Raw genomic sequence first — 113,662 nt, 5'->3', positions numbered from 1 at the left:
GCAGGAAGAGGTAGAGCGGTCGCTGCTGCTCTGCCAATTTGCGCGGCATTTCGGGGTTCACGATGTAGAACCAGAAGGCCACCGCGAAACCGACCAGCATGGCGATGAAGGGGCTGACCTTCACCCAGACCGGCGCGTGATGCGCATCGTCCATGACATGGTTGTCCGGACCGGTAAAAATTGCGCCCTGCGGTGCCATCCCGACTGCGACCGGGGCGTGCCCGGCATCTGCTGCCGCATGATCGGTATCGGCTGCGGCATGTTCTGTCGCCGCCTCACCGTGACCGGCATCGTCAGCGGCGTGTTCGCCGGCGGCATGGTCTTCGGTCGCAGCGGAGCCTGCGTGATCATCTTCGCCGTGGCCCTCTGCAGCTTCGGCATGAGCCGGCACACCGAAGAAACGGTTTACCGAGTTATGGTCCCCGAAGAAGCTGTTATACCAGATCATCCCGGCCAGAACCGAACCAACCGCCAGCACACCAAGCGGGATCAGCATGACCTTGGGCGATTCATGCGCATGTTCATGCGTGTGACGGTCGCCGCGCGCCTTGCCGTAGAATGTCAGGAACATCAGGCGCCAGCTGTAGAAGCTGGTGAACAGCGCCGCGACAACCAGCATCCAGAAGCCATATCCGCCTTGCGTACCGGCCCAGGCGCTCTCGATCACCGCATCCTTGGACAGGAAACCGGCGAAACCGATATGGGTCAGCGGAATGCCGACGCCGGTGATTGCCAGCGTACCGATCATCATCGCCCAGAACGTATAGGGGATCTTCTTGCGAAGATTGCCGTAGTTCCGCATGTCCTGTTCGTGATGCATTGCATGGATGACAGAACCGGCACCAAGAAAGAGCATCGCCTTGAAGAAGGCATGTGTCAGCAGGTGGAACATCGCCACCGAATAGACGCCCACACCTGCCGCCACGAACATGTAGCCAAGCTGGGACATGGTCGAATAGGCGATCACGCGCTTGATGTCATTCTGCACCAGACCGATCGTTGCTGCGACAAAGGCCGTTGATGCGCCCATGAAGGTGACAAAGGTCATCGCCTCGGGCGCGTATTCCATCAGCGGCGACATGCGGCAGACAAGGAAGACGCCAGCGGTAACCATGGTGGCCGCGTGGATCAGCGCCGAAACCGGTGTCGGGCCCTCCATCGCGTCCGGAAGCCAGGTGTGCAGGAACAGTTGCGCCGATTTACCCATCGCACCGATGAACAGCAGGAATGCAATCAGGTTGGCCGCGTTCCATTCGGTCCACAGAAAGCTGATCTGAATATCGGCCAGCCCGGCAGAGGCGGCGAACACGTCGTCAAACTTGATCGAGTCCGTCAGGTAAAACAGCCCGAAAATCCCCAGCGCGAAACCGAAGTCCCCCACCCGGTTAACGACGAAGGCCTTGATCGCGGCGGCATTCGCGCTTGGCTTGCGATAGTAGAAACCGATCAACAGGTAGGAGGCAACGCCCACACCTTCCCAACCAAAGAACATCTGGACGAGGTTGTCGGACGTGACAAGCGCCAGCATCGCGAAGGTAAAGAAGGACAGGTAAGCAAAGAAGCGCGGCTTGTAGACCTCGCCCTCTTTCCACTGCGGGTCGTGATCCATGTAGCCAAAGCTGTAAAGATGGACCAGCGAGGACACGGTCGTTACAACGATCAGCATGATCGATGTCAGGCGGTCCAGCCGGATCGACCAGTCTGTCGACAGCGAGCCGGACTCGATCCAGCGCAGGATCTGGATGTGCTGTGTCTCAGGACCGTGGTTCAGGAAGACGATCCACGAGAAGAAACAGGCGACGAAAAGCAGACCGGTGGTGACCCACATGGCACCGCGCTCGCCGATCAGACGCCAGCCGAAACCCGCGATGATGGCACCGACAAGGGGCGCGAAGAGGATGATCGTTTCCATGTCGGTCAGCCTTTCATGACGTTGACGTCTTCCACGGCGATGGTGCCGCGGTTCCGGAAAAAGCAGACGAGGATGGCAAGGCCGATGGCCGCCTCGGCCGCAGCGACGGTCAGGACGAAGAGCGTGAAGACCTGCCCGACCAGATCACCCAAAAAGGACGAAAAGGCGACAAGGTTGATGTTCACTGACAAGAGCATCAATTCGATGCTCATCAGCAGGATAATCACGTTCTTCCGGTTCAGGAAAAGCCCGAAGATGCCGATGACGAACAGCGTCGCTGCGACCGTCAGGTAATGTTCAAGTCCGATCATGTCGTCCCTCCGGGTCTCGCCCGATGTTCTGGTCGTTTCGCGCCCCGGACTTGATCCGGGGCCTTTTTTCTTTGCCGCCCTGTGGCGGAGGTCCCGGAACAGGGCCGGGACGGCAGGATCAAAGCCCCTGCCCCGGTTTTACGTCCCGCAGTTCCATGGCCTTCGCCGGGTCGCGCAGAATTTGCGCCACGATGTCCTGCCGCTTGACGTCCTTGCGATGGCGCAGGGTCAACACGATGGCCCCGATCATGGCAACCAGCAGGATCAGTCCGGCCAGCTGGAACAGCAGGAAGTAGCGGTCATAAAGCAGCAGCCCCAATGCCTCGGTGTTGTGATGTCCTTCCGGAATAACCGCGGCACGAAGACCTTCCGCCGCCTCGGACGCTTCCCAGGCACCAAGCGCCATGGCAAGCTGCATCAGGATGATCACGCCGATCAGCAAGGCCAGCGGCATATATCGTGCCATCTCTGCCTTCAGCTCGGCGAAATCCACATCCAGCATCATCACCACGAAGAGGAACAGCACCGCCACCGCGCCGACATAGACAATCACCAGAAGCATCGCCACGAACTCTGCCCCGAGCAGAACAAACAGCCCGGCGGAGCTGAGGAAAGCCAAAATCAACCACAGGACCGAATGCACCGGGTTGCGGCTGATGACAGTGAAAAGTCCGCCCGCGATCGTGCACAGCGCAAACAGGTAGAAAGCGAAAACCATCATGTTTCGTCACCCTCGTTGTCTTCCATCACCTCGCGCGCAAGATCCATTGCGCGGGTCATGGCAGGTATGCCGGCGAACATCGACATCTGGGCGATGGTCTCGGCGATCTCATCCTTGGTCGCCCCTGCCGCCATGGCGTGGCGTACGGTCATGCGGACCGGCGTTTCGGCCTGCGCACCCTGCATGGTCAGCCCCGCCAATGTCAGCAAAAGGCGGGTCTTGGCGTCCAGGCCTTCCTTGCTGACACCGCGCCCGAACCACATTTCCATGCTGTCCTTGGGCATGGTCGGCCAGAGCTTCTCAAATCCCTTCGGGTTGAACGTCTCCATCGCCGGATTGAAGGCTTTCGCCATCTCCTGCGCCTGGGCCATCATCAGCTCAAAGGGGGTCTTGGCATCAGTCATGTGTCACCCTCTTCAGCTTGAAATACTTCCAGCGCCCCGTTGAGCGCGTTGAACATCGCGGGCATCCCACCATAGAGCGACATCTGATAGATGATCTCGCAAATCTCTTCACGGGACAGACCCAGCTTGCGGGCGGCCGCCACATGAATTTTCAATTGCGGGCGCGTTTGACCGCCCTGCGCCGTCAACGCCGCGATCGTGGCAAGCTCTCTTGTCTTCGCGTCCACAACACCGCGCGTATATGTCCGGCCATTCAACTCGACAAGATCGCGGGCCAAACCGGGCAGCACATGCTCATAACGCGCGCGCAGAGCGTCCTCCATGCCGGGGTTGGTTTCCCCGACATAGGCTGCGCCTTTCGCATAGGCATCGTTGTTCGGCGACTCGAGGCTCATCGGTAAGGCGCATCCAGTTCGAGGTTGCGGGCAATCTCTGCTTCCCACCGGTCGCCATTCGCAAGCAGTTTGTCCTTGTCATAGAACAGCTCTTCACGGGTTTCGGTGGAGAATTCGAAATTCGGGCCCTCGACGATCGCATCCACCGGGCACGCCTCCTGGCAGAAACCACAATAGATGCATTTCGTCATGTCGATGTCATACCGCGTCGTGCGGCGGCTGCCATCATCGCGCGGTTCCGCGTCAATGGTGATCGCCTGCGCGGGACAGACCGCTTCGCACAGCTTGCACGCGATGCAGCGCTCTTCGCCGTTGGGATAGCGGCGCAACGCATGCTCGCCACGGAACCGGGGCGACAAAGGCCCCTTCTCATGCGGGTAGTTGAGCGTCGCCTTGGGGCCGAAGAAGTATTTGAAGCCCAGCTGAAAGCCCTTGAGAAAGTCAAACAGCAGGAAGTATTTCGCGGCCCGTCCATAATCGATCTGGGTCATTGCACCACCTCCGGGTCAGCGTTGTATCGGTTTGCCAGCGCGTTCATCTCAAGCCCCCGTCGTCCAGCGGGCGAACACGCCCCAGAACCAACCGAATTTCGCAGCAAAGGAGACGAAGACCACCCAGAACAGGCTGAACGGCAGGAAGACCTTCCAGCCAAGGCGCATCAGCTGGTCGTAGCGATAGCGCGGCGTGATCGCCTTCACCATGGCGAAAAGGAAGAAGAAGAAGGCCATCTTCCCGACCATCCACAGCGCGCCGTCGGGCAGGCCCGGGATCGGCGACAGCCAGCCGCCGAAGAACAGCAGCGAGGTCAGCGCGCACATCAGGAAGATGGCGATATATTCACCCGCCATGAACAGCAGGAACGGCGTCGCGGAATATTCCACCTGATAGCCCGCAACCAGTTCCGACTCTGCCTCTGGCAGGTCGAATGGCGGGCGGTTGGTTTCAGCCAGCGCCGAGATGAAGAACAGGAACACCATCGGGAAATGGGGGATCCAGTACCAGTTGAACAGGCCAAAGTCCCCGTCCTGCGCCCGAACGATGTCACCAAAGTTCAGAGAGCCGGTGGAAATGACGATGCCGATGATGATCAGGCCCAGCGAAACTTCGTAGGAAATCATCTGCGCCGCAGAACGCAGCGACCCAAGGAACGGGTATTTGGAGTTCGAAGCCCAGCCGCCCATGATCACGCCGTATACTTCAAGCGAAGAAACCGCGAAGACATACAGAATGGCGACATTGATGTCCGACAGCACCCAGCTATCGTTGAACGGAATGACCGCCCAGGCGATGATCGCCAGAACAAAGCTGGTCATCGGGGCGAGGATGAACACCGTCTTGTCGGCGCCAGCGGGGACGACAACCTCTTTGACCACGTATTTCAATGCGTCGGCCACGGATTGCAGAATACCGAATGTGCCCACCACGTTCGGGCCGCGGCGCATCTGCACGGCCGCCCAGATTTTCCGGTCGCCATAGACGAGGAACAGCAGCGAAATCATCACGAAACCGGTCATCGCCAGGCATTGCGCGGCGACGATCAGCAGGATCCCCAGCGGGGTGGAAAAGAATTCAGCCATCAGGTCCTCACACCATCGGTATTCCGTTCTGAGCACAGGCTTCGGCGACGACTTCGGCGTCGATCGTCATGAGCCCGCGCGGCAGCGTTGGCGAGATGGTGTAAACCGCATCTCCTCGCCAGAGGCCACCCTCTTCTGTCACATTCGTGCGCAAATGACGCGCAAATCCGTAGTCCTTGTCCAACACGTAACGCGACACGGCACATTCGGCATAGACTTCGACGTCCTGTGGCCCGCGACCGCCCTCGATTTCGACAAAAACATTCACCAGATCATCGTCGAGCGCCTCGGTCTTGATTCCCTTGTAGACGGCCGGGGGGGCGTCCACATCACCGCGAGCGGTATGCGCAGCCCCGCAGGCCGAGACGGTCCCGGCCAGCGCCAGAACGCCAGAGGATATCAAGTACCGAGGGTTCATTCGGCCGCCATAGGCTTCTTTGCCCGCTCCGCCGCGTTGGCGGAAAGCTCTGCCATCAGCTGGCTGGACCGCGCAATCGGGTTGGTCAGGTAGAAATCGCCCACAGCGTGGCGGAACGTGGCCTTGCCCAGATCCGCCAGTTCCAAAGGCGCCCAGTCGTTTTCCAGAACCGAATCGATCTCTGCCAGATGCGGCACGGCCTCAATCAGGGCGCGGCGCAGCTGTGCCATGCTGTCGAAAGGCAATGTTGCACCCAGTTCGGCAGACAGCGCCCGCAGGATCGCCCAGTTCTCCTTGGCCTCGCCCGGCGCAAAACCCGCGCGAAGTGCCAGTTGCGGGCGACCTTCGGTGTTCACAAACAGGCCGCTTTCCTCGGTATAGGCTGCACCGGGAAGGATGATATCGGCGCGGTGTGCACCGCGGTCGCCATGGCTGCCCTGATAGATCACGAAAGCACCCGGCGCGATATCAACCTCGTCAGCACCGAGATTGTAGACAACCTCGGCATCCTTCAGCGCGTCCATGCCACCTTCGGTGACCGCACCGACATCCAGCGCACCGACGCGGCTGGCAGCGGTATGCAGCACGAGGAAGCCAGATTCGGTGACTTCGGCGAATTTCATCGCGTGGGCCAGAACGGCCGTGCCGTCAGCCTCTTGCAAGGCGCCCTGCCCGACGATCACAAGGGTGTTCTTGCCCTTCGCATCGCCGTCATGGTCTTTCGTCATCTTCTCAAGGGCAGCGCGGTCCTCGCCCATGTGGAAATACTCATAGGTCAGATCCACTTTCGGACCGACCACGCCCACCTTTGCGCCGCGGAGCCAGGCCTTGCGGATGCGCGCGTTCAGAACGGGCGCCTCGACGGCAGGGTTGGTGCCGATCAGCATGATCGCATCCGCATTGTCGATATCCTCGATCGCGGCGGTGCCAACATAGGCAGAGCGGTTGCCTGCGGGCAGTTTCGCGCCATCGGTCCGGCATTCAACGCTGCCGCCCAGCCCTTCGACCAGTTGCTTGAGCGCGAATGTCGCCTCTACCGGGGCCAGATCGCCGATCAGGCCGGCAACCTTCTTGCCCTTCATCGCCGCAGATGCAGCCGAAAGCGCCTCGGGCCATGTGACAGGCTTCAGCTTGCCATCCACACGCATGTAGGGCTTGTCCAGACGCTGGCGGCGCAACCCGTCCCACACAAAGCGCGTCTTGTCGGAAATCCATTCCTCGTTCACGCCGTCATGGTTGCGCGGAAGGATGCGCATCACTTCGCGCCCCTTGGTGTCCACTCGGATGTTCGACCCAAGCGCATCCATCACGTCGATGGTTTCGGTCTTGGTCAGTTCCCACGGGCGGGCGGTGAACGCGTAAGGCTTGGACACCAGCGCACCAACCGGGCAGAGGTCGATGATATTGCCCTGCAGGTTGGTATCCAGCGTCTCGCCCAGATAGGAGGTAATCTCGCTATCCTCGCCCCGGCCGGTCTGGCCCATCTGGGTGATCCCCGCGACCTCGGTCGTGAAGCGCACGCAGCGGGTGCAAGAGATGCAGCGCGTCATATGCGTTTCAACCAGCGGGCCGAGGTTCAGGTCGTCCACCGCGCGCTTGGGTTCGCGGAAACGGCTGAAATCAACGCCGTAGGCCATCGCCTGGTCCTGAAGATCACACTCGCCGCCCTGATCGCAGATCGGGCAATCCAGCGGGTGGTTGATCAGCAGGAATTCCATCACCCCTTCGCGGGCCTTCTTGACCATCGGAGAGTTGGTCTTGATGACGGGCGGCGCCCCTTCCGGACCGGGGCGCAGATCGCGCACCTGCATCGCGCAGGACGCGGCAGGTTTGGGCGGACCGCCGACAACCTCGACAAGGCACATCCGGCAGTTACCCGCGATCGACAGCCGCTCATGATAGCAGAAGCGCGGGATTTCGACGCCCGCCTGCTCACATGCCTGGATCAGGGTCATCGCCCCGTCCACTTCGACTTCCTGCTCGTCAATGATGATCTTGCGTAGGTCCGACATCACTCTCACTTTGCTCTGAGCAAGGCGCCAACCTGGCTGTTCCTTGCGATTTCCTTGCGCCCCAGCGCACAATATCCGGTCTCGTTCGTGGCCCCGTTGGCCACAAGATAGGCTCTCGCTTCGCCCTCAAGGCGTTTGCGATCCGTCTTGCTGGAAACGAAATCCTCGATCTCGTCCTCGCTGTAGCCCTGCGCCTTGGCATAGCTTTCCAACGCGCTGATGAACCGCAGCGCCGCGATCATCCGTGCGCTGATGTCACCGCAGTTGCGGCGGATCTCATCCGCGATGGCGACGTTGCGCAGCCCGTCATTGACATAGCTGACAGAGCTTAGCGGCGGCCGAGCCTCTGCAGCACTTGCAAGCGTCGCGGCGAATATCAGGGGAAGTGTCATACGCATATCAGTGTTCTCTCCATGTCGCGGCGGGTCCTGCAAAAGCGCAGACTCCGCCAGTTCGGGACATGGGAAACAGGGGGGCTGTTATGCAATAACAAGCCCTGTAATCCGTTGATATATGACGCACTTTCCTCATTCAACGCAGCGCCCTGCAAATGTCAGCGTGTCGTCGGAAATGGACAGGCTTTCATCGGCCGTATCAGGCCCAACCGTCCAGGCGATATCGGAGGTGCCATAAAGGCGGATGCAATATTTGACAGCTTCGTGAAGCCCCGCTTGACGCGCCCCGTTCAGCCCCTTGGACACGGGTCGGACGGTAACGGTGAAGTCGTGCTTGTCTTCCCCGGCCGTGCGGGACCGCGTGTTGTAGAACTGGCCGTCATACAGCGTTGTGTTGCGACCAAAGCGCGAGCAGGCCGTGACCGAAAGCGCGATACAAGTCAGCATGAGGATCGTTCGCATAGCCCTACTCCGCCGCCACACATTGTTTCTGCCGCCACTGGGTCGCCTCTTTAAGGTACGCCCAGCCGAACGCATGGTCGCTGTCACCATTGGCGCGCAAATGCTCAAGCCGTTCGAGCGCTTCGTCCAGTGTCGGCCGATGCCCGGCAGGCACCCACCACATGACGAAGTGCATTTCACCCAGTACCTCGAACCATTCCGCGCGCCGTTCATAAAACTGCTTATGCACGGTGTTCCAGACGAAATTCTCCAGCGTCTCGACGCTTTCCCACACGGTCAGGTTGGTCACGTGTTGCGGATCACCGCCAATGGCGTTTTCCGTGTTCCCAGTCCCCGGCTCGCCGGAACCTTCCATCATCCAGACGAAGCCCGGCATCCGTTTGCCCAACCCGTTGATCCGATCAAGGTTGCCCATAAACTCCGCCACACGCGGATCATCTGTCGGCGCCAGAAGGCGACCAACATTGAGTTCCGCGAGATGCATCTGAGTACTCATCAAGTATCACCGCCCAACAACCGCGGGCTGTAGGACCACAGCAGAGTTGCGACAATTGCTATCAAAAAGAGCCACGGACCAAAAACTGCAGTTGGTGCCTCAAAAACAAAGACCAACGCAGCATTGGCGAGCGCCCAAACCCAAAGCGCCGCGATTAGTGTCCACCCAAGGACGCCTATCATCTCCATTTTAATTTTTGATTTCATGGCGATTAACATCACTATTCGGCTGCCACCGCGCTGACGCGGCCAGTGCGTTTTGCCTTGATCCGGTCTTCGATCTCGTCGCGGAAGTTGCGGATCAGGCCCTGGATCGGCCAGGCCGCCGCGTCGCCAAGGGCGCAGATGGTGTGGCCTTCGACCTGCTTGGTGACGTCAAGCAGCATGTCGATTTCCTCGACCTCTGCCTCGCCCTTCACCAGACGCTCCATGACGCGCATCATCCAGCCGGTGCCTTCGCGGCAGGGCGTGCATTGGCCGCAGCTCTCGTGTTTGTAGAATTTCGCCAGACGCCAGATCGCCTTGATGATGTCCGTGTCCTTGTCCATCACGATCACCGCGGCAGTGCCCAGACCCGACCGCTGCTCGCGCAGGTAGTCGAAATCCATGATCGCCTCTTTCATGTGCTCGCCGCGGATGCAGGGCACCGAAGAGCCACCAGGGATCACGGCCTTGAGATTGTCCCAGCCACCACGAATGCCGCCGCAATGCGTCTCGATCAGTTCTTCAAAGGTGATCGACATCGCCTCTTCAACGACGCAGGGGTTGTTCACATGGCCAGAGATCGCAAACAGCTTGGTGCCCGCATTGTTCGGACGACCAAAGCCCGCGAACCATTCCGCCCCGCGCCGCAGGATCGTGGGCACGACGGCAATCGACTCGACGTTGTTCACCGTGGTCGGACAGCCGTAAAGACCCGCGCCCGCCGGGAAAGGCGGCTTCATGCGCGGCATGCCCTTCTTGCCTTCGAGGCTTTCCAGAAGCGCTGTTTCTTCGCCGCAGATATAGGCACCCGCACCGTGATGCAGGTAAATGTCGAAATCCCAGCCCGATCCGGCGGCGTTCTTGCCCACGAGACCGGCGTCATATGCCTCATCAATCGCCGCCTGCAGCGCCTCTTTCTCGCGGATATATTCGCCGCGAATGTAGATATAGCACGCATGCGCCTGCATCGCGAAAGACGCGATCAGGCAGCCTTCGATCAGCGTATGCGGATCGTGGCGCATGATTTCACGGTCCTTGCAGGTGCCGGGCTCGGATTCGTCCGCGTTCACCACCAGATATGAAGGACGACCGTCGCTTTCCTTGGGCATGAAGGACCACTTGAGCCCCGTGGGGAAGCCCGCGCCACCACGACCACGCAGGCCGGACGCCTTCATCGTGTCCACGATCCAGGGCGCGCCCTTCTTGATGATGTCAGCGGTACCATCCCAATGGCCCCGCGCCTGCGCGCCTTTCAGCGTGCGGTCATGCATCCCGTAGAGGTTGGTAAAGATCCGGTCCTGATCCTGCAGCATCGCGTGCTTATCCTTGATTGTCCCGGCGTTTCCGCCAGATCTGGTATGTCACGACCATCGCCCAGAAGAGCGCGGCCAATACGGCAAGATCGATCAAAAGGGCATACCGTCCCGGCAATCCCAACATCGGCCCCACCCATTGGGCCGCAATCCAGAACAGCATTGACCCGGCAATGACAAGGGCAGCAAGCCGCCCCTGTCGCGCAGTCTGTTGTTCTGTCTCGCGTCCCATCGTGTCTTGCATCCGTTAATACACGCCGCCCTTGTCGACGCGTTTGGAAAATTCAGTCTCGCCGCCCTCGGCAAGGATCTTGGCCTGTTCGACCCAGTTGTCGCGGGAAACCCGCCCCTTGAAGCCGGACAGGTTCGCGTTGACCCAGGCAACCTCGTCAGCGCTCCAGCCTGCGATCTGGTCGAAGTGGTAAAAGCCCATTTCGTTCAGCATCTTTTCAAGCTTCGGCCCGACGCCCTTGATTTCCTTGAGGTTGTCGGCCCCACCGGGGCGCGCAGCCTCCAGCGTTGCGGGTTTTGTTCCCTCATCAGCGCCTTCAAAGACGCCATCGCCATCGTAATCCTCGCCCAGATCGGCAGATTTCGACGCAGCGGTATTCCCGGCATCGGCCCTCGAAGCCGCGCCTTGAGCAGTAGCACCGGACGTTGCTGCTGACGTACCGCCCTCATATTTCCAACTGCCCTTGCGGCTGGCCAGTTCGGCCTCTCCGGCAAGCGCCGCCGAGGGTTTGACTGCAGCTGCGGCACCCTGCGTGCCCGTATCAGCACCGGCCTTCGTGGCGGTAGCAGCCTGTCCGGCACCGGGAGCAGCCTTGTCCTCGCTGGTCGCAGCAGCAGGTGATGGCGCGCTGGCTGCAGCCTTTGATTCCGCGCCCGCGTCTTGCTTCGATGCGCCCGATGCTGCGGCTTCGGCGCTCTTGGCGGCTTCGGCAGATGCACCAGCCGAACTGGTCGCGGGGGGCGCGGCCTTGGCTTCGGCGGGTTTCACGGCAGCAGCGGCGGCTGCGCTAGACGCTGCGGCGGGGGCCACGGCAGCGCTTCCACCACCGACAGCACCGGCACCGGCGCCGGCCTTGGCGCGGTCACTTTGGCCCAGTTTGGGAGTTTCCGAACACATCAGCCATGTCAGCAGAAGGCCAAGCAATACTGCCACCAGAAGACCCAGGAAGATGGATGTCCCCCACCCGTAATCCCTGACCGTGAGGGCCAGGATCATGCTCAAAAGACCGATTGCAGCCGCAAGCCCCCAGCATTTCGTCTGGCAGCCCTGAGCGTTTCCGGATTGGGTCATCGTTACTCTCCCTGTATAATCATACGCTGTGGTTACGTTTCGCCGTCCCCACCTTTCTTAACACGGGAAGAGAATTCCGTCTCTCCTCCGTCTGCAAGGATCCGCGCCTGGGACACCCATTCGTCCCGCGTCACACGGCCCTTGAAGCCTTCGAGGTTCTCGTCAACCCATGCCACCTCGGCATCGGACCAGCCCGCAATCTGATCGAAATGATAAAAGCCCAGCGTGTTGCAGAGCTTTTCAAGCTTCGGACCAACACCTTTGATCTGCTTGAGATCGTCGGCCTGCCCGTTGCGCGGACCGTCCAGCGCCTGCGGGCGAACCCCTTCCACCGTGCCAGCGGTCGGCGCGTCTTGCGACGGCGCAGGCGCCTCGGTCGTGGCCGCGTCGCCGGTCTTGGCGGAGGCTTCAGGCTTTGCCTTGGCCTGTGCCTCGGCTTCGCGCTTGTCGATGCCTGTTTCGTCCACGGCCTTGTTCGCTGCGGGCTGTGGCTCTTTCAAAGAGGTGGAAGCCGCTGGTGCCGTCTTGTCCTCAGCGTTCTGCCAAGGCGCCAGAAGCGGCACTTCGGTGCCGTCAATGCGCTTGACCGTATCGCCGATATCGGTGGCCAGTTGCGCGCTGGCATTATACTTCGTGTGGCCGCTCTCGTATTCTTTAAGGCTGGTCAGCCCGGATTTCGGCTCGGACGCGAACCGCCCGTTCTGCGGACCGGGCACGGGAACCTTCCCGGCGGCAAGTTCGTCAATGATCTCGGACAGGCGCTCTGCCGTCAGATCCTCGTAATAGTCCTTGCCGATCTGCGCCATGGGTGCGTTCGCACAAGCGCCGAGGCATTCGACCTCTTCCCAGCTGAACTTGCCATCTGCAGAAAGTTCATGCGCCTTGCCGGCGATCTTGTCGCGGCACACACCGATCAGATCCTCGGCCCCGCAGATCATGCAGGACGTTGTCCCACAAACCTGAATATGTGCGACGGTCCCAACGGGTTGCAGCTGAAACATGAAGTAGAAAGAGGCCACTTCCACGACCCGCATATAGGCCATGCCCAGCATGTCGGCCACCGCCTCGATCGCGGGCCGGGTCAGCCAACCCTCCTGTTCCTGCGCCCGCCACAGAAGCGGGATCACCGCACTGGCCTGACGGCCTTCGGGGTATTTGGTGATCTGCGCTTCCGCCCAGGCCAGGTTGGCTGGCGTAAAGGCGAAGCTTTCAGGTTGTTCGTGATGCAGGCGTCTCAGCATGGTCGTTCCTATTGCGTCTATACGCAGGCGACGGGACTGTTTGGCACAGCCCGGTCGGGGTTATCTTCGTTCAACTCGGCGATACGCTCAGGCGCTACGCCGCGGGCCGTTATGCAGCCCGTAACGGTCATACGGCGCAAACACCAGTCGTCAGACGGACACCGCCTTCGGGGAGTGTCACCGCTTCTTCGCGCGCAAGCTTGTACTCGGTGACCTGAATCACCTGCTCCCGCGTCAGCCCGGTCTGAAGTTCAACCGGCAGGTAGTCGCTTTCGCCGATCATATCGCACCCGATCGAGGCGACGGCCTCGTCATAGGCGGCGATCTGTTCGGCGGACACACCCTTGGGTGGCAGGGCAAGCAGACAGCCGGACAGCGCAAATGCTGCCGAAGTCATCAGGATAGTCAGTCGCGTCATCGTCACTCCTTCACCGATCAATCTCGCCGAAGACCACGTCCATCGTCCCGATGATCGCAGCCACGTCGGCAAGCTGGTGGCCACCTGCCACATAGTCCATTGCCTGCAAATGCAGGAACCCCGGTGCGCGAATCTTGGCGCGGTAGGGTTTGTTGCTGCCATCTGACACAAGGTAGACGCCGAATTCACCCTTGGGCGCCTCGACCGCGGCATAGACCTCGCCTGCGGGAACGTGGAACCCTTCGGTATATAGCTTGAAATGATGGATCAGCGCTTCCATCGAGGTCTTCATCTCGCCCCGCTTGGGCGGTGTGATCTTGCCCCGGGCCAGAATGTCGCCCTGCCCTTCCGGCGCACGCAGCTTCACCAGAGCCTGCTTGATGATGCTCAGCGACTGACGCATCTCTTCCATGCGCACCAGGTAGCGGTCATAGCAGTCGCCATTCTTGCCAACCGGGATCTGGAAGTCGAACTCGTCATAGCATTCATAGGGCTGCGCGCGGCGCAAATCCCATGCCAGACCCGACCCGCGCACCATCACACCCGAGAAACCCCAGTCGAGAATGTCTTCTTCGGAAATGATGCCGATATCGGCGTTGCGCTGTTTGAAAACCCGGTTCTCGGTCAGCAGACCGTCGATATCCGCGAGCACGCTGGGAAATTCGTCAGCCCATTGGTCGATATCGTCCAGAAGATCCGGCGGAAGATCCTGATGCACCCCACCCGGACGGAAATAGGCCGCGTGCAGGCGCGCGCCGCAAGCACGCTCATAGAACACCATGAGCTTTTCACGCTCTTCAAAGCCCCAGAGCGGCGGCGTCAGCGCGCCCACATCCATCGCCTGCGTCGTCACGTTCAGCAGATGGTTCAGGATGCGGCCGATTTCCGAGTACAAGACCCGGATCAACGAGGCACGGCGGGGCACTTCCACGCCGGTCAGCTTTTCGATCGCGAGGCACCAGGCATGTTCCTGATTCATCGGCGCCACATAGTCCAGCCGGTCGAAATAGGGCAGGTTCTGCAGGTAGGTCCGGCTCTCCATGAGCTTTTCCGTTCCGCGATGCAGCAGGCCGATATGAGGATCGCAGCGTTCCACGATCTCGCCGTCAAGCTCCAGCACAAGCCGCAGCACGCCGTGCGCCGCCGGGTGCTGGGGCCCGAAGTTGATATTGAAGTTGCGGATTTTCTGTTCGCCGCTCAGCGCATCAGTGCTGCCGTCATCGAATTTGGAGCCGTCCATCAAACTGTCCTCCGTCCAGTCTCACGCGCACCGGCCCTTGCCTGACACACGTCATTTTCATTGCTCGCGGCGCCGACAGCCAGAACGAAGGCGGCGGCGGTCAAACTCATCATCTCGATCAGAACCAGAGCCATCTCAGCGCTTCTCCAACTCTTGCAGCTTCATCCCCATCCACCAAAGCAGCGCAATCGTGCCGAAAGGGATCAGGCAGGCCGCGGCCCAGTATTTGTTGATGCCGAAAAACGGTAGCAGCTTGATCATCGGGATGATCGTCAGCGCCGACAGGACAAGCCACCAGAAACCGCCCATTACTTGGCCTCTTCCTGCTTCTCGTCGCCCGGCAGCACGTATTGCGCGCCCTCCCAGGGGGACATGAAGTCAAATTGGCGGTATTCCTGCACCAGCGAAACCGGCTCGTAAACGACGCGCTTCTTCTCTTCGTCGTAGCGCACCTCGGTGTAACCGGTCGTCGGGAAATCCTTGCGCAGCGGATAGCCGCGGAATCCGTAATCCGTCAGGATGCGCCGAAGGTCGGGATGGCCCGAGAAAATGATGCCGAACATGTCGAACACTTCGCGCTCGAACCAGTTGGCCGAGGGGTGAACGCCGGTGATCGAAGGCACCATTTCGTCTTCGCGCACAGCCGTACGCAGGCGGACGCGGTGGTTTTGGTACATCGACAGGAAGTGGTACACGACGTCGAAACGGCGCGCGCGTTCAGGATAGTCAACGCCGGTGATGTCGACCAGCGACGAGAACTGGCAGGCGCGGTCGGTTTTCAAAAACTCCACCAGCCCGACAATATTCGACAGCGCCACATCGACGGTCAACTCGCCGTGGACGACTTCCCAGGACAGAACACAATCCGGGCGCTTGGATTCGATATGCGTACCAAGCTCTTGCAGGGCGGTCGTCATCTGTGCGCCTCCGATACATCAAGGTCATTGCCGCCACGCAGTTGCGCGAACGGGGCACGACGAAGCATCTGTGTTGAACACCCGGCCATCATCGTACAATCGTCCCCGTGCGGCGGATCTTTTTCTGAAGCGTCATGATGCCGTAAAGCAGCGCTTCGGCGGTCGGAGGACAGCCGGGCACATAGACGTCCACAGGGACCACCCGGTCGCAGCCGCGCACCACGGAATAGCTGTAGTGGTAATAGCCGCCGCCATTGGCGCAAGACCCCATGGAGATCACGTAGCGCGGCTCGGGCATCTGGTCATAGACCTTGCGCAGCGCGGGCGCCATCTTGTTGGTCAGCGTGCCCGCAACGATCATCAGGTCGGATTGGCGCGGCGAGGCGCGCGGCGCGGTGCCAAACCTTTCAAGGTCATAGCGGGGCATCGAGGTATGCATCATCTCGACCGCGCAGCAGGCAAGCCCGAAGGTCATCCAGTGCAGCGATCCGGTCCGCGCCCAGTTTATGATGTCCTCGGTCGACGTCAGCAGGAAGCCCTTGTCCTGAAGTTCCGCATTCAGCGCCTGAGTGGCGACTTCCTTGTCGCCTCCAGCAGCATTGGTGCCGTAAGGGGCCAGCGCAGAGGGGCCGGACTTCACCCGGTCAGCCTGCTTGCCATCGCCCAGAACCTCGGTAACACGTGGTGTCTCGTCGGTCACTCCCATTCCAGCGCTCCCTTTTTCCATTCATAGGCAAAGCCGATTGTCAGAACGCCAAGGAAAACCATCATCGACCAGAAGCCCAGCATGCTGATTTCCTTGAAGGCCACGGCCCAAGGGAACAGGAAGGCGATTTCGAGGTCGAAGATGATGAACAGGATCGCCACGAGGTAGAAGCGGACGTCGAATTTCATCCGGGCATCGTCGAACGCGTTGAACCCGCATTCATAGGCCGACACCTTTTCGGGATCCGGGTTGCGCACGGCCAGAACCACCGCAGCCAGGATAAGCACCAGGCCAAGTCCGATCGCTATGGCCATAAAAACGAGAATGGGGAGATACTCCCTCAACATCTCTTCCACGGGGCAGGCTCCTTTCAGGACGCGCAGCTGCGCGCCGTCCAAAGACGGAATAGACTAATGGAGGGTTTAGCCTTGGCACTTAACAGGGTCAACCAAAGCCAGAAACATTCTCATAAATGAATTTGAGTTATTTTCCATCGGTTTACGCAAGATTTCCGGGACACACATTCAAAGGATGCGGCAAAACGCCAACCTGTTGAGGGAATCCTTCGGCACATTGCGGGGTCACGGGTGTGGCTTTGCCGGAACGCGGTGCCCATTTTCGCGCAAGCCCCGGTAATTCCGAGTTTTTCAGTCGGCTTTTGCGTTGCGACTGGTTGGCCGCGCAGGCGATCTGACCGCAAGGGTACGATCGAAGGGGAAAATTCTGAACAATTCCCCCTCAGTGCCGATTTCCGGGATGCCAGCACGTGGCAAGTGCCCGCTCCCCACGCCGCCAAACCGGCGCCAGCCGACGCCCTCTGCCGGGCAGGACGCAGCCGTCCGGTCCCCCCGGCCTTGACGGACCGCTCAGGCGTCGCCGCCTTCCTCCAGACGGATGAGCGCGGCACCCGCTTCGACCTGATCGCCTTCGCTGACAAGCACCTCGGCAACGATCCCGTCGCGCGGAGCTTGCAGCGAATGCTCCATCTTCATCGCCTCCAGGATGGCGAGTCGGTCGCCCTGCGACACGGCGTCCCCCACACGGGCGGCTACCATCCGCACCAGCCCGGGCATCGGCGCCTCGATAAGATCGCTGCTGCCGACGGCCCCTTGGGCCCTGTCGAGCGGATCGACATGGGTGAAGCGCTGGCCGTAATCCGCAAAGACGGTGATATCGCGCCCCGATACAGCCGCGCCATGGATCGGCTGCCCCTCTATCCGCCACCGGCCGCCCACATGCTCTGCCGTCACCGCGTCATCGCCAAGGATGACACGGCGCAGCCCTTGCGATAGAACCTCGACTTCGGCGGCAATCTCCGTATCCCCATGCACCAACCGCACGTGTTGGCGCAGCGGCGTCCAAAGATGCGCCCCTTGAAGCGCATCGGCCTGCCGCAGCAGCCCCAGCGCGGCCAAAGCGGCCTCTGCGATCACGGCAGTCTCAAGGGTGGGAATGGCGGTAAGGGCGTCGATGTCGCGCGCGATCAGACCGGTATCCACCTGCCCCGCCGCGAACCCTTCATGGCGCGCCAGCCGACCGAGGAAAGCAAGGTTGGTGACAGTGCCCGCCACTTCGCAGCGCTCCAACGCCCGCGCCAATCGCTTGAGCGCCACATCCCGCGTTGGGCCATGCACGATCAGCTTGGCAATCATCGGATCATACCAGGGGCTGATTTCGTCACCCGCGCGCACGCCACTGTCCGCACGCGCGCCGTCAGGGAAGACCAGATGGGACAACCGGCCAGTCGCCGGCAGGAACCCTTTGGGCACATCCTCGGCATAGAGCCGCGCCTCGAACGCGTGGCCGTTGATCTGCAGGTCGTCTTGCGCGGCAGGCAAGGGCTCGCCCGCGGCAACACGGATCTGCCATTCGACAAGATCGACGCTGGTAATGGCCTCGGTCACCGGGTGTTCGACCTGAAGGCGGGTGTTCATCTCCATGAACCAGAACCCGTCTGGCCGCAGCCCGTTGGACCCGTCGACGATGAATTCCACCGTCCCTGCCCCGGTATAGCCGATCGCCTCGGCGGCGCGCACGGCGGCCTCGCCCATGGCGGCGCGCATCTCGGGCGTCATGCCGGGGGCGGGCGCTTCCTCGATGACCTTCTGATGGCGGCGTTGCAGCGAACAGTCGCGTTCGAACAGATGCACCGCGCGGGTGCCGTCACCAAACACCTGCACTTCTATATGCCGGGGCTGCTGTACGAATTTTTCCACCAGCACGGCGTCATTGCCAAAGGCACCACGCGCCTCGGCCCGCGCACTGGCCAGCGCATCGGTGAAATCCTCTGGCCGTTCGACCAGCCGCATTCCCTTGCCGCCGCCGCCCGCGACAGCCTTGATCAGAACGGGATATCCGATCTGCTCGGCCTCCACCTCCAGATGCCCCGGCTCCTGATCCGACCCGTGATACCCCGGCACGACCGGCACGCCCGCCTTTTCCATCAGCGCCTTGGCCGCGTCCTTCAGCCCCATCGCCCGGATCGCACTGGCAGACGGGCCGATGAAGACCAGCCCCGCCGCCTCTACCGCGTCGACGAAATCGGGGTTCTCGGACAAAAAGCCATAGCCGGGATGGATCGCCTGCGCGCCCGTGGCCTGTGCCGCAGCGATGATGGCATCGCCGCGCAGATAGCTGTCCGCCGGGGCCGCGCCACCCAGACTGACGGCTGTATCGGCCATCTCGACATGCGCTGCACCCGCATCCACATCGGAATGCACGGCCACGCAGCGAATGCCCATCGCCTGTGCCGTGCGGATCACCCGGCAGGCAATCTCGCCCCGGTTGGCGATCAGGATCGTGTCAAACATCCGTTTCTCCCTTCCTGCAGCCTGACCCGCGCGGTCATGTGCTGAGCCTTTCACACCAGTTCACCCGTTTGCCGCCGTCATATGGCACGGCCAGACCTTCGCGGATCAGCACCTTGCTGACATCCACCCCATCCATGCGCAGACGCATCAGCGGGCGGCGATATTTGTCGATGCCCTGGCGGTTAAGCGTGACCGTACCTGCGGAGACAAGCTCTCGCAGACGCTGCGTTGCCTGCGCGGCAAGATCGGCCTCGGCAGCGCAGCCCGGTGACTTCGCCTCTGGCGTGTCAAAACCGACAAGACGTGCCGTGACCTCGTTCCCGTCGCCACAATCCAGCGCCACGGTGTCCCCGTCAAAGACATAGGCAATCCGGCAAGCCTCGCCCGTCGGCACCCGCCCAAAGAGCTGCCCACCCTGCGCCGCCACAAGCCAGAGCCAACCGCCAATCGTCAGCCCCGTCACGACCAGGGCGCGCAGGACCGGCGTCACCACAACTGAGTCCCCAACGGCGTACGCGCCCAAGCGCTGTCGCGCAAAACCTGCATGAGAGCGACTGAATTTGACACCTTCGGCCTCACATCCGGAACACGCCAAAGCGTGTCTCCTCGATCGGCGCATTCAAGGCGGCAGAAAGCGACATCGCCAGAACCTGCCGGGTCTTGCGTGGATCGATACAACCGTCATCCCAGAGCCTTGCCGAGGCATAAAGAGGATGCGACTGGCGCTCAAACATCTCGACCGTCGGGCGCTTGAACTCGGCCTCTTCCTCAGCGGACCATGTGCCGCCCTTGCGCTCGATCCCGTCGCGCCTGACCGTGGCCAATACGCCCGCCGCCTGTTCGCCCCCCATGACGGAGATACGGCTGTTGGGCCAGCTCCACAGGAAGCGCGGCTGATAGGCCCGGCCCGCCATGCCGTAATTGCCCGCACCGAAAGAGCCGCCCACCAGCATCGTGATCTTGGGCACGCTCGTGGACGCAACAGCCGTCACCATCTTGGCGCCGTGCCGTGCGATGCCCTCATTCTCGTACTTCCGCCCGACCATGAAGCCGGTGATATTCTGCAGGAACACCAGCGGGATGCGGCGCTGAGAGCACAATTCGATGAAATGCGCGCCCTTCTGCGCAGCCTCGGAAAACAGCACGCCGTTATTGGCGATGATGCCCACCTGAACGCCCATCACCTCGGCAAAGCCGCATACCAGCGTTTCGCCAAAGCGGGGTTTGAACTCGTCAAACCATGACCCGTCCACAACCCGCGCGATCACCTCGCGGATATCGTAGGGCGTGCGTAGATCCGTGGGCACGACGCCCAGTATCTCTGCGGGGTCATAGGCCGGATCGGCGCCACCCGGCAGCGCGAAACGCGGCCCGTCCTGCGGGGCATCAAGGCTGCCGACCGCCCGGCGCGCAAGGGCCAGAGCGTGGGCGTCATCCTCTGCCAGATAGTCCGCGACGCCAGACAGGCGTGTATGCACATCGCCACCACCCAGATCCTCGGATGTCACGACCTCACCGGTCGCGGCCTTGACCAAAGGCGGCCCGGCCAGAAAGATTGTGCCCTGATCGCGCACAATAATGGTGACGTCGGACATGGCCGGCACATAGGCCCCACCCGCTGTGCAAGACCCCATGACCACGGCGATCTGGGCAATCCCCCTGGCGCTCATCCGCGCCTGATTATAGAAGATGCGGCCGAAATGGTCGCGATCCGGGAAAACCTCATCCTGATTGGGCAGGTTCGCGCCGCCACTATCGACCAGGTAGATGCAGGGCAGCCGGTTTTCCTCGGCAATTTCCTGCGCGCGGAGGTGTTTCTTGACGGTCATCGGGTAATAGGTGCCGCCCTTCACGGTGGCATCATTGCACACCACCATGACCTCGCGTCCCTCGACCCGGCCGATCCCCGCGATCACGCCCGCACAGGGCGCCGCACCATCGTACAGCCCATGTGCGGCCGTCGCCCCCACTTCCAGAAAGGGCGAGCCGGGATCAAGCAGGTTCGCCACCCGGTCGCGCGGCAGCATCTTGCCCCGCGACAGATGCCGTTCCCGCGCCTTTTCGCCCCCGCCAGCCGCGGCCAATTCGGCCGCCTCGCGGACAACCTCCAGCGCGTCCAGGTGGCCCTTGGTGTTAGCCTTGAACGCCTCCGAAGACGGGATCGCCTGTGATTGAAGCTTCATGCTGCACTCTCCCTCAGGCGACACAGCACCAGCGCCCATGCACCGCACCCCCCATTCGGCACCCAGGTCACCGCATTGCTCCCATCATCTCGCGGCCGACCAGCATGCGGCGGATTTCCGATGTGCCGGCGCCGATCTCCATCAGCTTGGCGTCGCGGAAAAGGCGTGCGACGGGGGCGTCGCTCAAAAAGCCTGCGCCGCCCATGGCCTGCACCGCCTGATGCGACTGGACCATCGCCTGTTCGGACGCATAGAGGCAGCAGGCCGCCGCATCCTGACGGGTGACGTCCCCGCGATCACAGGCCTTGGCGACCTCGTAGACATAGGCTCGGGCAGAGTTCATGGCGGTATACATGTCCGCCATCTTGCCCTGCATCAGTTGGAAATTTCCGATGGGTTGGCCGAATTGCTTGCGCTCTGCCATGTAGGGCATGACCTCATCCAGACAGGCGGCCATGATGCCGGTGCCGATGCCAGCCAGTACAACGCGTTCGTAATCCAGGCCGGACATCAGAACGCGCACGCCACGCCCCTCCTCGCCCAGAATGTTGTCGAACGGCACCTCGACATCCTCAAAGATCAGCTCTGCCGTGTTCGACCCGCGCATCCCCAGCTTGTCGAAATGCGGGCTGGTCGAGAAGCCAGCCATGGATTTTTCGATCAGGAAGGCAGTGATGCCCTTGCTGCCCGCATCAGGATCAGTCTTGGCATAGACGACCAGAGTGTCCGCGTCCGGCCCATTGGTGATCCAGTACTTGGTTCCGTTCAGGACAAACCGGTCATTCTTCTTCTCGGCCCGCAGCTTCATGCTGACAACGTCAGACCCGGCGCCAGCCTCGGACATGGCCAACGCACCGACATGCTCGCCGGAGATCAGACCCGGCAGGTATTTTTGGCGCTGCTCATCGGTGCCGTTCAGCTTGATCTGGTTGACGCAAAGGTTGGAATGCGCGCCGTAAGACAGGCTGACGCTGGCGCTGGCCCGCGCGATCTCCTCAACCGCGATGACATGGGCAAGATAGCTCATCCCCGCCCCGCCATATTCTTCCGGCACGGTGATGCCCAGAAGACCCAGATCGCCCATCTCGCGCCACAGCTCTGCCGGAAAACTGTTGGAGCTGTCGATTTCCGCCGCCATCGGCTTCACGCGCTCCTGCGCCCAGCGATGCACCATCTCGCGCAGCGCGTTCACGTCTTCGCCCAGATCGAATTGCATGACAGCGTTGAACATCGACGCCTCCCCATCGCGTTATTGAACACTTGTTCAAATACTACGCGTAAGGCAGTCTTCGGTCAAGCGGAAGGAACCGGCGGACGCCACGGCGCGTTGGCTTGTCAAACAGACCTACAGAAAGGACCTGTCTCCATGACAAAAGATCTGAAAGCCGATTTCTGGAAACGCATTGACGACGTGCAGGCCGGAATGCTCAGCGTCGAGGGCGGTCGCGCCGTCCCGATGTCACCGATGGCAGAGCGGGACGAGAACGCGATCTGGTTCATCACGGCACGCGGCACGGATGCGGCGACAGCTGCGGAAACCGGCAGCAAAGTTTCGCTGCAGGTGGCTGACCCCAAGGCCAACCTTTACGCAAATGTGCAGGGCCAGTTGCAAGCGGTGAACGATCCGGCAAAGCTGGACGAGCTGTGGAATGCTGTCGTTGCGGCCTGGTTCGAAGACGGGCGCGATGACGACAAGATCCGCCTGGTGCGGATGACCCCCGCCACGGCAGAGGTCTGGGCGACGGATGGCGGCGCCGGTTTTCTTTACGAGATCGCCAAAGCGCATATGACCGATGAAAAGCCCGACATGGGCGATCACGGCACGGTGTCCTTCTAATGAAGGCTCTGCGCATCACCGCCCTGCTCGCTTGTCTGCCATTTGTAGCGCAGGCCGAGCAGGTCGGCGAGGTAGGCGTCGACTGGGTCGGCAATGACATCATCATCGAGGCTATTGCCGACCCGGACGTCGAGGGCGTCACCTGTCACATCGCGTATTTCGACCGCGGCATTATTGACCGGCTCTCCAAGGGCAACTGGTTCGAGGACCCCTCCAACGCCTCTATCGCGTGTCGCCAGACGGGACCAATCACGCTTGGCGACATTGATATGGACGAGGATGGCGAGGACGTCTTTCGCACATCCCGTTCGATCATTCTCAAGAGCTTGCGGGTGAAGCGCATTTACGACGAGGCGAACCGGACGTTGATCTATGTGGCCCATGCGGCAGAACTCAGCGACGGGTCGGCCAAGGTTTCCATTTCGACCGTGCCGCTCTACCAGCCCGGCCAGACTGACTAGGCCAATTTTCCGGGCAGGACCGTAAACCCCAGCCGCTTGCCGCTGGGGCCTTTGTCGATTCTGAAGTGAGGGCGGGGTGGCGTGCAGGCTTCGCCGCCCTTACCGCTCACCGGCACCTTGCGTGGGGGGGGGAGATGCCACCTGATGGGCTCAGGACTTGGCGAGTTCCGAGGCGAGCCTTGCCACGGTCGCATCCAGATCCTTGCTGGACGATTCGCGGCAATCGGCAAGGTTCAGGATCATCAGCCAGTCCTTCAAGCCGCCATGCACCTCTCGCCAGTACACCGGCCAAAGAAGCTCGAACCCGGCGCGTTTGTTACGCAAGCGGGCGACCATCAGCTCCTCCTGACATTCCGGCGACTTGATGTATTCCGGGCTGAGAAGACATAGCACCTTGTCACTGGCCGCAAGTGCGTCGTCGATGCGGCTTTGATACGAGACACCGATCGGAATGTCGCGTCGGAACTCGAACACCCTGACTTGCGGCGCAATCTTTCGAAACCCATCCAGAATGCGCAAGGCGGCGGTACGGTCTGTCGACGAATAGCTGAGAAATACCGACGATTTCGGGTCTGGCGGCAAGGGGGGTGGCGATGCCGGTGGCGGTGACGGGCGTGGGCCTTTGCCGAAAGCAAAGAGCTTTCTGACGTGGTCCCGCAATCTGGAATTTCGCTTGGCAAGATTCCTGCGTGGCGCGGATTGGGTCGGCATGGGCGCCGGACTGGTGACCGGGCCCCCGCCCGCCGGTGAGATTTCCTGCGCGACACCATCTTGCGGAGATGCCGGTTCTGCTTCCTGCTTGAAGGCCGAAAACGCCGCCTGCATCGACGCGGCCTTCGGCGCGTTATGCGCAACGATATAAAGCGTCGAGATCGGCAGGCCGAGCTTCATCCACCGCGTCGCGGCCTCCAGCAGGGGCGCCATCATCTGGGCGTCGCTCCAGCCCGCGTCGCCGGTGGCAATCAGCGGCATGGCGACGGACAGGTCGCGCTCTCCCTGCCCGGCCACGGTTTCGAGGAACGGAAACAGCGCCCGAAACAGCTCTCCGACGACAGCGGGCGGTGCGCCCAGCACTTCGGGTTCGAAACAGACCAGTCGTTCGAACCCCGGCGCATCGACCGGTGGCGAGAGCCAAGCGCCGCTTTCCGCGCGCAGATCCATCGCCTTCATCTTGGCAAGCATGCCGACGGAAACACCGTTTCGGGCGAGCTGCCCCACCATCGAGGTGGGGGTTGGCGTGTAATCGCCCGGAAAGGCCGAAATCACCAGCAGATCAACCCGGTGCGCGGCATCGATCCGCGCGAGATTGCCCTGCGCCAGAACGATGCGATGCGTCCTGCCATCCGAGGTCACCTCGATCTGGTCGATTTCCTTCAACATGACGCCACTAAAACAGCGAAGGGCACGCCGGACAAGGTTTAGCCGGATCGCCCACAGGCAGTTTCACGGCCGCTCAGGCCTCAATGCTACACGTGGGATGCCACACGCATTCGGATCACGCAGACTTGCTGCCTTCTGGTGCCTCAGGCTGCGATGACTGGCAGCAGGCGTTCCACCAGGGCTGGCAGATCATCGTAATGGGCCAGCAGTTCCTCGGGTTCCAGATCGGCCACGGCATGGCCATCCGGCCCGAAAGTCACAAGGACACACGGCACGCCCGCCGCGCGAGCAGTTTCGCGGTCGGTCGACGTGTCCCCGATCAGGCAGCTTTGCGCCACGGACCCGCCTGCCTGCTCGACCGCGGCGATATAGGGGGCAGGATCGGGTTTGCGCACCGGCAGCGTGTCGGCGCCGATCATGGAGGCGAAAGCCCCCCGCACCCCCAGCCTCGTCAGCAGCGTTTCGGCAAGGCCTTCGGGCTTGTTGGTGCAGACCCCGACCCTGACGCCCGCATCGCGGAGCGCGGCCACGGCCTCCATCGCGCCGGGATAAAGCCGGGTATGCACGTCAATGGCGTCGCCGTAGGCACCAAGCAGATGCGGGTACCAGCGGTTGACCTCTGCATCCGACAGCGCCTCAAGCCGGGTAAGTCCAAGGGTCAGCATGGCGCGTCCGCCGTGAAAGGCGGTCGCAGCATCGGCCACCGGGTCCAGCACATCGCCAGCCCCCATCGCCCGAAAGCAATGGTTCGCCGCTGCGATCAGATCTGCGCTGGTATCCGCCAACGTTCCGTCAAGATCGAAAATCACTGTCCGCATTGCCTGCCCTTACCTGCAAAAACCTGTCACAACCCGCAATCAGACGTGATACCACACCGCTTGCAGTCCATCACCAGACCGATAAAACGGGCGCAACAAAATAACAAAGAGAAACCGCATGAGCATCGCACTTGTCATCCTTGCCGCAGGCAAAGGCACCCGCATGCAATCCGACCTGCCCAAGGTGTTGCACAAGCTGGCAGGCGCGCCGCTTCTGGCCCATGCCATGCAGTCGGGCGCCGCGCTGGACCCGCAGCACCGGGTGATTGTCGCCGGGCACGGCGCCGAGCAGGTGACTGCCGCAGCCAAAGACCATGACCCCGAAGTCGAGGTCGTTCTTCAGACCGAGCAACTGGGCACGGCCCATGCCGTGGCACAGGCCCGCCCGGCTCTTGACGGATTTGCCGGTGACGTGATCGTGCTTTACGGCGACACGCCCTTCATTTCGGAAGAGACCCTGCAACGGATGTGCGGCGCCCGCGCGCGCGCCGATGTGGTGGTGCTGGGCTTCGAAGCTGCCGATCCCGGTCGCTACGGCCGCCTTGTGACTGACGGTGATACGCTGGCCCGTATCGTCGAATACAAGGATGCAAGCGAGGCGGAACGCGCCATCTCCCTGTGCAATTCCGGCGTGGTCTGCGCCAATGCCGAAACGCTGTTCCAATTGATCGACGCGGTCGGCAATGACAATGCCAGCGGTGAATACTACCTGACAGATATCGTGGCCATCGCTCGCGAACGCGGGCTGAACGCAACGGCCGTCACCTGCGACGAGGCCGAAACGCTGGGGATCAACTCCCGCCCCGAACTTGCCGCGGCAGAGGTCGCCTTTCAGGCGCGCCGCCGTGCAGAGCTGCTGGAGGATGGCGTTGTCATGCAGGCGCCCGACACGGTGATCTTTGCCTATGACACGGTCATCGGAAATGGTGCCGAGGTAGAGCCCTATGTCGTCTTTGCCCCCGGCGTGACGGTGGAATCCGGCGCCCGCATCCGCGCGTTTTCGCATCTTGAGGGCGCCCATGTCAGCCAGGGCGCCATTGTCGGCCCCTATGCGCGGCTGCGTCCGGGCGCCGAACTCGACAATGATGTCCGCGTGGGCAATTTCGTCGAGGTCAAGAACGCCCATCTGCACGAAGGCGCCAAGGCCAACCACCTCAGCTATATCGGCGATGCCGATGTTGGCGCAGGGGCCAATCTTGGCGCAGGCACGATCACCTGCAACTATGACGGCGTGATGAAGCACCGGACTGACATCGGCGCCAAGGCCTTTATCGGGTCAAACACCATGCTGGTCGCCCCTGTCCGTGTCGGCAACGAGGCGATGACAGGCAGCGGATCCGTCATCACGCAGGATGTGCCCGACGGCGCGCTTGCGATCGCCCGCGCCGACCAGCAGACCAAACCGGGACTGGCGCGCAAGCTGGTGGAAATCCTGAAGGCGAAGAAGGCCAAACAGAAAAAAGAGGCGTGAGTTCATGTGTGGTATTGTTGGGGTTCTGGGCGACCATGAGGCCGCCCCGCTGCTTGTCGAGGCGCTGAAACGGCTGGAATACCGGGGCTATGACAGCGCCGGCATCGCCACCGTCAACGAAGGCGCGCTGGACCGGCGCCGCGCGGTCGGAAAGCTGGTCAACCTGTCGGATCTTCTTGTGCATGAACCGCTGGTCGGCAAGGCCGGGATCGGGCACACCCGCTGGGCCACGCATGGCGCACCGACTGAGATCAACGCCCACCCCCACCGCGCCGGCCCCGTTGCGGTCGTCCATAACGGGATCATTGAAAACTACCGCGAGCTGCGCGCCGAACTGGCCGAAAAAGGCATCAAATTCGCGACCGAGACCGACACCGAAACCGTCGCATTGATGACGCAGCACCATATGGCGCAGGGCAAATCCCCGGCAGAGGCTGCGACGGCCACGCTGAACCAGCTGCACGGCGCCTTCGCGCTGGTCTTCCTGTTCGAGGGCGAGGATGATCTGCTGATCGCGGCGCGAAAGGGGTCGCCGCTGGCAATCGGGCATGGCGACGGCGAAGTATTTGTCGGCTCAGACGCAATCGCCCTTGGGCCGCTGACCGACCGCATCACCTATCTTGATGAAGGCGACCGCGCGGTTCTGACACGCTCCAGCATCGAAATCCGGGACGAGGCAGGCAATCTGGTCAATCGCCCGGTCCGGAAAATCCATCAGGATGCCGCCCGCGTGGACAAGGGCGGCCACAAACACTTCATGGCCAAGGAAATCGCAGAGCAGCCCACCGTGCTGGCCGAGGCGATCCGGTCCTACCTGACGCCCGACGGCAAAGGCATCGCCCTGCCCGGTGACGGGATCGATTTCACAACTGTCGACCGCCTGACGATGGTGGCCTGCGGCACCGCATCCTATGCGTGCCTGACCGCGAAATACTGGTTCGAACAGTTTGCGCGTATCCCCGTGGATGTCGATATCGCGTCGGAATTCCGGTATCGCGAGCCGCCCATTCCGGCCCGCACCACGGCGCTTTTCGTCAGCCAGTCGGGCGAGACGGCCGACACGCTCGCCGCGTTGCGCTACTGTCACGAAAAGGCAGAGCGGATCGTCTCGGTCGTCAATGTCCCCGAAAGCTCCATCGCGCGGGAAAGCGATCTGGCGCTGCCGATCCATGCCGGTGTCGAGGTCGGCGTCGCCTCCACCAAGGCCTTTACCTGCCAATTGGTCGTTCTGCTGCTTCTGGCCCTGAAGGCGGCCACGGACCGGGGCGAGATGAGCGCTGACGAGCTTGCCGCACATCTGGCAGAGCTGCGCAGCCTGCCCGGCGTCCTGAATGCGGCCTTGGAGCGGGGCAAGGATGTCCGCAAGGTCGCCCGCAAACTGGCCGAGGCGCGTGACGTGCTGTTCCTGGGCCGGGGCCTGATGTTCCCGCTTGCCCTGGAAGGCGCCCTGAAGCTTAAGGAAATCAGCTATATACATGCCGAAGCTTATGCATCGGGTGAGCTGAAACACGGCCCCATTGCGCTGATCGACAAGACCGTGCCAGTGGTGGTCATGGCCCCGCGGGATGCGCTTTTCGACAAAACCGTGTCCAACATGCAAGAGGTCATGGCCCGCGGTGGCAAAGTGCTTTTGATCACGGATTCCGAGGGCGCGCAGGATGCGGGCGAAGGTGTGTGGCAGCAGATCATCCTGCCCAGCGTCGCGCCGATCCTGACCCCGATCCTTTACGCCCTGCCAGCGCAGCAGCTGGCCTATCATACCGCGATCGCGAAGGGCACCGATGTTGACCAGCCGCGCAATCTTGCGAAATCCGTGACGGTGGAATGACGCTGGACGACGCGCTCGACGCGCTGGAGGCGCAGGCCGATCCGGCCCGTGCCGAACAGATGGCTGCGTATCACAAGGCCCCCCGGCGCTATCTCGGGCTGCCCAACCCTGTGGTCAATGATCTGACGAAGGCGTGGCGGCAGGATCTGAGCGTAGAAGACCGCGTCGCCCTTGCCCACGCGCTGTGGCAGACCGACATCTTCGAGGCGCGGCTGGCTGCGGCCAAGCTGCTGACACAGGCCCGGATGCGCCCGGACGAGGCCGTGTGGGATCTTGTTTGCAGCTGGGTGCCGGATTTTGACAGCTGGGCCCTGGCGGATCACGTCTGTTCGGCTGGCGGGCGGCGTCTTCTGGCGGATCGTGCGCGGCTAGATACGGTCGAGACATGGACGCGAAGCGAGCACATGTGGACCCGCCGCGCGGCACTGGTGATCACCCTGCCCTGGACAAAGCAGAACCATCCTTCGCCTGATGATCTGGCGATCCGGGAGCGCGTGCTTGGCTGGGCGGCGGGCTATGTATCCGATCCGGACTGGTTCATCCAGAAGGCGGTCGCATGGTGGCTGCGTGACCTGTCGCGCCACGCGCCGGACCAGACCCGCGCTTTCCTTGCAGAGCATGGCAGCGGCATGAAGGCGTTTGCGCGGAAAGAAGCCGAAAGGCACCTGTCGCCCTGACAAAAGCCGCCTCGGAACCTGTCTGCTGGTTCGCGCACTGCACACGGTGCCAATCAGCATACCGATGGCTGGAACCAACACCTTGGCGGCATACGGCCCGACACCATTTCGCTGCGCTGCGTGGCGGCACCTTGCAGTCTGCCACCACGTAAAACGCACGAACTGGGGCCACAGCCGCTTGAATCAGGAACCGAAGACTTCGATTTCCGGCAGGTCGGTCAAGGGCGCCTCGATCAGCCGCATGGCGGATAGAGATATCTGGCTTCCGGCCCCTGCATCGGCGTCGAGCGGGATCAGATCCACCTGCGCCGATTTGCCGGAGCCGGGATAGACAACCCGCCCCTTGCGCGGCGCATTCACCAGTGGCGTTTTCAGCCAGAGACCGGGCTGCGTCGGATCACCAAGCGAGGCAACCGTCATTCCAATTTTCTGTTCGGTCCTGGCCGCAGGCACGGCGACGGCGGCGGCCTTTTCCTCGGCGCTCACCGTATCGAAAGCCTCGGCGGTGCGCGCATTCGCGGGCGGGCTGATCGCAGGGCGCGCTTGCGGCCTTGTCTGATCAGGCTTTGCCAGTACGACAGTCTCGGCAGTGGGTTGGGCTTCGCCAAACGGCGTTTCGCTACAGCCTGCAAGGGCCGCGACTGCAACGATCAGTAAAGGGGGCGCAATTCGTTTCATGACCGGAACGATAGGACCAACGTCGTGCAAGGTCCAGAGCGCGCAACCCTTGCAGGCGGGCCTCCGCAGAGTTACCTTCATTCTATGAAAACGCCCCTCATCGACCCGTTTCTGCGCCCCATCACCTACCTTCGGGTATCGGTCACCGACCGTTGTGATTTCCGTTGTGTCTACTGCATGTCGGAAAACATGACGTTCCTGCCGAAAAAAGAGCTTCTGACCTTGGAAGAGCTGGATCGGATGTGTTCGACCTTCATCGAGATGGGCGTTGAAAAGCTGCGCATCACCGGGGGCGAGCCTCTGGTGCGCAAGGGCATCATGACGTTCTTCAACGGCATGTCGCGGCATCTGGAAAGCGGTGCACTGCGCGAATTGACCCTGACAACCAACGGGTCACAGCTCGAACGCTTCGCGCAGCCGCTTTGGGATGCAGGCGTGCGGCGGGTGAACATCTCGCTCGATACGCTGGACGAGGGCAAGTTTGCCGAGATCACCCGCTGGGGCCGCCTGCCACAGGTGCTGCGCGGCATCGACGCGGCCCAAAAAGCAGGCATGCGCGTAAAAATAAACACAGTCGCCCTGAAAGGCTTCAACGAAGACGAATTGCTGACCCTCACCGAATGGTGCGCAGAACGCGATATGGACCTGACCTGGATCGAGGTCATGCCGATGGGGGATATCGGGAACGAAAACCGCCTTGGCCAGTATTGGGCCCTGTCGGACCTGCGCGAGACCCTGGGCAGCCATTACAGTCTGACCGATCTGGCAGAACGTTCCGGTGGGCCTGCGCGCTATGTGCAGCTGGAAGAATCCGGCCAAAAGGTCGGATTTATCACCCCGCTCAGCCACAATTTCTGCGAAAGCTGCAACCGGGTGCGTCTGACCTGCACTGGCGAATTGTTCATGTGCCTGGGTCAGGAAGACAATGCCGACCTGCGCGCGCCGTTGCGCAACCATCCGCATAGCGAAGACGCGCTGCGGGACGCGATCCGCGAGGCGATCTCGCACAAGCCCAAGGGCCATGATTTTGACTATTCCCGGCAGGCACTGGACGGCCAGATGTCACGCCACATGAGCCATACCGGCGGGTAATCCTGCCGGTGAACGCTGAGGGCTCCGCTGCCCGCAGACACGTTCCGGAAATCAAGGATGCCAGAATGTCAGGCCCATTCAGGGCCAAGGTCAGCGCGGGCGCGGTCGATCCAGTGGTCTTTCAGCCAGGCGCAAGGGCGCGAGTGCCGGATCCACGACCCTTTATAGCCGGTGACAGCCTCTGACATTTTTGGCCGTCCGTGGAAGCACACGACGCGGGCTTCGGGCGGCAGGACGGGGTCGCGCAGGTAATTGACTGGCGGAAGTCCAAGGCAGTCATACTTGAAACTGACGACCCATTCGCCCGGGATGTATTCAAAATCGCCGTTGTCCATCGCCTTGTGCGAGGTATAGCGCTGCTCTGAGCCGCGCGCCTTTTCGACCTCTGCATAGGGGTTGGCGGCAAGGTCATTGTAAAGATAGCCGTGCCGCGCCGGGTTGAAGCGGAAGACGGAACCATGCCCGGTGGGGCGCCCCTTGCGCTTTTCCGTCCAATCATGGCGCATCGAGATCTTGTCGGCGGGCATCTCCCAGATCGGGGTCAGGTCGCCGGTGATGACCACGTCCAGATCGAAGCCCAGAAACGGACCGTCAAGATCAGGCACAAGATCGGGGCGGAACAGCGAAACCTTGCGCATCGCACCTTGCCGGTTGGCGACGGCCAGTGCCGCGGCCATCGGCTCGGCATAGGGTTCGACAGGCAATGGCAGCACTTCGACATCCGGGTGCAGACCGTTGGTTTCTTCCGTCATGCAAAAGAAGCGCACTGGCTGAGACAGGTTACGACGCACGCCGGAATACAGCCGATTGACGTATTCCGGACCGAACAGCGTGCCCCATTTGATACAGATGATATTGGCGACCACGCGCGGGCCCTCCTGCGGCTTTGGGCGGGTGTTACCGTGGAATGACGGGCGGCGCCAGACCTGCGACAATGCTGCACCTGCGAAATAAATTGCGCAAACGCGGCATTTCCCGTATGACGTTAGCGCTAACTTATCAACTTTACTTGTCGAGGACCCATCGAATGACCAACACAATCACCGATGACGCCCAGATTGCAGAAGCCGCCTTCTACATCTGGCTTGAAGAGGGCCAGCCCGAAGGCCGCGCCCAAGAGCATTGGCATCAGGCCGTGGCCGCACTGACCGCGACCGCCAAACCGGCCAAGCGCAAGACCACCCGGACGAAAGTTGCCGCGAAACCTGCTGCGAAACCAGCGACCCGCGCGAAGGCAAAGCCGAAAGCTGCGGCCGCGGCAAAGGCCCCGGCCAAAGCGAAAACGGCTGCAAAGCCGCGCAAGACCAAAGCCAGCACCGGGGCGTGATTGCCTTGCCTGTTGCGGGGAACAAATGCCTTCCCCGCCCGGTCGACCCCAACGTGACGTAATGCCCGCGCCTATCAGGCTGCGGGCATTCGCTGTTCCACGATCTCTGCCCACCAGCTGCAACCGGCGGGGATAGCCTCGTCGTTGAAATTGTATTCGGGGTGGTGAACAGGTGCGGTGTCGCCATTGCCCACCAGAATATAGGCTCCGGGGCGTTCCTCCAGCATGAAGGCGAAATCCTCGCCCCCCATGACCAGCGGCGCCTCGTCACACTCACCCGCAACCGACCGCGCGACTTCGACGGCAAATTCGGTCTGCTCTTCGCTGTTTACCATGACCGGGTAGTTGCGGACGTAGTTGACGCGCGCGGTGGCCCCGAATGCCTCGGCCACGCTGGTGCATATGTTAGAGAGCCGCGCCTCGGCCAGGTCGCGCATCCGCGGGGACAGTGTCCTGACCGTCCCCTTCATGGCAACGCGCTGCGGAATGACGTTGAACGCCTTGGAGGAGCTTTCGATACTCGTGACAGAGACCACGATCTGATCAACCGGATCAGCGCTGCGACTGGCGATTGTCTGGATCGTGCTGATGATCTGTGCGGCACAGACCGTGCTGTCCACAGTTTCATGCGGCTTTGCAGCGTGACCGCCTTTGCCCTCGACCTCGATCTCGAAAACATCCGTGGCTGCGAAAAAGGGGCCGGGACGAATGGCAAATTTGCCAAGCGGCTGGCCGGGCCAGTTATGCATGCCGTAGACTTCCTGGATACCCCAACGCTCCATCAGACCGTCTTCACACATGGCGCGCCCCCCGGCACCGCCCTCTTCGGCGGGCTGAAAAATTATCACGACCTTACCGTCGAAATTGCGCGTCTCTGCCAGATATTTAGCGGCCCCCAGCAGCATCGCGGTGTGGCCGTCATGGCCGCAGGCATGCATCGCATCCGGCGTCTTTGAGGCATAGTCCACGCCCGTCTGTTCCTGTATCGGCAGCGCGTCCATATCCGCGCGCAAGCCAATCACCTTGCCGGACCCGTTCGCCTTGCCGTTGATCACAGCGACAACACCGGTGCGGCCGATGCCTTCGACAACCTCGTCACAGCCGAACGCCCGCAGCTTGCCCGCAACGATGCCCGCCGTCCGCTGGACGTCATACATGAGTTCGGGATGTTCATGGAAATCCCGGCGCCATTCGGTGATTTCGGCCGCCATTTCGGCAAAGCGGTTCTTGATCGGCATTTCAGCCCTCCTTCAAACGGGTCAACAGGCGGCGCATGAAATCATGGCCCGCCTCGAACTGGTCAACGGTGATGTATTCGTCAGGCTGATGCGCCTGTGCGATGTTGCCGGGGCCGCAGATCACGGCGGAATATCCGGCATTCTGGAAATGCCCGGCCTCGGTGCCATAGCTGACGACATGGGTGCCATTGTCGCCGGTAAGCATGCGGACCAGTGCTTCGGCCTCGCCATTCTCTTCGGGTTGCAGGCCCGGCACTTCAAACCGTTCTTCAACCTCGATTCGGGTGTCGGGATGGACGGCCTGCATCTCCGCTTCGACTTCGGCCACGCGGCCAAGGTAAGCAGCCTTCCAGTCAGACAGGGTTTCGCCCGGTACGACCCGGAAATCCATGCCCAGCCAACAATCCTTTGCGGTGATGTTATGCGCCGTCCCGCCGGTGATCTGACCCACGTGGCAGGTGGTCCAGGGCGGATCGAACAGCCCCCCGATGGTCGAGGGCGTGCGGGCGCGGTTCTCGGCATTGCGGTCATTGGCCCACGTGATCAGCTTGGCCGCTTCCATGTTCGCATTGACGCCCGTATGCATCAGCGAGCTGTGCACCTCGAAGCCAATGACATGGGTGTGAAACCCCTGCCCGCCCTTGTGCCCGGTCACGACCTGCATGGTGGAAGGCTCTCCGATGATGGCGGCACTGGCCTTTGGCAGCTTGGCAGCCATCGCCTCGATCAGCGGGGGCGCACCGGCGCAGCCGATTTCCTCGTCATAGCTGAGTGCGATCTGCAGGGGCCGCGCGATGCCCGCATGATGTGCTTCGACCAGCGCCCAGATGGCGAGCGCGTCGAACCCTTTCATATCGGTGCAACCGCGCCCGTAGAGACGCCCGTCGCGTTCGGTCACGACCCAGGGATCAGAGGTCCACGGCTGACCATCGACTGGCACCACATCCGTGTGGCCCGACAGGACCACGCCACCTTCGACCTCGGGGCCGACATGGGCGAAGAGCGCGGCCTTCGTGCCATCCTCGTTCACGTGACGGAAACAGGTTATGCCCTGCCCGGTCAGGTAGTCATCGACCCAGTCGACAAGGTCGAGGTTGCTGTCCCGGCTGACTGTGGGAAAGCCAACCAACCGGTCCATGATCGCCCGCGGCGACAGTCTTTCGGGCATGTATCCTCTCAGTACCCGCTATCCGATGTCAGCACCAGGTGACCCCCACCAAGATCGGCATAAACCGAGGGGCCGGGTTCGTGGCCGACAGGGTGGATCGGAGACGGGATGGGTTTGAAATTCAGTTCATGTTCAGACTTGCGGCGGTGCGGGTCGGCGACGGGCACCGCTTTCATCAGCGCTTTCGTATAGGGGTGCTGCGGATTTTCAAACACCGCAGCGCGAGGGCCGATTTCGACGATACGGCCAAGATACATCACGCCCACATTATGGCTGACGCGTTCGACCACCGCCATATCATGACTGATAAAAAGGTATGAAAGTCCAAGATCCGCCTGAAGCTCCATCATCAGGTTCAGAACCTGCGCCTGAACCGACACATCCAGCGCCGAGACAGCCTCGTCCGCGACGATAAGCTTGGGGTTGAGCGCAAGGGCGCGTGCGATGGCGACGCGCTGACGCTGCCCACCGGACAGCTCGTGCGGATAGCGCCGCAGGAAACTGCGCGGCAGTTCGACACGGTCAAACAGCATCTCGACCCGCGCCCGCATCTCTGCGCCCGTATGCGTGCCGAAGTTGCGCATCGGCTCGGCAACCTGATCTGCCAGCGACATCTGGGGATTGAGGCTGGCGAACGGGTCCTGAAAGATCATCTGCATGTCCAGCCGCGCCCTGCGCAGCTGCGGCGGGCTCAGCGCGACAATGTCCTTGCCGCCCAGCTCGATCCGGCCCGACAGCGGCTCGACCAGCCGCAAGATCGAACGCCCCGCCGAGGATTTGCCGCAGCCGCTTTCCCCCACAAGGCTAAGCGTCTGACCGCGTTTGAGATCGAATGATACGTCCTCGACTGCGTGGACATTGGCGATGTGACGGCGAAAGAAGCCCCCCTTGACGGGAAAGCGCGTGGTCAGCCCTTTGACGTGCAACAGCACGTCGTCACCCCCCTTGATCGGCTCCACACCGTCGCGGGCGACGCCCAGCAGGCGCATCGGCTCTGGATATTGCGTGCCGCGCATCTCGCCCAGTTTCGGGACAGCCGCCAGCAGCGCCTTGGTATAGTCGTGCTGCGGGTTCTCGAAAATCTCCTCGACCGTGCCTTCCTCGACCTTGTTGCCGCGGAACATGACAACGACCCGGTCGGCCATCTGTGCCACCACGGCCATGTCATGGGTGATGAACATCACCGCCGTGCCGGTTTCGCGTTTCAGCCGGTCCATCAAAGCAAGAATTTCGGCCTGAATGGTCACGTCGAGCGCGGTTGTCGGCTCGTCCGCGATCAGCAGTCGCGGCCTGCATGCCAGCGCCATTGCGATGACGACACGCTGGCGCATACCGCCGGACAGCTCATGCGGATACTGCTTCAGCCGCCGCTCTGGTTCGGGAATGCGCACCTGCTGCATCAGCTCCAGCGCCGCGGCCTCTGCCTCTGCCTTGGTCATCTCCTTGTGCAGACGCAACCCTTCGGTCAGCTGCCTGCCGACGGTGAAGACGGGGTTAAGCGCAGTCATCGGCTCCTGGAAGATCATCCCGATCTCGTTGCCGCGTATCTTGCGCATATGCTTCTGATCGGTCTGCGCCAGGTCAATCTCCTGACCGTCGCGGCGGTCAAAAAGAAGGCGCCCCCCCGCAATTGTGCCGCCGCCATATTCCACCAGCCGCATCAGCGACAGCGAGGACACGGATTTCCCCGAACCCGATTCCCCGACGACACAGACAGTCTCTCCGGGCGCTATGTCAAAAGACACATCTTTCACCCCGACAACGGGGCCATCCTTGGTCTCGAAAGTGACCCTCAGATTTTCGATCCGGGCGATCGGATGATCAAGCATGCGCGCGTGTCTCCGGCTTGTGCAGTGTCGGACGCTAACGACATGCAAGCGGTCGTGTCAAATCCCCACAGGCTTTTGCCGTATCGAAGCCTTGCAATTTCGTGAAAGTCTGCTTCGATAGGGCTCATGAGGGGTCCAAACCGGTTTCAGAGTCCAGATTGTCGGGGTCGGTGCCCTGTTTTCCCGTAACCGGGTCAAAGGCGGCCTCCAATAAAAAGTCCAACTCGGAGTTAAGAAATGACACTTAAATCTCTCCTGCTCGGTGCAGCGGCATCAACCGTTCTGTCACCGATGGCCATGGCCGAGCGTGGCTCGGATGGCCATGTGGGCATCATCTACTGGCAAGCCCCGTCTTCGCTTAATCCCTACCTCTCTGGCGGCACCAAGGAAATCGAAGCTGCCTCGCTGATGCTGGAGCCGCTGATCCGCTTCGATCCGACCGGCAAGCTGGTGCCTTTCCTGGCCGAAGAGGTGCCAACGGTGGAAAATGGCGGCGTCAGCGCCGACCTGACCTCGCTGACCTACACGCTGAAAGAGGGGCTGCTGTGGTCTGACGGGACGCCGCTGACCACTGCCGACGTGGCCTTTACCGCTGAATATTGCATGCATCCCGAAGGCGGCTGCGCGCAGTCGCACAAATATGACAGCGTCAAGGAAATCGAAGTCGTCGATGACCGCACCGTCGTGGTGCATTTCAAGGAACCGCAGCCCTATCCCTATTCGACCTTCGTGGGCAACCAGGCGCCCATCATCCAGAAAGCCCAGTTCGCAGAATGCCTTGGCGCGCGCGCACCGGAATGCACCGATGCGAATTTCGGCCCGATCGGCACAGGTCCGTTCGTGGTGACGGATTTCCGGCCCAATGATGTCATCCAGCTGGAAGCGAACCCGAATTACCGCGATCCGGACAAGCCTGCTTTCGCGACGATGACTTTCAAAGGGGGCGGCGACGCGACGGCTGCGGGCCGCGCAGTGCTGGAAACCGGCGAATTCGACTATGCCTGGAACCTGCAGCTGGCACCTGACGTGCTGGCCAACATGGAAGCTGGCGGCAAGGGCAAACTGGTCTCCGCCTTCGGCACGCTTGTCGAACGCATCGAAATGAACATGACCGACCCCTCGCCCGACCTGTCGCGCGAGATCCGCGCCACCCGGGAGGCCCCGCACCCGATCCTGACCGACCTGGCCGTCCGCAAAGCACTCTCCATGGCCATCGACCGCGATCTGCTGGTTGAAATCGGCTACGGGCAGGCGGGACGTCCGACTTGCAACCTGGTGCCCGGCCCCGAAGTTTACGCCTCTGACAACACTGACTGCCTGACGCAGGACGTCGAGGGTGCCAAAGCCCTGCTGGAAGAGGCAGGCTGGGTTGATTCCGACGGCGACGGCGTGCGCGATAAGGATGGCAAGAAGCTGTCGCTTCTGTTCCAGACGTCGACCAATGCTGTGCGGCAGGACTTTCAGGCGCTGATCAAGCAGTGGTGGTCCGACATCGGGGTCGAGACCGAGCTGCGCAATATCGACGCGTCGATCTTCTTTGGTGGCGACGCGGGCAGCGACGACACGTTCCAGAAGTTCTATGCCGATGTCGAGATGTACGCCAACAACTTCGACGGCACCGACCCACAGGCTTACCTCGCACGGTATCGCTGCGGCACAGAGCCCAGCCCCTCCAGCCAGTGGCAGGGCACGAATATCAACCGCTTCTGCGATCCCGAATATGACGCGATGATCGACGAGCTTGCAAAGACCGCCGACCTCGATAAGCGGTCCGAGCTGGCCAAGAAGATGAATGATGTCCTGACCAAGGACACCTACACCGTCGTTCCACTGGTCGACCGTGGCCGTGTCTCGGCGCATTCTCTCAGCCTTGGCGGCGTCGCACTGAACACTTGGGATTCCGAGATCTGGAATGCTGCGGACTGGTTCCGCATCAAGTGATCCGTCGTTCGGGGCGGGCCTTCGGGCCCGTTCCGGCGCGGAAAAGCCGCAGTGTCCTGGCACCCCAGGGCCTGCGGCCGATCTTCCTCAACCGCCTCCCCTTTAAGACTGACCTGCAAAGGCGCCGTGCATGCTGACCTTCACGATCCGACGATTGGTCCTCTCCATCCCGACGCTTTTGTTCATCAGCCTCGTCATTTTCCTTTTGCTCAACCTCGCGCCCGGTGATCCGATGGCGAACGTCCCGATCACCGTTCCGGACGAGGTCAAGCAGCGCATGCGCGAAGCCTTGGGGCTGGGCGAAAGCGTATATGTCCGCTTCTACAAATGGATGGTGCAGTTTTTCTGGATCGAACCGCAGGTGCTGATAGACCACTATTTCGGCACGACGTTTTCAGAAGGCAAGCTGCGCGTCATCAGCTGGCAGACCCGCTCGCCTGTGATGGATATCGTCGTGCAGCGCCTGCCGCAGACGCTCTGGGTGGTGGGGATGAGCTATGTGGTGGGCGTGTTGATCGCCCTTCCCATCGGGATCATCTCTGCCTACCGGCAATATTCCGTGTTTGATCAGGTAGGCACATTCATCTCCATGCTGGGATTTTCAGTGCCAACCTTCTTCACCGGCGTTCTGCTGATCGTGATCTTTTCGGTTAAACTCGGCTGGTTTCCATCGATCTATGACACCACCCTTGTCGTGAACTCGTGGGAGACGTTTCTGGCTCAGCTGCGCCAGATGGTGATGCCCGTCTTCGTCTTGGCGCTGTATAACGCGTCGCAAATCAGCCGCTTCATGCGCGCGTCCATGCTGGACAATCTCAATCAGGACTATGTTCGCACCGCACGCGCCAAGGGGCTGTCGGAAAAGGTCGTGGTGCTGGTGCATGTCCTGCGCAACTCGATGATCCCGGTGGTCACGGTGATTGCGCTGGGGGTGCCGCAGGTGTTTGGCGGCGCCATCATTACAGAACAGGTGTTCAAGGTGAACGGAATTGGCCAGTTGCTGATCACCTCGCTTCAGGCCAATGATCTGCCCATGGTGCAGACACTGACCTTCATCTTCGCCTTGCTCATCGTGCTCTTCAACCTGATCGCCGATGTCCTCTACGGTGTTCTTGACCCGAGGATTCGCTATGACTGAACCGACAGAAAAGGTCATTCCCGGCTCTGGCGGCGCGACGCCCGCAGGTGCCCTGACAGAGCCGGTGCCGGTTGCACCGGTCCGCAGCAAATGGCGCGACGTCTGGGACCAGTTCAAAATTCACAAGGGCGCGGTGCTGGGCGGGATCGTGTTCCTGCTGATCGTGCTTTCGGTATTTCTTGGCCCGCTTCTGTGGTCCATCGACCCAAGCTATATCGACATCCGGGCGCGCAATCAGGGACCATCGCTGGCACATCCCTTTGGCACTGACCAGCTTGGCCGGGACACGCTGGCGCGGATGATGGCGGGCGGTCAGACATCGGTCTTCGTGGGCATCACCGCAATGGCGCTGTCCTTGCTGCTGGGCACGCTTATCGGCGTATTGGCGGGTTTCTTCCGAAAGCTAGACGGCATCCTGATGCGGCTCACAGATCTGTTTCTGGCCCTGCCCCTGCTGCCTTTGCTGCTGGTCATGGTCATGCTGTTCCGCGCGCCGCTAAGCGCGGCGTTCGGCCCCGAGACAGGCATTTTCATCCTTATCGTCACGGCAATCGGCCTGACAAGCTGGATGCCCACGGCGCGTATCGTTCGTGGCGACGTGCTGACATTGAAAGAGCGTGAATTCGTACTGGCCGCGCGGTCCATCGGGACGAACAATACCAAGATGATCACGCGGCATATCCTGCCCAACGTGATCTCGCCGATCATGGTCTCGGCGACCCTCGGGATTGCCAACGCGATCATTACCGAAAGCGCCCTGTCCTTCCTTGGGCTCGGATTTCCTCCGGACTTTCCGACCTGGGGGCGGTTGCTCTTTGACTCCGTCGATTACCTTCAGCAATATCCCGAACGCGTGATGTGGCCCGGAGTGGCGATTTCCCTTACCGTTCTCAGCGTGAACTATCTGGGCGACGGGTTGCGGGATGCGCTGGATCCCCGCATCAGGGGGCGCTGAAGCAAGCCTGCCTGAAAAAGGTCTCACTTCCCGGCTGACCCCGCCAAATCGGGTATCGGGTCTGGCATCTTGGCAGGCGCATGGGACATTCGCCCGCAGCTGACTGCTTTCTGGAACAACATTCCGAAATACGCACATGTCTGGCACAAAAATGTCTTGATTCTGGCTTGGAACTGGCGCAAAGGCGAACAGTTTTCCAATTGGAGGCCGCGCCATGTTCGAAACTTTCGGCTTTGAAGAAACCACCGCCAAACAGGCCAGTGTTGTTCTGGCTCTGGCCCTCGGGCTGCTTTTCGGCGTGCTCGCAGAGCGCACGAAATTCTGTTTCCGCCGGAGCCTTGTCGGTGAAGACCGGCGCGAGGCATTGGGCGTCTGGCTGACGGCACTCGGCGTCGCCGTGATGGGTACGCAGGCCGCCGTGGCCTTCGGCTTGATCAGTTTCGAAGGTCACCGTTTCATGGCAGCCGACCTGCCATGGCTCGCGATCATCGCGGGCGGCGCGATGTTCGGCGCGGGCATGGTGCTGACGCGCGGCTGCGTGTCGCGGCTGACCGTTCTGACAGGGTCAGGCAACCTGCGTGCCTTGCTTGTGCTCGTCGTCTTTGCCGTGGTTGCCCATGCAACCTTGAAAGGTGTGCTGGCCCCTGTTCGCACGACGCTTGGCGCGGTCACCCTGCCCTTGGGCGACACGGTCAGCCTGTCGGGTCTGCCCGGCGGGGCCTTGCTGTGGTCTGCGATCATCGGATTGGGCGCGCTGGCCTACGGGTTGCGATCGGGCAACCGCCCGGTGACATTGGTGCTGGCTGTCCTGATCGGGCTGCTCGTCCCGGCCGCATGGGTCGGTACCGGATTTGTCCTGCTGGACGAGTTCGACCCGATTGCGATGGAAAGCCTCTCCTTCACCTCCCCCTCTGCCGACAGCCTGTTCTGGCTGGTGGCCTCCACCTCCATCCCTGCAGGGTTTGGTGTGGGGCTTCTGGGGGGTGTCCTTGCAGGGGCGCTGCTGTCCTCGCTGACCTTCCGCAGCTTTCGCTGGCAAAGCTTTGCGACCCCCGCCGAGACCGGGCGCTACCTTGCAGGGGCCGCGCTGATGGGCGTGGGCGGCGTGTTGGCTGGCGGCTGTACCGTGGGTGCGGGCATGTCTGGCGTGCCGACGCTGTCCATCGCCGCACTGCTGGCCATCGCGGCGATTGCAGCGGGCGCGCTGGCAACCAACGCGGCCCTGCGCAGCGTCACTCCATCCGGGCGCGGATCCGCCGTATCGCCAGCCACACCATCACGACAACCGGCAGAGTGACAATTGCCAGCAACATCCCCTTGCTCAGGCCGATGACCTCGGCAAGGGGGTAAAGCAGGTAGCCCGCAAGCGACACGGCGTAATAGCTGATCGCCACGACGGACAGGCCTTCGACCGTTTCCTGCAGGCGCAGCTGCATGTCGGCACGCTTGTCCATGCTTTCCAGAAGCTTCTGGTTCTGCGCCGAGCGTTCCACCTCCACCCGCGTGCGCAGCAGGTCTCCGGCACGGATCGCCCGGTCGGCCATCGCCTCCAGCCGTCTTTCGCTGGCCTTGACCGTGCGCATCGCAGGATCGTAGCGGCGCATCATGAACTCGGCAAAGGTCTGACGGCCACGAAAGCGTTTCTCGCGCAGAACCTCGATCCGTTGACCGACAATCGCCTCGTAAGCGCCGGTTGCCCCGAAGCGAAACGAGGACTGCGCGGACAGCGCCTCCAGCTCGGCAGAGACGCGGAGCAGCCCGCCAAGCGTCATTTCGGACGGATCATCGCCAGAGGTCATCTGCACCATCAATTCCGAAAGCTCGGCGTCGATCCCGCTCATCCTCGGCCCCAGGTCGCGGACGCGTGCAAAACCCAGCATCGACATGGTCTTGTATGTCTCGATCTCGCAGAGCCGCTGGACAACCCGCCCGATGCGACGCTCGCCTGTATCGTTGCGAACAAAGGCGGAAAACCGGGAATGGCCCGCCGTATCGATGCGGAAATCCCCGGCAATCACCACTTCGCCATCCAGAACTTCGCTGACCGCCAGGCTTTCGGGGACGAACCAGTCATCGACCTTTGCCGCAATCTGGTCATCCTCCGGGCGCGGCTCTACGTGGATCATCGCGGATGTCATGCGAACACCCGGCGCCTTGTCCAGCCAGTCTTTTGGGAAAACGTCGAAATCCGCGGGGTCAAAGGGGCGCTGCGCGTAGCCGCTCAGAAACACCGTGTAGGTCACGAATTCCGTATGGCTTTCCCATTTTATCGCATGCTTTCCGATCTCGCCCGAATAATGCGTGGCGCCGGGTTGGGGATGGGCCGCGCCATAGCGATCCAGAAGGTTGGTCAGATGCGCCAGGTCCGCATCCCGGTCGCGCGAGGCAGCATCGCTGGGCTGCTTGACGGCAAGGAACACGGCACGGCACGGCGCCGACAAGATGGGAAAGGGCCTTGCGTGCAGTTCATTGGCCAGACGATAGCGCAAGTCATGGTCGGCGATAGGCATTGGCAAGGCGTGTCCCATTCACAAAGTCCATTTCCGCATAGGCGGGGCGAAGCCAAGTGTAAACAAAAATATTCAATTAATTCCGTATGTTACAGGAATACCAAGGTATACAAACCGCCCGGGTCGCAAATGGAGACGCTTTCATGCGCATTTCCAATGGCATAGCGTCACACCGCCCGGGCAAGCGGTTTGCTGCGTTTTCAGGCAGGTTGCCACAGCTCTACCGGATTGCCTTCGGGGTCATGTATCCGGGCAAAACGCCCCACCTCGGGGCTGTCCCATTCGGGACGGGTTTCAACCGTGATCCCGGCACGTTTCAGCTGCTGGATCATGCCTTCCAGATCGTCGACACGGAAATTCAGCATCCATTGCTGGCCAGAACGGCTGAAATAGTCTGTATCCGCGGGAAATGGAGCAAAGACGGTGTAGCCTTCGCTTTGCTGCCATGGCTTGTCGGTCACCGGGTCCACGCCCAGATGCTGGCTGTACCATTGCGAAAGTTTCGCGGGGTCGTCCGCGCGGAAGAACACCCCGCCAATGCCATTGACCTTGTGCATGTTCGCCTCCCTGCTGTGACCCCAGTCTACACCAGAATTGCCGCGCCCCAAAGGGCAAGCCCATGCGCCAGAAACGAAAAGCCCCGCCGTTTGGGGCGGGGCTTCGCGATTGCTTTGTTCAGGCCGGAGGCTTAGCTGATCTTGCCCAGCAGCGCGTTGATGCTGTCCTTGGCATCGCCATAGAACATGCGCGTGTTCTCTTTGAAGAACAGCGGGTTCTCGATACCGGAATAGCCGGTGCCCTGCCCGCGCTTGGACACAAAGACCTGCTTGGCCTTCCAGCATTCCAGCACCGGCATACCGGCGATGGGGCTGTTGGGATCGTCCTGCGCGGCCGGGTTCACGATGTCGTTCGACCCGATCACGATGGCGACGTCCGTATCGGGGAAGTCGTCATTGATCTCGTCCATCTCCAGCACGATGTCATAAGGCACCTTCGCTTCGGCCAGCAGAACGTTCATGTGCCCCGGCAGACGGCCCGCCACGGGGTGAATGGCGAAACGGACGTTCTTGCCCTTGTCGCGCAGACGCTTTGTCAGCTCTGACACGGCTTGCTGGGCCTGCGCCACCGCCATCCCGTAGCCGGGGATGATGATGATGTTGTCGGCCTCGTCCAGCGCTGCGGCAACGCCATCGGCGTCAATCGCAACCTGTTCGCCTTCAACCGCCATTTGCTCGCCCGCAGGGCCGCCAAAGCCGCCCAGAATGACCGAGATGAAGGACCGGTTCATCGCTTTGCACATGATGTAAGACAGGATCGCACCGGAGGAGCCGACCAGCGCGCCAACCACGATCAGCAGATCGTTGCCAAGGCTGAAACCAATCGCCGCCGCCGCCCAGCCGGAATAGCTGTTCAGCATCGACACAACCACCGGCATGTCGGCGCCGCCAATGCCCATGATCAGGTGATACCCGATGAAAAGCGCGCAAAGCGTCATCAGGAAGAGCGGGAAGAACCCGCCCGTGCCCATATACCAGAAAAGGCACAGGACAGAGACGACCGCCGCCGCGATGTTCAGCATGTGACCACCGGGCAGTTTCTTCGCCACGCTGGTGACCTTGCCCGCCAGCTTGCCAAACGCCACGACCGAGCCGGTGAAGGTGATCGCACCGATCAGGATGCCAAGGAACAGTTCAACCCGCAGGATGCCCTGCTCGACGCCGTCCTTCTTGGCGATCAGCGCCGCGAAACCTTCGAGGCCCTTGCGCGCGGTTTCGTCCATCGCCAGCACGCGGCCCAGTTCGAAATGTGCGTTGAAGCCGACAAAGACCGCTGCCAGCCCGACAAGGCTGTGCATGGCCGCGACAAGCTGCGGCATCTCTGTCATCTCGACCCGTTTGGCCACGATCCAGCCGATGGTGCCGCCCGCCGCGATCAGGATCAGCGACAAGAGCCACAGGCCCGAGCCCGGTCCGATCAGCGTGGCAAAGACCGCAAGGCCCATGCCGACGATGCCGTACCAAACCGCGCGTTTCGCGCTTTCCTGTCCCGAAAGCCCCCCGAGAGAGAGGATGAAAAGGACAGCCGCGACCACGTAAGCCGCTGTAGTAAATCCGAATTCCATTACACTGCCCCCTTACGACTTCTGGAACATGGCGAGCATGCGCCGTGTCACCATGAAACCGCCGAATATGTTGATACCGGCCATGAAGACCGACAACGCGGCCAGCAGGATCACGAGGAAGGACCCCGATCCGATCTGCATCAGCGCGCCAAGAATGATGATCGACGAGATCGCGTTCGTCACCGCCATCAGCGGTGTGTGCAGCGAATGCGCCACGCCCCAGATCACCTGGAAGCCGACGAAAACGGCCAGTACGAAAACAATGAAGTGCTGCATGAAGCTTGCAGGCGCCACCAGCCCGACTGCCAGAAGCAGACCGCCACCCACGGCAAGCAGGGTCACCTGTTGCTTAGTCTGAGCCTTGAAGGCGGCAACTTCGTTCGCGCGCTTTTCTTCCGCGGTCAGCTCTTTTGGCTTTTCTTTCTTCTGCGCGGCGATCGCCTTCACTTTCGGCGGCGGCGGCGGGAAGGTCACCTCGGAGGCGTGGGCGATGGTTGCCCCGCGGATCACGTCATCCTCCATGTTATGTACCGGCTTGCCGTCCTTTTCAGGCGTCAGGTCGGTCATCATGTGACGGATGTTGGTGGCGTAAAGCGTCGAGGATTGCGTCGCCATCCGGCTGGGGAAGTCGGTGTAGCCGATGATGGTTACGCCGTTATCGGTGACGATTTTCTCGTCCGGAACGGTCAGCTTGCAGTTGCCGCCACGCTCTGCCGCAAGGTCAACGATGACCGACCCGGGCTTCATCGCCTTGACCATATCTTCGGTCCACAGCTCTGGCGCTTCGCGGTTGGGGATCAGCGCCGTGGTGATGACGATATCCATGTCGGGCGCCAGTTCGCGGAACTTGGCAAGCTGGGCTGCGGCGAATTCAGGCGAGGATACGGCGGCGTAGCCACCGGTCGCGGCACCGTCCTGCTGTTCTTCCTCGAAGTCGAGGTAGACGAACTCGGCGCCCATCGATTCGACCTGCTCTGCCACTTCGGGCCGCACGTCAAAGGCGTAGGTGATCGCACCCAGCGAGGTGGACGTGCCGATGGCTGCAAGACCCGCAACGCCTGCGCCGACAACCAGAACCTTGGCCGGGGGCACCTTGCCCGCCGCCGTGATCTGGCCCGTGAAGAAGCGGCCAAAATTGTTGCCTGCTTCGATCACCGCGCGATAACCCGCGATATTGGCCATCGAGGACAGCGCGTCCATCTTCTGCGCCCGGCTGATCCGCGGCACCATATCCATTGCGATGACGCTGGCACCCTTGGAGGCACACAGATCCATCAGCTCTTTGTTGGAGGCCGGATAGAAGAAGGAAATCAGTGTCTTGTCAGCCGTCAGCCGATTGGCTTCGGCATCGCTTGGCGGGCGCACCTTGGCGATGATGTCGGCCTCGGCCCACAGCGCATCGGCGGTATCGACCACCGTCACCCCGGCAGCTTCATATGTCGCGTCCGAAAATCCGGCAGCAGCGCCGGCCCCGGATTCCACCAGGCATTCATACCCCAGCTTTTGCAGCTGGAGCGCCGAGTCCGGGGTCATCGCGACCCTGTTCTCGCCGTCGAACACTTCCTTTGGCGTTCCTATCTTCAAGTTCCTGTCCCCCTTGCGTCAGAACGGGCAATTTCCCTAGCGGCAATGCCACCTCTTGGTTGGTCTATAGTGCTGACCTACCCACGACAAGCGCAGCGCCTGCCGATCCATGCTGCTACACAGCATAAAAAAGTTGGAAGTTACACCCACCTTCTGACTTGTTGCGCATATCGTGCGAATTGCGCAACGAACTTTCGTCGCAAACGCGCTTCTTCAGGCAGAATGAAGCGGTTTTCGATCACCCAGACGAAGGTCGGAACCAGCGCAAGCGCCGGTACAGCGTCCCAATAAAGGATCATCCCGGCAAGGATCATCGAATCGCCAAGGTAGATCGGATTGCGGGTTCTGCTGAAAATGCCGGTGGTCACCAACGCGTCCGGAATGCGATGCGGCACCACGGTTGTGCGCTTTGATCGCATCTCGTGGATGGCCAGCGCCATCAGGAGCAGCCCGCCCCCGACCAGAAGCCCGCCCAGCAGATCGGCCCAGACCGGCCCAAAGCTCAGCCCCATCGGCAGATACGTGCGTTGCACCCAGGCCAACACCAGCGCGCCCGCCAGCCAGACCGGCGGCATATCAAGCCATTTCATCATCTTCTCTCCGACGCAGATGGCGGTTGCCCGTGGGCTGCGCGCCTATTCCCATTCCATTTCTTCAAAGACACGGCCCGCGTTCTTCGTCGCCAGTTCCTCGAACGTATCAAGATGCGCCCAGTTGGATTGATCCACGTAATAGGCGCCTGCCAGATCCCCGCCATCCTCGATATGTGCGCCCACTTTTGCGCGCAGATCGACAAGGTAATCATGGGTGTAGCGCGTGACCTGTGCAAGGTTCGTCGGGTGGCCATGGCCGGGGATCAGATAGGTCGGGTTCATGGGGGCAAGCGCGGTCTCCCATGTCTCTATCCAGCATGAAGTGCAGGTGTCGGCAAAAATCGGCGGCATACGTTCGTGAAACGCGATGTCCCCGGCAATCATGATCTCCCATTGCGGGATCCACACCTGTGTATCGCCGGGCCCGTGCGCCGGGCCAAGATGCAGCACCTCCAGCACCACTTCGCCCATTTCGATCACTTCGCGATCTTCGAAGCTGCGGTTTGGCACAGCGACACGCGTGCCTTCGGCCTTGTCACGGTTATAGCGTTGCATACCTTGCAGGATGAAGTCGCCGTTTTCCTCGATCTCGTGGATGGCATCGGCATGGGCCAGGATATCGACGCCCTGATCGGCCCAGTAAGAGTTGCCCAGCATGGCGTGACCCTGCCCGTTTTCGTTGATGACGAGACGCACAGGCTGATCCGTCACGGCGCGGATTTCGTCATGCAGGGCGGCAGCCAGCCGCGAGCTTGCCCCGCCATTGACCACAACAACGCCGTCACCCGTAATGATAAAGCTGAGGTTGTTGTTGTGGCCCGCGTTTTCATAGGTCGGCGGCGCCGTCGCCCCGATGGCAGAGAAGACATGCGGGATGACCTCGACCGGTTTCGAATAAAGCTCTGACTGCGGGTACTGGTCGGTAATATCCTCGCTCGCCAATGCGGCCTGTGCCAGCACTGCAACCAGCGCGCTTGTAAGAATGGATTTCATGCGACTCCTCCTCCGGCTTCCATAGTCAAATTCACAGATGTGAATGCGTAAGTAAAGCGGTCCCTTGTCACTGCCCTCTGCTGGGATAGTCTGCGCGTGAATTGGGAGGACGCGCATGACACTTGCAGGCAAACACGCACTCGTCACCGGAGGCGGCACCGGCATCGGGCTGGCCATTGCCCGTGCATTGGCCGATCAGGGCGCCACGGTCACCATCACCGGCCGCCGCCGCGAAGTTCTGCAAGAGGTGGCAAACGGCATCCTGCATCCGCTGGAGATGGATGTGCGGGATGAAGCTTCGGTTGTGGATGGGATCGCGAGCGCTGTTGCTGCGCGCGGCCCCGTTCAGATCTGTGTGCCCAATGCCGGGATCGCCGAGGGGCGCGCCCTGCACAAGACCGATCTGGCCTTCTGGCGTGACATGATGGTCACCAATCTTGACGGGGCGTTCCTGACCATTCGGGAATGCCTGACATCGATGCACCAGACCGATTGGGGGCGTGTGATCGCAATCTCTTCCATCGCGGGGGTGCGCGGCCTGAAAGGCGCCCCAACCTATACCGCGTCAAAACATGGCTTGATCGGGCTGATCCGTGGCCTCGCCGCCGATTACCTAGGCAAGCCCTACACGTTCAACGCACTTTGCCCCGCTTACGTCGACACAGATATCGTCCCGCAGAATATTGGCCGCATCATGGCTCGCACCGGCATGTCGAAAGAGGACGCCGTAAAAATCGTGGTCGGGGCCAATCCGCATGGCCGCCTGATCGCCCCTCAGGAGGTGGCCGAGGCAGCGCTTTGGCTTTGCGGTGCAAATTCCGGCAGCATCAACGGCCAGGCCATCCAGATTGCCGGAGGTGAGATGTGACTGATTTCGCCGCAACCCGCGCGCAGTTCGTTCTGCCAGAGGGCGTAATCTATCTTGACGGCAACTCGCTGGGCCCGTTGCCAAAGGCTGCGGCGGACAGGGTGGCGCGGACGGTCAGGGACGAATGGGGCGAGATGCTCATCACCGGTTGGAACCGCGCGGGCTGGATGGCGCAGCCCTCGGTTCTGGGTGACCGTATCGGGGCGATGCTTGGCGCGCCCGCGGGCAGCGTGGTGCTGGGCGATACGCTCTCCGTGAAGGTCTATCAGGCGCTTGCCGCCGCGTTGCAGATGCGCCCTGACCGCAAGGTGATCCTGTCGGACAGTGGCAATTTCCCATCGGATCTTTACATGGCGCAGGGTCTTGTCGCCGGTTTGGGCAAGGGTCACGAATTGCGCGTCGTCGCGCCGGAAGAAGTGGCAGACGCCATCGACGAAGATGTCGCCGCGCTGATGATCACCGAGGTCGATTACCGCACCGGGCGACGCCACGACATGCCCGCGCTCACCGCCAAGGCACATGCGATGGGCGCGCTGGCGATCTGGGATCTGGCGCATTCCGCAGGCGCCGTGCCGGTCGATCTGACAGAGGGCAAGGCCGATTTTGCCTGTGGCTGTACCTACAAGTTTCTGAACGGTGGCCCCGGCGCCCCGGCCTTCATCTATGTCGCCCCCGAACATCTGGACAGAGCGCAACCTGCCCTGTCAGGCTGGCTGGGGCACGAGGCGCCCTTTGCCTTTGATCCTGATTACCGTCCCGGCCGGGGGATCGAACGGATGCGCGTCGGCACGCCTTCGGTGTTGCAGATGGCCGCGCTGGAGGCCGCGCTTGATATCTGGGACGGGGTGGAAATGGCCTCCCTGCGAAAGGCGGCACTGGCGCTGGGGGATCTGTTCATCGCAGAGATGCGCGCCCGTCGCCCGGAGCTGAGGCTCGCCACGCCCGAGGCCCACGCGATGCGCGGCTCGCAGATCAGCTTTCATCACCCGCAGGGCTATGCGGTGATGCAGGCGCTGATCGCACGCGGCGTGATCGGAGACTTTCGCGCGCCCGATATCCTGCGCTTCGGCATCACGCCGCTCTACACGACAGAGGATGACATCCGCACCGCGGCAAGGACCCTGTCGGAGATCCTTGACCAGACGCTGTGGGACCGGCCCGAATATCACAAGCGCGCGGCGGTGACCTGAGCGCTCGACGTTCAGGACCGTCCGCTTCGCCAAGGCGAGGGGCAGATCAGGCGGATTTCAGCGCCGCACGCTCGCCCTTGGCCCAAGCACGCACGGCATCGCCAAAGGCGGTGAACAACGGCCGCGACACCGGATCATTCGCCGCGTCCCATTCGGGATGCCACTGCACAGACAGGGTAAATCCGGGCGCGCCCTTTATATAGGCGGCCTCCGGTGTGCCATCTGGCGCGACACCATCAATGGCAAAGCGCGCACCGGGTGTCTTGACTCCCTGCCCGTGCAGCGTGTTGGTCATTACCTCGGTCGCCCCCATCAGACGATGAAATGCCCCGCCTTCTGTGAACGTAACCTTGTGGCGCAGCGCGAATTTCTCTTCGATCGTTCCGTCGGGCGGCATGCGGTGGTTCATCCGGCCTGGCAGGTCCCGGATTTCGGGGTAAAGCGTTCCGCCCATCGCCACGTTCACCTCCTGGAACCCGCGACAGATGCCAAGAAACGGCTGCCCCGCCTCGACACAGGCGCGCACAAGCGGCAACGTAATGGCGTCGCGCGCCCGGTCAAACGCGCCATGTGCCTCGGTCGGCGCCTCGCCATATTCCTCGGGGTGGACGTTGGGACGCCCGCCAGTCAGCAAAAAGCCGTCGCAGGTCTGCATCAACTCGGCCACCGACACAAAGCGCGGATCGGCGGGGATCAAAAGAGGCATGCAGCGGGAAACCGAGGCCACCGCCTCGGAATTCATCGCACCGCCCGCATGGGCGGGATATTCGTCATTGATCAGGTGTTGGTTGCCGATGATGCCGACAATGGGTCGTGTCATGACGATGGCTATTCTCCGAATTCTTCACCCCCGCAATCTAGTCACCGTTCGGCCAAGAGAAAAGCCCGCATCCGGGTCTTTGCTGCAATCATGCACAGGATGGCGCCATAATGGCCCGCAAATTAGGCATCCCCCGCAGCTCAGGTGCCGCCCTAGCCAGATGGCGGGATAGCGCGCTCCGTACGCGCGGGGACGGTGGCCGTGATGGTTTTTTGACCATTCGCCAATCGGTGTCTAAGGTCTGCCAAATGCCAATACGGACATGCCCATGCTCACCAATTCCGATCTCGTCGAACTTACCGAATTCCGCCGCGCCCTGCACCAAAAGCCGGAGGTGTCAGGCGAAGAGGTCGAGACGGCGGGCACCGTCGTTTCGGCACTGCGCCAGCTGTCGCCCTCCCGTATCCTGACGGGCCTGGGCGGTCATGGCGTGGCCGCCCTGTTTGACAGTGGCAAGCCCGGTCCCACGGTCCTGTTTCGTGCTGAACTGGACGGGCTGCCCATCGAGGAGCTGTCGGATGCGCCCTGGCGGTCGCAAATCCCGGGAAAGGGTCATTTATGTGGGCATGATGGCCACATGACGATGCTGCTTGCCTTGGGCAGACTGCTTTCGCGCAAGCCCATTGCATCGGGCCGAGTTGTGCTGATGTTCCAGCCCGCCGAGGAAGATGGCAGCGGCGCACGTGCCGTCGTCGCCGACCCTGCTTTCGCGGAGATTGCCCCGGACTGGGCCTTTGCCATTCACAACGAACCGGGCCGGGCTTTCGGATATGTCTCCACCCGCGCCGGGCTGATCAATTGCGCCTCTCGCGGGCTTGCAATCAAGCTGTCGGGCAAGACCGCCCATGCCGCCAACCCCGAAGACGGCCTGTCGCCCGCCCGGACAGTATCCGACCTGATCCCGGCGCTGAGTGCGTTGGGCACGGGCGGCGCACTGGATGACACGTTCAGGCTGGCCACGGTGACCCATGCGCGCATCGGAGAGGCCACATTCGGCATCGCCCCGGGGGATGCGATTGTGCATGTGACGCTGCGCACGGCCCGGGACGAAGCGATGGAGGACATGGCGACAGAGGCGCGCTCCCTTGCCGAAGGGCTGGCGCAGCGCGACGGGCTGGCCGTGTCCTTCGAGGTCAGGGACGACTTCGCCGCATCGATCAATGACGCAGAGGCGACAGTGGTGGCCGTTGCGGCCATGAATGCCGTCGGTGTCGCGAACGGAGACGACGGCCTGCCCATGCGGGCCTCTGAAGATTTCGGCGTGTTTGGCTGGGGGGCGAAGGCCGCAATGCTCTGCCTCGGGCCCGGCGAGGATCACGCAGCCCTGCACAACCCCGATTACGACTTTCCCGACGACCTGATCCCGATTGGCGCCGCGATTTTCGACCGCATCGCCCGGGACCTGTTGGGATAGGGCTGAACGGAGCCACTACGCGCTGGTGCCCAAAAGGACCAAGCCCAAGGCACGACAATCGAGCAGCTTGACCTGCGATCGGCTCGCTTCACAGGCGAACCGCATGCAAGGAGGCGCCACATACCGGGCGCCTCCAATAAAGTCAGCGAGCGGCCTTCACCTCAAGCCTGCGCGCATGCAGGACCGGCTCTGTATAGCCCGACGGCTGCACGCGTCCCTTGAACACCAGATCACAGGCGGCCTGAAACGCGATACCGTCAAAGCCCGGCGCCATCGGACGGTAAGCGGGGTCGCCTTCATTCTGGCGGTCCACAACAGCGGCCATCTTTTCCATCGCGGCCTGCACCTGCTCTGCGCTGACAACGTCGTGATGCAGCCAGTTGGCGATGTGCTGGGCAGAGATACGACAGGTCGCGCGATCCTCCATCAGCGCCACATCGTGGATGTCAGGCACTTTTGAACAGCCCACCCCCTGATCGATCCAGCGCACCACATAGCCGAGGATACCTTGGGCGTTGTTTTCAACCTCTTGCAGGATCTGATCTTCGGACCACATGCGGTAGCTCGCCAGCGGAATGTCCAGGATCGTCTCCACATGGGCGCGCCGCCCGCCCGCCTTCAGCTTGTCCTGCACGGCAAAGACATCGACCTTGTGGTAGTGCAAGGCATGCAACGTGGCGGCGGTGGGTGATGGCACCCATGCGCAGTTTGCACCTGCTTTCGGATGTTCGATCTTCGTCTCAAGCATCGCGGCCATCGCGTCGGGCATGGCCCACATGCCCTTGCCGATCTGCGCCTTGCCCTGCAGCCCGCATTCCAGCCCGATATCGACATTCTGGTTTTCGTACCCGCCGATCCATGCCTTGCGCTTGATGAAATCCTTGCGGCTGAACGGCCCGGCCTCCATCGAGGTGTGGATCTCGTCCCCGGTGCGGTCAAGAAAGCCGGTATTGATGAAGGCCACGCGTTGGCGCGCGGCGCGGATGCATTCCTTGAGATTGACCGTGGTGCGGCGCTCTTCGTCCATGATGCCGATCTTGACGGTGTGTTGCGGCAGGCCGAGCACCTTTTCGACATGGCCGAAAATCTCGTTGGTAAAGGCCACTTCCTCGGGCCCGTGCATCTTGGGCTTGACGATGTAGACAGACCCTTGCTGCGAATTTCCACCCTCGCGTTTCAGATCATGCATCGCGATCAGCACGGTGATCATCGCATCCATCAGGCCTTCGAACACTTCGTTGCCATCGCGGTCAAGGATTGCCGGATTGGTCATCAGGTGGCCGACATTGCGCACCCAAAGAAGCGCGCGCCCCTTCACCGACAGCTCACTGCTATCCGGGGCGATGTAGCTGCGGTCGACATTCAGCGCGCGGGTCTGTTTCTTGCCGCCCTTGGAGAATGTCGCCTCCAGATCGCCCTTCATCAGCCCCAGCCAGTTGCCATAGGCCTGCGCCTTATCCTCTGCATCGACGCAGGCAACGGAATCCTCGCAATCCATGATCGCGGTTACGGCGGATTCCATCACCACATCGGCCAGCCCGGCCTGATCATGCGCACCGATGAAATGCGTACGGTCAAAGATCAGTTCGACATGCAGGCCGTTATTGCGCAAAAGCACGGCCTCGGGCGCTTTGGGATGGCCCCGATACCCGGCGAATTTCTCTGGCTGCGCCAGCGGCATTTCGTCGACGAGCAGCGCGCCGTCGCGCACGTGGTAGCGCCGCGCATCCGCATGAGAGCCGCCGTCGATGGGGAAAGCCTCATCAAGAAAGACGCGCGCCCGCGCAATCACGCGCGCGCCGCGGCCGCGCTCATATGGTCCTTTCGGGGCAGGGCTACCCATCGCATCCGTGCCGTAGAACGCATCATACAACGATCCCCAACGCGCATTCGCGGCGTTCAGGGCAAAGCGCGCATTGGTGATTGGCACCACCAGTTGCGGGCCGGGGACATGAGCGATTTCCGGGTCGACATTGGCGGTGTCGATCTCGAAATCCTCCCCCTCGGGCAGAAGATAGCCAATTTCCTCCAGAAACGCCTTGTAGGCGCGATGGCCATGTGGTGCGCCGCGCTTTTGAATATGCCAGTCGTCAATCCTGGCCTGCAGCGCTTCTCGCTTTTCCAGCAGGGCGCGGTTGCGCGGCCCCATCGTGTGGACAAGGTCGGAAAACCCCTTCCAGAAATTCTCTGGCAGCACATCGGTGCCCGGCAGTGCCTGCTCTTCAATAAAACGGTGCAGTACCTCGTCAACTTGCAGGTCATTGCGGCTGATGCGTTGCGTCATGAGAATCCCCTTTGTGGCATTGCGGGGCGCTCACACCACCGCGGCAATGCAGAACGACTAGGCCAAAAGTTTCCTATAGGCAACAAGCGCAACGCCTGTGCGCTTCACCGCGCTTGCACACGGGCAAATGCAGTTGAGGGGATGACCATTCTCGTGCGCGGCCGCTTATGCGGGACGTCCGGTCATTCAGACTGGACTTGCGTACCTGTGCGGCCATCAATCTGCGTCTCGGCGCCTTCGGGACCTTCGGCAGCGGCAAAAATCCAAGCCAGCCACCCCAATAGCAAAAGGGCCGCGACGCCCACTGCGATCGACATGCCACCAAGGGATGGGCGGTGGCGTTTTTCCTGGGTCTCGACATTCGTATTTGGGGCTGACATCGTGGTCTCCTGTTTTTGCGTCTCGAACACGTGGCCTGTGGGCCGCATTGGCGGGACAACACGAGCAGAGGCGCAAAGGTTCGCCGGAAAATCCAGAACTCACGGAGATGTGTGCATGAAAGACTCCTCCCCTCAGACAATCTATCTGAAGGATTACACCCCGCCCGCCTGGCTGGTAGAGGATGTGCATCTGACCTTCCGGCTTGCGCCAAGGGCCACTCGGGTAACCAGCCGCGTGCGGTTCGTGCCCAACCCGGAGGCGACGGCGCGCGAATTCTTCCTGCACGGTGAAGAGCTCAAACTGATCTCCTGCCATATCGACGGACGGTCCGTGACGCCCGAAGTAACCCCGGAGGGTCTGACCTGCGACGTCCCCGACGGCCCCTTCACATGGGAGGCCGAGGTCGAGATTTCGCCGGAAACCAACACCGCCCTTGAAGGGCTGTATATGTCGAGCGGCATGTATTGCACCCAATGCGAGGCCGAAAGTTTTCGCAAGATCACCTACTACCCCGACCGGCCCGACGTCATGGCGCCCTTCACCGTGCGTATCGAAAGCGACCTGCCGGTGATGCTGTCCAACGGCAACCCGGTGGCGCAGGGCCAGGGCTGGGCCGAATGGCACGATCCGTGGAAGAAGCCCAGTTACCTCTTCGCGCTGGTCGCGGGCAACCTGGTGAATCACCCCGACAGCTTCACCACCATGTCGGGCCGCGAGGTAGAGCTGAACATCTGGGTGCGTCCCGGTGATCTGCACAAATGCGCCTTCGGGATGGAGGCGCTGAAGAAGTCAATGAAATGGGACGAGGAAGTCTACGGTCGCGAATACGACCTCGACATCTTCAACATTGTTGCGGTCGATGATTTCAACATGGGAGCGATGGAGAACAAGGGGCTGAACATCTTCAATTCCTCTGCGGTTCTGGCCTCGCCCGAAACCTCGACGGATGCAAATTTCGAACGGATCGAGGCGATCATCGCGCATGAGTATTTTCACAACTGGACCGGCAACCGGATCACCTGCCGCGACTGGTTCCAACTGTGCCTGAAAGAGGGGCTGACGGTCTATCGCGACAGCCAGTTCACCTCAGACATGCGCTCTGCCCCGGTCAAGCGGATCTCGGATGTGATCGACCTGCGCGCGCGCCAATTTCCCGAGGATCAGGGGCCATTGTCCCACCCGGTGCGGCCCGAAAGCTTTCAGGAAATCAACAATTTCTACACTGCCACCGTCTATGAAAAAGGCGCCGAAGTCATCGGCATGCTGAAACGTCTGGTCGGGGATGAGGCCTATGCCCGCGCGCTCGACCTTTATTTTGAGCGCCACGATGGGGATGCGGCAACAATCGAGGACTGGCTGAAGGTCTTCGAAGATGTAACCGACAGGGACCTTACGCAGTTCAAACGCTGGTATTCGCAATCCGGCACGCCGCGGCTGAAGGTCACCGAGGAATGGACCCCCGCCGACGCGTCCCGGCCCCCGAGCCGGGACCTTGCAGCCAACCCGGAGGCCCCGGATCAAGTCCGGGGCGGGACCGGCACCTACACCCTGACTTTCGAACAGCACACACCGCCAACCCCGGGCCAGCGCGACAAGGCCCCACAGGTCCTGCCCATTGCGGTTGGGCTGCTTACCCCCAATGGCGATGAGGTCGTGCCGACCACCCTGCTGGAGATGACAGAAGCAAAGCAGAGCTTTTCCTTTGACGGCCTGACACGCAAACCCGTTCCCTCGCTTCTGCGCGGGTTTTCCGCCCCCGTGGTGCTGGAGCGCGAAGCCAGCCGCGAAGAGCGGCTGTTCCTGCTGGCACATGACACTGACAGTTTCACCCGTTGGGAAGCCTCGCGCGATCTTGCCCGCGCGTCGATGCTGGGTGCTTTGACCGACCCCAGCAAAGGACCTGACCGGACATGGCTCGAAGCGCTGCGCGGCGTTGTCCGCGACACCGAACTGGACCCGGCTTATCGCGCTTTGTTGCTGGCCCTTCCCGGCGAGAACGAGATGGCCCAGACCCTTCATGAACGCGGGATCACGCCCGACCCCGAGGCGATCCACAGCACCCGCCAAGCCCATCTTCAGGCGCGGGCAGAGCTTTGGCAGGCCAACCTGCCCATCCTGGCAGAGGAGGTGGCCGTCACCGCCCCATACCGCCCTGACGCGGAACAATCAGGCAAACGCGCCCTGGGCGCCGCCGTGCTGGACATGCAAAGCCGGATCGATTGGGGCAAGACCGCCGCCAGGCAATTTGAAACAGCGGACAACATGACCCAGCAATTATCCGCGCTGGCCTGTCTGATCCGTTATGACGCCAAGAACAGCGCGCGCTACATCCGGGATTTCTACGACCAATGGAAAGACGACCGGCTGGTCATCGACAAGTGGTTCATGCTGCAAGTCTCGGAGGCGACACCAGACCGGGCCGCTGAAGCCGCCGAAGGCCTGACGCAGCACCCGGATTTCGACCTCAAGAACCCCAACCGGTTCCGCGCCACGCTAGGTGCTCTGGCGATGAACCATGCCGGCTTTCACCGTGCCGACGGTGCGGGCTACGCGCTTCTGGCCGATTGGCTGATCCGCCTCGACACGCTCAACCCGCAGACCACGGCGCGGATGTGTTCCGTGTTCCAGGCATGGCGGCGGTATGACGCGGACCGGCAGGCGCTGATCCGCAGCAATCTGGAACGCATCGCCGCCAAGCCGGATCTGAGCCGCGATGTGGCCGAAATGGTGGGTCGCATCCTTGCCTGACAAAGCCTGTTGCGGGCGGGCCGGGGCCGCTTTGGCGCCTTGGCCCGCCTGAACAGTTGTCCCCCGTGATCCTTCAGGGCGTGACAGTTCGCGACCTTGACCTGCGCCCGCGGCGAGCCATATTTTTCCCGTGACGGGCGAGTGCTGCCCGCCAGTTACCCGCAACAGGCCGGTTCCCGCCCATTTGTGGCCGCTTCCCCGGCATGATCTTGAAAAAGTTACAAACGACCGCATTTTTGTCACCTTGATGTTGCACAACCGTGAGCAATTCAGGCCATGCAGGACCGGATAGACCCCCTGATCGAAGAACGCGCCCCGTGGCTTTTCAGCGGGCGGACATCGGCGCGTCCTGCGCGGGCGACCTTGAACTGGCTTCTCGATTACCATCGCACGCTTTCGCTGGCCGCAACCTTCCGCGATGCGACCAGTGCCGAGATCATGGCCGAAATGGGGCGCCTTCTGGCGCGCGATGTCAGTGTCAGCGGGCTTGAAAACATCCCGCGCAACGGGCCCGCCATGGTGGTGGCCAATCACCCGACCGGCATTGCCGACGGTATCATCCTGCACAGCGCGCTGTCGCAGATCCGGCCGGATGCTTACTACTTCGCCAACCACGACATTCTGCGGGTGCTCCCCCAGATGGCGGACATGATCGCCCCGGTGGAGTGGCGCCCGGAAAAGCGCAGCCACGGCAAGACGCGCGAGACCATGGCCTATACTCGCCGCGCCGTATCTGACGGCCGACTGGGCGTGATCTTTCCCTCCGGGCGGCTGGCAAAACGCACCGGTCTGCGACTGCACGAACGCCCGTGGATGCCATCGGCCGCAATGATCGCGCGCAAGTTCGACATTCCGGTCATCCCGGTGAACATCCGGGCCAGAAATTCTGCCATGTTCTACCTGTTCGACCTGATTCACCCGACATTGCGCGACATCACCCTGTTCCACGAAACGCTGAACAAGCATCGCCAGCCATTCCGCATCACCGTGGGCGAGAGCATCTCTGCCGCGGCCCTGCCCGCCCGGTCGGAGGAAGGCATCGCGCTGCTGCGCCGCGCCACGCTGGCACTTGGCGGCGCCCACGCACCGGATGTTTCCTTGGTTGACAGCACGCGCCGCCCCTCTTGGCTGCGATCATCCCGGATGACGACCGGCTGACGCCTCTGGCCTAGTGCGAAGCGAGATTCAAGGGGCGCAGAACCGGTCGCACTGGCGGGACGGATCTCTGGCAGTAGCTTTGCTTGCGCAGCCAAGACACCATGTCGTTGCGCTTTCTGGAACTGTGCAAAGGACCCCAGTCGGCGGCGACACCCCGCATCCCGCGTGAAATCACGCCGTCACGCCGCACCGTCCGTGTCATGATCCGAAGCCCGCAGGACAGGTTCATGGGGCCACTTTTCAGCGCGGCGCCAGTCTGCGCCTTACACCCATAGCCACGCGCAGTCGCAGGCAGGATCTGAAGCAGGCCATACCACCTGCCGCCACCACCAACCGCGTCGGGGCGATAGGTGCTTTCATGCTTGGCCAGAGCAGACAGGAACCCGACCCAAAAGGCCCGCCGATCCTGCAGGCTGGCGCGCGGATAGCCGGGACACCAATCCCCGACATCGGCGGGCACGGTTTCGGCCAACGGTTCGGCGTGGGAAGACAGCGCCGCCAGCGCGGCCCGTGACCACGTATCGCCCTTGCCCACATGGCCCCAGCGCGCATCGGGCAGGCGATCCAACCGGGGCTGCGGACGAAGAGAGCGCTGCGGCGCAAATACCGAGACCTCGGGGATCTTTGCCTCGCTCCTTGCGATCGGACGCGGCTGCGCCTTCCCCGGCAAGGGGGCGACGCTTTGGGCAAAGGCGCAAAGCGGCATCACAAGCAACAGGATGGTACAAAGACACCTGAACATCGGCGCAGAATGCCCAATGCCCGCCCCTCGCGCAAGCATTCTGAAACGGTGCGGAGAAGCCCCAAGGCCGCCCTCAGACCCGATGCGCAAGATGACGCCGACTGCGCACAGCACGACCGTCTTTGCCCGGTGACGCGCCGTGAATGCGTAGAGCCGGGGCAATTGCGGCCAGATGGCCCGCAATTTGCACGCCGGATGGCGGCACAATCGGGCACAGGCTCTTGCCCCTGTCGGGCCGCTGTCCTAGAACCCGCAGCGACCCTTCTGGAAGGATAAGATGATGCTGGACCTGAGCTATGAGACGCCCAAGCCCAAGGTGATTGCCGGGGCGAAACACGATTGGGAACTGGTGATCGGCCTTGAGGTCCACGCCCAGGTTGCCAGCAAGGCAAAGCTCTTTTCCGGCGCTTCGACGAAATTCGGCGCAGAGCCCAATTCCAACGTGGCCTTCGTGGATGCCGCCATGCCCGGCATGCTGCCCGTCATCAACGAGTTTTGCGTGGAGCAGGCCGTGCGCACGGGGCTTGGGCTCAAGGCGCAGATCAATCTGAAATCGGCGTTTGACCGCAAGAATTACTTCTACCCGGACCTGCCGCAAGGCTACCAGATCAGCCAGCTTTACCACCCCATCGTCGGCGAGGGCGAAGTGCTGGTGGATATGGAGCCCGGCATCGCGCGGCTCGTGCGGATTGAACGCATCCACATCGAACAGGACGCTGGCAAATCGATCCACGACATGGATCCGAACATGTCCTTCGTGGACCTCAACCGCACCGGCGTGGCCCTGATGGAAATTGTCAGCCGCCCCGACATTCGCGGCCCCGAAGAGGCCGCCGCCTATGTCACCAAGCTGCGCCAGATCCTGCGCTACCTTGGCACCTGTGACGGCAACATGCAGAACGGCAACCTGCGCGCGGATGTGAACGTCTCCATCTGCCTGCCTGGCCAGTACGAGAAGTACCAGGAGACCGGCGATTTCAGCCATCTCGGGACGCGGTGCGAGATCAAGAACATGAACTCCATGCGCTTCATTCAGGCGGCCATTGACTATGAGGCGCGTCGCCAGATCGCCATCGTCGAGGCCGGTGGGACGGTCGATCAGGAAACACGTCTGTACGATCCCGACAAGGGCGAAACCCGGTCGATGCGGTCCAAGGAAGAGGCGCATGATTATCGCTACTTCCCCGATCCCGACCTGCTGCCGTTGGAAATTGAACAGGCTTGGGTTGACGAGATCGCGGCCTCCTTGCCAGAGCTTCCCGACGCCAAGAAGGCCCGGTTCGTCACCGAATTCGGCCTGTCCGAATATGACGCCTCTGTGCTGACTGCCGATACGGCGAATGCCAGCTATTTCGAGGAAGTGGCCAACGGAACCGACGGCAAGCTGGCCGCCAACTGGGTCATCAACGAGCTCTTCGGGCGCCTCAAGAAGGAAGACCATTCCATCGAGGACAGCCCGGTCTCGCCCGCTCAGCTGGCAGGCATCATCAAGCTGATCCAGAAGGGCGACATTTCCGGCAAGATCGCCAAGGACCTGTTCGAAATCGTCTATACCGAAGGCGGCGACCCGGCCCGGATCGTCGAGGATCGCGGCATGAAGCAGGTCACCGACACCGGGGCCATCGAGGCGGCCGTGGACGAGATCATCGCCGCCAACCCTGCGCAGGTCGAAAAGGCCAAGGCGAACCCGAAGCTTGCCGGATGGTTTGTCGGTCAGGTGATGAAGGCCACGGGTGGCAAGGCGAACCCGAAAGCCGTGAACGAAATCGTGGCGGCAAAGCTCGGCCAATAGGCCTGGCAAAGCCCGCCTGCGCGCGTCACGAACCGTCGTTCGCACTGACAAAGGCGCAAGTAATCTGCATGCTCGACCCTGCCTTGGACGGTCAGGAAGGGCCAAATCCGTCGATTTTGTGCGTCTGCGGCCACAGATCGCGCCGGTCCTGCGCTGCACCGCTTGGGTCACTTGGCGGAAAGGTCCGTTATTGCTAGACTTTTGGCAACGCCAATGCGGAGCCAGCATGTCCAGGTTCGAATACAAGGTTGTCCCTGCCCCCTCTGACGTCACGGATCCACTGGATGGACGTGCCGATGAAGAGCGGCTTGCCTGCGCTTTGGAAAGCCTGATGAACCAACTGGGCGCGGATGGATGGCACTATCAGCGGATGGACGCCCTGCCCCTGAACCGCCATGCGGCCGCCAGCCGGTTTTGCGGTCTGATGGTTTTTCGCAGGCCCATGCGGGCCGAACGGGTCGCAAGAGCGCGTTCAGTGACGCCCTTCCTGCTGGAACAGAAGATGTTGGCAGTGGCAGGGACGCGCCACCCGGCTCCCCACCCTATGCCCGGAGCACAAGGCGATGAAATCCCCGTGGAAAAGGCGCGCGGCACGGCGCATGATGCGGCGCTTTCGGCGCGGCCTGAGACGCACATACCGGCGCGAGATCATGCGGCAGCGTCGCATCAAACGCCAGCGACGGCGCGCACGGTAGCGACAACGCCCCGGCGCGACCGGCCTGAAACAACGGGCGCAGTGCTATACCTGTCCAGCTACTCCAAGGCCCTGCCCCCGCTTGATCTGTCGCCGTGGAAGCACAAAGTGCCCGCCAAGCCGAAGGCCCGCCCTGCTGCGCCGCCCGGCCCTGTGGAGCCGTCACCTTCAAACCCGCTCTTTGGCAGCGGGAATTCGTGCACAAACAATGTCGGGACGCCCGGCGCGGCGCTTCGTATGCGGGCCGCGCAGATCCGCGCCCGCGAGGGCGACCTCGCCGCGGAATAGCTGATCAGCGTTTTCTAGCGTGAGCGCACGGGACGCCTCCCGCCGGTGCTGCGCGCCGCCGGATAAGTGTTGCACGATGCGGTGCATGTCGCCCGAAAGCATGAGCCTTCGCTTCACGGCACCCGGACTGTCATGGACCGCAATAAATTCCCGTACGGGTTGAAATGCTCGAAGACGCGCTTAGCTTTGCAAGTCCAGTGACAGCGCGTGAATCTTGGAGATCAAATCTTTGCCCAAGGCGTCATGCACCGCGCGGTGTCGGGCGATGCGGGACATCCCATCAAAGGTTTCCGTGCGCAACTTTACAGAGAAGTGACTTTCGCCCCCTTCTTGGTATCCCGCGTGCCCGCGATGCTTTTCACTGTCATCGATGACTTCAAGCTCTCGCGGTGAAAAAGCCTCTTCCAGCCTTTGGCGGATTTCTTCCGTTCTCGTCATTTTTTCAGGCCCTGCCCCCTACACACTGTCGCGGGATAGTCTAAACTTCACCGTCCGAGTCGAAAAGGTGTTCCTATGAGCAAACCAGATCCCTTCGGGTTTGATATGTCTGTATCATCCGCGAAGAAGAAAAACCCACGCGGACGGCGCGGCATGTCCGGCGCATCCGAAACCTCCACGCGACTGTGTGAGCATGAAGGGTGCGAGTTGCCGGGCAAGTTCCGTGCTCCGAAGGCGCCGGACGTGTTGGACGAGTACAAATGGTTCTGCAAGGACCATGTGCGCGAGTACAACCTCAAGTGGAACTTCTTCCAGGGCCAGACAGAGGCCGAGCTGAATGCCCAGATGTCCAAGGACAAGGTCTGGGAGCGTGAAACCAAGAGCTTTCAAGATCCCGAAGCGCGCGCATGGGCGCGGCTGGGTATCGAGGATCCGCATCAGGTTCTGGGCGACAACGCAACGCGCAACCCCGGCAAAGGGGTGACCGGCACGCGGAAGCTGCCCCCGACGGAACGTCGCGCCATCGAGATTCTGGAGGCACGCGACAGCTGGACAAAGGCCGAGGTGCGCAAGTCCTACAAGGCTTTGATCAAGGTGCTGCACCCGGACATGAATGGCGGCGACCGCAGCCAGGAAGAGCAGCTTCAGGAAGTGGTCTGGGCCTGGGACCAGATCAAGGAAAGCCGCAACTTCAAATAGCCGGAAACCCGTATGCTGCGCACGCAAAGTTAACGTTGCGTTAACCATCGCGTGCGTAGCGTAACACCTGGTATTGAACGCAGGTGTTGTCATGAAGATCCTGATTGTCGAAGACGATCTCGTTCTTTGCGATGTTTTTTCAACTTTCCTGCGGGATGCGGGCCATGACGTGCTTGAGGCCCATGACATCAACAGCGCGATTGACCGGCTGCGCGGCCGCGGGTTTGACCTCGTCATCCTTGACTACTACCTGCCCGACGGCGTTTCCCTGCCGGTGGCAGAATATTCCTGTGTCGTCTGCCCGGACGCGCGCATCATCCTTCTGACAGGTTCGGGTGTGTTCCCAAATGGCGAGGCCGCCATTCTCGCCCCCTGCATCGACTGGACGCTGCGCAAGCCGGTGCCGCTGGAAGACCTGCGCGCCCTTGTGGAATATGCCGCCCTCAACCAGCATAGAGCAGCGAAATGACCCGCAACCGCTGGAGCGATATGCTGGGGGCCATAACCCTTTGCGCCATCGTCGCCGGGGCGACCTGGTTCATGCTGGACAAGGAACGCGCCAACCGCCTTGCGGAGAAGGCGCAGATAGAGACGGATTTCCAGCTGCGCGTCTTGCACCGGGACATACTGTTAAGGGTAAACTCCTTGCGCCACATCGCCTCACTATGGCGTATCGGCGATTTTGACGCCGACCTCTTCGTAAGTGAGGCGCAGGACTACATGGCGCAGTTCCCCGGGGTGCACGCGGTGCGCTTTGCAGATGCCGACCTGCGGCTGCGCTTCGCGGCCCATCGCGGCGAGGACGCCATTATTCCCTTCGGCACGCGGATTGAAGAGCTGGGAGACCGTCGGCGCACCGCCTCGCGGGATGCCATGCGGACGGGCAAGGTTACGATCACCGGCGCCGTCGACCTGCGGGATGGGTCAGGCAGGGGATTCATCGCCTTCATCCCCGTCTTTCGGAACGAGGAATTCCTTGGCCTTGTGACACTGGCCTTCAATGCGGATGCATGGAAGCAGGACCTCCTGCTGATCAACGACCACCATGATTACGACAGGAACTTTGCCAGCCGGATCGAAATCTCGGGTGCCACCTTGCAACAGGACCCGGAATTCAACGCCACCACGACCCCGACGATCAACACCGAACCCATCGACCTTTTCGGCCATGACTTGCGGGTGCAAAGCCGTCCGACACCTAATTTCACACTCGCCAATCGCGATATCTCGCCCGAAGTGTCGGCGCTTCTTTTGGGTGGGTTGCTGTTCGTCGGATACATGCAACTGATGCTCCTGCTCCGCAGCAGCCGCGCCGAGGCACGTGCGGAGGAAAGCAACGCAAAGCTGCGCGAGGCCAACACGGCGCTTGCCCTAGAGGTGGACGACCGTCGCCGGGCCGAGGCGGCTGCGCGCAAATCCCAAAATGCGACCTCCCGCTTTCTGACCACCATGAGCCACGAGATCCGCACGCCGCTGAATGCGATCATGGGGATGTTCCAGCTGATCGAAGCGGCAGATATTCCCGAACGTCACCGCAAACAGGCCGCCGCGGGCTATGCGTCTTCGCAACGGCTGTTTCGCGGGCTGACCAATGTGCTGGAAGTGTCACGGCTTGATGCGGGTGCCCTGACCATCGTGGAGGACACCGCCCTATCGGCGCCTTTGATCAATGGATGGCAGGCGACGCTGGAAGGCATGGTGATCCGCTCCGGCAAACCGCTCCAGATGCAGCTGGATTTGGGGGATGACTTGCCGGAGACGATCCGGGTCGATGCCGGGCGGGTCACGCAGATCGTCACCAACCTGCTGGACAACGCCGTCAGGTTCACCGCCGAAGGTGGCATCACCCTCTCGGTCAGGCGCGCAGGCAGGGGGCGAGACGATCTGAAAATCCAGGTCATCGACACGGGAAAAGGCATTCCCGAAGACCGTAAGCACACGATATTCAAGCGCTTCTATCAACTTGACAACGGTCTGGCCCGGCAGCATCAAGGGTCCGGCTTGGGACTGTCTATCTGCCGCGAGATTGCGCGGTTGATGGGCGCGACTCTGACACATGCGAACCGGGTGCCGCTTGACGTCGGGTCCGGATCGACTTTCACGTTAAGGTTGCATAACGTCGCCAAGGATCGCCACACGTCGACACAGAGCGAACTGGCCCTCGGAGAGGTAATGTGAAGAAGATTATTGTTGTCGATGACGATGCCACGACGCGTTTCATGATGTCCGAATTGCTTGATGCAATGGGTTACGAATGCGAGACAGTGTCCAGCGGGATGGCCTGCATTGCGTTGCTGCGAATGCGCCCGAACGAATTCAGCATGGTCCTGATGGACGTTCACATGCCCGGCGTGACCGGGCTCGACACCGTGTCCTATATCCGCACGCTGGAAGAGGACCCCCCCAGGTCCATCCCGATCGTTGCCATTACCGCCGATAGCAGCTTTCACGCGCGCCGGACGGTGCAGACCCATGGCATGGATGACGTATTGGCCAAGCCCGTGGACATGGCTTTGCTAAGCCAGACCCTGAAGACCTATCTGGGCACAGACGCCTGACGCGGGGCCGACGCGCTAGGCTTCCTTGAAGACAAGGCTGACCCCGTTCAGGCAATGCCGTTTGCCGGTGGGCCTGGGGCCATCGTCGAAGATGTGACCGAAATGGCTGCCGCAGCGGCGGCAATGCACCTCTGTCCGCACGCTCAGCAGCGAACGGTCTGGTTTGGTCATAACCGCGTTGGGCAATGACTGGTAGAAGCTGGGCCAGCCGGTGCCGCTATCATATTTGTGCTTGGAGGAATAGACCGCGAGATCGCATCCGCGACAATGATAGGTGCCGGGCGCGTAGACCTTGTCGAGCGGCGAAGATCCGGCACGTTCGGTCCCCTCTTCGCGCATCACCTTGTATTGCAACGGGGTAAGCATCGCCTTCCAGTCAGCTTTGCTGCGCGTGACTTCGAACCCGGACGCAAGGGCGCGCGACGATGTCATTGCAGCAGCCAGACCGCCACCCAGTACCGTCGTGATGAATGCGCGTCGCTTCATGAAGGGTCTCCTCGCTTGTCCATTGCGGAAGTACATAGTCATGCAAGGCACATTCGCGCAATCACGGGCGGCGCACTTTCACGTGACGCGCGCAGCATGTACCGACATGGGCGCCCACCTGCACCGCCGCTCTCGCATCAGGCCGGAAACAAGCATGCCCAAACCTGCGAAAGGGTAACCCACCGGGCAGGCGCAGACCGGGACGCTCGGCTAGATCTTCGCAAGCGCTGTTTCGCGAAAGTTCGCAAACCAGCCCAGTAAAACGGCGGTTCAACCGTTTCCAAGTGGCATAGGCGCCGCCTGGCGGCTCAGCGCGCTCTGACATGCTGGACGCGCAGCGACGTGCCAATCCGTGCCGCCGTGGATTGGCGCCAGTCAGCGGGTAGCAAATGCCTCGTCGCGCCAATCTGAAATCGTTTCGGCGAAGGGTCGTCTGAAAAGAAGAGGTTGCAGTTTTGTGAAGTCCGATGTGCAAGATTATCTTAGACTTCCGCCGTGGGCGAGACAAAACCAATGGGGGCCATAACATCAGCGGCGCGAACAATCTGGATCGCCAGATCATGTTCGGCAAAAACATTTTCTAAACCAACCGCGAGACATCCTTGGCTGCCCTGACAAAATCCTTGAACAGGGGGTGCGGATCGAAGGGTTTGGATTTGAGCTCGGGGTGGAATTGCACGCCGATGAACCAAGGGTGATCGGGCCATTCGATGATTTCGGGCAGCTTGCCGTCGGGGCTCATGCCCGAGAATTTCAGCCCGGCCTTTTCCAGCTTGTCCTTGTACTGGATATCGACCTCGTAGCGGTGGCGGTGGCGCTCGTCAATGGTGGTGGTGCCGTAGATCTTGGCGACGCGGCTGCCCTCGTTCAGCACGGCATCATAGGCGCCCAGACGCATCGTACCGCCCTTGTCATCAGCGACAGATCGGTTGACGCGCTCGTTGCCCTGCACCCATTCCTTGAGGTGATAGACGACGGGTTCAAACCGTTTTTTACCAGCCTCGTGGTCGAATTCTTCGGACCCTGCGGTGGCAAGCCCCGCGACATTGCGCGCGGCCTCGATCACTGCCATCTGCATGCCCAGACAGATACCCAGATAGGGCACCTTGTGTTCGCGGGCATATTGCGCGGCCTTTATCTTGCCCTCGGTGCCGCGCTCGCCAAAGCCGCCGGGCACGAGGATCGCGTGGAAGCCTTCAAGATAGGGGCCGGGATCCTCGCGGTCGAAAATCTCGGCATCGACCCATTCGACATTGACCTTGACGCGGTTGGCCATGCCACCGTGAGTCAGCGCCTCGGCGATGGATTTATAAGCGTCCTCAAGCTGGGTGTATTTACCGACGATGGCGACGTTGACCTCGCCCTCGGGGTTGTAGATCCGGTCGGCGACGTCATCCCAGCGCGTAAGATCCGGGCGTGGCGCCGGGCTGATACCGAACGCGTCGAGCACGGCCTGATCCAGCCCCTCGCGGTGATAGGCCAGCGGCGCCTCGTAGATGGATTTGAGGTCCTGCGCTGCGATCACGCTATCGGGGCGGACGTTGCAGAACAGCGCCAGTTTCTCGCGCTCCTTGACCGGGATCGGCCCTTCGGAGCGGCAAACAAGGATGTCGGGGGCGAGGCCAATGGAGCGCAGCTCCTTGACGGAGTGCTGTGTGGGCTTGGTTTTCAGCTCACCGCTCGCCTTGAGCCATGGCAACAGCGTCAGATGCATGAAGATGCACTGGCCGCGGGGTTTGTCCTGGCTGAACTGGCGGATGGCTTCGAAGAAGGGCAGCCCCTCAATGTCGCCGACGGTGCCGCCGATCTCGCAGAGCATGAAATCAACCTCATCCTCGCCGATGGAGATGAAGTCCTTTATCTCGTTCGTGACGTGGGGGATGACCTGAATGGTTTTGCCCAGATAATCGCCGCGCCGCTCTTTTTCCAGCACGTTGGTGTAGATCCGGCCCGAGGAGATGGAATCGGTCTTGCGCGCGGGCACACCGGTAAAGCGCTCGTAATGGCCAAGGTCGAGGTCGGTTTCCGCGCCATCATCGGTGACGAAAACCTCGCCATGTTCAAAGGGCGACATCGTGCCGGGATCGACGTTGAGATAGGGGTCAAGCTTGCGCAGGCGAACGGAAAATCCGCGCGCCTGAAGCAACGCGCCAAGGGCTGCAGAGGCCAGTCCTTTGCCAAGTGAGGAAACAACACCGCCGGTGATGAAGATGAAACGTGCCATGGCGGCGAACCCCGTGATTGTTAGAATTTCTGGTGCCCACGACAGCAGATTTCTGCCGCAGCATCACGGGACTTCATTATAAGAGGATTCGACCACGCTTGGCAACGCATACCGCAAGATGCTGTTGCGGCATGCTCTCCTTACTCAACCGATAGTGGTTAGTCGGCTTTCGGCGTCAGTGGCGCATCATCCCCGACCGGGGGCGGGAGAAGCGTGTCGATATCGCCGAGGCCGGGCACCGTGTTGTCATCATCCACCGCATCGGTCGATGCCGAACCGCCGCCAAGGCGATCGATGACCGAGGCGCCTGCAGATTTCTCAGCGGCGATCACCGTCAACGTGATCGAGGTGATGATGAAAGCAATTGCCAGAATCCAGGTCATCTTGCCCATGGCTGTTGCCGCCGCGCGGCCCGTCATGGCCCCACCGCCGCCGCCGCCCATGCCGAGACCGCCCCCTTCGGAGCGTTGCAGCAGCACAACCCCGATCAGCGCGAGCGCCAGGAGGAGGTGGATGATGAGAACGACGTTTTCCATGAGCGCGGTGACCTGTTCGCTTGTTCCGGGCGTATCTATGCAAATCCGCGCGCTGCCGCAACCCGCCTTGTGCATGCTTTGGCGGCAATTGCCGCAACGCCAGCGAATCCGGGGCGCTTCACAGGCATTTGGTAAACCCGCGCCCACGGGCCACGCGGGCCGGATGTTCTAAAGATTGGACGGGTTTTATGCTCTGACCGGCGCATCGCGTCTGGGGCAGGCTTATTCGTCGACGTCATCCACATCTGCCTGACCCGACAGCTTGCGGCGCACGAGACTCCAGCTCAGGCCAATTCCCAGCACGAAGGACAGCGCAAGCAAGCCGATCCAGACCGTGAAGTCGCGGTTGGAAAGATCCAGCACACCGTAATCATAGAGTACCCAGATCAGTGCGGCCACGATCGAAAGGACCAGCGCCATGCCGAATCCGCCAATGGAACGCAGCGTGGCCCGCAGGTAAATGATGTAGCCCACCAGCAGGATCAGGCCCAGCAGCACCACCAGCGGAAGCTGCACGTCGTACTCTGCCTGTGCCCAGCGGACATAGTTCCACTGCGTCGGATTGAAGGTCGCGGCCAGCAACCCGAAGGCAAAGACCCAACGTATGACAAAGCCCATCAACTGCCCTTTCCATCCTTGTCGCGCCGATCCGTCGCGCCTGCCTGCGCAAATTCGCGGTTCCCCTCGGCTTCGGCAATGGCTATATCGACGCGGGTTTGCAATCTCAATCGGAAGGGTCGAGCATGGCCAATGTAGTCGTCGTCGGTGCGCAATGGGGGGACGAAGGCAAGGGCAAGATCGTTGACTGGCTGTCAGAGCGGGCCGACGTGATCGCGCGCTTTCAGGGCGGCCACAATGCGGGCCACACGCTTGTCATCGACGGAACTGTCTACAAGCTTCACGCGCTGCCCTCTGGCGTGGTGCGCGGCGGCAAGCTGAGCGTCATCGGCAACGGCGTGGTGCTGGACCCCTGGCATCTGATCGGCGAGATCGCCACCGTTCGCGAACAGGGCGTCGAGATCACGCCCGAAACGCTGATGATCGCCGAGAACACACCGCTGATTCTTCCCATTCATGGCGAGCTGGACCGGGCGCGCGAAGAGGCCGCCAGCAAGGGCACCAAGATCGGCACGACGGGCCGTGGCATCGGCCCGGCCTACGAGGACAAGGTTGGTCGCCGTTCCGTCCGCGTCGCGGATCTGGCAGACGCGGCCACGCTGGAGGCCCGCGTGGACCGTGCGCTTCAGCACCATGATCCCCTGCGCAAGGGGCTGGGAATCGAGCCGGTCGACCGCGATGCCCTGATCACCCAGCTGCGCGAAATCGCGCCGCAGATCCTTCCCTACGCGGCCCCGGTCTGGAAAGTGCTGAACGACAAGCGCAAGGCGGGCAAACGCGTGCTGTTCGAAGGCGCACAGGGCGCGCTTCTGGATATCGACTTTGGCACCTACCCGTTCGTGACCTCTTCCAATGTGATCGCCGGACAGGCCGCGACCGGTGTCGGCATCGGGCCCGGCGCGATCGATTACGTGCTGGGAATCGTCAAAGCCTACACCACCCGCGTCGGCGAAGGCCCCTTCCCGACCGAACTGGACGACGCCGATGGCCAGCGTCTGGGCGAGCGCGGCCACGAGTTTGGCACAACGACGGGCCGCAAACGCCGTTGCGGCTGGTTCGATGCCGCATTGGTGCGCCAGACCTGTGCCACTTCCGGGGTCAAAGGCATCGCGCTGACCAAGCTGGACGTGCTGGACGGGTTCGACACGCTGAAGATCTGCACCGGGTATGATCTGGACGGCGAGGTACTGGACTATCTGCCCACCGCCGCCGACCAGCAGAACCGCTGCAAGCCGATCTATGAAGAGGTGCCGGGCTGGTCGGAATCGACCGAAGGTGCGCGTCGCTGGGCAGACCTGCCTGCGAATGCGATCAAGTATGTCCGCCGGGTCGAAGAGCTTATCGATTGCCCTGTGGCGATGCTTTCGACCTCGCCGGAACGCGAGGATTCGATCCTCGTCACAGACCCGTTCGCCGACTGATGGCCCTGTCGTACAAGGCGCGCCGGCGCTGGTCTTTGGTGATCCTGCTGATCGGCCTGCCGCTTTACATCATGGTGGCCGTGACGCTGGTGAACATGCTCGACCGGCCGTCTGTTCTGGTCGAGCTTGCGATCTATGTGGGCTTGGGCTTTCTCTGGGCACTGCCGTTCCGATTTGTCTTTCGCGGGGTCGGACAGGCCGACCCGGAAGCGCGCGAGGATGACGACAATCGCTGAAATGGCCGCTATCCGGGCCATGCGCAATGCCCCGCATTGCCCTGCCCGCCAGGCCTGGCGGGACAACACGACACTTGACCCAACCGGTCCGGGCGGCAAGAAAGCCCGGACCGTCGTGACGAGGAGAGACCATGGCCCGAGCACCCGTTCCAGCCCCCGGAGAGCCTGAGCGCGCGAAATCGCGTCGGCTGGGTGTGCTGTCCCGGCTTTGGCCGTTCCTGTCGCCATACAAGCTGTTGCTGGTGGCGGCCGTTCTGGCGCTGATACTGACATCAGCCGTGTCGCTTGCCCTGCCGATGGCCGTGCGCCGCGTGGTGGACAATTTCAACACCCAGGACGGCGCACTGCTGGACCTGTATTTCGCGGCGGCGCTCGGGATTGCGGCGCTACTGGCCGTTGGCACCGCGCTGCGCTACGCGCTTGTTACGCGACTTGGCGAACGGGTCGTCGCGGATATTCGCAAGGCCGTGTTCGACCGTGTCATCGGCATGAGCCCCGCCTTCTACGAGAAGGTCATGACCGGAGAGGTTCTGAGCCGGATCACCACCGATACGACCCTGATCCTGTCGGTCATCGGCTCGTCCATCTCGATCGCGCTGCGCAACATGCTGATTTTCTCGGGCGGGCTGGTGCTGATGCTGTTCACCTCGGCCAAGCTGACCGGTCTCGTGCTGCTGATCGTGCCGCTTGTCGTCGTGCCGATTCTGACGCTGGGCCGCAGGATGCGCGTTCTCAGCCGCGAAAATCAGGACTGGATCGCAGCCTCTTCCGGCAATGCATCAGAGGCGCTGCTGTCTGTGCAGACCGTGCAGGCCTTCACCCATGAAGACATCAACCGCGCCGCCTTTGCCGAGGTCACGGAAAAAAGCTTTGACGCGGCGCGAAAGCGGATCTTCACCCGCGCCCAGATGACAATGATCGTCATCTTTCTGGTGTTCAGCGGCGTGGTCGGTGTGCTTTGGATCGGGGCGTGGGATGTGCGCGCGGGCGAGATGAGCGCCGGTGCGCTTGTGCAATTCGTGATCTACTCGGTCATGGTCGCAGGCTCTGTTGCGGCCCTCTCCGAAATCTTCGGGGAATTGCAGCGCGCGGCGGGCGCAACCGAACGTCTGGTTGAATTGCTGGAAACGGTCGATACGGTCAATGATCCCGCAACGCCGGTGACAATGCCCACCAAGGTGCGCGGCGAGATTTGTTTCGACAATGTGCATTTCAACTACCCTGCCCGCCCCGAGACACCTGCGCTTGAGGGCGTGGACCTGACGATCAATCCCGGCGAGACGGTGGCCCTTGTTGGCCCTTCGGGCGCAGGGAAGACGACCGTCATTCAACTGATCCAGCGGTTCTATGATCCCGACATCGGGAAGGTGACACTGGACGGCGTCGACCTTGCCAGCGCAAAGCGGGCCGATTTCAGACAGTCCATAGCACTCGTGCCGCAGGACCCGGTGATCTTTGCCGCCTCAGCGCGCGAAAATATCCGCTTTGGCCGTCCCGATGCGACCGATGCCGAGATAGAGGCCGCGGCCCGCACCGCAGCGGCGGATGATTTCATCCGTGCCCTGCCCGACGGGTATGACACTTACCTGGGCGAACGCGGCGTGATGCTGTCAGGCGGCCAGAAGCAGCGTATCGCCATTGCCAGGGCAATCCTGCGCGACGCGCCTGTCTTGCTGCTGGACGAAGCGACCAGCGCACTGGATGCCGAGAGCGAGCGTCTGGTGCAGGCCGCGGTGGACAAGCTGGCACGCGGGCGCACGACCGTCATCGTCGCCCACAGGCTCGCCACGGTGAAAAAGGCTGACCGGATCGTCGTGATGGATCATGGCCGCATCGTGGCCTCGGGACCGCATGATGCGCTGGTGGCCGAGGGCGGTCTTTACGCCCGTCTCGCGCGGCTTCAGTTCACCGATGGTGTGGCCGCTGAATAAAGGTTCGGGAGAATTCTGGCGCAAGATTTCCCGGTCGAGCGCGTTTTCCGCTTGCCCGCCCTGAGGACAGATCGCAAGCAAACACCCAAAGCGGCGCGCGGCATTTTCCGATGGTATGGCAACTGCCTTTTGAACGTCGCGTCAGAACGCCGGCTTCCGCAACGTCGCTGGTAAAGTCGCGGGCTTGCGCGAGGTCACGCTTCTCTTGCAATGTGGGGCTGGGACGGAAATGGGAGGAGCGGTCATGAGTTTTGCATCCATGGCGGATCGCGATGCGATCGAAGGTGAATGTGCATGGGGGGAACGCGACCTTCCCAAGACGATTTTCGGTCTGCTGGACAAGACCGCCACAGCGTTTCCGGACCGACCGGCCGTCAGCTACCAGCTGACCTCCGGGCCCAAGGACAAGGCTGAAACCCTCAGCTGGTCGGAATTGCGCGCGCAGGTCTGTCAGGCGGCCAATCTCTTCCGCTCTTTGAAGATCGGTGAAAATGACGTGGTGGCCTATGTGCTACCCAATTGTAATGAAACCATTGTTACCCTGCTTGGGGCGATGGTTGCGGGTATTGCCAACCCGATCAATCCGCTGCTCGAACCCGAGCAGATCGGTGCCATCCTGCGGGAAACCGACGCCAAGGTGGTTGTGACCCTGCGCGCGTTCCCAAAAACGGATCTTGCGCAGAAGATGGCAGAGGCCGTCCGCCACGCGCCGCATGTCCACACCGTGCTGGAGATTGACCTCAACCGCTACCTGACGCCGCCAAAGTCGTGGATCGTGCCAATGATCCGCCCGAAAAATTCCGGCAATCACCATGCGGATGTAAAGTCTTTCCACAAGGAAATGGCCAAGCAGAACCGCAGTCTGGATTTCGCGGACAGCACCAGTGACCGCGTCGGCGCCTATTTCCATACGGGCGGCACGACGGGCATGCCGAAAGTCGCGCAGCACCAGTATTCCGGCATGATCTACAATGGCTGGCTGGGGCATCGGTTGCTGTTCTCTGAACAGGACAACATCATGTGTCCCTTGCCCCTGTTCCACGTCTTTGCATGCCACGTCATCCTGATGGCGGCGCTGGCCTCTGGCGCGCATGTGGTGTTCCCCACCCCGCAGGGCTATCGCGGCGAGGGCGTGTTCGACAATTTCTGGAAACTGATCGAGCGCTGGCAGATCAGCTTCATCATCACCGTGCCCACAGCGCTTTCCGCCCTGATGCAACGCCCGGTCGATGCCGACATCTCGTCGGTCAAGAGCGCGTTTTCCGGCTCTGCCCCGCTTCCGCTGGAACTCTTCCGGCGGTTCGAGGAAGCCTCTGGCGTGACCATCGTGGAAGGCTACGGGCTGACAGAGGCGACCTGCCTTGTGTCCTGCAACCCGCCGGATGGCGAAAAGAAGGTCGGCTCTGTCGGCATTCCCTTCCCGCATACGGAGGTGCGTATTCTCAAGGCCGGGCCGGACGGGTTGACGAAATGCGGCGTCGACGAGGTTGGCGAAATCTGCGTCGCCAATCCGGGCGTTTTCGCGGGCAGCACCTATACGGAAGAGGTCAAGAACAAGGACCTTTTTTACCACGAGCGTTTCTTGCGCACGGGCGATCTGGGGCGGATCGATGCGGACGGGTATCTTTGGATCACCGGGCGCGCGAAGGATCTGATCATCCGTGGCGGGCACAATATCGACCCCGCAGAGATCGAAGAAGCGCTGCTGGCGCATCCCGCCGTGGCCTTTGCCGGGGCGATCGGCCAGCCTGACGCGCGCGTCGGCGAGTTGCCTTGCGGATTTGTCGAGCTTGTCGGCGGTGCAGTGGTCACCGAAGAGGAACTGATCGCGCATTGCAACATCCATGTGCATGAACGCGCCGCACGCCCCAAGCACATGACCATCCTGCCCGAATTGCCCAAGACGGCCGTTGGCAAGGTGTTCAAACCGGATCTGCGCAAGATGGCCATCACAAGGGTCTATAACGCCGCCTTGAAAGAGGCGGGGCTGGAGGCGCGCGTAGTCGCGGTCATCGATGACAAGAAGCGCGGGCTGGTTGCGGAACTCGTCGCGAACGGATCCGATGATGCGTCTGTGGGCGAGGTTCTGGGCAACTTCACGCGCCCCTGGGAATGGGCGAAATCCTGACGCCCGACCTGCCCAACCCAGTTCTGTCGAGCCTCGGGCACGCCCCGTGGGCTCGACAGTAAGATCAGGGCGACGGTCTGCCGCCCCTCTTCCGCCTATGCAGGCTACGCTTTGCGCTGAAACGCGATCATCACCAGGGCCAGCAGCGAGGAGCCGAGCATCAGCAGCAGCGACACGGCATTGAGCAAAGGGGTCGAGCCCTCTTTCAGCCGGTCGAACATCGCGATTGTCAGCGGCGCGTCGGACCCCACCAACATCAACGTCGTGTTGAAATTCTCAAAGCTCATCAGAAACGCCACGACAAAGGCGCCGATCAATGCGGGCGTGAGATAGGGCAAGGTCACGGTGCGCACCGCAACCAGCCGCCCTGCGCCAAGGTTCATCGCCGCCTCTTCAAGGCTGCGGTCAAACTTTTGCAGGCGCGCTGCGATCACGAGTGTTGCAATGGTCGCAATGAACGAAAACTGCCCGAGGATGACCAATGTCAGACCGGGCCGCAGCGCCTCGACATCCCATTCCGCGATGTCCCACAGCCCGTTGGCCACGCGGCTGGAAAAGACGAGGATTGAAATCCCCAAGACGATCCCCGGCACCACCAGTGGCAGCAGCATGAAGATGTAAAGGATGCCCTGCCCGCGAAACCGGTAACGGTTGAACAGGAAGGCATTGGACAGACCGACCGCCACGGCCAGTAGCGATACTCCAACGGCCACGAATGCCGATGTCCCGATGGCGCGCAGGATGCCGCGTTCATGAAAGACCCCGATCATCGGGCGCTCGGAACCAAAGAACCAGCCCCAGGTAAATCCCTCCCACGGCAGGGACGGGAACTGGCTGTCGTTGAACGCAAAGACCGCGACCACCACCAAGGGCAATGCGAGGAAGGTGAAGAAGACCGCGATATAGGCCACATATGCGGCGCGCAATGCGGTTGGTTGCGGGATCGAAGGAATCATCGCCTCACCCCATTGTCCGTTCAAGCGTCTGCCCGGTCAGCCGCAGCATCCCCCAGACAATCAGCGATGAAAGTAGCAGCAGCATGAAGCCGAAGGCTGCCCCCAGCTCCCAGTTGAAGCGCACGATGAACTGCGAATAGATCAGCTCCGTGAACCACAGGCTGTCCTTGCCGCCCAGCATCGTGGGGGTCAGGTAATTGCCAAGGCTCAGCATGAAGACCACGATGCTGCCGGACACAATGCCGGGGGCGGCATGGGGGATCACGATCTCTCGCATCACGCTGGTATTCGTGCCGCCCAGATCATAGCCCGCCTCGATCACCTCGTCCGGCAGGCTTTCCAGCGTCGTGACCAGCGGGACCACCATGAACAGCATCGACGTATAGACCAGCCCCACCATGATGGCGGCATCGTTATACAACATCTCGACCGGGCCGCTGACCAGCCCCGCCCATTGCAAGAGGTTCGAAAGGATGCCGGTCTCGCGCAGCAGGATCATCCAGCCGAAGGTGCGTACCAGTTCGGACACCCAGAACGGCACGAGGCAAAGCAGAAACAGCGCAGAGCGCGTACGCCCGCGCGCGATCTTGGCGATGAAATAGCTGACCGGGAAGGCGATCAGCAGGGTGATGATCGTGGCCAGGATGGACATCACCGCCGTGCGCAGGAATGTCCACAGGTAGAGCGGTTCCTGAAAGAAGGTCAGGTAATTGGCGAAGGATATCTGGTATTCGCCCACCCCCACGCGTTCGCGCAAGGATACAAGGAACATGTCGATATGCGGGATCACGATCAGCAGGCTCAGCCACAACAGCATGGGCATAAGAAGAAGGGCCAGGCCAATGCGCGCACCGTTCTTCATGCGGCAGGTCCTTCGGCAAAGCAGTTGCCCTGATCCCCGGCCCAGCCGATCTGAACGGAGTCGCCTTCGGAGAGGTCGGCAAATTCGCCTGATTGCGGCAGGTTCACCTCGATCTCTTCGGCCCCCGCCGCCACGACGATGCGGCTGGCTGCGCCGTTGAACAGAAGGTTCGTGACCTTGCCTGCCATGTGATTGTCAAAATGCGCCAGATCAGCACCGGCACGGCTGATGCGAATGGCCTCGGGGCGCACGAAGACCTGCGCACGGTCCCCGACAGCCAAAGGACGGCCATGGGCGGCGGCGCGCATCGACAAGCCACTATCGGTCTGCACCTGCATGACGTTGCCCTCGGCCCGTTCGATCCGCCCGGCCCAGCGGTTGCTGTCACCCACGAAGCCCGCGACAAAGGCGCTTGCAGGGCGGTAATACAGATCCCGCCCGCTGCCCATCTGTTCGAACCGGCCCTCGTTCATCACGGCGATTGTGTCGGACATCACCAGCGCTTCGGACTGATCATGCGTGATATAGACAAATGTGGTGTCAAACGCGGCCTGAAGCGTCTTCAGTTCAACCTTCATGCGTTCGCGCAGCTTCAGATCCAGCGCACCCAGAGGTTCATCCAGCAACAGCACATCTGGCTCCAGAACCATGCAGCGTGCGATGGCGACGCGCTGTTTCTGTCCGCCTGACAGCTCGTCGACCTTGCGGTTGCCAATGCCCGGCAGGCCGATCCGCTCCAGCGCCTCGTCGACCTTCACGGCGATCTGGGCCTTGCCCATGCCCTGACGGCGCAGGCCGTAGCCGATATTTTCAGCAATGTTCATCATCGGGAACAGCGCCAGATGCTGGAACACCATGTTGACCGGCCGCTTGTTGGGCGGCACATCCAGGACCGATTTGCCCCGGATCAGGATATCGCCAGAGCTTGGCTCCAGAAATCCCGCGATCATCCGCATGATCGTCGTCTTGCCACAGCCCGACGGGCCGAGGATCGAAAAGAACGACCCGCTCGGCACCTCAAAGGACACGTCATCAACAGCGGTCGTGCCCCCGAAACGCTTGGTCAGATTGCGGCATTCAAGATCGAAAGTCATACGGGATCCGTTCGAAGTGACGGCACCCGAGCCTCTGCCCGGGTGCCGCTGGTTTCAGATCAGTTGGCGGCTTTGACGCGGTCCAGAACGCCGCCTTCGATCACTTCAAGACCGGCAGGAACCGGCGGATACCATTTGATGTTGTCAATGGCTTCCGGCGGGAAGCTGGCCTGATAGCGGGCTTTCAACGCGTCCGAGGCGAACTCGTCCGCGCCTTGGGACGCGGTGAAGTTGCCAGCAGCGGCCGTGATCATCGCGGCAATCTCGGGCTGCATGACGAAGTTGATCCATTCATAGGCCACGTCATCGGCCTTGCCCTTGGCGGGCAGCGCAAAGGTATCAACCCAGCCCAGTGCGCCGGAGGCAGGCGCCACAAAGGTCACATCGGGGTTGTCTTCGTTCAGCTTCCAGCCGCCCGTGTCCCATGCCATGGACGCCACAACCTCGCCGGACCGCACCAGCCCCATCAACTCGTCGCCGCCGCCCCAATAGGTCTTCACATTGGGTTTGCACGCGATCAGGGCCTCTTCGACCTTGCCCATGATCTCTTCGTATTTCGCAGGATCGCCATATGCGGCGAACGGATCCTCGCCCATCGCGAAGGCAAACCCGATCAGCGTGGGGCGTTTCAGACGGTAGGACACCTTGCCCGCAACGTCTTCGCTGCACAGGTCCGTGTAATCCTTGACCGAGCCCGCCTCTGCCGTGTTCACCACCAGCCCGGAGGTGCCCCAGACATGCGGGACACCGTAAACCTCGCCATCGACGGTGGTGTTGGCCTTGGTGGCGTCCAGCATGGACGGGATGAACAGATCCGCGTTGATCTTGGACAGGTCCATCGGTTTGTAGATCCCGAATTCCGCCTGCGGGCCTGCAATCCGGTCCTGGCTGGGCTGGGCCAGATCGAACCCGCCGCCACCTGTCGCACGCAGCTTGGCGATCATTTCCTCGTTATTGGATTTTGTCACCTCGACCGTGTGGCCGGTCTGTTCCTCGAACTTGGCAACCACATCTTCTGGCGCGTAGCCACCCCAGGTCAGCAGGCGCAGCGTATCGGCCTGCGCGCCTGCGCCAAACGTTACGGCAAGCGCCGTCGTCGCCATAAGAAGTTGAGTTTTCATTTTCTTTTCTCCCGGTTGTTTATTCGGTGCAAGAGGCCAGAGGGCCTTGCCTGCGTCCCTAGGTGTGACAGGTCACAAAGTCATGACACTTCAGATCACGGCCTCAAAAAGGGCGCGCATATTGGTTTGCGTCAGGGCGACAGGATTACCGCCGCAGGACGGATCGGCAAGAGCCATCGGCACCAGATCGTCGATCCGGTCGCGCGTGGCCCCCATCTCTGACAGTTTGCGCGGAATGGCAAAACTGTCGTTGAAGTCCTGCACGAAGTTGCGGAACCCGTCAAAGCCGCCCTTTACCCCGATATAGCTGGCCGCGCGGTCAAAGCGGTCGGCAATCATCGGCGCGTTCAGCTCCAGCACGGCGGGCATGCAGACGGCGTTTGTCGTACCGTGATGGGTATTGAACACGGCACCAATCGGATGGCTCAGCGCGTGGATCGCCCCCAGACCCTTCTGGAAGGCCGTGGCCCCCATGGCCGCCGCACTCATCATCTGCGCGCGCGCCTCGATATCCGAACCATCCGCATAGGCGCGCGGCAGGTATTCCACGACCAGCCGCATGCCTTCCAGCGCAATCCCTTGGCTCATCGGGTGATAGAACGGGCTGCTGAACGCCTCGACACAATGGGCAAAGGCATCAAGGCCCGTGCCGGCCGTGATGAATTTGGGCATGCCAACGGTCAGTTCTGGATCGCAGATCACCACCGTCGGCAATACCTTGGGGTGAAAGATGATCTTTTTCACATGGCTCTCGGAATTGGTGATGACACTGGCGCGCCCCACCTCACTGCCCGTGCCGGCCGTTGTCGGCACTGCGATGATCGGGGCGATCTTGTCGGCATCGGCACGGGTCCACCAATCGCCGATATCCTCGAAATCCCAGACGGGCCGTGCCTGCCCCGCCATGAAGGCCACCATCTTGCCCAGATCCAGGCCGGAGCCGCCACCAAAGGCAATCACCCCGTCATGGCCGCCTGCCAGATAGGCCTGCACACCGGCGTCGAGGTTCTTTTCATTCGGGTTTGGATCGACATCCGAGAACACAGCCCGGCCAAGCCCGGCCGCATCCAGAATATCCAGTGCTTGCGCCGTAATCGGCAGATCCGCCAGCCCCTTGTCGGTCACCAGCAAGGGGCGGGACATGCCCGCCTGCGCGCAGGCCTCGGGCAATTCGGCGATCCGGCCTGCGCCGAACTTGATGGCTGTGGGGTAGGACCAGTTTCCGGTCAGGCTCATGTCGTCACCTTCTTGAGATGGTAGGATTTCGGGCGGGTCAGGTTGTGATAGCCGATCACGGACAGCCCCCCTCCTCGTCCGGTATTCTTGCAGCCTGTCCAGCACAGGCCGGGGTCAAGGTAGTCGGCCCGGTTCATGAACACCGTGCCGGTTTCGATCTGATCGCCAACACGCTGCGCACGTTCGATATCTTGCGTCCAAAGGCTCGCGGTCAGGCCAAAGTCACTGTCATTCATCAACGCGATCGCTTCGGCATCGTCCTTGACGGGCATGATGCCAACGACGGGGCCAAAGCTTTCGTCGCGCATCACCCGCATGTCATGGGTGACGCCGGTCAGGATCTGCGGCGTGAGGTAAGCGCCCCCGTCATCCTCGGCAAATGTGTCGATATGCGCGGTGGCCCCTGCCGCGACAGCCTCTGCGATCTGCGCGCGAACCTCATTGGCAAAACGCACATGCGCCATCGGGCCAAGCGTTGTCGCTTCATCCAGAGGGTTGCCCAGCTTGTAGCCCCGCACGATTTTCAACGCCTTTTCAAGGAAGGCATCAAACAGGCTTTCATGGACGTAGATCCGCTCGATCCCGCAGCAGCACTGGCCAGAGTTGAACATCGCGCCGTCGATCAGTGTATCGACCGCCGCATCCAGATCGGCGTCCTCCATGACATAGCCGGGATCCTTGCCGCCCAGCTCTGTCGCGACGCCCGTGAAGGTGCCCGCGGCTGCACGCTCCATCTGCTGCCCGCCACCGACCGATCCGGTGAAGTTGATGAAGTCAAAGGACTTGGCCGCGATCAGTTGGAAAGTCGTGTCGTGATCCAAAAAGGCGTTGTCGAACACATCGGCAGGCACGCCCGCCTGCTGGAACGCCTGCGCCATGCGCTCGCCCACCAGCAGCGTCTGTGTGGCGTGCTTCAACAGCACGACATTGCCTGCAATCAGCGCAGGCGCGACCGTGTTGATCGCCGTCATGTAGGGATAATTCCAGGGCGCCACGACCAGCACCGCCCCATGTGGCAACCGCTTGATATAGCGTTTGAACGTTTCGTCCTCGCCCACCTCGATATCCGCCAAGGATGTTTGGGCAATTGCCGCCATGTGGCTGGCGCGTTCGTTGAACCCGCTGAATTCGCCGCCATAGCGCACCGGGCGGCCCATCATGCGCGCCAGTTCCGGGACGACCAGATCGTTCATTTCGCCTATCGCGGCCACCCCGGCCATCACGAGATCTATGCGTTCCTGCAACGGCCGCGCCGCCCATTCGGCTTGCGCCGCGCGCATCGCCGCGACCTTCTCTCGCGCTTGCGTAAATTCCAGCACGTCCCGCTCCGCATAGACGGAACCGTCGATCGGAGAGATGCACTTCAATGTCTGACCCACGTCAAACCTCCCTGTCCGGCAAGGCACATGCCCCACCCTTCTTTGTGGTCAATATACTGCGCGGAATGTAAGGGGCTGGCCCCCTACCCCCGCCGTCTCAAGCCCGCTCGAACCCGCGGGCGATTTCCCAATCCGTCACCACGCGCGCAAATTCCTCGATCTCGACCTCGGCCGCCCGGCAATAGTGATCAACGACCGCATCCCCAAAAGCTGCCCGCATCAACGCAGACGCCCCTAGTGCTGCGCGTGCTGCCCCAAGGCTTTCTGGAATCAGGCCCGTCTCCCCTTGATACACATCGCCTTTTGCGGGCGGCTGCAAGCTCAGCCCTTCCTCTATCCCGGCAATGCCAGCCGCCAGCATGCCCGCCATCGCCAGATAGGGGTTCAGGTCCGACCCGCCGATCCGGCATTCGATCCGAATGGCCTTTGTGCCATCGCCACACAGGCGGAACCCGGCAGTGCGATTGTCCACCGACCAGATGATCCGCGTCGGCGCGAATGTCCCCTTCATGAACCGCTTGTAGCTGTTGATGTAGGGCGCCAGAAAATAGGTGTAATCCGGCGCATATTTCAACAGGCCCGCGACATAGCTTTTCATCAGATCGCTCATACCCAGTGCATCATCCGGGTCATGGAAGGCGGGTTTTCCGTCCTTCCAGAGCGACTGATGCACATGGCTGGAACTGCCGACCCGGTCCTGATGCCACTTGGGCAGAAAGCTCGCGGCATGTCCCTGCTGCCAGGCGATCTCCTTGACCGCGTGTTTGGCAATGGTGTGGTAATCGGCGGTGTTGAGTGCGGCGTCATAGCGGATGTTCAGCTCTTCCTGACCGGCCTCGGCCTCACCCTTGCTGTTCTCGACGGGAATGCCTGCATCCCACAGGTGGTTGCGAACGGGCCGCATCACATGCTCTTCCTTGGTGGTCTGGAAGATATGGTAATCCTCGTTATAGCCGCTGATCGGTGTCAGATCGCGAAAGCCCCCTTTGGCGATCTCCTCAAAGCTTTTCTCGAACAGGAAGAATTCCAGTTCCGTCGCCATCATCGCGTCAAAGCCCATCGCCTCCAGCCGCGCGATCTGGCTTTTGAGCATCTCGCGGGGCGAGTGTGGGACCGGTTTATAGCTGTGATGATCCAGCACATCGCACAGCACCATCACAGTGCCTTCAAGCCACGGCACCGGACGCAGGGTCGCAAGATCGGGCTTCATGACATAGTCGCCATACCCGCTTTCCCAGCTGGTAGAGGCATACCCTTCGGGCGTTGCCATCTCCAGATCGGTCGCCAGCAGGTAGTTGCAGCAATGTGTTTCTTCCCAGGCGCTGGCGATGAAATGGCCTGCATGAAACCGCTTGCCCATCAGACGGCCCTGCATGTCAACGATGCAGACCAGAACCGTATCGACCCGGCCTTCCGCAACCTGCGCTTTCAGGTCCTCAAATGACAATTTGCCAGCCATGTGGGCAGTCTCCAATCCGTGTAATCCAGAAGCGGGGCGCGCCGCTAGGCACGCCCCGAAAGCGTCACCCGAAGGTATAGGGAGGGCCAGCCTTGCTGATCACCTCGTTATAGTCGCGGAAGATCTGCACGATCTTGGCATGGATCTCGCCTTCCTCGGCGATCTCGTCCCAGAATTTGACGGCAGCATCCTCGACCACCTTCCATTCCTCTTGCGGGATGGAGCGCAGTTGCAGCTTGTCACCCTGCGCGCGCAGCCGCGCCTCGCCGCCCCAGTACCACTGGTTGCGATAGGTGTGGCCCGCTTCGATCCCGGCCATGACGATGGCCTTGAGATGTTCGGGCAGATCCGCCCATTGGCCCTGGTTCACAAAGAACGACCCGATCCACGCCCCCGAGATGTTGTTGGTCAGGAAGTAGTCCGTCACATTGGCCCAGCCGACGGTGTAATCCTCGGTGATGCCGGACCACGCCATGCCATCAAGCTCGCCCGTCTGCACCGCGACTTCGGCGTCCTCGTAAGGGATGGACACCGGCACCACGCCGAATTGTGACAGGAACCGCCCCGCGGTGGGGAAGGTATAGAGCTTTAGCCCATCCAGATCCGCGAGCGAGGTGATCTCTTTCTTGGTGTTGAAGTTGCACGGGTCCTGCCCGGCCGCCGACAGCCACGCAACGCCGACCTTTTCGTATTCGGACCGCCAGATATCGGCCAGCCCGTATTGGTCAAACAACACAGGCACATCCAGCGAATGTTTCGTGGCCAGCGGGAAGTATCCGCCGAACACTTGCAACGGCGTGGGCGAGGCCATGGAATCGTCATCCGAATGCACGCCGTCGATCGTGCCGCGCTGAAGCGCCTGAAACAGCTCGCCCGTGGGGACGATCTGATCGGCGTAGAACAGCTCGATCTCCATCTCGCCATTCGCGGCCTTGTTGATGTAATCGATCACCGGTTTGGTCACGAACTCGCCCAATGCAGCCCCCGCATAGGTCTGGAACCGCCACTTGATCGGGGCCTGCGCCTTGACGACGGCTGGGGCCGCCAGTGATGCGGCACCGCCAAGCGCCGCCGTGGTCAAAAACTTACGTCTGGAAGTCATCGAACTCTCCTTGTTGGATTGAAATTGATTGCTCCGTTGGCGGAGTTCTTGGGGTTAATTTCCATAGACATATCCGGGCAGCCACAGCGCGATCTGCGGGAAAATCATCACGACCGACAGAGCAAAGACCATCACCAGCACGAAGGGCAGGATTGATCCGTAAATGTCTTTCAGCGTGATTTCCGGCGGGGCCATTGCGCGCATCAGAAACAGGTTATAGCCGAAGGGCGGCGTCATATAAGCGATCTGGCAGGTGATGGTGTACAGCACCCCGTACCAGACCAGATCAAAGCCTAGCGCCTTGACCAGCGGCACGTAAAGCGGTGCGACGATGACCAGCATGGCCGTGTCATCCAGAAACGTCCCCATCAGGATGAAGCTCAGCTGCATCAGGATCAGGATCAGCCAGGGATCAAGGCCAAGCCGCTCGGTGAAAAGCTGGTCAATGGCCTTGACCGCGCCCAGCCCGTCGAACACCGCGCCAAAGGCCATGGCCGCAAGGATGATCCACATGAACATGCAGGAAATTCCAAGCGTCTGGCGGACAGAGGTTTCGAACACCTCGCGCGTCATGCGGCCCTTCAGGACGGCGGCGGCAAAGGCTGTCATCGCGCCGATGGCAGAGCTTTCAACAAGCGAGGTCCAACCGTTGACAAATGGCACCATCATCGCGGCGAAAATGCCCAAAGGCAGCAAGCCCGCGCGCAGCAGTTTCAGCTTTTCACCCAAAGGCATATTGCGTTCCTCGGGCGGCAGCGCAGGGCCCAGAGACGGGTTCCACCAGCAGCGGATCACGATATAGATGATGAACATCGCCGCCATCATCAGGCCGGGGATCACACCGGCCAGCCACAATTGCCCCACCGGTTGCCGCGCGATCATCGCGTAAAGCACCAGCACGACCGAAGGCGGCACAAGAATGCCAAGCGACGATCCGGCCTGCACCACCCCCGTCACCATCCGCTTGTCGTAATTGCGTTTCAAAAGCTCCGGCAGCGCAATTGTCGCCCCGATTGCCAAGCCCGCAACCGACAGGCCGTTCATGGCAGAAATCAGCACCATCAAGCCGATCGTCCCGATGGCCAGCCCGCCGCGCAAGCCGCCCATCCAGACGTGGAACATCTTGTACAGGTCATCGGCAATCTTCGATTCCGACAGCACGTATCCCATGAAGATGAACATCGGCAGGGTCAGCAGCGGATACCATTTCATCAGCTTCATCGCGCTGGAAAAGGCGATGTCATAGCCGCCCCGGTCGCCCCAAAGCACCAAAGCCGCGATCACGGCGACAAAGCCGATGGCCCCAAACACCCGCTGGCCCGTCAGCAACATCGCCATCATCGTGGCGAACATGAAGATCGCGATCATCTCATACGACATCGGCGACCTCCTCTCCGCGCAGGCGCAGGATGTCCTTGCACAGCTCGGACAGCGCTTGCAGCAGCATCAGCACGATGCCCACGCACATGACGATCTTGATCGGCCAGAGATAAGGCCGCCACGCCGTCGGGCTGCGCTCGCCGCCGTATTTGAAGCTATAGGCCGTGCTGTCGATCCCTCCCCAAAGCAGGATCACCAGATAGAAGATCAGAAAGCAGACGGTGATGGAATCCACTGCGGCCTTGCGGCGCGTCGACCATTCGCCATACAGCAGGTCCATCCGAACGTTTGATCCCATCTGGATCGAATACGGCCCGCCCAGCATGTAATATCCCACCATCATGAATTGCGCCATTTCCAGCGTCCAAAGCGACGGGCTGAAAAAGGTCTTGGAGACGGACGACCAGAGCAGCACGCCCATCAGCACGAAAATGCCATACATGATGACCCGCCCGATAGCACGGTTCATGCCATCAACCAGCGTAATGTACCGCCTGAACCACGTCATGCAGCGGCCCCCTGTCCGGCACGCGCCATTGCCGCGGTGAGGGTCTGCGCAAGATGGTCGGCGACGCGCTCTGCCTTGGCTGCAGTGTCGATCAGATCATTGCGCACCTCGACCATGACCGAGCCCAACCCGCGCGCATCCCCATGCTTTTGCAGACTGTAGGTCACGCCGTCACTCGCCGAATAGGGTTCGTTCACGGCAGCCGTCATCAGGCCGCGCTCTGCCTCTACGGATGTGGCGGCCTCCGCAATTTCCCCACGGCTGTGATAAAGAAACCCGAGGTCAAGCTCACGCGTCTTGCCGTGATAGATCGGGGTAAAGCTGTGCAGGGTGATCACCACCACCGGCCCTTCGGACCTGGCGCACTGCCTGTCGATCACAGCGGCAACCGCGTCGTGAAATGGCGTATGGATGTGATCAAAGCGCGCTTGTCTGTCGTCGCGTCCCAGCCCCTGATTGCCCGGAACCGGGTAGATTTCGCTCTGCTCAGGGATGCAGTCCGGGGCTTCAAGGGGGCGGTTGCAATCATAGACCAGCCGCGAGATTTGCCCGGCGATCAGCGGCGCGCCTATCCGCGCGCTCAGACGCTTGGACATGTCCAGCGCGCCGATGTCCCAGGCGATATGCGATTGGCGCGCCTCATCGCTGAGCCCCAAGCCATCCAATGCGGGCGGAATGAATGCCGAGGCATGTTCGCAGATCAGGACGACAGGCGCAGTCCCGCCCTCGCCCAGTACTGCAAACGGAGGCCAGGCCAGCGCATCCATTTCTTGTCCCCCTGAAATCGTTGTGTAAAGATCACTACAGAGTCGCGCACGATGTCAATATCGTTTCTTTTTTTCTGCGGACAGGAGGGGGCAATGACCAAACCGACAGCATCGTCTGAAGGCAAGGCCCTGATCTGGGACATGTTGAAGACGCAACAGCCCAACCTGACGGCCGCCGAACGCAGGCTGGCAGCCACGCTTCTGGACGACTCGCTCGTCACCGGATTGCAATCGATCACACGGCTGGCAGAGCTTGCGCAGGTATCGACAGCGACGGTGGTGCGGCTGGCCCGCAAGCTGGGATTCGACGGGTTTTCCGACTTTCAGAACACCATCCGCGAGGAGGTCGCCGCCCGTGTGAAACAACCCCTCGCCAAGCTGGAAACGTCAGAGGGGACGGGCCAAAGCGATCACATCATCAGCCGCTTTGCCGTGGCTGCTTCCCGCAACATCAACGCCACGATCGACCGGCTGGATGTTCAGGAATTCGACGAAGTCACCGGGTTGCTGTCGGACCACAAACGCCACATCTCCCTGATGGGCGGTCGGATCACGCGGTCAAACGCGGTCTATTTCTACAACCACCTGCAGATCATCCGGCCGGGCGTTTCGATGCTTGACGCCTCGCCCAGTGTCTGGCCGCAATCCCTGCTGGATATCGATGCCTCCGCCACCGTCGTGGTGTTCGACATCCGCCGCTATGAAAAGCAGCTGGAGCGATTGGCAAAACTGGTGGTGGAGCAAGGCGGCAATATCGTTCTGTTCACCGATCAATGGGGGTCGCCCATCGAATCCCATGCGAGCCACTGTTTCCGTGCCATGGTCGAGGCGCCCTCAAGCTGGGATTCGACCCTTGCGATCAACTTTCTGATCGAGGCGCTGGTGGCAGGCATCCAGGCGCGATCCCCCAGCACTGACCGGATTGCCGCGCTGGAAAAGATGATCGGTGCCGCGCAGATTTTTCGCGGCACCTGAGTTCGGGTCGACCCCGCCAGCGAATACCCTACCGCCGCCCGCCTGCGATCTTGGCCGCCTCGGGAAGGCGCCGAAGTGTCAGCATCGCCCAAGTGCCCAGCACCGGCCCCGGCACCAGTACAAGGAAGGTCCAGCGCCAGGATCCAAGCGCCTCGGCAATCAGGGGCATCAGCCAGATCGTCAGGATCGTGATGGCAAAGCCCACCCCCATCTGAAAGGCCAGAGCCGCGCCAACATGGCTTTGATCTGCCAGCTCTGTCACGGCGGCAGAAAACTGCGCTGAATCCGCCACCACCGCCATGCCCCATACCAGTGCCACCAGCGTGAAAATCCAAAGCGGGCCATCAAAGCTGACCCCGATCAGCAGCGCCGCCGTGCCCGAGATCGTCATAGCGATTGCCGTCGTCTTGCACCGTCCGATCCGGTCGGCAAACCACCCCGCAAGCACGCTTCCCGGCGCGCCAAAGGCGATGACCGCGAAGGCAAGGATCGAGGCATTGGTGATCGCAAGCCCGTCCGCCTGCGCGGCACCGACATAGACCAGGATCCACGCCCACATCGCGTAAAGCTCCCACATATGGCCGAAATAGCCCGCATTGGCGAGCATCACAGGACGGTCGCGGATCACCCGGCCGATCTGGCGCAGATCAACCGTGGCACGGCCAAACGGGTCCGGCCCTTCGCGCAGGACCAGACCAAAGATGGCCGCAGCGGCGACGCTGGCAAGGGAGCTTGCGACAAGGACAGATTGCCAGTCGATGCCTGCGCCCAGCCCGCGCACCAGATGCGGCAGAGCAGACCCAAGCGTCAGCGCCCCCACCATCGCGCCCATCGCCAGCCCCCGCCCCTTGCGGAACCATGTCGCGATGAATTTCAGCGAGGGCGGATAGACCAGCGCCAGCGCAGCCCCGGTCGCAAAACGGGCTGCAATCACCCAACCCGCGCCGGGATCAAGCAACGCCACCGCGTTGAAAGCCGCAGCCGCAAGGCTGGCTCCCGCCATCAGCCGGGTCAACGGCAGGACGTCGGACAAGGCCAGCACGCTGGAGACAAGCGCGCCCAGAACGAACCCGGCCTGCACCGCATTCGTCAGCCACGCCGCACCAGAGGCATCAAGGCCAAGGGCCGCGCGCAATTCCGGCAGGATCGCGGTCGCGGAAAACCACGTCGTCAGCGACAGGATCACCGCCAGCCCGGTCAGTGCGAGGGCCACCCATTTGTTCGTTATGGCAACTGACATCACGTTCCTCTTGCCGACAAGACATGCCCGTAAGCTCTGCCAGTGCCGCCAGAGCATGACAAGCCCCGCATGGCCGAGGCACGTCTTTGTCAGAAATCGAAGAAATGGCGCACCCGAAAGGATTCGAACCTTTGGCCTCTGCCTTCGGAGGGCAGCGCTCTATCCAGCTGAGCTACGGGTGCCTGAGGCACGCATATAACGACACCTAACTAGGGCTGCAATGGCAAATTCGGGGCTGGGCCCGCACGAAACTGGCAAGGCCTTCTGGCCTAGCCGAAGAGGTCATGCGCCAGTTCCAGCGCGTCGATCAGCGCGTCCACTTCCTGAGTCGTGTTATACATGCCAAATGAGGCGCGGCAGGTCGCCGTCACGCCCAGATGGTCCATCAGCGGGCCAGCGCAGTGATGGCCTGCGCGCACGGCGACACCCTTCTTGTCAAGGATGGTCGAGATGTCATGCGCGTGGGCGGCCCCGTCCAGCGTGAAGGAAAAGATGGCACCCTTGCCCTTGGCGTGGCCCTGCACCTGAAGCCAGTTCAGCCCGTCCAGACGCGACTGCGCGTAATCGCGCAGACCGGCCTCGTGGGCGGCGATATTGTCCATGCCGACAGAGGTCATATAGTCCAGCGCTGCGCCCAGCCCGATCATCTGCACGATGCCCGGCGTGCCTGCCTCGAATTTCATCGGCGGATCGTTATAGGTGATCTCGTCCTTGTGAACCTCGCGGATCATGTCTCCGCCCCCCATGAAAGGGCGCATCTCGGCCTGCCGATCGGCGCGGATGTAGATCGCGCCAGAGGAGGACGGACCGTAGAGTTTATGCCCGGTGATGGCATAAAAATCGCAGCCGATTTCGGCCACGTTTACTGGCATATGCACGGCGGCCTGACTGCCATCAACCAGCACCGGCACGCCCTTTTCACGCGCACCATCGCAGATCGTTTTGACATCCACGACCGTCCCCAGAACGTTGGACATATGGGTGACAGCGATCAGTTTGGTTTTGGGGCCAATCGCGTCCAGCACCTTTTGCGGATCAAGCGCGCCGGTCTCGTCGACATCAACCCATTTCAGCACCACGCCCTGCCGCTCGCGCAGGAAATGCCAGGGAACGATATTTGCGTGATGCTCCATCACCGACAGGATGATCTCGTCGCCCGCTTCCAGTCGCGGCATGGCCCAGCCGTAGGCAACCGTATTGATGCCCTCGGTGGTGCCGGAATTCATGATGATCTCGTTCTCTTCGGCCACACCAAGAAAGCGCGCAATCGTGCCGCGCGTGGCCTCGTATTTTTCGGTCGCCAGATTGGAAAGGTAATGCAGCCCGCGATGCACATTGGCATATTCATCGGCATAGGCCCGCGTGATGGCATCAATCACCACCTGCGGCTTTTGCGCCGACGCACCGTTGTCGAGATAGACCAGCGGCTTGTTATTGACCTGCCGCGACAGGATCGGGAAATCGGCTCGGATCTGCGTCACGTCATACATAGTCAGTCAATCCCAATGTGGATGCCCCGAAGATGGACATCAGTAGCGAAAGGACCACAACTGCGGCCAGCGCCGAAAGAAACAGCAGCAGGGCAGACTTGCCAAGACTGGCAAACCCTTCCACCTCGTCAAGAAAGTTGATCAGGATCCAGAGCCCGACAAGCGCCACCGCGACAACCAGCAACACGCCCGCCCCCGGCAGGATCAGCCCCAGCCCGATCAAGGCAAGCTGTGCAACGAAACGCAGCCCCTGAAGCCAGATGATCAATATGGCCACCTGCTCGAGCGTGGCCGCCCCGCCCATCATCCGGCCGATCCATGTAGTGGCCAGAATGGCAAATGCCACCGAAGCGCCCAGCATCAGCATGAAGACCATCGGGGTCAGAACGATGACACCGTCGCCCGCCTGCTGCGGCACGAAAGCGACCATACCCGCGTAAAGCAGCGTATTCATCGCCACTACGAGCGCGAAGGCGATCAGCAATGCTTCGCGCGTCAGTCGCTGCCCGATCAGAAAGCGCGCAACGCCGCGCGGGTCGAGCACAGTCTGGACGCCCAGTTGAAGAAGCGATTGCAGGTTCATGCGACATCGCCTTCGGCAGCTTCGGGCCGCTCTGCCACCCAAAGCGATCTTGCCCAGAACCAGCAAAATACCCCAAGCCAAAGCAGGCCCACGAAGCTGAGCGCCGGGCCCGTTCCCAGGAACCCTGCAACCAACCCATTGAGCAGCATCAGCGGTGACGAGGCAAGGATCGCCCAGAACAGGGCCAGCCTTGCGCCGTACCAGTCCCCGCGCCCGCCGATAAGGCGCGCAACAAGGTGGCTGGCTGCGGCCAGCACATAGAGCATGAGCGGCGCGATGAAGACCCAAGCCAACAACGATCCGCCCAGAAGCGGGTTCAGCTCCTGTCCGGTCAGATGCGCTTCGCGTGCCAGTCGGGGCAGTTGCGCCACGAAGATCACGGCGCAGCCCGCCATCACCAATGCGAGCGCTCGATCCTCGCGCTGCCCCATCGACAACAGCCGGCGCATGACGCGCCCCGGCCCCCGATAGGTCGCCACGATGTCCTGGGTGACCGCCACCTTAGCCGCGCCGCCGCGCGAGCCACGCTTCCATACGGGTCACGATCTCTTCGGCAAGCGCTGCGTCTTCGATTTCCTCGACCGCCTCGGCTAGGAAGGCCAGCGTCAGCAGATCTGTGGCGATACCATGCGGCACCCCGCGCGCGCGCAGATAGAACAGCGCATCCTCATCGATCGCCCCCGAGGTGGAGCCGTGCGAACAGGCCACGTCATCGGCGTAGATTTCCAGCTCTGGCTTGGCGAGGAACTGGCTGTCGCCGTCCAGCAGGAGCGACTGGCTGATCTGGTAGCCGTCGGTCTTCTGCGCGCCCGCTTTCACAAGGATCTTGCCCTGGAAGACGCCCGTCGCACCGTTGCGCAGCACCTTCTTGAAGACCTGACGGCTTTCGCAGTTCACCGCGTCATGGGTGATGAAAACCGTGTCGTCATGCACGAAGTCTCCGTCGCCCATGCAGGCCCCAGCAACATGCGCCGAGGCATCGTCGCCGGTCAGCTCGATCACGCATTCATTGCGCGTCATGACGCCATTGGCGGTCATGGTGAAAGACTTGAACCGGCTTTCCCGCCCCAACCGCGCAAAGATATGCGTGGCCGCCTGACGTTCATGGTCACGCCCCTGTGCACGGACATGGTTGAAGGCCGCGCCATCGGCGACCTCGACTTCCAGAACCATGTTGAATCGTGCGGCGGCCGGGCCGTTTTCCAGCAGGGTCAGTTCCGCGCCTTCGTCCATGCGGATCACGTGATGCAGCATGACGTCGGATTGCGGGTCCTGATGATGATAGATCAGGCTGATCGGCTTTGGCGCCTTGCCGGTGACATGGATCAGAAGACCGTCAGTGGCAAAGGCCGTGTTGAGCGCCGCCAATGGCCGCGCAACAGGCGTCTGCCCGCTGGCTTCCAGCGTGCCGTAGTAATCCCGCGCCCAGTGGATATCGGCGCTGCTCGTATCTGCCAGACGTTCCAGCCGGACATGCTCCAGCGCCAGATCGTCAGAGGCTGCGGCGTCAAAAACGCCATCGACGAAGACCAGTTTCAACCGGTCGACCTCGTCAAAGACCGGCGGCTCGCTTTCGTCAAAGATCGCAGCGCTGGTCGGCGCTGGCGCGGTCAGGCCATCGGGACGGGTGTATTTCCAATACTCGTCGCGGCGACCCGGCAGACCTTGCGCTTTCACACGCGAAAGGGCGTCCTGCCGCGCGGTCTCGGCCCAGCCGCCAGCGGGCAGGCTAAGCGTGGCCAGCCGCGCATCGGTCGCGTCCAGTTTTGCTTGCGGCAGTGCCATTACACAGCCTCCGCCAGAATGTCTGCATAGCCGTTCTGTTCGACCTCAAGCGCCAGTTCGGGCCCGCCGGACTTCACGATACGACCGTTCGACATGATATGGACAACGTCAGGTTTGATGTGATCCAGAAGACGCTGGTAATGCGTGATGACAAGGAAGCCGCGGCCTTCGCTGCGCAGCGCGTTCACGCCCTCGGCTACCAGCTTCATCGCGTCCACGTCCAGACCGGAATCTGTCTCGTCAAGGATGCACATCTTCGGTTCCAGCATCGCCATCTGCAGGATTTCGTTGCGCTTCTTCTCGCCGCCCGAAAAGCCCACGTTCACGGGGCGTTTCAGCATATCCGCGTCGATCTGAAGTTCCTTGGCTTTCGCGCGGATTTCCTTGAGGAAATCGCTCGCCGACATCTCGTCCTGCCCGCGCGCCTTGCGCTGCGCGTTCACGGCTGTGCGCAGGAAGGTCATATTGCCAACGCCGGGTATCTCGACCGGGTATTGGAACGCCAGGAACAGGCCAAGCGAGGCGCGCTCTTCCGGCTCCAGTTCCAGCAGGTCCTCGCCTTCCAGCGTGGCAGACCCTTCTGTCACCTCGTAACCGTCACGGCCCGAAAGCACATAGGACAGCGTCGATTTGCCGGACCCGTTCGGCCCCATGATCGCATGCACCTTGCCTGCCTCGACAGTCAGGTCGACGCCTTTGAGGATCTGTTTGTCCTCTTCTTCAAGTTTGACGTGCAGGTTCTTGATCTCAAGCATTTCTTTTCCTTCCGTGGTCTCTTTGAGCGCGCTCAGGGGCGCACCATCAACTGCATGATCCGCAAAAGCTGTGCCGGCGGCACGGGTTGCGGTGTTACGTCAAACCGGGCCATCCGCCCGGTCATTTCCGGCGTGCCGAGGAACTCCTCGACCGCGTGGTAATTCTTGCGCTGCGCATAGTCGTCAAACAGCAGCACCAGCGGACGTTGTGCCATGAAACTCGCGGCCAACGCGCATCCTTCGCGAAACCGTCCATCCACCAGCACCACGTCGGGGTGGCGGAATTCCGGCAGGCCCCAAGCCTCCAGCGCGTAGCGCGGATAGCGGCGCCATTCACGGTCATTGACCGGGCGGCCCCACTCCTTCGTCTCGCCCACGTCGGACCAGATCACATCCACAGACGCGCCTTCCGCCGGCGGGTTGTCCCGGAACCAGGCGCGCATCATCAGCGCCCAGTCCTTGTCGCTTTCCACCGACAATACGGTTTTGCCCGGCATCTCGCCCGCAAGAACCGTAGACCCGCCACTGCCATATTCCAGAATGACACCAGCCTGCGCATATTCGGCACGCAAGAGCGCGGCCTCCGGCTCTGGCATGGTCAATTCCGGGCGCGTCTGCGGCGCCTGTCTGATGGCAGTGTTCGTCATCGCTCAGCCCAGCCTGACCGCCGTCCCGCTGGCCGAAACCATCAGCATCGACTGGCCCACAACCTCGTAGTCGAGGTCGATGCCGACAACCGCATCGGCGCCAAGGGCCGCTGCGCGCTCTTCCAGTTCCCGCAAGGCGGTGTCGCGGGCATCCTGCAACTTGCTCTCATAAGCGCCCGACCGGCCACCGACGATATCGGTGATCGAGGCAAAAACGTCGCGCACGACATTCGCGCCCATGATCGCCTCGCCGACGACGATGCCTTTGTATTCGGCAATGGAATGCCCTTCGACAGAGTTGGTCGTGGTCAGGATCATATCGTCTTCTCCAAATCGCGGGCCGTCCGGTCGCCGCGCAGCGCCGACGTACGTGACCCTAGATTTGCCATGTCACCCCGAAACCGCTTCATTTGCGTCCCTTCCCCAATACGACCTGTGCGAAAAGGCTGCCCAGAAACCCCGAAACGAACGCCAACCCGATAACCACCGACATGCTGAGCGCGTCTGTCACCAAGTCGATGACTACCGCGAACAGGGCGCAGAACACGCCGGTAAGCAGGGATGTTGTCAGCACGGTGGTCATGTCCGTTCACACTATTTGTCAGACCCGGCGGCTAGCCCACCGACCCTTCCAACGAGATCGCCACCAGTTGCTGCGCTTCCATCGCGAATTCCATCGGCAGGGCTTGCAGCACTTCCTTAGCGAAACCGTTGACGATCAGGGCGACGGCCTCTTCTTCGTCCATGCCGCGCTGGCGGCAATAGAACATCTGGTCGTCATCCACCTTGGACGTTGTCGCCTCATGCTCTACCCGGCTCGAATTGTTGCGCACCTCGATATAGGGCACGGTATGCGCGCCGCATTTGTCACCGATCAGCAGGCTGTCGCACTGCGTGTAGTTGCGCGATTCCTTGGCCTTGGGATGCATCGACACGAGGCCACGATAGGTGTTCTGCGCCACGCCGGCCGAGATCCCCTTGGACACGATGCGCGACTTGGTGCGCTTGCCCAGATGCACCATCTTGGTGCCGGTATCGGCCTGCTGGTGGTGGTTGGTGATGGCGATCGAATAGAACTCGCCTTGGCTGTCATCGCCGCGCAGGATGCAGGACGGGTATTTCCACGTCACGGCAGAGCCGGTTTCCACCTGCGTCCACATCACCTTTGCCCGGTCACCCCGGCAGTCGGCACGCTTGGTCACGAAGTTATAGATCCCGCCCTTGCCGTTCTCATCGCCTGGATACCAGTTCTGCACCGTGGAATATTTCACCTCGGCGTCTTCCTCGATGATGATCTCCACCACCGCGGCGTGAAGCTGCGAGGTGTCGCGCATCGGTGCGGTGCAGCCCTCCAGATAGCTGACATAGCTGCCCTTGTCGGCAATGATCAGCGTCCGTTCGAACTGTCCGGTGTTTTCCGCGTTGATGCGGAAATAGGTCGACAGCTCCATCGGGCAGCGCACGCCCGGCGGCACATAGACAAACGAGCCGTCGGAGAACACGGCAGAGTTCAGCGTTGCATAGAAATTGTCCGACACCGGCACGACGGAACCGAGGTATTTCTTCACCAGTTCAGGATGCTCGCGGATCGCCTCGGAGATCGAGCAGAAGATCACCCCCGCTTTCTGCAGCTCTTTCTGGAAGGTCGTACCAACAGAGACAGAATCGAACACCGCGTCCACGGCAACCTTGCGGCCTTCGGCGGGCGCATCCTCTGCGCCCTCAACACCGGCAAGGATCATCTGCTCTTTCAGCGGAATACCCAGTTTCTTGTAGGTTTCCAGAAGCTTGGGGTCGACATCGTCCAGCGATTTCGGCTTTTCGGCCATGCTTTTGGGACGGGCGTAGTAATACTGGTCCTGGAAATCGATCTCGGGGTAGTCGACCATCGCCCAGTCGGGCTCTTCCTTCTGCAACCAGCGTTCATAGGCCGCCAGACGCCAGTCGGTCATCCATTCCGGCTCGCCGTTCTTTTCCGAGATCAACCGAACGATGTCAGGCGTCAGCCCCTTGGGGGCGTAATCCATTTCGATCTCGGTTTCCCAGCCGTACTTGTACTTGCCACCAACTTCGCGCACCGCTTCCACGGTTTCGCGGTCGACGCCTTCCTTGACGGTTGTGGTATCCAATGCCGACATGCTCGTCTCCTTCGCTCGAACCCGGTGCCTCAGGCAGCCCGCGCCCGGTGTCTGTTGTATTTCGTCAGCCACGCTTCCGCGAAACGCAGCACCTCATCCTCTGTCGTCGTAGGCCCCAGCGACACGCGGATTGCGCTCGCCGCCACGGCCTCGTCATATCCCATCGCGGTCAGCACGCGACTGGCGCGCACCTTGCCGCTGGAGCAGGCAGACCCGGCCGAGATGGCAAAGCCCGCAAGATCCATCTGCATGACCTGCGTTTCCCCCTTCCAGCCCGGCGTGGCAAGGCAAGAGGTGTTCGGCAAACGTCTCGCTGATTTCCCGACCAAAATAGTCTCTTTTGCGCCAGCCTCAATAGATTCTTCTAGAATGTTTCTAAGTTTTTCAACCCGGTTCCATATGCCAGCGTCCAGATCCCGCGCTGCCGCCTCTGCTGCCGCGCCGAACCCTGCGATCCCGATCACATTCTCGGTGCCGGAACGACGCCCCATTTCCTGCCCGCCACCGCGAATTTGTGCAGCAAGATCAGTGCCCCGCTTCATCACAAGCGCGCCAACCCCCTTTGGCCCGCCCAGCTTGTGAGCCGAGATGAGGGCCATGCCGGCACCGCTCCAGTTGAACGCCAAAGGCAGTTTTCCATACGCTTGCGTCATGTCACTGACCGCAAGCCCTTCTGGCAGGTCCTGGACGATCCCGGTTTCCGAATTGGCAAGCTGAAGCGCAGTGTTTTCAGGCGCGTCGACCGTAACCTGGCCCAACCTGTCCACGGCCAACCCAGCCGACACCCAGGCGGCCACGGCATCATGCTCTATCGCTGCGCCGCTCAGACCCCGCCCGGCACAGGCCAGCGCGGCGGCCTCTGTCGCGCTTGAGGTAAACACGACATCCGCCCCATCGGCCCCAAACGCCGTTGCGACCTGCGCGCGTGCCGCTTCGACAATTGCTTTCGCCGCGCGCCCCTCTGCGTGGACAGAAGACGGATTGCCGACGACATCCATCGCGGCGATCATTGCGCCCCGCGCCTCTGGCCGCAAAGGCGCGGTGGCGTTGTAATCAAGGTAGACACGGGACGTCATGTGCGGCCCATCTTCTTGGCAGAAATATTCCGGAGGCGAATTCCACCCTTGGCGGCAGACGGTGCCCGCCCCACCCTCCGGACTCGCGAAACCGCGTTGAGGTCACCCAACATCATTCTTCGTCCACGACCGCGAACAGGTTTGGGACCGCCGGGCAAGGCGCCAGCCCGTTGCCAACGATATCCGACAGGCGTGTCTGGTGCAGAAAGACATAAACATGCGCGCTCAGCCCTTCCCACAGACGGTTGGTCAAAGATTGCGCGCGGCTGCCAGACAGCCCGCCAGAGGCGCCCGCCCCCTTGTGCATTGCGTCCACGGTCTCGTCCACGGCGGCCAGCACATCGACCACGCGGATTTCACTGGCGGGCACGGCCAGCCGATATCCGCCGCCCGGACCACGGACCGATGCGACCAGCCCCGCGCGGCGCAATTTGACAAACAATTGTTCCAGATATGGCAGCGACACATCCTGACGCTTCGAGATATCGCCCAATGTCACCAGGTCTCCATCGCGCTGCAACGCGATGTCGACCAATGCCACCATGGCGTAACGGCCCTTCGTGCTAAGCTTCACTGCGCCCTACTCCCCTCGCGAAACGATTGACGTCTGCCGCCGCAGGGCTTATCTGCCATGCAGCTTGACCGGACTTCCAGCCGGATTAGAACCATTCTAAGGTGCTTGAGTGAATTCGTCAAGAATATAGCCGCACCCCACCAGGAGTCAGACCCGACCATGCCCGAGGTGATTTTTCCCGGACCTGAAGGCCGCCTCGAAGGCCGCTACCATCCGCAAAAGGAACGCGACGCGCCGATTGCCATCGTTCTTCACCCGCATCCGCAGTTCGGCGGGACGATGAACAACAAGGTCGTCTACAACCTGCATTATGCCTTTTACAACATGGGCTTCACCGTGCTGCGGTTCAACTTCCGTGGGGTTGGCCGGTCGCAGGGCGAATACGATCAGGGCATTGGCGAGCTGTCAGATGCCGCCTCCGCTCTGGACTACCTGCAGTCCATGAACAACAACTCCAAGCATTGCTGGGTTGCAGGGTTCAGCTTTGGGGCGTGGATCGGGATGCAGCTCTTGATGCGGCGCCCGGAAATCACCGGCTTCATCTCGGTCAGCCCGCCCGCGAATATGTACGACTTTTCGTTCCTCGCGCCCTGCCCGTCATCGGGTCTGGTGATCAACGGCACGAATGACCGCGTGGCCCCGCCTGCCGATACGCGCAGCCTCGTCAGCAAACTGCACGAACAGAAGGGCATCACCGTCACCCATACCGAAATCGAGGGTGCCGGGCATTTCTTCGAAGAACCGCATATGGACACGATGATCACCAACGTGTCGGATTACGTGAAGCGGCGCCTGACCGAAAATACGCGCTGACGCTGCACGCCTGCGGATTGCTGCAGACACAGCTCCGGCACGGCTTCGGGCCATTCTTCGGTGACGCCTGAAGGAGTAATGACAACGTGAGGGGGCCATCCCCTCACGTCTCACTACATCCCCTCACGTCTCACCACGCCGCTAAGTGACGGTCTTCTTGGCAAGCGGGGTCTTGCTTAGACCCTTTAGAAATGGATCGCGCGCCCGTAGGCATCCAGCACGCTTTCATGCATCATTTCTGACAGCGTAGGATGCGGGAAGACTGTTTGCATCAGGTCTTCCTCGGTCGTTTCCAGTTGGCGGGCCACCACGTAGCCCTGAATAAGCTCTGTGACCTCGGCCCCCACCATATGCGCGCCCAGCAACGCGCCGGTCTTGGCGTCGAAGATCGTCTTGATCATTCCTTCCGGCTCGCCAAGTGCGATGGCCTTGCCATTGCCGATGAACGGGAAACGACCGACCTTGATGTCGTGCCCCTGCTCCTTGGCCCTGGCCTCTGTCAGCCCGACGCTGGCAATCTGGGGCTGGCAATAGGTGCAACCGGCGATGGCATCAGGCGTCACCGCATGTGGTTTGCCGCCTGCGATCAGCTCCGCCACCATAACGCCTTCGTGGCTGGCCTTGTGCGCAAGCCAGGGCGCGCCCGCAAGATCGCCGATCGCATAAAGACCCGGCGCGCCCGTCCGACAATGACTATCCGTCACGACATGGGTCTTTTCGACCTTCGCGCCAAGCGCCTCCAACCCCAGCCCTTCGGTATTGCCAACGATCCCCACGGCCGAGATCACCGTGTCGAACTCCTGCGCCTCGACCTTTCCGGCCTGTTCGATATGTGCCGTGACCTTATCCTTGCTGCGGTCCAGCTTCTTGACCATTGTCTTTTCCCGGATGGTCATCCCCTGCTTCACGAAAGCCTTTTTCGCGAAGACGGAAATCTCGGCATCCTCGACAGGCAGGATGCGGTCCATCACCTCGACCACGGTCGTATCGGCGCCAAGCGTGTTGTAGAAACTGGCAAATTCGATACCGATCGCACCAGAGCCGATGACGAGTAATTTCTTTGGCATATGAGGTGGTTGCAGGGCGTGCTTGTAAGTCCAGACGCGCTTTCCATCCGCCTCAAGCCCCGGCAATTCGCGGGCGCGCGCGCCTGTGGCCAGCACGATGTTTGCAGCCTCCAGATCCTCGGTGCCTTTTGCCGATTTCACGCTGACGCGGCCCTTGGCGGGCAGCGTTGCCTCGCCCATGAAGACGGTGACCTTGTTCTTCTTCATCAGGTGCGCCACGCCGGAATTCAGCTGCTTGGCCACACCGCGCGACCGTTTGACGACGGCGTCAAGATCATAGCTGATGCTTTCGGCCTTCAGCCCGTAATCGCCCGCGCGCTGCATCATGTGAAAGACTTCAGAGGACCGCAGCAAAGCCTTGGTTGGAATGCACCCCCAGTTAAGGCAGATCCCGCCCATATGTTCACGTTCCACAATCGCGACATTCAGCCCCAACTGCGCGCCGCGAATGGCCGCAACATAGCCGCCCGGGCCTGCGCCAATCACGATCATGTCGAATTTCTGCGACGCCATGTGCCCCTCCGCTACGTTCTGCCATGCCAAGGCACGCTAGCCGAACTCGGGTGGGGCATCAACGGGCACAAGGCCCGCCAGATGCCCAGCGCCAAAGAGCGTTCAGGCCGGGACGCTGATCTGGTTGAGAACTTTCGCATACCCGCCAGAGGACATGAACTCTGCCTCAGCATCGGTGGTTTTCCGGTCCAGCGCGTCGTTGCGGTATGGGAAGCGGCCGAACTGACGGATGATCTCGCGATGCGCCTGCGCATGGGTCAGGTTGCTGTCCCCGCTTTGCCCCATACGGTCGCTGATCAGCCGCACGCAGCGGTCCTGATCACACAGGTTTTCGGAATGCATCATCGGAAGGTAGAAAAACTGCCGGGCCGGTTCGTCAATCTTCATGTCCCAGCCTTTGCTGATGGCCTGTTTGGCCGCAGCAAGCGCCACTTTGTCGGACGCAAAGGCCTGCCCTGTTCCGCGGAACATATTGCGGGGGAACTGGTCGAGAAGAACGATATAGGCCAGCGCTCCTGATGGATAAGTCAGCCACAATGCGTAGCGGCCCTCCATCGCTCCTTGCCAGCTATCAAGAAACTTTTCGCGTATCTGCGCGTCCAGTTCCTCGCTACCCTGATACCAACCCTTTGGCCCGATTTCGTCGAGCCAGAACTTGAGTACATCTTCAGGCGCCACCATCGGCTCACACTCCTTGCGGTTTGCCCCCCCGCAGATGCGAGAATCCTAACACTGCCTTTGCCGTCCTAGACAGTAACAATTTACGACAAAGCGTCACATCAGGCGGCTGCATCCTGCGAATCCTCTTGCGAGCTTTCGATTGCCAGCTCTTGCGCGACCTCGACAGCAACGGGGCTGGAGCCTGCCGCCAGGGGCGAATAGGCGGCGGTATCTTCGACCGAGGGTGCGGCCCGCTGGGTCATCCGGTAAAGCGCGTAGACCGCAAGCGACAGCATGAGCGCGCCGATAAAGACGAAGTAGCCCCCCGGCCCCACGACCTCGATCAGCCAACCGGTGATTAGCGGGCCTGCAATGGCCCCCAGCCCGTTGATGAACAGCAGCCCGCCCGAAGATGCGGCCATGTCCTCGACCCCGAGAAAGTCGTTGGTATAGGCGATGAGCAGCGAGTAGAGCGGGTTGGACATGCCGCCGATCAGGAAGGCCGCAACAAGCAGCATCGTGAAATTGCCATTCAGCATGACGGCGACCGCAGCGGCCCCGCCACCAATGGCCGCGCAGCCGGTGATCAGCTGACGCCTGTCCATGCGGTCAGACATATAGCCCAGCGGATATTGCAGAAGCAGAGCGCCGACATAAAAGGACGCCACGAACATCGATATCTGTTGCAGCGTCATCCCGGCCTGGGTGCCGTAGACCGCCGCCATCCCGAACTGCGCCGAGAACACGCCGCCCAGCAGGAACATGCCAACACATCCAAGCGGCGAGACGCGGTAAAGATCGCTCAGGGACATCGGCTTGGTGGTCTCGAAGGCGGGGGTGGGCGTGATCGACAGAAGGATCGGCGCAAAGGCGATCGACACCAGCACCGACGGGATAACATAAAGCAGGTAGCCCGAGGAATCCGGCACCAGAAGCAGCGCCTGCGACGCGATGATCCCGACCATCTGCACGATCATGTAAAGCGACAGGGACTGGCCGCGCGTCTCGTTGGTTGCAGCGTTGTTAAGCCAGCTCTCGGCCGTCACATACACGCCGCAATAGCAGAACCCGATGACGACCCGGCCAAGCGTCCAGACCAGCGGATGTTCAAATGTCGGGTACATGATCAGCACGGCAGAGATGAACGACCCGAGCGCGGCAAAGACCCGTACATGCCCCACGCGGCGGATCAGCTCTGGCGTCATGCGTGATGAGAACAGGAAGCCAAGGAAATAGGCCGACATCACCATCGACATCTCGAAGGCCGAGAACCCAGCCTCCCCGCCCCGCACACTGAGCAGTGAACCTTGCAGGCCATTGCCCAGCATCAGCAGCATCATGCCAAGCAGAAGGGCCCAGGAATTCTTGAAGACGTGCAGCATGGTGCCTCCGGCGGTACGAGGGATTCAGGGACGGCGCCAGGGCCTTTGGTTCAGCCTAACGGGCGAAAGGGGAATCGCATATCCCCTCAGCGACGCACATCAGGCTTTGCTGTCGCTTTTGCAACCGGGCAATAGCAATGACGCATCCCCATAGGAGAAGAAACGATACTGCGCATCCACCGCATGGGCGTAGATCCGCCGAATGCGGTCCTGCCCCATCAGGGCCGAGACAAGCATCAACAGTGTGGATTTCGGCAGATGGAAATTGGTCATCAACGCGTCGGTGATGCGAAATTCATAGCCCGGATAGATGAAGATATCGGTATCGCCGGACCAGGCGCGGATCTCTCCATCCGCGGCGGCACTCTCGATCAGTCGCAGCGCCGTTGTGCCGACGGGAATGATACGTCCCCCATCGGCACGGGTGGCGGCGATCTCGACCGCGGCGGTCTGGGTGACTTCGCCCCATTCGGCATGCATCCGGTGGGTGGTCACATCCTCCACCTTGACCGGCAGGAAGGTTCCGGCGCCGACATGCAGCGTGACATGGGTAAACGCAATGCCCCTGTCCTTCAGCGCGCCCAGCAACGCATCGTCGAAATGAAGCGATGCCGTGGGGGCCGCAACCGCACCCGGACGGCGGGCCCACACGGTCTGGTAATCCGTCTTGTCGCGGTCATCCGCCGGACGTTTTGCCGCGATATAAGGCGGCAGCGGCATGGCGCCCGCCTCTGCCAGCGCCGCGTCGAAATCCGTGCCCGACAGGCTGAAACGCAGCTTGGCCTGCCCTTCATCACGCGACACTACCGTGGCCTCAAGCTTTGGTGAAAACGTGATCACCTCGCCGTCGCGCACCTTTTTCAGGGGTTTCAGCAAGGCCATCCAGGATCCGTCCGATGTGGGCTCCAGCAGCGTGACCTCGATCCGGGCCTGTGTTGCACCCTCGGCGCCATCGCGGCTGCGCAGCCCGGACAGGCGTGCCGGGATCACCCGCGTGTCGTTCAGCACCAGCCGGTCACCGGGGCGCAACCAGTTCACGATATCCGTCACAACGGCATCGTGGATCGCGTCGCCCTCTGCCACCAGCAACCTCGCTGAAGAGCGCGGCTGTGCGGGGCGCGTTGCGATCAGGTCGTCGGGAAGGTCAAAATCGAATTCAGCGAGTTTCATGGCAACGTCTTTCTGGCGGTCCTTTTCAGGTCGCGGTCTTCCTTAGGTCACTGGGTCTGTGGCGGTGGTCTGCGAAAGATTTCGCGGAACATGCCGGGGGTCAGAATCGATAGCGGGTTCACGCTGACCTTGGGCGTATCCGACGTGCCCTTGATGGTAAAGTTGAACCCGATCAGCCCCTCGCCCTTGCGTGTCAGGAAGGACCCGATCCCGTTCAGAATGTAGACCGGCGAGATCACCCCCTGAAAATCCATCGATTTGTTTGCCAGTGAATAATACCCGTCAAGCGACAGGCCCATCGAAGGCCCCGTGGCACTTGATTGCGACAGGACCACCTGCGACGGGGTCAGCCGGAACTGAGCCTCCACATCGGAAAAGAAGATGCCGGGTCCGTTCATCTGGTCCAGCAGCCCCACGACGCTGATCGCATCCAGCAGCGCCGCGATCGCGTTGCCGCTGCGCAAGCGCGTATTGCTCACCTTCAGCGACCCGTCATAGGTTCCCTTCTGGCCGGTCGGGCGCAGGGTCAGGTCCATCGCCCCCCCTGCGATATTTTTCAGCAAACCTGCGGACGACACGACCTTGCCCGCATCCTGCGACTGGATGCGAAAGGCGCTGGCACCGTTGCCCTGCGGCACAACGCGCCCGGCGATGTCGGCCCGGCCGTTGATGCGCGCGGTGAAATCGCCCGAAAGCCCGCCCCCGGTGGTGAAGGTCCCCCGGAAGGGCCGCAACGCGATACCGTCAGAGATCTGCAACTGGTCAAGCGCCAGCGTGATCGGCCCGGTCGCGCCGCCGCCGCCACCGTCGCGGCTGCTGCCACCGAGGCTGGCCGTGCGCATATCGACCGATCCGCCAGGCAGGCTGATGGCAAGCGGCGCGCCCTTCCCCCGACCTGTCAAAACCACTGGCGCATCCAGCCAACCGCCCAGCCTCACGCGGTCAAAGGCGATGCGGTCAAGACTGCCATCGCCTTTGAGCCGAACATCACCGGAACCGCTCAGCCCAGCGCCTTCGATTTGCAGGCGGTCGATACGCGCCGGTTTCGACAGCTGGCCCGCGACTTCAAGCTTGCCTTTCTGCCCCTGCGACAGGGCCCAATTCAGCGCGTCGATCCGCAGGCCAAGCCCGGCAAGATCGGAAGACAGCGCAAATTCCGGCGCGCGGTCCTTGGCCAGCGTGACAGACAGATCCGCCTGCGCCTTACCCGACAGCATGCCGCGCGGCAGGGCGATGCCGAATTCATCCGCGAAGGACTGTCCAATCTCCACCCGACCGGCAAGCCTGCTTGACGCCCCGGGTTTGCCCAGTGGCATGGACCACTGCCCGGTAAAGGGCACCTCCCCCAAACGCGCGGAACCGCCGATCTTTACCTCGTTCTGGGTCGCGCGCACATCCAGTGAAGACGCGCGCAAAGCCCTGCCCGGGATCAGCTTGTCACTCGACACCCCGGAAAGAGCCGCACTGAAATCGAAGGTCATGTCTGGCAGGCGCACCCCTTTGCGCAGCGGCATCTCCAGACGGCCCGTGACGGTGGCGCGCCCCTGCGCAACATCCACCGGTTTCTTCACGCGGTCCATGATCGACATCGGCTCGCTGTTCAACAGGGCCAGAACGGCCGGGATGGCCCCCTTCGCATTGAGCGCCAGCTTGCCGGTAGAGGGACGCTGGCGGATGTCGGGTATGGTGAAGCTGGAACCTGAAATATCCAGCGCCCCGCCCTGCACCGGCACGACCTCGCCCTTGTCCACAGCCGCAAACAGCCGGCTGCCATTGATGACGAACTGCCCCGCCGCTCGCGTGACTGGCGGCAAGGTGCGGGCATATTGCACGGTTGCGTCCTCAAACTCTGCGCCCAGATAGGTCGCAAGTGCCTGCCCCGGCTCTGCCCGCAAAGCGAATTGCACATCATGCAAGACCCCGCCCTGCACATTGTCCCGCACCCATTTGCGGGTCTTCGGAACGACACTTGGCGGCCAAAGCTCCTCTACCCTAAGGGGGGAGACTTCTTTCACGCGGGCGTCAACCGCCAGCTCCCAACCTTCTTCTGCTGCGGCGGCCTCTCCGGTGATCAGAAGCGGCAGATCCTCGTCCAGAAGGCGCATCCGCCCCAGCGAGAACCTGAACGGGTCAAGCTCCAGCCGGAAATCGGCCTCTGCACCTTTCAGGGCCAGGTCCGTTTCGAAGAAATTTCCCGGATTGGTGCGAATATCCGAGACGCGGAACTGTCCGAGCATCGCACTGGGCCAGCCCGATTCCAGCCCGATCATCGTCGCGCGCCCCTCTGACACCGCCTGCCCCCAATCGGTCTCGACCGAGATTTCGTCAAAGCTCAGCGTCTGCGTTTCGGGCAAATAGGTGAAGTAGGTTCGCGCGCCCGAGAATGGGATGGGGCGTGTCTTGTCCGTCGGTTGCAACACGCCCTCGCCAATCGACAGGGTCGCATTCAGCGGGCCAAGACTGCCATCGGCAAACATCTCTGCCCGCATGGCCCCCGAGATCGGCGCGCGCAACCCCCTCAGCCATGCCAGCGCGGGGCCTTGGGTGGCGATATCCCGGGACGGGATGTCGGAAAGCGTGACGCCGAAGACAAGCCCGGGATCCCCGAGCGGGCTTTCGGCATTCAGCTCGATCGTCGACACGTTCGTGCCCCCACTCAGCACCGCGAAATCGCCACGAAGCGACAGGTTGCGCTCTCCGCGCGTCAGGGTCAGCCGCCCGCCATCAGCTGTCCAACCTCGGCGGGCGCGCGCATCCTCGTAACGCAAGGTAAGCCCGTTGGCGGACACCTCTTGCAGGTCGCTCAGGCGCGGGTCGGCCAGCGCGTTGTCGACAATGTTGATGATGGCAGGCAGGTCCCGGGCCATGCCTTCGGGTGCAAGCGTATCGCCGAAAGAAAGCCCGAACCGCCCGTCCTTGTCCCGCCGCATCGTCAGGAAAGCCCCGGCCAGTTCAAGCGTCTTCAGCTTCGCCGTCCCACGCAGAAGCGCCCCGCGCGACAGGACAGCCTCCAGATCATTGAGCGACGCAAGCGTGCGCCCGTCACTTGTGCCGATATCAACGTCAAAGAAGGCCAGCCGGGGCGAGCCGTTCTTTTCCAGCAGCAAGGTGACCTCACCGAATTCCACGGCCAGACCGGGCACGGCCTGCGCGATACGCTGCTCGATCCGGTCGCGCAGCCAATCGGGTGCTGCTATCGGACGCCCCACCGCATAAAACGCGGTAACCCCCGCGACGATCACCAGCACGAAAAGCGCCGTGAACAGCCAGCTTGCGAAATGCACGCTGCGCCGGATCCGTTTGCGCTGTTGTGGTCTTTCCGTGTCCGTCACTGGACATGCCGCCTTTCGCGATTACGCTTGTTGTGTCGAGTTTGATATGAAACCTCTGCCACTGCAAAGGATAAGGAGCCTCAAATGTCCCAAGACGCCAGACAAGAGCCTGTGATCGCGCCGGATTTCACCCTGCCCCGCGATGGCGGCGAAGAGGTCACGCTGTCGGGCCTGCGCCCTGCGCCGGTCGTGCTGTTCTTCTACCCGCGCGACAACACGTCCGGCTGCACGAAGGAAGCGGTGGGTTTCTCTGGCCTGCTGCCCGAATTCGAGGCGCTTGGGGTCAAGGTGTTCGGCATTTCCAAGGACAGCGTCGCAAGCCACGAAAAGTTCGTGGCCAAGCAGGGGCTGACTGTGCCGCTTTTGTCCGACGCAGACGCTGAAGCCTGTGAACGCTACGGCGTCTGGAAGGAAAAATCCATGTATGGCAAGACCTTCATGGGGATCGAACGTTCGACCTTCCTGATCGACGGCGAGGGCCGGATCGCGCGCGAATGGCGCAAGGTCAAGGTTCCGGGTCATGTCGAAGAGGTTCTGGAGGCGGCCAAAGCTCTCTGAGCCCGGGCGGTTGTCTTTTCACGGGATTGCCACTTCGACGCCGGCAATATTCACCTCGATGCGGCATGCACGGGTTTAGATTGTCCCGGCTGATGTCTCGCCAGTGAAATGGCACTGAGCCTCCTCCTTTGAAGTGGTCTGAACCGCCCCGGGTTTACCGGAGAGGTTTTTGGTTCAATAGTTAGGCTGCTTTTTCGTCCTCGTTCAAGCTGTCGTAGAAAGCCAGCTCTGCTTCTTGTGGCGCGACATATCCGATAGCGCTATGCAGGCGGTTGGTGTTGTACCAGTCGACCCATTTCAGGGTTTCCCATTCGACCTGACCCACCGACTTCCAAGGGCCGAGGAACTTGATGACCTCGGTCTTGAACAGGCTGATGATGCTTTCGGCCAGAGCATTGATGCTCCTATATTTGTCAAGTGGCAGGAACCAGGTCGGGTGAGGCGCAGAGAGCGCGGTAGATTTCGCGCACGATGTAGCGCTTGATGCAGCGCACAATTTCGCGTCGGGTTTTGCCTTCCGCAGTTCGCCGCTTGGCTTAGGCCTTGGTTCTTTCATCATCGCGCATGCGCACAATGGCGACCGGTACAGAGCGGAATTGGCTTGCCGATTGCCGCCACGGTGCAAACGCATCCTGTTGGTCTTACCGCATGAGGCTGGGATCGGGCAGACGCCACACAGCTTCGCGAGAGCAGCTTCGGATTGGATGCGCTCTGGGTTGTCGCCCACAAGGATCAACATCTCGGCCACGGTCACCGTGGAGATACCATGTGATTTCATCAGCTCGGGCGCTTTCTCCCGGACCAGCCGCTCAAGCTCTTGGTCGTGCGCGTTGATTTCCTCATGCAGAGCAAGCCAGCGTCGTGCAATCGCGCGCATGGCTGTTTTGGCGGATGCGATTGGGGAAGTGATCTCGCCTGGCCTCAAGGCTGCAACATGGCGCACCAAAGTGATCCTTCCTCTGATTCCGTCGAGTGCGTCATGAAGGTCTGATGGCGCATTCACGATCAGTGTTTTCAGCGTGATCATCGCCTGAGACCTGGCTTTTACCGCGCTGTCTCGCGCAACCTTCAGGTGGCGGATCATCTCCGATGACCCTGTCTGTGTCTTGGCTAAGGCTGTGGCTTGCCCGTTCAGGACTGACCTGGCCGCGCTCTCGTCGTCGAGGCTGTCGGATTTACCATGAAGAAAGCGAAGCTGGCGGTTGGGGCGCATCACATCCAGAACCTCGTGACCCTCGGCCAGCAGATCTCCGGAAAGGCCCGCGCAAAATGAGCCGGTTCCCTCAATCTCGAAGGCTTTGACTTGACCGAACTGCGCCGCCCAGATTTCAAGATCTTGGTAACCGTTGCGTGTGGTGGGAATTGTTGTGCTGCCAAGTCGAGCACCCTGCGCGTCTATGGCAACGGCAATATGATTGTCTTTGTGCGTGTCGACGCCGATGATAACGTGATCCATGGAAGGCTCTTTTGCTGGAATGGCCCAGACACCGATCGAAGAGGACAGAACTGTGATGGTACCCCGACCGTCAGGCTTCTATGAAGTCACGTCTCGCCCGCTGCCGGGGCAACCTGATGGTCGACATGTCAATGCAATGACACGAAGTCAATCGTAGCATGGCTCAGGCCATCAAGCCGCAATACCACGTTCACAGTCGTAAGAATCTCCGACGCTGCCGACAGACGGGGCGATATTCGCCTCGGCCAGTCGTTCGGTGTATCTGATCGAAAGGTACTGGGCGGATTCAACCGGTCGTCGCAACAGCTTCGATCGTATCCTGTTTGAGCAGCCGGTCGAGAGCTTCTGCCGGTGTTTGCCAACCCAATGTCTTTCGAGGGCGCGTGTTCAGTGAGTGCGCAACAGCGCTCAACTCGTCAGCGCCATGCTGGCTGAGGTCCGTGCCCTTGGGAAAGTATTGGCGGAGCAAACCGTTGGTGTTCTCATTGCTGCCACTCTGCCACGCTGCCAGGGGCTTTGAGGGTCGCAGAAGTAGATTCCGAGACCGGTATCGATCCGCAGCTGCACGTGTTGGGCCATCTCGGCACCTTGGTCCCAAGTCAGCGAGCGACGCAATTGAGCAGGCAAGCTACCAATCGTCTCGGCGATGGCATCGCGGACGGCTTCGGCGCCGTGACCGGCAAGGGCTGGTCCATTCTTGACTGGTTTTCCTGTCCCATGGCCCTTCATTCGTGGCAGGTGCAAGAGCATGGTGAAGCGGGTTGTGCGTTCGACCAGTGTACCGATTGCCGAGCTGCCAAGACCAGGAATGAGGTCGCCCTCCCAATGGCCCGGAACCGCTCTGTCGCTGATCTCTGCCGGGCGGTCGCTGATCGTCAACGCATCAGTGAGGAAGGATTTGCCGCGACTGCGTCCGCGTTCACGCGGCAACCTGAGCGCATGACCGGACCGTAGACACGCCGAGAGCTCTCGCTTCAGCGCGCCGCGTCTCTGGATGTAGAGAGCCTAATAAATGGCTTCGTGGCTGATGCGCATTGTCGGATCCTCTGGGAAGTCCACCTTTGGTCGCTGCGAGATCTGTTCCGGGCTCCAGGCAGACGACCAGCGACGGCTTTGCCGGTGAACAGCCCGCCGACCTTTCCATACCACAACAGGCCCATCGAAGGCGATGCCGTCTGGTGTGGCAATGAGGCCGGACAGCCGATCTTGCACGTAGTCGCGCAGAGCGAGATTAAGCGTGAGCTTGCTGGCTTTTGGCCGCTTAGCCGCACGGTCAGCATGCCATTGTGCGTTGATCGCACGGTCGTCGAAGTCTCCGCCACGGGTTGCCGAGTTGCGCCTGATCTCTCGGGAGATCGTGCTGGGCGATCTCCCAAGCTTCCGGGCGATGGCACGGACACTTGTGCACCTCACGTTCTGCGAAGGAAAGGCTACGGTTCCTCAGCAAGGGCGCCGACGGCGCAAGATGTGTGGGAGGCATTCCACCAGAACTCCGGAACCATCGCGTTCCGACGGGCGCAGAAACACCTGCTTCAACGGCGGCATCCTCACTGGATAGCCCCTCTGCAACCGCCCGCCAGAACCGGCATAGATTCTCACGTTGCCAGACTGGCGGCCTTCCTGGTGAGTTTAATTTGTCCCGGGTCGAACGTTCGGATTTTCGTTTGCCTGTTTTTGTCATCTACACCTCCATCAACGGGGTGTTGCGACGACCGGTTGAATCCGCCCTGGCTGCCGCGGTCCGTGTGGTGGATCAGGTTGTCCGCTTCTGATGGCGCCCGCTTACATATCGCCTGGTTCAGAGCATCCCAGACAAAACCAGTCGTCATCGAGGTCGAGACACGCCAGCCAACGATCTTGCAGGCGAAAACGTCGATGACGAAGGCCACATAAACCATCCCCTGCCAGCTTGAGACATAGGTGAAGTCGGAAACCCAGAGCTGGTTGGGCATCTCCGCCACGAAGGCCCGGTTCACCTTGTCGTCCGGGCATGGCTGGGCCGCATCGGGATTGGTGGTGACCACCTTCTTGCCCCGGACAACCATTGCCCGGCAGGCGAATTGCGCAGCAATTCTGCCGAGAGGAGCCTTGTATTTGCAAGACCTGCATCAGTCGTTCCACCGTGCAGCGGGCAATGTCCTGGCCCTCCCGGCGCAAGACGTGCCAAACCTTGCGAGCGCCATAGCGTCCCCGGCTGGCTTCATGGACGCGCTTGATGGCATCTTTGTCCAACAGGTCGCGCTTTGCCCGTGCCGATGCCCGATCCGGGTCACGCTCGACAGCTTTATGCGCATAGAAGGTCGAAGGTGCGATCCCCAGAACCCGGCAGATCGGCCCGACACCAAAGACCCCACAGTGATTGTCGACAAAGGCAATCATCGCTTGAACGGGCGGTCGAGTTCCGCCGCCGCAAAATATGCGCTAGCCTTCTTCAGGATCTCATTGGCAGTGCGAAGTTCACGAACCTCCCGCTCCAATTCCTTGATCCGATCCTTCTCGGCGCTTGTCAGCCCGGCCCGCTGCCCGGCATCGCGTTCGGCCTGCTGGCACCAGGCACGCAGACTGTCCGGCGAACAGCCCAGCTTCGGCGCGATCGCGCGGTACGCTCCGGTATCGCTGGTGTAATCTGCGCGGTTCTCTCGAAACAGCCGAACACCGCGTTCGCGAAGCTCAGCCGGATAGGCGGGGGTGAATCGTCTCTTCGTCATGGGGCTCATCCCTTGAGTGTTTTACTCTCCGGCAAACCCGGGGCGGTTCACAACGCCTGCGCATCTCAGCCAAGTCACGCCTCGGTGAGAAACTGGCCTACATCCACCGCCCCTGGGACGGCCTGCAAACCTTCCTGACCGACGG

Annotated in this window: 109 protein-coding genes, 1 tRNA gene, 4 pseudogenes and 1 other annotated feature (1 of these 115 cut by a window edge); of the genes and pseudogenes, 30 read left to right on the top strand and 84 right to left on the bottom strand. The window is 61.5% G+C overall.

Annotated elements, in window-relative coordinates; genetic code table 11:
• The 24 genes from nuoL to EDD52_RS24395 all read right to left on the bottom strand — a co-directional run.
• Positions 1–1,912 carry the 5' portion of an NADH-quinone oxidoreductase subunit L gene (gene nuoL, locus EDD52_RS13370; protein ID WP_132245763.1) on the bottom strand. 260 nt of this gene lie to the left of the window's left edge, so 1,912 of the gene's 2,172 nt are visible here — the first part of the coding sequence; it begins with the start codon at positions 1,910–1,912; its stop codon lies off the left edge, out of view.
• A 5-nt stretch (positions 1,913–1,917) separates the two neighbouring features.
• Complete coding sequence (gene nuoK, locus EDD52_RS13365) at positions 1,918–2,223, bottom strand: NADH-quinone oxidoreductase subunit NuoK (protein ID WP_132245761.1); 306 nt, start codon at positions 2,221–2,223, stop codon at positions 1,918–1,920.
• A 118-nt stretch (positions 2,224–2,341) separates the two neighbouring features.
• Entirely contained in the window at positions 2,342–2,944 is a 603-nt protein-coding gene (locus EDD52_RS13360; RefSeq protein ID WP_132245759.1) for an NADH-quinone oxidoreductase subunit J, read from the bottom strand.
• The gene (locus tag EDD52_RS13355; RefSeq protein ID WP_132245757.1) at positions 2,941–3,348 is read right to left on the bottom strand and encodes a carboxymuconolactone decarboxylase family protein; all 408 of its coding nucleotides are present in this window, start codon (positions 3,346–3,348) and stop codon (positions 2,941–2,943) included. The genes EDD52_RS13360 and EDD52_RS13355 overlap by 4 nt, the downstream gene beginning before the upstream one ends.
• Positions 3,345–3,743, bottom strand: a complete 399-nt coding sequence (locus EDD52_RS13350; protein WP_132245755.1) for a carboxymuconolactone decarboxylase family protein — start codon at positions 3,741–3,743, stop codon at positions 3,345–3,347. Before EDD52_RS13350 ends, EDD52_RS13355 begins: the two co-directional genes overlap by 4 nt.
• Positions 3,740–4,234 (bottom strand): NADH-quinone oxidoreductase subunit NuoI, encoded by a 495-nt coding sequence (nuoI, locus tag EDD52_RS13345; RefSeq protein ID WP_132245753.1) that lies wholly within the window; start codon positions 4,232–4,234, stop codon positions 3,740–3,742. The genes EDD52_RS13350 and nuoI overlap by 4 nt, the downstream gene beginning before the upstream one ends.
• 48 nt (positions 4,235–4,282) lie before the next feature.
• Positions 4,283–5,320, bottom strand: coding sequence for an NADH-quinone oxidoreductase subunit NuoH (gene nuoH, locus EDD52_RS13340; protein WP_132245751.1), 1,038 nt, complete (start codon positions 5,318–5,320; stop codon positions 4,283–4,285).
• Positions 5,321–5,327: 7 nt separating this feature from the next.
• Positions 5,328–5,738 (bottom strand): hypothetical protein, encoded by a 411-nt coding sequence (locus tag EDD52_RS13335; RefSeq protein ID WP_132245749.1) that lies wholly within the window; start codon positions 5,736–5,738, stop codon positions 5,328–5,330.
• Positions 5,735–7,750 (bottom strand): NADH-quinone oxidoreductase subunit NuoG, encoded by a 2,016-nt coding sequence (gene nuoG / locus EDD52_RS13330; RefSeq protein ID WP_132245747.1) that lies wholly within the window; start codon positions 7,748–7,750, stop codon positions 5,735–5,737. Before nuoG ends, EDD52_RS13335 begins: the two co-directional genes overlap by 4 nt.
• Positions 7,751–7,755: 5 nt before the next feature.
• On the bottom strand, positions 7,756–8,142 hold the full coding sequence (locus EDD52_RS13325) for a DUF5333 domain-containing protein (RefSeq protein ID WP_243651937.1): 387 nt from the start codon (positions 8,140–8,142) through the stop codon (positions 7,756–7,758).
• Positions 8,143–8,277: 135 nt separating this feature from the next.
• Positions 8,278–8,607, bottom strand: a complete 330-nt coding sequence (locus EDD52_RS13320; RefSeq protein ID WP_132245743.1) for a hypothetical protein — start codon at positions 8,605–8,607, stop codon at positions 8,278–8,280.
• Positions 8,608–8,611: 4 nt separating this feature from the next.
• Positions 8,612–9,103 (bottom strand): DUF3291 domain-containing protein, encoded by a 492-nt coding sequence (locus tag EDD52_RS13315; protein WP_132245741.1) that lies wholly within the window; start codon positions 9,101–9,103, stop codon positions 8,612–8,614.
• A complete protein-coding gene (locus EDD52_RS13310; RefSeq protein WP_132245739.1) occupies positions 9,103–9,321 on the bottom strand; it encodes a hypothetical protein in 219 nt (72 codons plus the stop codon). Before EDD52_RS13310 ends, EDD52_RS13315 begins: the two co-directional genes overlap by 1 nt.
• Before the next feature lie 2 nt (positions 9,322–9,323).
• Positions 9,324–10,619: an NADH-quinone oxidoreductase subunit NuoF gene (nuoF, locus tag EDD52_RS13305; protein WP_132245737.1), complete on the bottom strand. Its 1,296-nt coding sequence runs from the start codon at positions 10,617–10,619 to the stop codon at positions 9,324–9,326.
• A gap of 7 nt (positions 10,620–10,626) precedes the next feature.
• Positions 10,627–10,851: a DUF5337 domain-containing protein gene (locus EDD52_RS13300; protein WP_132245735.1), complete on the bottom strand. Its 225-nt coding sequence runs from the start codon at positions 10,849–10,851 to the stop codon at positions 10,627–10,629.
• A gap of 15 nt (positions 10,852–10,866) precedes the next feature.
• On the bottom strand, positions 10,867–11,922 hold the full coding sequence (locus EDD52_RS24020; RefSeq protein ID WP_243651936.1) for an NADH-quinone oxidoreductase subunit E: 1,056 nt from the start codon (positions 11,920–11,922) through the stop codon (positions 10,867–10,869).
• A gap of 32 nt (positions 11,923–11,954) precedes the next feature.
• Positions 11,955–13,163 (bottom strand): NADH-quinone oxidoreductase subunit E, encoded by a 1,209-nt coding sequence (locus EDD52_RS13290; protein ID WP_132245733.1) that lies wholly within the window; start codon positions 13,161–13,163, stop codon positions 11,955–11,957.
• 127 nt (positions 13,164–13,290) lie between these two features.
• Entirely contained in the window at positions 13,291–13,581 is a 291-nt protein-coding gene (locus tag EDD52_RS13285; protein ID WP_243651935.1) for a hypothetical protein, read from the bottom strand.
• A gap of 10 nt (positions 13,582–13,591) precedes the next feature.
• On the bottom strand, positions 13,592–14,821 hold the full coding sequence (locus tag EDD52_RS13280; RefSeq protein WP_132245731.1) for an NADH-quinone oxidoreductase subunit D: 1,230 nt from the start codon (positions 14,819–14,821) through the stop codon (positions 13,592–13,594).
• 135 nt (positions 14,822–14,956) lie between these two features.
• The gene (locus EDD52_RS23715; RefSeq protein WP_165907544.1) at positions 14,957–15,130 is read right to left on the bottom strand and encodes a hypothetical protein; all 174 of its coding nucleotides are present in this window, start codon (positions 15,128–15,130) and stop codon (positions 14,957–14,959) included.
• A complete protein-coding gene (locus EDD52_RS13275) occupies positions 15,130–15,738 on the bottom strand; it encodes an NADH-quinone oxidoreductase subunit C (protein ID WP_132245729.1) in 609 nt (202 codons plus the stop codon). The genes EDD52_RS23715 and EDD52_RS13275 overlap by 1 nt, the downstream gene beginning before the upstream one ends.
• 88 nt (positions 15,739–15,826) lie before the next feature.
• The gene (locus EDD52_RS13270) at positions 15,827–16,444 is read right to left on the bottom strand and encodes a NuoB/complex I 20 kDa subunit family protein (RefSeq protein ID WP_243651934.1); all 618 of its coding nucleotides are present in this window, start codon (positions 16,442–16,444) and stop codon (positions 15,827–15,829) included.
• Positions 16,435–16,800, bottom strand: coding sequence for an NADH-quinone oxidoreductase subunit A (locus tag EDD52_RS13265; protein WP_132245727.1), 366 nt, complete (start codon positions 16,798–16,800; stop codon positions 16,435–16,437). The genes EDD52_RS13270 and EDD52_RS13265 overlap by 10 nt, the downstream gene beginning before the upstream one ends.
• A 510-nt stretch (positions 16,801–17,310) precedes the next feature.
• Positions 17,311–18,213 (bottom strand): acyl-CoA carboxylase biotin carboxyl carrier protein subunit, encoded by a 903-nt coding sequence (locus EDD52_RS24395; protein ID WP_424449917.1) that lies wholly within the window; start codon positions 18,211–18,213, stop codon positions 17,311–17,313.
• On the opposite strand from EDD52_RS24395, the pseudogene EDD52_RS24390 reads away from it, so the two are divergent.
• Positions 18,172–18,429, top strand: a pseudogene (locus EDD52_RS24390) (hypothetical protein); the annotation flags it as partial. The gene EDD52_RS24395 and the pseudogene EDD52_RS24390 overlap by 42 nt on opposite strands.
• Here EDD52_RS24390 and EDD52_RS24385 read toward each other — a convergent pair.
• The 4 genes and pseudogenes from EDD52_RS24385 to EDD52_RS13245 form a co-directional block, all read right to left on the bottom strand.
• Positions 18,337–19,254 (bottom strand): annotated as a pseudogene (locus EDD52_RS24385) (ATP-binding protein); the annotation flags it as partial. The pseudogenes EDD52_RS24390 and EDD52_RS24385 sit on opposite strands and share 93 nt — an antisense overlap.
• Before the next feature lie 34 nt (positions 19,255–19,288).
• Positions 19,289–19,747, bottom strand: a complete 459-nt coding sequence (locus EDD52_RS13255) for a thermonuclease family protein (RefSeq protein ID WP_207906027.1) — start codon at positions 19,745–19,747, stop codon at positions 19,289–19,291.
• Between the two features lie 82 nt (positions 19,748–19,829).
• On the bottom strand, positions 19,830–21,437 hold the full coding sequence (locus tag EDD52_RS13250) for a carboxyl transferase domain-containing protein (protein WP_132245721.1): 1,608 nt from the start codon (positions 21,435–21,437) through the stop codon (positions 19,830–19,832).
• Between the two features lie 67 nt (positions 21,438–21,504).
• The gene (locus tag EDD52_RS13245) at positions 21,505–22,668 is read right to left on the bottom strand and encodes an isovaleryl-CoA dehydrogenase (RefSeq protein WP_132245719.1); all 1,164 of its coding nucleotides are present in this window, start codon (positions 22,666–22,668) and stop codon (positions 21,505–21,507) included.
• Positions 22,669–22,803: 135 nt separating this feature from the next.
• On the opposite strand from EDD52_RS13245, the gene EDD52_RS13240 reads away from it, so the two are divergent.
• Positions 22,804–23,274, top strand: a complete 471-nt coding sequence (locus EDD52_RS13240; RefSeq protein WP_132245717.1) for a pyridoxamine 5'-phosphate oxidase family protein — start codon at positions 22,804–22,806, stop codon at positions 23,272–23,274.
• Positions 23,274–23,735: a CreA family protein gene (locus EDD52_RS13235; protein WP_132245715.1), complete on the top strand. Its 462-nt coding sequence runs from the start codon at positions 23,274–23,276 to the stop codon at positions 23,733–23,735. The genes EDD52_RS13240 and EDD52_RS13235 overlap by 1 nt, the downstream gene beginning before the upstream one ends.
• Positions 23,736–23,885: 150 nt before the next feature.
• Here the strand turns inward: EDD52_RS13235 and EDD52_RS13230 are convergent, their stop codons facing one another.
• Together EDD52_RS13230 and EDD52_RS13225 are read right to left on the bottom strand one after the other, a co-directional pair.
• Positions 23,886–25,115 (bottom strand): toll/interleukin-1 receptor domain-containing protein, encoded by a 1,230-nt coding sequence (locus EDD52_RS13230; protein ID WP_132245713.1) that lies wholly within the window; start codon positions 25,113–25,115, stop codon positions 23,886–23,888.
• 143 nt (positions 25,116–25,258) lie between these two features.
• Positions 25,259–25,933 (bottom strand): HAD-IA family hydrolase, encoded by a 675-nt coding sequence (locus EDD52_RS13225; protein WP_132245711.1) that lies wholly within the window; start codon positions 25,931–25,933, stop codon positions 25,259–25,261.
• A gap of 118 nt (positions 25,934–26,051) precedes the next feature.
• On the opposite strand from EDD52_RS13225, the gene glmU reads away from it, so the two are divergent.
• From glmU to EDD52_RS13210, 3 genes are read left to right on the top strand one after another with little or no spacing between them, the layout of a single operon-like run.
• The gene (gene glmU / locus EDD52_RS13220) at positions 26,052–27,404 is read left to right on the top strand and encodes a bifunctional UDP-N-acetylglucosamine diphosphorylase/glucosamine-1-phosphate N-acetyltransferase GlmU (RefSeq protein ID WP_132245709.1); all 1,353 of its coding nucleotides are present in this window, start codon (positions 26,052–26,054) and stop codon (positions 27,402–27,404) included.
• A gap of 4 nt (positions 27,405–27,408) precedes the next feature.
• Entirely contained in the window at positions 27,409–29,232 is a 1,824-nt protein-coding gene (gene glmS, locus EDD52_RS13215; protein ID WP_132245707.1) for a glutamine--fructose-6-phosphate transaminase (isomerizing), read from the top strand.
• Entirely contained in the window at positions 29,229–29,909 is a 681-nt protein-coding gene (locus EDD52_RS13210) for a DNA alkylation repair protein (protein ID WP_132245705.1), read from the top strand. The genes glmS and EDD52_RS13210 overlap by 4 nt, the downstream gene beginning before the upstream one ends.
• Positions 29,910–30,092: 183 nt before the next feature.
• Here EDD52_RS13210 and EDD52_RS13205 read toward each other — a convergent pair whose 3' ends face one another.
• A complete protein-coding gene (locus tag EDD52_RS13205) occupies positions 30,093–30,668 on the bottom strand; it encodes a hypothetical protein (RefSeq protein WP_243651933.1) in 576 nt (191 codons plus the stop codon).
• 3 nt (positions 30,669–30,671) lie between these two features.
• Between EDD52_RS13205 and moaA the strand changes: the two genes are divergently transcribed.
• Complete coding sequence (moaA, locus tag EDD52_RS13200; RefSeq protein ID WP_132245701.1) at positions 30,672–31,679, top strand: GTP 3',8-cyclase MoaA; 1,008 nt, start codon at positions 30,672–30,674, stop codon at positions 31,677–31,679.
• Between the two features lie 68 nt (positions 31,680–31,747).
• On the opposite strand, the gene EDD52_RS13195 is transcribed toward moaA, so the two are convergent.
• Positions 31,748–32,545, bottom strand: coding sequence for a glycosyl transferase (locus EDD52_RS13195; RefSeq protein WP_132245699.1), 798 nt, complete (start codon positions 32,543–32,545; stop codon positions 31,748–31,750).
• Positions 32,546–32,706: 161 nt separating this feature from the next.
• On the opposite strand from EDD52_RS13195, the gene EDD52_RS13190 reads away from it, so the two are divergent.
• Positions 32,707–33,006: a DUF2934 domain-containing protein gene (locus tag EDD52_RS13190; protein WP_132245697.1), complete on the top strand. Its 300-nt coding sequence runs from the start codon at positions 32,707–32,709 to the stop codon at positions 33,004–33,006.
• A gap of 74 nt (positions 33,007–33,080) precedes the next feature.
• On the opposite strand, the gene EDD52_RS13185 is transcribed toward EDD52_RS13190, so the two are convergent.
• The 3 genes from EDD52_RS13185 to EDD52_RS13175 are packed head-to-tail and all read right to left on the bottom strand — an operon-like array spanning position 33,081 to position 37,241.
• Positions 33,081–34,244 carry a M20 aminoacylase family protein gene (locus tag EDD52_RS13185; RefSeq protein WP_132245695.1) on the bottom strand — a complete coding sequence of 388 codons (1,164 nt, stop codon included), beginning with the start codon at positions 34,242–34,244 and terminating at the stop codon, positions 33,081–33,083.
• A gap of 1 nt (position 34,245) precedes the next feature.
• Positions 34,246–35,412, bottom strand: a complete 1,167-nt coding sequence (argE, locus tag EDD52_RS13180) for an acetylornithine deacetylase (protein WP_132245693.1) — start codon at positions 35,410–35,412, stop codon at positions 34,246–34,248.
• Positions 35,413–35,420: 8 nt separating this feature from the next.
• Entirely contained in the window at positions 35,421–37,241 is a 1,821-nt protein-coding gene (locus EDD52_RS13175) for an ABC transporter ATP-binding protein (protein WP_132245691.1), read from the bottom strand.
• 237 nt (positions 37,242–37,478) lie between these two features.
• Here EDD52_RS13175 and EDD52_RS13170 point away from each other — a divergent pair, with 237 nt between their 5' ends.
• The 4 genes from EDD52_RS13170 to EDD52_RS13155 all read left to right on the top strand — a co-directional run bounded on the left by EDD52_RS13170 (position 37,479) and on the right by EDD52_RS13155 (position 42,572).
• On the top strand, positions 37,479–39,182 hold the full coding sequence (locus tag EDD52_RS13170) for a peptide ABC transporter substrate-binding protein (protein WP_132245689.1): 1,704 nt from the start codon (positions 37,479–37,481) through the stop codon (positions 39,180–39,182).
• 130 nt (positions 39,183–39,312) lie between these two features.
• A complete protein-coding gene (locus tag EDD52_RS13165) occupies positions 39,313–40,320 on the top strand; it encodes an ABC transporter permease (RefSeq protein WP_132245687.1) in 1,008 nt (335 codons plus the stop codon).
• A complete protein-coding gene (locus tag EDD52_RS13160; RefSeq protein ID WP_132245685.1) occupies positions 40,313–41,275 on the top strand; it encodes an ABC transporter permease in 963 nt (320 codons plus the stop codon). Before EDD52_RS13165 ends, EDD52_RS13160 begins: the two co-directional genes overlap by 8 nt.
• Before the next feature lie 214 nt (positions 41,276–41,489).
• Positions 41,490–42,572 (top strand): YeeE/YedE family protein, encoded by a 1,083-nt coding sequence (locus EDD52_RS13155; protein ID WP_132245683.1) that lies wholly within the window; start codon positions 41,490–41,492, stop codon positions 42,570–42,572.
• On the opposite strand, the gene EDD52_RS13150 is transcribed toward EDD52_RS13155, so the two are convergent.
• The 6 genes from EDD52_RS13150 to EDD52_RS13125 all read right to left on the bottom strand — a co-directional run bounded on the left by EDD52_RS13150 (position 42,508) and on the right by EDD52_RS13125 (position 49,077).
• Positions 42,508–43,785: a DUF3422 family protein gene (locus EDD52_RS13150; RefSeq protein WP_424449915.1), complete on the bottom strand. Its 1,278-nt coding sequence runs from the start codon at positions 43,783–43,785 to the stop codon at positions 42,508–42,510. The genes EDD52_RS13155 and EDD52_RS13150 overlap by 65 nt on opposite strands.
• 200 nt (positions 43,786–43,985) lie before the next feature.
• A complete protein-coding gene (locus tag EDD52_RS13145) occupies positions 43,986–44,342 on the bottom strand; it encodes a VOC family protein (protein ID WP_132245681.1) in 357 nt (118 codons plus the stop codon).
• Positions 44,343–44,473: 131 nt separating this feature from the next.
• On the bottom strand, positions 44,474–45,907 hold the full coding sequence (locus tag EDD52_RS13140) for an NAD(P)(+) transhydrogenase (Re/Si-specific) subunit beta (protein ID WP_132245679.1): 1,434 nt from the start codon (positions 45,905–45,907) through the stop codon (positions 44,474–44,476).
• Positions 45,908–45,919: 12 nt separating this feature from the next.
• A complete protein-coding gene (locus EDD52_RS13135; RefSeq protein ID WP_132245677.1) occupies positions 45,920–47,491 on the bottom strand; it encodes a Re/Si-specific NAD(P)(+) transhydrogenase subunit alpha in 1,572 nt (523 codons plus the stop codon).
• 140 nt (positions 47,492–47,631) lie between these two features.
• The gene (locus tag EDD52_RS13130; RefSeq protein ID WP_132245675.1) at positions 47,632–48,084 is read right to left on the bottom strand and encodes a methyltransferase family protein; all 453 of its coding nucleotides are present in this window, start codon (positions 48,082–48,084) and stop codon (positions 47,632–47,634) included.
• Between the two features lie 42 nt (positions 48,085–48,126).
• Positions 48,127–49,077 (bottom strand): MBL fold metallo-hydrolase, encoded by a 951-nt coding sequence (locus tag EDD52_RS13125; protein ID WP_132245673.1) that lies wholly within the window; start codon positions 49,075–49,077, stop codon positions 48,127–48,129.
• Between the two features lie 115 nt (positions 49,078–49,192).
• On the opposite strand from EDD52_RS13125, the gene EDD52_RS13120 reads away from it, so the two are divergent.
• Together EDD52_RS13120 and kynU are read left to right on the top strand one after the other, a co-directional pair.
• Positions 49,193–49,945: an SDR family NAD(P)-dependent oxidoreductase gene (locus EDD52_RS13120; RefSeq protein WP_132245671.1), complete on the top strand. Its 753-nt coding sequence runs from the start codon at positions 49,193–49,195 to the stop codon at positions 49,943–49,945.
• Positions 49,942–51,135 carry a kynureninase gene (gene kynU, locus EDD52_RS13115; protein WP_132245669.1) on the top strand — a complete coding sequence of 398 codons (1,194 nt, stop codon included), beginning with the start codon at positions 49,942–49,944 and terminating at the stop codon, positions 51,133–51,135. The genes EDD52_RS13120 and kynU overlap by 4 nt, the downstream gene beginning before the upstream one ends.
• Before the next feature lie 46 nt (positions 51,136–51,181).
• On the opposite strand, the gene EDD52_RS13110 is transcribed toward kynU, so the two are convergent.
• The gene (locus tag EDD52_RS13110) at positions 51,182–51,955 is read right to left on the bottom strand and encodes a gamma-glutamyl-gamma-aminobutyrate hydrolase family protein (protein WP_132245667.1); all 774 of its coding nucleotides are present in this window, start codon (positions 51,953–51,955) and stop codon (positions 51,182–51,184) included.
• Between the two features lie 268 nt (positions 51,956–52,223).
• On the opposite strand from EDD52_RS13110, the gene EDD52_RS13105 reads away from it, so the two are divergent.
• Entirely contained in the window at positions 52,224–53,369 is a 1,146-nt protein-coding gene (locus EDD52_RS13105) for an amidohydrolase (protein ID WP_132245665.1), read from the top strand.
• A 142-nt stretch (positions 53,370–53,511) separates the two neighbouring features.
• Here EDD52_RS13105 and EDD52_RS13100 read toward each other — a convergent pair whose 3' ends face one another.
• Positions 53,512–55,653 (bottom strand): malate synthase G, encoded by a 2,142-nt coding sequence (locus tag EDD52_RS13100; protein WP_132245663.1) that lies wholly within the window; start codon positions 55,651–55,653, stop codon positions 53,512–53,514.
• A gap of 182 nt (positions 55,654–55,835) precedes the next feature.
• Complete coding sequence (locus EDD52_RS13095) at positions 55,836–56,033, bottom strand: hypothetical protein (protein WP_132245661.1); 198 nt, start codon at positions 56,031–56,033, stop codon at positions 55,836–55,838.
• 115 nt (positions 56,034–56,148) lie between these two features.
• On the opposite strand from EDD52_RS13095, the gene pepN reads away from it, so the two are divergent.
• The gene (gene pepN, locus EDD52_RS13090; RefSeq protein WP_132245659.1) at positions 56,149–58,782 is read left to right on the top strand and encodes an aminopeptidase N; all 2,634 of its coding nucleotides are present in this window, start codon (positions 56,149–56,151) and stop codon (positions 58,780–58,782) included.
• A gap of 276 nt (positions 58,783–59,058) precedes the next feature.
• Positions 59,059–59,940 (top strand): lysophospholipid acyltransferase family protein, encoded by an 882-nt coding sequence (locus tag EDD52_RS13085; protein ID WP_132245657.1) that lies wholly within the window; start codon positions 59,059–59,061, stop codon positions 59,938–59,940.
• Positions 59,941–59,950: 10 nt separating this feature from the next.
• Here EDD52_RS13085 and EDD52_RS13080 read toward each other — a convergent pair whose 3' ends face one another.
• The gene (locus EDD52_RS13080) at positions 59,951–60,682 is read right to left on the bottom strand and encodes a transglycosylase SLT domain-containing protein (protein WP_132245655.1); all 732 of its coding nucleotides are present in this window, start codon (positions 60,680–60,682) and stop codon (positions 59,951–59,953) included.
• Positions 60,683–60,962: 280 nt separating this feature from the next.
• Between EDD52_RS13080 and gatB the strand changes: the two genes are divergently transcribed.
• Both gatB and EDD52_RS13070 read left to right on the top strand, forming a co-directional pair.
• Positions 60,963–62,474 (top strand): Asp-tRNA(Asn)/Glu-tRNA(Gln) amidotransferase subunit GatB, encoded by a 1,512-nt coding sequence (gene gatB, locus EDD52_RS13075; protein WP_132245653.1) that lies wholly within the window; start codon positions 60,963–60,965, stop codon positions 62,472–62,474.
• A 226-nt stretch (positions 62,475–62,700) separates the two neighbouring features.
• Positions 62,701–63,456, top strand: a complete 756-nt coding sequence (locus EDD52_RS13070) for a hypothetical protein (RefSeq protein ID WP_132245651.1) — start codon at positions 62,701–62,703, stop codon at positions 63,454–63,456.
• Between the two features lie 180 nt (positions 63,457–63,636).
• Here EDD52_RS13070 and EDD52_RS13065 read toward each other — a convergent pair whose 3' ends face one another.
• Complete coding sequence (locus EDD52_RS13065) at positions 63,637–63,894, bottom strand: BolA family protein (RefSeq protein WP_132245649.1); 258 nt, start codon at positions 63,892–63,894, stop codon at positions 63,637–63,639.
• A gap of 75 nt (positions 63,895–63,969) precedes the next feature.
• Here EDD52_RS13065 and EDD52_RS13060 point away from each other — a divergent pair, with 75 nt between their 5' ends.
• The 4 genes from EDD52_RS13060 (at position 63,970) to EDD52_RS13045 (ending at position 67,151) form a co-directional block, all read left to right on the top strand.
• Complete coding sequence (locus tag EDD52_RS13060) at positions 63,970–64,593, top strand: J domain-containing protein (protein ID WP_132245648.1); 624 nt, start codon at positions 63,970–63,972, stop codon at positions 64,591–64,593.
• 91 nt (positions 64,594–64,684) lie between these two features.
• A complete protein-coding gene (locus EDD52_RS13055; RefSeq protein WP_132245646.1) occupies positions 64,685–65,062 on the top strand; it encodes a response regulator in 378 nt (125 codons plus the stop codon).
• Positions 65,059–66,771: a sensor histidine kinase gene (locus tag EDD52_RS13050; protein WP_132245644.1), complete on the top strand. Its 1,713-nt coding sequence runs from the start codon at positions 65,059–65,061 to the stop codon at positions 66,769–66,771. Before EDD52_RS13055 ends, EDD52_RS13050 begins: the two co-directional genes overlap by 4 nt.
• Positions 66,768–67,151, top strand: a complete 384-nt coding sequence (locus tag EDD52_RS13045; RefSeq protein WP_132245642.1) for a response regulator — start codon at positions 66,768–66,770, stop codon at positions 67,149–67,151. Before EDD52_RS13050 ends, EDD52_RS13045 begins: the two co-directional genes overlap by 4 nt.
• Positions 67,152–67,166: 15 nt before the next feature.
• Here the strand turns inward: EDD52_RS13045 and msrB are convergent, their stop codons facing one another.
• From msrB to EDD52_RS13025, 4 genes are all read right to left on the bottom strand, one after another.
• Positions 67,167–67,637, bottom strand: a complete 471-nt coding sequence (gene msrB / locus EDD52_RS13040) for a peptide-methionine (R)-S-oxide reductase MsrB (protein WP_132245640.1) — start codon at positions 67,635–67,637, stop codon at positions 67,167–67,169.
• A 580-nt stretch (positions 67,638–68,217) separates the two neighbouring features.
• Positions 68,218–69,861, bottom strand: coding sequence for a CTP synthase (locus EDD52_RS13035; RefSeq protein ID WP_132245638.1), 1,644 nt, complete (start codon positions 69,859–69,861; stop codon positions 68,218–68,220).
• Positions 69,862–70,019: 158 nt separating this feature from the next.
• A complete protein-coding gene (gene secG / locus EDD52_RS13030) occupies positions 70,020–70,397 on the bottom strand; it encodes a preprotein translocase subunit SecG (protein WP_132245636.1) in 378 nt (125 codons plus the stop codon).
• A gap of 222 nt (positions 70,398–70,619) precedes the next feature.
• Positions 70,620–71,015, bottom strand: a complete 396-nt coding sequence (locus EDD52_RS13025) for a DUF6524 family protein (RefSeq protein WP_132245634.1) — start codon at positions 71,013–71,015, stop codon at positions 70,620–70,622.
• A gap of 125 nt (positions 71,016–71,140) precedes the next feature.
• On the opposite strand from EDD52_RS13025, the gene EDD52_RS13020 reads away from it, so the two are divergent.
• From EDD52_RS13020 to EDD52_RS13005, 4 genes are all read left to right on the top strand, one after another.
• Positions 71,141–72,436 carry an adenylosuccinate synthase gene (locus tag EDD52_RS13020; RefSeq protein ID WP_132245632.1) on the top strand — a complete coding sequence of 432 codons (1,296 nt, stop codon included), beginning with the start codon at positions 71,141–71,143 and terminating at the stop codon, positions 72,434–72,436.
• Entirely contained in the window at positions 72,436–72,672 is a 237-nt protein-coding gene (locus EDD52_RS13015) for a DUF2842 domain-containing protein (RefSeq protein WP_132245630.1), read from the top strand. Before EDD52_RS13020 ends, EDD52_RS13015 begins: the two co-directional genes overlap by 1 nt.
• A 131-nt stretch (positions 72,673–72,803) precedes the next feature.
• Positions 72,804–74,603, top strand: a complete 1,800-nt coding sequence (locus EDD52_RS13010; protein ID WP_132245628.1) for an ABC transporter transmembrane domain-containing protein — start codon at positions 72,804–72,806, stop codon at positions 74,601–74,603.
• Between the two features lie 244 nt (positions 74,604–74,847).
• Positions 74,848–76,731: an acyl-CoA synthetase gene (locus EDD52_RS13005; RefSeq protein WP_132245626.1), complete on the top strand. Its 1,884-nt coding sequence runs from the start codon at positions 74,848–74,850 to the stop codon at positions 76,729–76,731.
• Positions 76,732–76,835: 104 nt separating this feature from the next.
• On the opposite strand, the gene EDD52_RS13000 is transcribed toward EDD52_RS13005, so the two are convergent.
• From EDD52_RS13000 to EDD52_RS12950, 11 genes are all read right to left on the bottom strand, one after another.
• On the bottom strand, positions 76,836–77,687 hold the full coding sequence (locus EDD52_RS13000) for an ABC transporter permease (RefSeq protein WP_132245624.1): 852 nt from the start codon (positions 77,685–77,687) through the stop codon (positions 76,836–76,838).
• Between the two features lie 4 nt (positions 77,688–77,691).
• Positions 77,692–78,549: an ABC transporter permease gene (locus tag EDD52_RS12995; protein ID WP_132245622.1), complete on the bottom strand. Its 858-nt coding sequence runs from the start codon at positions 78,547–78,549 to the stop codon at positions 77,692–77,694.
• Entirely contained in the window at positions 78,546–79,643 is a 1,098-nt protein-coding gene (locus tag EDD52_RS12990) for an ABC transporter ATP-binding protein (protein WP_132245620.1), read from the bottom strand. The genes EDD52_RS12995 and EDD52_RS12990 overlap by 4 nt, the downstream gene beginning before the upstream one ends.
• A 59-nt stretch (positions 79,644–79,702) precedes the next feature.
• Positions 79,703–80,764, bottom strand: a complete 1,062-nt coding sequence (locus EDD52_RS12985) for an extracellular solute-binding protein (protein ID WP_132245618.1) — start codon at positions 80,762–80,764, stop codon at positions 79,703–79,705.
• Positions 80,765–80,854: 90 nt separating this feature from the next.
• Positions 80,855–82,000: an iron-containing alcohol dehydrogenase gene (locus EDD52_RS12980; RefSeq protein ID WP_132245616.1), complete on the bottom strand. Its 1,146-nt coding sequence runs from the start codon at positions 81,998–82,000 to the stop codon at positions 80,855–80,857.
• Positions 81,997–83,379: an aldehyde dehydrogenase family protein gene (locus EDD52_RS12975; RefSeq protein ID WP_132245614.1), complete on the bottom strand. Its 1,383-nt coding sequence runs from the start codon at positions 83,377–83,379 to the stop codon at positions 81,997–81,999. The genes EDD52_RS12980 and EDD52_RS12975 overlap by 4 nt, the downstream gene beginning before the upstream one ends.
• A 97-nt stretch (positions 83,380–83,476) precedes the next feature.
• A complete protein-coding gene (locus EDD52_RS12970) occupies positions 83,477–84,838 on the bottom strand; it encodes a glutamine synthetase family protein (RefSeq protein WP_132245612.1) in 1,362 nt (453 codons plus the stop codon).
• Between the two features lie 64 nt (positions 84,839–84,902).
• Positions 84,903–85,940 carry a TRAP transporter substrate-binding protein gene (locus tag EDD52_RS12965; RefSeq protein ID WP_132245610.1) on the bottom strand — a complete coding sequence of 346 codons (1,038 nt, stop codon included), beginning with the start codon at positions 85,938–85,940 and terminating at the stop codon, positions 84,903–84,905.
• 54 nt (positions 85,941–85,994) lie between these two features.
• Positions 85,995–87,320, bottom strand: a complete 1,326-nt coding sequence (locus EDD52_RS12960) for a TRAP transporter large permease (RefSeq protein ID WP_132245608.1) — start codon at positions 87,318–87,320, stop codon at positions 85,995–85,997.
• Positions 87,310–87,828: a TRAP transporter small permease subunit gene (locus tag EDD52_RS12955; protein WP_132245606.1), complete on the bottom strand. Its 519-nt coding sequence runs from the start codon at positions 87,826–87,828 to the stop codon at positions 87,310–87,312. Before EDD52_RS12955 ends, EDD52_RS12960 begins: the two co-directional genes overlap by 11 nt.
• Positions 87,825–88,595, bottom strand: a complete 771-nt coding sequence (locus EDD52_RS12950; RefSeq protein WP_132245605.1) for an N-formylglutamate amidohydrolase — start codon at positions 88,593–88,595, stop codon at positions 87,825–87,827. The genes EDD52_RS12955 and EDD52_RS12950 overlap by 4 nt, the downstream gene beginning before the upstream one ends.
• 93 nt (positions 88,596–88,688) lie before the next feature.
• On the opposite strand from EDD52_RS12950, the gene EDD52_RS12945 reads away from it, so the two are divergent.
• On the top strand, positions 88,689–89,570 hold the full coding sequence (locus EDD52_RS12945; protein ID WP_132245603.1) for a MurR/RpiR family transcriptional regulator: 882 nt from the start codon (positions 88,689–88,691) through the stop codon (positions 89,568–89,570).
• 28 nt (positions 89,571–89,598) lie between these two features.
• On the opposite strand, the gene EDD52_RS12940 is transcribed toward EDD52_RS12945, so the two are convergent.
• From EDD52_RS12940 to iscR, 13 genes are all read right to left on the bottom strand, one after another.
• Positions 89,599–90,810 (bottom strand): MFS transporter, encoded by a 1,212-nt coding sequence (locus tag EDD52_RS12940; protein WP_132245601.1) that lies wholly within the window; start codon positions 90,808–90,810, stop codon positions 89,599–89,601.
• Positions 90,811–90,915: 105 nt separating this feature from the next.
• A tRNA-Arg gene (locus tag EDD52_RS12935) sits at positions 90,916–90,992 on the bottom strand.
• 87 nt (positions 90,993–91,079) lie between these two features.
• Positions 91,080–92,300, bottom strand: coding sequence for a cysteine desulfurase (locus EDD52_RS12930; protein WP_132245599.1), 1,221 nt, complete (start codon positions 92,298–92,300; stop codon positions 91,080–91,082).
• Entirely contained in the window at positions 92,293–92,883 is a 591-nt protein-coding gene (locus EDD52_RS12925; RefSeq protein ID WP_132245597.1) for a YIP1 family protein, read from the bottom strand. Before EDD52_RS12925 ends, EDD52_RS12930 begins: the two co-directional genes overlap by 8 nt.
• Positions 92,880–93,383, bottom strand: coding sequence for a YIP1 family protein (locus EDD52_RS12920; RefSeq protein ID WP_132245595.1), 504 nt, complete (start codon positions 93,381–93,383; stop codon positions 92,880–92,882). The genes EDD52_RS12925 and EDD52_RS12920 overlap by 4 nt, the downstream gene beginning before the upstream one ends.
• A 1-nt stretch (position 93,384) precedes the next feature.
• Entirely contained in the window at positions 93,385–94,668 is a 1,284-nt protein-coding gene (locus EDD52_RS12915) for a SufB/SufD family protein (RefSeq protein WP_132245594.1), read from the bottom strand.
• Positions 94,668–95,423, bottom strand: coding sequence for a Fe-S cluster assembly ATPase SufC (gene sufC / locus EDD52_RS12910; protein WP_132245592.1), 756 nt, complete (start codon positions 95,421–95,423; stop codon positions 94,668–94,670). The genes EDD52_RS12915 and sufC overlap by 1 nt, the downstream gene beginning before the upstream one ends.
• Positions 95,424–95,455: 32 nt before the next feature.
• Positions 95,456–96,070 carry a hypothetical protein gene (locus EDD52_RS12905; protein WP_243651932.1) on the bottom strand — a complete coding sequence of 205 codons (615 nt, stop codon included), beginning with the start codon at positions 96,068–96,070 and terminating at the stop codon, positions 95,456–95,458.
• A 3-nt stretch (positions 96,071–96,073) separates the two neighbouring features.
• Positions 96,074–96,388 (bottom strand): heavy metal-binding domain-containing protein, encoded by a 315-nt coding sequence (locus EDD52_RS12900; RefSeq protein WP_132245590.1) that lies wholly within the window; start codon positions 96,386–96,388, stop codon positions 96,074–96,076.
• 88 nt (positions 96,389–96,476) lie between these two features.
• Positions 96,477–96,653 carry a hypothetical protein gene (locus tag EDD52_RS23710; protein WP_165907541.1) on the bottom strand — a complete coding sequence of 59 codons (177 nt, stop codon included), beginning with the start codon at positions 96,651–96,653 and terminating at the stop codon, positions 96,477–96,479.
• Positions 96,654–96,684: 31 nt separating this feature from the next.
• Positions 96,685–98,208 (bottom strand): Fe-S cluster assembly protein SufB, encoded by a 1,524-nt coding sequence (gene sufB, locus EDD52_RS12895; protein WP_132245588.1) that lies wholly within the window; start codon positions 98,206–98,208, stop codon positions 96,685–96,687.
• Between the two features lie 29 nt (positions 98,209–98,237).
• Positions 98,238–99,284 (bottom strand): cysteine desulfurase family protein, encoded by a 1,047-nt coding sequence (locus EDD52_RS12890; protein WP_132245586.1) that lies wholly within the window; start codon positions 99,282–99,284, stop codon positions 98,238–98,240.
• Positions 99,285–99,396: 112 nt separating this feature from the next.
• A complete protein-coding gene (iscR, locus tag EDD52_RS12885) occupies positions 99,397–99,858 on the bottom strand; it encodes a Fe-S cluster assembly transcriptional regulator IscR (RefSeq protein ID WP_132245584.1) in 462 nt (153 codons plus the stop codon).
• A gap of 159 nt (positions 99,859–100,017) precedes the next feature.
• On the opposite strand from iscR, the gene EDD52_RS12880 reads away from it, so the two are divergent.
• Positions 100,018–100,671 (top strand): alpha/beta hydrolase, encoded by a 654-nt coding sequence (locus EDD52_RS12880; RefSeq protein WP_132245582.1) that lies wholly within the window; start codon positions 100,018–100,020, stop codon positions 100,669–100,671.
• Positions 100,672–100,856: 185 nt separating this feature from the next.
• On the opposite strand, the gene lpdA is transcribed toward EDD52_RS12880, so the two are convergent.
• From lpdA to EDD52_RS12855, 5 genes are all read right to left on the bottom strand, one after another.
• The gene (lpdA, locus tag EDD52_RS12875) at positions 100,857–102,251 is read right to left on the bottom strand and encodes a dihydrolipoyl dehydrogenase (protein WP_132245580.1); all 1,395 of its coding nucleotides are present in this window, start codon (positions 102,249–102,251) and stop codon (positions 100,857–100,859) included.
• A gap of 102 nt (positions 102,252–102,353) precedes the next feature.
• The gene (locus tag EDD52_RS12870) at positions 102,354–102,932 is read right to left on the bottom strand and encodes a DUF924 family protein (protein WP_132245578.1); all 579 of its coding nucleotides are present in this window, start codon (positions 102,930–102,932) and stop codon (positions 102,354–102,356) included.
• A 98-nt stretch (positions 102,933–103,030) separates the two neighbouring features.
• Entirely contained in the window at positions 103,031–104,293 is a 1,263-nt protein-coding gene (locus EDD52_RS12865; RefSeq protein WP_132245576.1) for an MFS transporter, read from the bottom strand.
• A gap of 99 nt (positions 104,294–104,392) precedes the next feature.
• Positions 104,393–105,463, bottom strand: a complete 1,071-nt coding sequence (gene queA, locus EDD52_RS12860; protein ID WP_132245574.1) for a tRNA preQ1(34) S-adenosylmethionine ribosyltransferase-isomerase QueA — start codon at positions 105,461–105,463, stop codon at positions 104,393–104,395.
• 47 nt (positions 105,464–105,510) lie between these two features.
• Positions 105,511–108,795, bottom strand: coding sequence for a YhdP family protein (locus tag EDD52_RS12855; protein ID WP_132245572.1), 3,285 nt, complete (start codon positions 108,793–108,795; stop codon positions 105,511–105,513).
• A gap of 84 nt (positions 108,796–108,879) precedes the next feature.
• On the opposite strand from EDD52_RS12855, the gene EDD52_RS12850 reads away from it, so the two are divergent.
• Complete coding sequence (locus EDD52_RS12850) at positions 108,880–109,353, top strand: peroxiredoxin (protein ID WP_132245570.1); 474 nt, start codon at positions 108,880–108,882, stop codon at positions 109,351–109,353.
• 181 nt (positions 109,354–109,534) lie between these two features.
• On the opposite strand, the gene EDD52_RS12840 is transcribed toward EDD52_RS12850, so the two are convergent.
• The 5 genes and pseudogenes from EDD52_RS12840 to EDD52_RS12825 all read right to left on the bottom strand — a co-directional run bounded on the left by EDD52_RS12840 (position 109,535) and on the right by EDD52_RS12825 (position 113,517).
• Entirely contained in the window at positions 109,535–110,809 is a 1,275-nt protein-coding gene (locus tag EDD52_RS12840) for a transposase (RefSeq protein WP_243651931.1), read from the bottom strand.
• 286 nt (positions 110,810–111,095) lie between these two features.
• Positions 111,096–112,490: pseudogene (locus EDD52_RS12835) on the bottom strand (IS30 family transposase).
• Positions 112,405–112,833 (bottom strand): DDE-type integrase/transposase/recombinase, encoded by a 429-nt coding sequence (locus EDD52_RS24015; protein WP_243651930.1) that lies wholly within the window; start codon positions 112,831–112,833, stop codon positions 112,405–112,407. Before EDD52_RS24015 ends, EDD52_RS12835 begins: the two are co-directional and overlap by 86 nt.
• A gap of 61 nt (positions 112,834–112,894) precedes the next feature.
• Positions 112,895–113,188: pseudogene (locus EDD52_RS24380) on the bottom strand (IS3 family transposase); the annotation flags it as partial.
• Positions 113,114–113,230: a sequence feature (AL1L pseudoknot), on the bottom strand. Its footprint overlaps the pseudogene before it by 75 nt.
• A complete protein-coding gene (locus tag EDD52_RS12825) occupies positions 113,185–113,517 on the bottom strand; it encodes a transposase (RefSeq protein WP_165907539.1) in 333 nt (110 codons plus the stop codon). Its footprint overlaps the feature before it by 46 nt. The pseudogene EDD52_RS24380 and the gene EDD52_RS12825, both read right to left, overlap by 4 nt.
• Between the last annotated feature and the right edge of the window lie 145 nt (positions 113,518–113,662).

The sequence above is a fragment of the Primorskyibacter sedentarius genome, assembly GCF_004342065.1.
GTDB lineage: Bacteria > Pseudomonadota > Alphaproteobacteria > Rhodobacterales > Rhodobacteraceae > Primorskyibacter > Primorskyibacter sedentarius.
This window is presented reverse-complemented; position numbering and strand designations above follow the sequence as displayed.

Bases quoted from the DNA above. Each gene is read 5' to 3' on its own strand.
- nuoK (WP_132245761.1), bottom strand. From the start codon at position 2,223: ATGATCGGACTTGAACATTACCTGACGGTCGCAGCGACGCTGTTCGTC.
- EDD52_RS13360 (WP_132245759.1), bottom strand. From the start codon at position 2,944: ATGATGGTTTTCGCTTTCTACCTGTTTGCGCTGTGCACGATCGCGGGC.
- EDD52_RS13355 (WP_132245757.1), bottom strand. From the start codon at position 3,348: ATGACTGATGCCAAGACCCCCTTTGAGCTGATGATGGCCCAGGCGCAG.
- EDD52_RS13350 (WP_132245755.1), bottom strand. From the start codon at position 3,743: ATGAGCCTCGAGTCGCCGAACAACGATGCCTATGCGAAAGGCGCAGCC.
- nuoI (WP_132245753.1), bottom strand. From the start codon at position 4,234: ATGACCCAGATCGATTATGGACGGGCCGCGAAATACTTCCTGCTGTTT.
- nuoH (WP_132245751.1), bottom strand. From the start codon at position 5,320: ATGGCTGAATTCTTTTCCACCCCGCTGGGGATCCTGCTGATCGTCGCC.
- EDD52_RS13335 (WP_132245749.1), bottom strand. From the start codon at position 5,738: ATGAACCCTCGGTACTTGATATCCTCTGGCGTTCTGGCGCTGGCCGGG.
- nuoG (WP_132245747.1), bottom strand. From the start codon at position 7,750: ATGTCGGACCTACGCAAGATCATCATTGACGAGCAGGAAGTCGAAGTG.
- EDD52_RS13325 (WP_243651937.1), bottom strand. From the start codon at position 8,142: ATGACACTTCCCCTGATATTCGCCGCGACGCTTGCAAGTGCTGCAGAG.
- EDD52_RS13320 (WP_132245743.1), bottom strand. From the start codon at position 8,607: ATGCGAACGATCCTCATGCTGACTTGTATCGCGCTTTCGGTCACGGCC.
- EDD52_RS13315 (WP_132245741.1), bottom strand. From the start codon at position 9,103: ATGAGTACTCAGATGCATCTCGCGGAACTCAATGTTGGTCGCCTTCTG.
- EDD52_RS13310 (WP_132245739.1), bottom strand. From the start codon at position 9,321: ATGTTAATCGCCATGAAATCAAAAATTAAAATGGAGATGATAGGCGTC.
- nuoF (WP_132245737.1), bottom strand. From the start codon at position 10,619: ATGCTGCAGGATCAGGACCGGATCTTTACCAACCTCTACGGGATGCAT.
- EDD52_RS13300 (WP_132245735.1), bottom strand. From the start codon at position 10,851: ATGGGACGCGAGACAGAACAACAGACTGCGCGACAGGGGCGGCTTGCT.
- EDD52_RS24020 (WP_243651936.1), bottom strand. From the start codon at position 11,922: ATGACCCAATCCGGAAACGCTCAGGGCTGCCAGACGAAATGCTGGGGG.
- EDD52_RS13290 (WP_132245733.1), bottom strand. From the start codon at position 13,163: ATGCTGAGACGCCTGCATCACGAACAACCTGAAAGCTTCGCCTTTACG.
- EDD52_RS13285 (WP_243651935.1), bottom strand. From the start codon at position 13,581: ATGACGCGACTGACTATCCTGATGACTTCGGCAGCATTTGCGCTGTCC.
- EDD52_RS13280 (WP_132245731.1), bottom strand. From the start codon at position 14,821: ATGGACGGCTCCAAATTCGATGACGGCAGCACTGATGCGCTGAGCGGC.
- EDD52_RS23715 (WP_165907544.1), bottom strand. From the start codon at position 15,130: ATGGGCGGTTTCTGGTGGCTTGTCCTGTCGGCGCTGACGATCATCCCG.
- EDD52_RS13275 (WP_132245729.1), bottom strand. From the start codon at position 15,738: ATGACGACCGCCCTGCAAGAGCTTGGTACGCATATCGAATCCAAGCGC.
- EDD52_RS13270 (WP_243651934.1), bottom strand. From the start codon at position 16,444: ATGGGAGTGACCGACGAGACACCACGTGTTACCGAGGTTCTGGGCGAT.
- EDD52_RS13250 (WP_132245721.1), bottom strand. From the start codon at position 21,437: ATGAAGCTTCAATCACAGGCGATCCCGTCTTCGGAGGCGTTCAAGGCT.
- EDD52_RS13245 (WP_132245719.1), bottom strand. From the start codon at position 22,668: ATGTTCAACGCTGTCATGCAATTCGATCTGGGCGAAGACGTGAACGCG.
- EDD52_RS13240 (WP_132245717.1), top strand. From the start codon at position 22,804: ATGACAAAAGATCTGAAAGCCGATTTCTGGAAACGCATTGACGACGTG.
- EDD52_RS13235 (WP_132245715.1), top strand. From the start codon at position 23,274: ATGAAGGCTCTGCGCATCACCGCCCTGCTCGCTTGTCTGCCATTTGTA.
- EDD52_RS13230 (WP_132245713.1), bottom strand. From the start codon at position 25,115: ATGTTGAAGGAAATCGACCAGATCGAGGTGACCTCGGATGGCAGGACG.
- EDD52_RS13225 (WP_132245711.1), bottom strand. From the start codon at position 25,933: ATGCGGACAGTGATTTTCGATCTTGACGGAACGTTGGCGGATACCAGC.
- glmU (WP_132245709.1), top strand. From the start codon at position 26,052: ATGAGCATCGCACTTGTCATCCTTGCCGCAGGCAAAGGCACCCGCATG.
- glmS (WP_132245707.1), top strand. From the start codon at position 27,409: ATGTGTGGTATTGTTGGGGTTCTGGGCGACCATGAGGCCGCCCCGCTG.
- EDD52_RS13210 (WP_132245705.1), top strand. From the start codon at position 29,229: ATGACGCTGGACGACGCGCTCGACGCGCTGGAGGCGCAGGCCGATCCG.
- EDD52_RS13205 (WP_243651933.1), bottom strand. From the start codon at position 30,668: ATGAAGGTAACTCTGCGGAGGCCCGCCTGCAAGGGTTGCGCGCTCTGG.
- moaA (WP_132245701.1), top strand. From the start codon at position 30,672: ATGAAAACGCCCCTCATCGACCCGTTTCTGCGCCCCATCACCTACCTT.
- EDD52_RS13190 (WP_132245697.1), top strand. From the start codon at position 32,707: ATGACCAACACAATCACCGATGACGCCCAGATTGCAGAAGCCGCCTTC.
- EDD52_RS13185 (WP_132245695.1), bottom strand. From the start codon at position 34,244: ATGCCGATCAAGAACCGCTTTGCCGAAATGGCGGCCGAAATCACCGAA.
- argE (WP_132245693.1), bottom strand. From the start codon at position 35,412: ATGCCCGAAAGACTGTCGCCGCGGGCGATCATGGACCGGTTGGTTGGC.
- EDD52_RS13175 (WP_132245691.1), bottom strand. From the start codon at position 37,241: ATGCTTGATCATCCGATCGCCCGGATCGAAAATCTGAGGGTCACTTTC.
- EDD52_RS13170 (WP_132245689.1), top strand. From the start codon at position 37,479: ATGACACTTAAATCTCTCCTGCTCGGTGCAGCGGCATCAACCGTTCTG.
- EDD52_RS13165 (WP_132245687.1), top strand. From the start codon at position 39,313: ATGCTGACCTTCACGATCCGACGATTGGTCCTCTCCATCCCGACGCTT.
- EDD52_RS13160 (WP_132245685.1), top strand. From the start codon at position 40,313: ATGACTGAACCGACAGAAAAGGTCATTCCCGGCTCTGGCGGCGCGACG.
- EDD52_RS13155 (WP_132245683.1), top strand. From the start codon at position 41,490: ATGTTCGAAACTTTCGGCTTTGAAGAAACCACCGCCAAACAGGCCAGT.
- EDD52_RS13150 (WP_424449915.1), bottom strand. From the start codon at position 43,785: ATGCCTATCGCCGACCATGACTTGCGCTATCGTCTGGCCAATGAACTG.
- EDD52_RS13145 (WP_132245681.1), bottom strand. From the start codon at position 44,342: ATGCACAAGGTCAATGGCATTGGCGGGGTGTTCTTCCGCGCGGACGAC.
- EDD52_RS13140 (WP_132245679.1), bottom strand. From the start codon at position 45,907: ATGGAATTCGGATTTACTACAGCGGCTTACGTGGTCGCGGCTGTCCTT.
- EDD52_RS13130 (WP_132245675.1), bottom strand. From the start codon at position 48,084: ATGATGAAATGGCTTGATATGCCGCCGGTCTGGCTGGCGGGCGCGCTG.
- EDD52_RS13125 (WP_132245673.1), bottom strand. From the start codon at position 49,077: ATGAAATCCATTCTTACAAGCGCGCTGGTTGCAGTGCTGGCACAGGCC.
- EDD52_RS13120 (WP_132245671.1), top strand. From the start codon at position 49,193: ATGACACTTGCAGGCAAACACGCACTCGTCACCGGAGGCGGCACCGGC.
- EDD52_RS13110 (WP_132245667.1), bottom strand. From the start codon at position 51,955: ATGACACGACCCATTGTCGGCATCATCGGCAACCAACACCTGATCAAT.
- EDD52_RS13105 (WP_132245665.1), top strand. From the start codon at position 52,224: ATGCTCACCAATTCCGATCTCGTCGAACTTACCGAATTCCGCCGCGCC.
- EDD52_RS13100 (WP_132245663.1), bottom strand. From the start codon at position 55,653: ATGACGCAACGCATCAGCCGCAATGACCTGCAAGTTGACGAGGTACTG.
- EDD52_RS13095 (WP_132245661.1), bottom strand. From the start codon at position 56,033: ATGTCAGCCCCAAATACGAATGTCGAGACCCAGGAAAAACGCCACCGC.
- pepN (WP_132245659.1), top strand. From the start codon at position 56,149: ATGAAAGACTCCTCCCCTCAGACAATCTATCTGAAGGATTACACCCCG.
- EDD52_RS13085 (WP_132245657.1), top strand. From the start codon at position 59,059: ATGCAGGACCGGATAGACCCCCTGATCGAAGAACGCGCCCCGTGGCTT.
- EDD52_RS13080 (WP_132245655.1), bottom strand. From the start codon at position 60,682: ATGTTCAGGTGTCTTTGTACCATCCTGTTGCTTGTGATGCCGCTTTGC.
- gatB (WP_132245653.1), top strand. From the start codon at position 60,963: ATGCTGGACCTGAGCTATGAGACGCCCAAGCCCAAGGTGATTGCCGGG.
- EDD52_RS13070 (WP_132245651.1), top strand. From the start codon at position 62,701: ATGTCCAGGTTCGAATACAAGGTTGTCCCTGCCCCCTCTGACGTCACG.
- EDD52_RS13065 (WP_132245649.1), bottom strand. From the start codon at position 63,894: ATGACGAGAACGGAAGAAATCCGCCAAAGGCTGGAAGAGGCTTTTTCA.
- EDD52_RS13060 (WP_132245648.1), top strand. From the start codon at position 63,970: ATGAGCAAACCAGATCCCTTCGGGTTTGATATGTCTGTATCATCCGCG.
- EDD52_RS13055 (WP_132245646.1), top strand. From the start codon at position 64,685: ATGAAGATCCTGATTGTCGAAGACGATCTCGTTCTTTGCGATGTTTTT.
- EDD52_RS13050 (WP_132245644.1), top strand. From the start codon at position 65,059: ATGACCCGCAACCGCTGGAGCGATATGCTGGGGGCCATAACCCTTTGC.
- msrB (WP_132245640.1), bottom strand. From the start codon at position 67,637: ATGAAGCGACGCGCATTCATCACGACGGTACTGGGTGGCGGTCTGGCT.
- EDD52_RS13035 (WP_132245638.1), bottom strand. From the start codon at position 69,861: ATGGCACGTTTCATCTTCATCACCGGCGGTGTTGTTTCCTCACTTGGC.
- secG (WP_132245636.1), bottom strand. From the start codon at position 70,397: ATGGAAAACGTCGTTCTCATCATCCACCTCCTCCTGGCGCTCGCGCTG.
- EDD52_RS13025 (WP_132245634.1), bottom strand. From the start codon at position 71,015: ATGGGCTTTGTCATACGTTGGGTCTTTGCCTTCGGGTTGCTGGCCGCG.
- EDD52_RS13020 (WP_132245632.1), top strand. From the start codon at position 71,141: ATGGCCAATGTAGTCGTCGTCGGTGCGCAATGGGGGGACGAAGGCAAG.
- EDD52_RS13015 (WP_132245630.1), top strand. From the start codon at position 72,436: ATGGCCCTGTCGTACAAGGCGCGCCGGCGCTGGTCTTTGGTGATCCTG.
- EDD52_RS13010 (WP_132245628.1), top strand. From the start codon at position 72,804: ATGGCCCGAGCACCCGTTCCAGCCCCCGGAGAGCCTGAGCGCGCGAAA.
- EDD52_RS13005 (WP_132245626.1), top strand. From the start codon at position 74,848: ATGAGTTTTGCATCCATGGCGGATCGCGATGCGATCGAAGGTGAATGT.
- EDD52_RS13000 (WP_132245624.1), bottom strand. From the start codon at position 77,687: ATGATTCCTTCGATCCCGCAACCAACCGCATTGCGCGCCGCATATGTG.
- EDD52_RS12995 (WP_132245622.1), bottom strand. From the start codon at position 78,549: ATGAAGAACGGTGCGCGCATTGGCCTGGCCCTTCTTCTTATGCCCATG.
- EDD52_RS12990 (WP_132245620.1), bottom strand. From the start codon at position 79,643: ATGACTTTCGATCTTGAATGCCGCAATCTGACCAAGCGTTTCGGGGGC.
- EDD52_RS12985 (WP_132245618.1), bottom strand. From the start codon at position 80,764: ATGAAAACTCAACTTCTTATGGCGACGACGGCGCTTGCCGTAACGTTT.
- EDD52_RS12980 (WP_132245616.1), bottom strand. From the start codon at position 82,000: ATGAGCCTGACCGGAAACTGGTCCTACCCCACAGCCATCAAGTTCGGC.
- EDD52_RS12970 (WP_132245612.1), bottom strand. From the start codon at position 84,838: ATGGCTGGCAAATTGTCATTTGAGGACCTGAAAGCGCAGGTTGCGGAA.
- EDD52_RS12965 (WP_132245610.1), bottom strand. From the start codon at position 85,940: ATGACTTCCAGACGTAAGTTTTTGACCACGGCGGCGCTTGGCGGTGCC.
- EDD52_RS12960 (WP_132245608.1), bottom strand. From the start codon at position 87,320: ATGTCGTATGAGATGATCGCGATCTTCATGTTCGCCACGATGATGGCG.
- EDD52_RS12955 (WP_132245606.1), bottom strand. From the start codon at position 87,828: ATGACGTGGTTCAGGCGGTACATTACGCTGGTTGATGGCATGAACCGT.
- EDD52_RS12950 (WP_132245605.1), bottom strand. From the start codon at position 88,595: ATGGATGCGCTGGCCTGGCCTCCGTTTGCAGTACTGGGCGAGGGCGGG.
- EDD52_RS12945 (WP_132245603.1), top strand. From the start codon at position 88,689: ATGACCAAACCGACAGCATCGTCTGAAGGCAAGGCCCTGATCTGGGAC.
- EDD52_RS12940 (WP_132245601.1), bottom strand. From the start codon at position 90,810: ATGTCAGTTGCCATAACGAACAAATGGGTGGCCCTCGCACTGACCGGG.
- EDD52_RS12930 (WP_132245599.1), bottom strand. From the start codon at position 92,300: ATGTATGACGTGACGCAGATCCGAGCCGATTTCCCGATCCTGTCGCGG.
- EDD52_RS12925 (WP_132245597.1), bottom strand. From the start codon at position 92,883: ATGAACCTGCAATCGCTTCTTCAACTGGGCGTCCAGACTGTGCTCGAC.
- EDD52_RS12915 (WP_132245594.1), bottom strand. From the start codon at position 94,668: ATGGCACTGCCGCAAGCAAAACTGGACGCGACCGATGCGCGGCTGGCC.
- sufC (WP_132245592.1), bottom strand. From the start codon at position 95,423: ATGCTTGAGATCAAGAACCTGCACGTCAAACTTGAAGAAGAGGACAAA.
- EDD52_RS12905 (WP_243651932.1), bottom strand. From the start codon at position 96,070: ATGACGAACACTGCCATCAGACAGGCGCCGCAGACGCGCCCGGAATTG.
- EDD52_RS12900 (WP_132245590.1), bottom strand. From the start codon at position 96,388: ATGATCCTGACCACGACCAACTCTGTCGAAGGGCATTCCATTGCCGAA.
- EDD52_RS23710 (WP_165907541.1), bottom strand. From the start codon at position 96,653: ATGACCACCGTGCTGACAACATCCCTGCTTACCGGCGTGTTCTGCGCC.
- sufB (WP_132245588.1), bottom strand. From the start codon at position 98,208: ATGTCGGCATTGGATACCACAACCGTCAAGGAAGGCGTCGACCGCGAA.
- EDD52_RS12890 (WP_132245586.1), bottom strand. From the start codon at position 99,284: ATGACGTCCCGTGTCTACCTTGATTACAACGCCACCGCGCCTTTGCGG.
- EDD52_RS12880 (WP_132245582.1), top strand. From the start codon at position 100,018: ATGCCCGAGGTGATTTTTCCCGGACCTGAAGGCCGCCTCGAAGGCCGC.
- lpdA (WP_132245580.1), bottom strand. From the start codon at position 102,251: ATGGCGTCGCAGAAATTCGACATGATCGTGATTGGCGCAGGCCCGGGC.
- EDD52_RS12870 (WP_132245578.1), bottom strand. From the start codon at position 102,932: ATGGTGGCGCCTGAAGATGTACTCAAGTTCTGGCTCGACGAAATCGGG.
- EDD52_RS12865 (WP_132245576.1), bottom strand. From the start codon at position 104,293: ATGCTGCACGTCTTCAAGAATTCCTGGGCCCTTCTGCTTGGCATGATG.
- queA (WP_132245574.1), bottom strand. From the start codon at position 105,463: ATGAAACTCGCTGAATTCGATTTTGACCTTCCCGACGACCTGATCGCA.
- EDD52_RS12850 (WP_132245570.1), top strand. From the start codon at position 108,880: ATGTCCCAAGACGCCAGACAAGAGCCTGTGATCGCGCCGGATTTCACC.
- EDD52_RS12840 (WP_243651931.1), bottom strand. From the start codon at position 110,809: ATGGATCACGTTATCATCGGCGTCGACACGCACAAAGACAATCATATT.
- EDD52_RS12825 (WP_165907539.1), bottom strand. From the start codon at position 113,517: ATGACGAAGAGACGATTCACCCCCGCCTATCCGGCTGAGCTTCGCGAA.